The following is an 85,640-nucleotide window of genomic DNA, read 5'->3' as shown; positions in this document are numbered from 1 at the left end:
CCTCAATCGCCCCTATCTCCAGCGATTCAATCGATTATTGATCGCATCTTCGATCAAGATCGCAACTTGCCCTCCGCTAGCCGTACCGTCCGTCTTCGGATCGTCCGGCCAATACTGCCCGTCCGGCCACGGTGTTGTGATGGTCGACGATAGGCGATGTCGATCAACGATAATCAGTAAATGCTGCTTTCTGACGAAAAAAATCCCACTTTGTCCGGCCGCTCTTCGATGCACCGCGTCCCGGGCATCACGCAGCGAACGCAGCGCAAAATCGTCACAAGAAATCTATGCGCATAAAGTTCGTTCACGGGACATGCTCGGCAGAGCGAGGAGCAACTCCTTCGGGGTAATATCGCCGTTCGTCCCGATCTCACGGTGCTTGTCTGCATCCGCCGGCGGTCGGCGTCTTCTTTTGCATTCCGTCTCCTGCATCGTTCATGACTGACAGCCCCGCCCAAAGTGGTCGGACGACCGACTTCTTGCCATATCTCGTCGCCGCGACGTTCTTCATGGAGTATCTCGACACGACCGTGATCGCGACCGCGCTGCCGCAAATGGCCAGCTCGTTCGGCGTTGGGCCGAACGCACTGAGCCTCGGGATGACGGCTTACATGTTGGCGCTGGCGGTGTTCATTCCGATCAGCGGTTGGATCGCGGATCGCTATGGCTCGCGGACGGTCTTCGCGAGCGCGATTGTCGTCTTTACCGGCGCGTCGGTGCTGTGCGGGCTATCCGAAGGCGTGATGTCGTTCACGGCTGCCCGGCTGCTACAAGGCGTCGGCGGGGCGATGATGGTGCCGGTCGGGCGAATGATCGTCGTGCGGAGTACCGAGAAGGCGAGGCTGATGCGTGCGATCGCGACGATCACATGGCCGGGCATCGTCGCGCCCGTCGTCGGGCCGCCGGTCGGTGGCTTCATTACGACCTATGCATCGTGGCGATGGATCTTTCTGTTGAACGTCCCGTTCGGCGTTGCTGCGCTCGTTTGTACCTGGCTGATCGTCCGGAACACGCGGGCCGACGAGCAACGGCCGCTCGACTGGGTCGGTTTCGTGCTGGCCGGCGGCGCATTGACCTGCCTGCTGATCGGCACCGAAGCAGCCGGCCAGCAGGATGTCGACTTCACGCGCGCGGGCGTCCTGGTGGGGGCAAGCGTGCTGTTCGGCATCGCCGCATGGTTGCATGCGCGACGCTGCGCACATCCGCTGCTCGATTTCACGACGCTGAAAGTGCCCACGTTCTCAGTGACGGTGATCACCGGCTCGATCACGCGGATCGCGATCAACGCCGTCCCATACCTGCTGCCGCTGCTGTTCCAGATCGGCTTCGGGCTGTCGCCGTTCCAGTCGGGGCTGTTGTTGCTCGCCAGCGCGCTCGGCAATCTCGGGATGAAGGCAGGCACATCGTGGATCCTCGACCGTTACGGCTTTCGGCGCGTTGCGCTCGTCGACGTGACGATCGTCGGCATCTTCACGATCGCATGCGGCTGGCTGACCGCGTCGACACCGCTGGCGATCACGCTGTTCGTCGTATTCGTCTACGGACTCACGCGGTCGATGCAGTTCACGACGCTCGCGACGCTGGCTTATGCGGATATCCCGGCTCAGCAGACGAGCGCGGCCAGCACGCTGTGGAGCGCCGCGCAGCAGATGACGATCGGGATGGGGATCGCGTTCGGTGCATTGTCGCTGCGGCTCGCGGCATGGGGGCGCGGCGATGGGGCCGGCATGCACTACGTGCTCGACGATTTCCGCTGGGCGTTCGTTGCGGCGGGCGTGCTCGCGCTGCTGACGTTGCCGGGCTACGCCCGGCTGGCTTCCGATGCCGGCGATCGGCTGCGGGCCAACGTGGCGCGCGGATAGGCCGGACTGCAAATCGTATTGGCGGGGAGACGGGGGAGGGCGCGTATTTTTCGGCGTTCACCGGAAGCGCTGATGCGTGGCGGCCGCGTTCGCTCGACGGTCGGCGCAACCGGTCTTCCGTTACTCGGGCGAGTCGGCCTTCCGGCCGGCCATGCTTGTCGGTTCGTGTTCCGAACGACGACGTGCGATGCAGGGACGAGCGTGAATGCGATGCGCAATGAGCGGCGCGGCAGCAGCGCAGCTGTTTCGATTCTCGCTACTGCGCGTCATGAAAGATGATGCCGACCGTGTGGCGGTGGCCGCTTCGAATCCGGCTGACGCCATGACGCAGGTTGACGCGATAGACGCCGCGGGTTCCCTGCACAGGCCGGCCGTGTACCGCGAAGATCACTGCATCACCTTGCGTCAGCGGTACCACTTCCGCACGCGACTGCATGCGTGGTCGCTGTTCCGTCAACACGAACTCCCCGCCACTGAAATCGCGGCCTGGCGCCGACAGCAGGATCGCGACCTGCAGCGGAAACACGTGGTCGCCATACAGGTCCTGGTGGAGGCAGTTGTAATCGTCGGCGCCGTATTGCAGGATCAGCGGCGTCGGTCGCGTCTGTCCCGCCGCGTGGCAGCGATCGAGGAACGTCGCATGGTCTTTCGGATAACGGACGTCGATTCCGAGCGCCTGGTTCCAGCGATTCGCGACCGGCGCGAGATGCGGATAGATCGTCGCGCGCAGTTCGGCGATGACGGCTGGCAGCGGATACGCGAAATACTTGTACTCGCCGCGGCCAAAGCCGTGCCGCGCCATCACGACACGTGAACGATAGAGCGCATCGCGCGGATAGAGCGACGCGAGTGCATCGCACTCACTCGCCGACATCAGGCCCGGTACGCGCGCGCATCCGTAGCGATCGAGTTCCGCCTCGACGCCCGGCCAGTCGAGGGTGCCGACGCGTTGTGCGATGTCAAGCGGTTCGACGGCAGGTTGCAGATCGGCAATGTTCACGGGCATACCTCGGGGCATCGGCAGTGTGGCGCCGTGCGATCGCGCACGGTCGAATTCACGAAAGTTGACGAACCCAGTCTAGCGGTGTCCGTGTGCCGGTACGCTCCAGATCTTGCGCTTTAATTCGGATGGGAAAACGTTGTAGGCACGGCATCGACACACTAAATGCAGTGCAGTGCAGTGCAGTGCAGTGCAGTGCAGTGCAGTGCAGTGCAGTGCAGTGACGTGCCGTGACGTGCCGGAGCGGAGAGGCGGAGAGGCGGAGAGGCGGAGAGGCGGAGAGGCGGAGAGGCGGAGAGGCGGAGAGGCGGAGAGGCGGAGAGGCGGAGAGGCGGAGAGGCGGAGAGGCGGAGAGGCGGAGAGGCGGAGAGGCGGAGAGGCGGAGAGGCGGAGAGGCGGAGAAGCGGAGAAGCGGAGAAGCGGAGAAGCGGAGAAGCGGAGAAGCGACAGATCCGACCTGCCGCGGCGGATGGCCGGCTATCGCTCGCCACCCGCCGCATCGCCGATCAAGCCAGCGACCGGAACAACCAGTAAAGCCCTGCCGCCAGCGCGATCGATGCCGGCAGCGTCAGCACCCAAGCGAGGACGAGGCTGCGCACCGTGCTCCATTGCAGCCCGGAGCCGTTCGCTGCCATCGTGCCCGCGACACCCGACGACAGCACGTGTGTCGTCGACACGGGCAGCCCGTACATGTCGGCGGCGCCGATCGTCAGCATTGCGACGAGTTCGGCCGATGCACCCTGTCCGTACGTCAAATGCTGCTTGCCGATTTTTTCGCCGACGGTCACGACGATCCGCTTCCAGCCGACCATCGTGCCGAGACCCAGCGCGATCGCGACAGCGACCTTCACCCACGTCGGAATGAACTTGGTCGCGTGGTCGAGCTGCTTGCGATAGTTGTCGATCGCGAGCTTGTCGTCGGTGGCGAATGCGGGCTGGCCCGATTTCTCGATCAGGCGAATGGCTTCGGATACCAGATACATCGTGTTGCGCACGTTGTCGACGTCGCGCTGCGGCACGGCCGCCATCGAGCCCGACGCGCCGACGGCGGTCGCGAGCGACGTGGACAACTGCGCCACGGCCGGCAGCACGGCGGGTGTCAGTTCACGATGCTGCACGTAGTGTTCGACATCGGCGCGCGGATTCGAGGAAGGCGCGACGCCGTTCGTGTACTTCCCGAACGTCGCAGCCGCCTGGTTCGCGACCGCCACGAAGGTCTGCGATTCGGCGGGCGTGACGGCCTTGTTCAGTGCATACGCGGTCGGCACCGTGCCGATCAGGATCAGCATGATGAGGCCCATCCCTTTCTGTCCGTCGTTCGACCCGTGTGCGAACGACACGCCGGTGCAGGTGAGGATCAGCAGGCAACGAATCCAGAACGGCGGCGGCTGGTCCTTCGGCGGTTCCTTGTACAGCTCGGGAATCCGCACGACGGCCTTCAGCAGGAGCAGCAACAGCGACGCACACAGGAAGCCGACGATGGGCGAGAGCAGCAGCGACTTGCCGACGCCGAGCGCCTGGCCCCAGTCGACGCCGCTCGTGCCGGACGGCCCGTGCATCAACTGGTTCATCAGTCCGACGCCGATGATCGACCCGATCAGCGTATGCGAGCTCGACGACGGCAACCCGAAATACCAGGTCGCGAGGTTCCAGACGATCGCGGCGATCAGCAGCGCGAACACCATCGCGAAGCCCGAGCCGCTGCCGACCTGCAGGATCAGCTCGACCGGCAGCAACTGCAGGATGCCGAACGCGACGGCTCCGCTCGAGACCATCACGCCGAGGAAGTTCCACATGCCCGACCAGATCACTGCGACGTTCGGCGTGAGCGAGTGCGTATAGATCACGGTCGCGACCGCATTCGCGGTGTCGTGGAAGCCGTTGACGAACTCGAAGCCGAGGGCGATCAGCAGTGCTGCGCCGAGCAGCAGGTACGGGAACATCGACCCTTCGCGGACCGGCGACAGATCGTCGACCAGGTGCGTGGCGATATAGACGGCGCCAAGCACGAGCACCAGCAGGAAGACGGTATAGCCGATCTGCCGGGTGCGCGCGACGGAGGCCGAATTGTTCGGGGCGGACGAAGCAGGTTGATTCATGACGACATCTCGTAAGGGAACCTCGTTCGATCCTAGCTGCGGCTAGCAGTCAGTTTGATGACAGTCGGGATGACGAACGGTGTGTCTTACGGGATGTAAGGCGAGCGGCGGCATGCGAAGCGTCGGGGGCGCATCGTCCGCTCACATAGTGAACACGTCAGCGGCTTACGCGCCGGTGTCGCGCGGGTCATCGTCCGCCGTGGCCAAGGTCCAGCCGGCCGGTGATGCGACGAACGTCGTGCACGACAGCGGCGCGACGTCGACGCGTGTGGCCGCCCCGGTACCCATCCGCAGCACATGCGCGATGGCTGCGCGGACGATCGGCGCATGCGTGATCGCGACGACGTCGCGATCGGGCGGCAGTGCGCTCAACCATGTGCCGACGCGATGCGCGGCGGCGTCGAACGATTCGCCGCGATGCGGCGACGCGGACGGCGTACCGATCCACGCCGCCAGTTCGTCAGGCAGGTCGCGCGCGAGATCGTGCAGCCGCTTGCCGCACCAATTGCCGTAATCGATGTCGCGCAGCGCATCGTCGATATCGGCGTGCAGTCCGAGTGCGTCGGCGGTCTGCCTTGCGCAGCGCGCCGGACTGCACAGCACGAGCGAGCCGGCACCGCCCGTCCAGCGGCCGCGCAGTGCAGTGGCTTCGGCCAGCCCGTGCGCGTCGAGCGGATCGTCGTCGGGAAACGTGCCGGTGCGCATTGCGCGGGTCGAGGCGTGTGCGATCAGGCGCAGCGAGGCATGCATGGTCATGTCGGTTGTCGGACGATCGGGAGTGGTGCGCACTTGCCGGATGTCATCGCTTCAATACGCGAACGTTCGCGCGTACAATTCGCCCGATACGAAGCGCGGAAGCCGGTGCAATTCCGGCGCGGTCGCGCCACTGTAACCGGGGAATCGACGATCCCGGAAGCCAGACCTGCCTTCGTACCCATCCATCATTTGTCGGGGCGCGATTCCCCTGAGGTGCATCCATGAGCGAAGCAGTGCTGAAGCCGGCGGTCGTGCCGGCGCCCATTCCCGTCCGTGAACTGTTGCCGTGGGCCGTGTTCGTCGGCCTGATCCTGCTGCTCGCACTCTATTTCGTCGGTGCGGAACAGGGCGCGACGTCGCTCGTGCCGGGCATGTACGTCCACGAATTCGTCCACGACGGCCGCCATCTGCTCGGCTTTCCCTGCCACTGACGCGGAGTAAAAAGATGGTCGGAAAGCTGCTCATGCGCGGGATGCTCGCAGGCATCGCCGCGGGCCTCCTCACGTTCGGTTTCGCGAAAATGGTCGGCGAACCGCAAGTCGATCAGGCGATCTCCCTAGAGGAAAAAACCGCCGCCGCTCAAGGCGAGGCGCCGGAACCCGAGCTGGTCAGCCGTCACACGCAGGCCGGCCTCGGGTTGCTGACGGGTGTCGTGACCTACGGCGCGGCATTCGGCGGGCTGTTTTCGCTGGTCTTCGCGTATGCATACGGACGAGGCAGTCGCCTGCCGGCACGGCCGCTGGCCGCGTGGCTCGCGCTGGCGGCGTTCGTCGCGCTCGTGATCGTGCCGAACCTCAAGTACCCGGCCAACCCGCCGTCGATCGGCGACCCCGACACGATCGGCTATCGCACCGGCCTGTTCTTCCTGATGATCGCGATCTCGGTCGCGACGATGGTGTTCTCGGTCGGCGTGCGCCGCCATCTGCTGGCGAAGCTTGGCCAGTGGAACGCGTCGATCGTCGCGGGGCTCGTGTTCGTCGCGATTATCGCGGCCGTGCAGATCGGGCTGCCGTCGGTCAGCGAACTGCCGGCCGATTTCCCTGCGGCCTTGCTGTGGAAATTCCGCGTGGCGGCCATCGGCATGCAGGTGATCATGTGGACGACGATCGGCTTGCTGTTCGGCGCGTGGGTCGAGCGCGGCGAACGCGCGGGCATGCGCGCCGCCTGACGCGGGGACAACCGGACGCGCCTAGCGCAGCATGCGCGGCGCGCTCCACGTCGATTCGCGCGCCAGTGCGACGAATGCGGCCAGATAGTCGATCGATGCGTCCGCTTCGCGGATGCCGAGGAAGATCTGCTTCGCGATGCCCTGCTTGCCGAGCTTGACCGGCACGACCGGCATCCGGTCCGCGTACTCGTCGGCGAGCCATCGCGGCAGCGCGGCCACGCCGCGCCCGCTCGCGACCATCTGCAACATGATGTCGGTCGTCTCGATCGACTTGTGCCGCCGCGGCACGATGCCGGCCGGCGTCAGAAACTGGTTGTAGATGTCGAGCCGGTCGGTTTCGACCGGGTACGTGATCAGGATCTCGTCCGTCAGTTGCTCGGGGCTCACGTAGTCGACATTTGCGAACCGGTGCGAATCCGCGACCACCAGCACCTGTTCGTAGTCGAACACGGGATCGAAGCGCAGCCCCGGCTTGTTCAGCGGATCGGGCGTCACGAGCACGTCGATGTCGTAACCGAACAGCGCGCCGATGCCGCCGAACTGGAAGCGCTGCTTCACGTCCACGTCGACGTCGGGCCAGCACGACAGGTACGGCGATACGACCTTCAGCAGCCACTGGTAGCACGGGTGGCACTCCATCCCGATGCGCAGCGTGCCGCGCTCGCCCTTCGCGTACTGCTTCATCCGTTCCTCGGCGAGCTCGAACTGCGGCAGCAGCCGGTTTGCCAGCTTCAACAGATACTGCCCGCCCTGCGTGAGCCGCAGGCCGCGGCCTTCCCGGTCCCAGATCGGCGTGCCGAGCTGCTGCTCGATTTTCCTGACGGTATGGCTGAGCGCCGATTGCGTGAGGTGCAGCGCATTGGCCGCCGCGGTCAGCGAGCCCTGGCGCTCGACTTCGCGAATGACGACGAGATGGAATCGTTCCAGCATGGATCGCGCTCATGCAGCAAATGCATGAGAAATATTAATGGATTAATGAAATAATGCCATTTTATTTCATGGTTTGAAATCCCTATGATGGCTGCCGGATCTTCACCTTTTCTCTGGACGGCAGCTTCATGGTCACGACACACAACCTCGGTTTTCCGCGCATCGGCGCGAAGCGCGAACTCAAGTTCGGTCTCGAACGCTACTGGAACGGCGAATCGTCGCGCGACGAACTGACGGCACTCGGCGCCGAACTGCGCAGGCGTCACTGGCACGATCAGCGCGATCTCGATCTCGCGCCGATCGGCGACTTCGCGTTCTACGACCAAGTGCTCGACATGAGCTTCACGCTCGGCAACTTGCCGAAACGCGTGCAGGATTTCCACGGCGATGCGCTCGACAACTATTTCCGCGTCGCGCGCGGCCGTTCGGCGCGGTCGGCTCAGGAGCACGCCGCGTGCTGCGGCGGTGTCGCGGCCGGCGAAATGACGAAGTGGTTCGACACGAACTACCACTACATCGTGCCGGAGTTCCATGCGGACACGAACTTCTCGCTCGATCCGTCGCGTCTGCTGCAGCAACTGGCCGAAGCGAACGCGCAGGGCGTGCACGCGAAGCCGGTGATTCTCGGCCCGGTCACGTACTTGTGGCTCGGCAAGGCGAAGGACGATTCCGATCGTCTCGCGCTGTTGCCGAAGCTGCTGCCGGTGTACGGTGCGCTGATCGACACGCTGACCGCGCAAGGCGTCGAATGGGTGCAGATCGACGAGCCGATTCTCGTCACCGAGCTCGATGCCGAATGGCGCCACGCGTTCCGTACCGCGTACGCGGCGCTGGAAACTCGCCGCATCAAGCTGCTGCTCGCCACGTACTTCGGACAGCTCCAGGACAACCTGACGCTCGCGGCGTCGCTGCCGGTCGACGGCTTGCATATCGACGCGATCAATGCACGCGACGAAGTCGACGCGCTGGTGCGTGAACTGCCGGCCGATCGCGTGCTGTCGGTCGGCGCGATCAACGGCCGCAACATCTGGAAGACGGACCTGAACGCGACGCTGGACTGGCTCGAGCCGCTCGCGAAGCAACTGGGCGACCGGCTGTGGCTCGCGCCGTCGTGCTCGCTGCTGCACGTGCCGGTCGATCTCGCGAGCGAGGAGAAGCTCGACGCGGAAATCCGCTCGTGGCTCGCGTTCGCGCTGCAGAAGCTCGACGAGCTGAAGGTGCTCGCGACCGCACTGAACGAAGGTCGCGACAAGGTGGTCGACGCGCTCGTCGCAAATGCCGCCGCGATCGATTCGCGCCGCCGCTCGCCGCGCGTGAACAACCCGGCGGTGAAGGCCGCGATCGCCCGCATCGACGCTCAGCTCGGCAACCGCGCGAGCCCCTATACGCAGCGTGCGTCGAAGCAGTCGGCGCGCCTGAACCTGCCGGCGTTCCCGACGACGACGATCGGCTCGTTCCCGCAGACCGCCGAAATCCGCCAGGCGCGCAGCCGGTTCAAGGCCGGCGCGCTGGACGAAGCCGGCTATCGCACGGCGATGCGGGCCGAGATCGAGCGCAGTGTCCGCGAACAGGAGTCGCTCGAACTCGACGTGCTCGTGCATGGCGAAGCCGAGCGCAACGACATGGTCGAATACTTCGGCGAACAACTCGACGGCTACGCATTCAGCCAGTTCGGCTGGGTGCAGTCGTACGGTTCGCGCTGCGTGAAGCCGCCGATCCTGTTCGGCGACATCAGCCGCCCGAAGGCGATGACGGTCGAATGGATCGCCTATGCGCAGTCGCTGACGGACAAGCCGATGAAGGGCATGCTCACGGGCCCCGTGACGATCCTGAACTGGTCGTTCGTGCGCGACGACCAGCCGCGCTCGGTATCGTGCTACCAGCTTGCGCTGGCGATCCGCGATGAAGTGCTCGATCTCGAGAAGGCCGGCGTGCGCGTGATCCAGATCGACGAAGCGGCGCTGCGCGAAGGGCTGCCGCTGCGCCGAGCGCAATGGAGTGAATACCTGCGGTGGGCGGTCGAGTCGTTCCGCATCGCCGCGAACGGCGTGCAGGACGATACGCAGATCCACACGCACATGTGCTATTCGGAGTTCAACGACATCATCGCGTCGATCGCCGACATGGACGCGGACGTGATCACGATCGAGACGTCGCGCTCGGACATGGAGCTGCTCGATGCGTTCGACGACTTCAAGTATCCGAACGAGATCGGGCCGGGCGTGTACGACATCCATTCGCCGAACATCCCGACGCAGGATCACATCGTCGGGCTGATGAGGAAGGCGGCCGAGCGGATTCCGGCGGAACGCCTGTGGGTGAACCCGGATTGCGGGCTGAAGACGCGCCAATGGGCGGAAGTGATTCCGGCGCTGACGAACATGGTCGCCGCCGCGAAGACGCTGCGCAATCAGATGCGCTAACCACGCAGCGGGTGCTGGGCGGCGCCGTCGCGATCGACGATCGGGCGGAAAAAAATCGGCCCGCGGAAGAAGCGGGCCGATTTTCGTCACGCATGCATTTGCGTACCGCGTCGCGCTACGCGGTGCGTGTGCCGCGCGGCAGCGCGTCGTTCGTCTTGCCGGGCGCACCCGCATCGTCGATGCCGACGCGGCGCGCGATCAGCCACACGCACAGCGACGACAGTGCGGCGGCGCTCGTGTACTGGATCGCGAGCGGCCACCATTGCGGGGCCGTGTTCTGCGCGATCAGCGTCGCGACGAGCGGCGTGAGGCCGCCGGCGAGCGCGCCGCACACCTGATAGGCGATCGAGATCGCCGTATAGCGGATCCGCGCGACGAAGATGCCGCTGACGAAGCCCGCCACCACCGAGTAGTAGCCCGATTCCGCGAGCGTCGCGAGGCCGACGCCGACCGTGATCGACACCGGCGTGCCCAGGTGCACGAGCGGCAGCATCACGAACGGGACGATCATCGCCCAGGCGCCTGCGATCAGCAGCACGCGCGTGGTGCCGAAGCGCTGCGCGAGGAACGCGGCCGCAAGCTGTACGACGAACTGCAGTACCGCGACGATCGTCATGCAATGCAGCACCATCGACCGGTCGAGCGACAGGAACTGCGTCGCATAGCTGATCATGAAGATGTTGCTGAAATACACGCCGGCGATCCCGTACACGTTCGCGCCGATCGCGAGCAGCAGCAGCGGCCAGTACTTGAGCGCTTCGCGCAGCGGTTTTTGCGCGATGTTGCCGCTCTGCTTCACTTCCTCGAACTCGGGTGACTCCGACACGCTCGCACGGATCACGAAGCCAACGATCAGGAGCACCGAACTCGCGAGGAACGGCACGCGCCAGCCCCAGCTCATCATGTCGTCCTTCGACAGCGTGCTGATCGCGCCGAACGCGAGCATCGACAGGATCAGGCCGCTCGCGCTGCCGAGCTGCGCGAACGACGCGAAGAACGTACGCTTGCCTTCGGGCGCATGCTCGCCGGCCAGCAGCACCGCGCCGCCCCATTCGCCGCCGACCGCGATCCCTTGCAGCACGCGCATCAGCACGAGCAGGATCGGGGCGATCACGCCGGCTTGCGCATGGGTCGGCAGCAGGCCGATCGCGACCGTCGACACGGCCATCAGCATCAGCGTCGCGAGCAGCGAACGCTTGCGGCCGAAGCGGTCGCCGAGGTAGCCGAACATCACGCCGCCAAGTGGCCGCGCGAAGAAGCCGACTGCGAATGAGCCGAACGACGCGAGCAGGCTGATGAAGCGGTTTTCGCCGGGAAAGAACAGCGGCCCGAACACGATGGCGGCGGCGGTCGCGTAACTGTAGAAGTCATACCACTCGATCGTGGTGCCGACGAACGAAGCGAGCGCCGCCCGCTTCGGTTGTTTGACGGAAGTCCCCATCTTGATGCGTGCTCCTCTGGAATCCTCTGATTTGGAATGGTGGCGGCGCGGGGATCAGTCGCGGTACGCGACGCCCGGCAGCACGCACAGCAGCTCGTACGCGAGGTTCGCACCGAGCAGGGCCGTAGTGCCGAACGGGTCGTACGGCGGCGCGACTTCGACGAGATCGCACCCGACGATGTTCAGCCCCTTCGCGCCGCGGATGATCTCGAGCGCCTGCGGTACCGTGAGGCCCGCGATTTCCGGCGTGCCGGTGCCCGGCGCGTAGGCCGGATCGATGCCGTCGATGTCGAAGCTGATGTAGACGGGCGTATCGCCGACGCGCGCGCGCACTTCCTCCATCAGCGGCGCGAGCGACTTGTTCCAGCATTCCTCGGCCTGGACGACGCGGAAGCCCTGCTCGCGGCACCAGTCGAAATCCTCGGCCGCGTAGCCGGTGCCGCGCAGGCCGATCTGCGTGACCTTGTCGCCGTGCAGCAGGCCTTCCTCGACCGCGCGACGGAACGGCGTGCCGTGCGCGATCTTTTCGCCCATCATCGTATCGTTCACGTCGGCGTGTGCATCGACGTGGATCAATGCAACCTTGCCGTGCTTGCGGTGGATTGCGCGCAGGATCGGCAGCGCGATCGTATGGTCGCCGCCGAGCGTGATCGGCTTGCAGTCGTGCTCGAGAATCGCGTCGTATGCGGCCTCGATGCGGGCGATCGAATCGTGCAGGTTGTACGGATTGATCGCGACGTCGCCGATGTCGGCGATCTGCAGCGAATCGAAGGGGGCGGCGCGCGTGGCCATGTTGTACGGGCGCAGCAGCACGGATTCGGTGCGGATCTGGCGCGGGCCGAAGCGCGCGCCCGTGCGGTTGGACGTGCCGAGATCGAACGGCACGCCGACGAAACACGCGTCGAGGCCTTCGGCGCTGGCCACGTGCGGCAGGCGCATCATCGTCGCGATGCCGCCGCAACGCGGCATTTCATTGCCGCCGAGCGGCTGGAAATGGGTGTGGTCGTTCATGGGGTGTCTCTTCCGGGGTGGGGTTGCCGTATCATGCGACGCGGTCTGGCGCACAGTTTTACGCGCTCCGTCGGGAAAGAAGAATGCGAAGATATCGACGTAAACATCGATCGTCGTCGATGTATGGAAGGGGATGAACGTGCTGGGGAATCTGTCGACCCTCGATCTGCGGTTGATCCGCGTGTTTCTCGCGGTCACGGACGCGGGCGGCGTGTCGGCCGCGCAGGCCGTGCTGAACGTCGGCCAGTCGACGATCAGCGCGCAGTTGTCGTCACTCGAGACGCGGCTCGGCTATCGGCTCTGCGAACGTGGCCGCAGCGGCTTCCGACTCACGCCGAAGGGCGAGCGGTTCCACGCGATGAGCCGCAAGCTGCTGGCGGCGCTCGACGAATTCGGGATGGCCGCGCGGCATATGGACCGCCAGTTGGTCGGCACGCTGAACATCGGCCTGATCGGCCATACGCCGGTGAGCCAGAATGCGCGGATCGCCGAGGCGATCGCCGCGTTCCGTACCCGCGACGAGGCCGTGCGCTTTTCGATATCGGTGCGTGCGCCCGGCGATCTCGAGGAGAAGCTGCTGAGTGACGAGATCCAGATCGCGGTCGGCTACTTCTGGCACCGCGTGCCGTCGCTGCACTACACGCCGCTGTTCGTCGAGCGTCAGGTCGCGTATTGCGGCCGCGGCCATCCGCTGTTCGACGGCGCGGGCGCGCTGACGCCGGCCGACGTCGCCGGCTTCGAATGGGCGTGGCGTTCGTATCCGCTGCCCGAGGCGCAACTGTCGACGACGCCCGACCGCGTGACCGCGACCGCCGACAACATGGAAGCCGTCGCGCTGCTGATCCTGTCCGGCCACCATCTCGGTTACCTGCCGCAGCATTTCGCGGCGCCGTACGTCGCGCAGGGGCTGCTCGCGCCGCTCAATCCGGAGCAACTGCGCTACGACGTGACGTTCCACATGGTCGTCGCACGCAACGGCCGCGGGAATCCGCTCGTGGAGGCGTTTCTCGAGGATCTCGAGCGCGCGCACCAGTCATCCGACTTCGCATGACGGCGGGGCCGCCAACAATGTGAACGAGCGTTGCACCGGGGCAGGTTGCCGCTCCGGCGCGCATCACGGCACGGGCAACCCCGCGTCGTGCTTCACCTCGCGCAGCGACAGCGCCGATTCGATCGACGTCACGCCCGGCAACATCCGCAGCGAATCGCGCAGGAAGGTGCCGTAGTCGTCCAGGTCGCGCGCGACCACCTGCAGCAGGTAGTCGGCCGTGCCCGCGACGTTGTGGCAGGCCAGGATCCGCTCGATGCCGAGCACTTCCCGTTCGAACCGGTCGGCGACCTTGCGGTCGTGCGTCGCGAACCGCACGAGCACGAACGCGACCACGCCGAAGCCGAGCGCCTGGCGCGACAGCTGCGCGCGGTAGCGTTCGATGTAGCCGTCGGTTTCTAGGCGTTTCAGGCGACGAGCGCAAGGCGTCTCGGACAGCCCGACGGATTCGGCGAGCCGCGCGATCGGCAGGCGGCCGTCGCGTTGCACCGCAGCGAGGATCGCGCGGTCGGTTTTGTCGAGGTCGATCATGTTGGCGGAATCCTTATTTCGATCTCGGAATTGTGGCGGATTCCCCTACGAATCGCCAATTATTCGCCAAAGATGGCCAATAATCCCTCGTCCTTCAACGGCAACATATCGTCATTGGAGGACGGGGCAGACCATGATTTCCACGCATTTGCTGTTGATTTATCTTGCCGCGCTGGCGGCCATTTATGCGGTGCCGGGGCCCGACATGGCGCTCGTGCTGCAGACCAGCATCGGCCGCGGCGTGCGGCCGGGGATGGCGGCGGCGGCCGGCCTGTCGCTCGCGCGCACCGTGCACGTGACGCTGTCGGCGTGCGGCGTCGCGGCGCTGATCCGCAGCGCGCCGTGGCTGTACGAGGCGATCCGCTACGGCGGCGCGCTCTATCTCGCGTATGTCGCGATCCAGGTGTTCCGCTCGCCGGTGTTCGCGCTCGGCGACGGCGATGCGGCGGCGGGCGAACTGCGGCAGTCGTTCGTGAAGGGGCTGCTGACCAACTTGCTGAACCCGAAGGCGCTGCTGTTCTGCTCGGTGCTGCTGCCGCAGTTCGTGCGGCCCGAGGCGGGGCCGGTCGTCTGGCAGATGTTCGAGCTCGGCGCGCTGCTGGTGGCGGCCGGCGTGTGCTTCGACCTCGCATGCGTGTTCGGCGCGTCGCGCATCGCGGCATGGATGCGGGCGCATCCGCTGGCGCAGACGGTGCAGCGCTGGACCTTTTCCGCGGCGTTGATCGGTTTCGCACTGCGGCTGTCGATGGACTGAGCGTGGCCTTCGCATGGCCACCGCGCGGGTCGACCGACGTGGCGGCGGCCAAGCGACGATCGACGCCGGCCGCGCGCGATGCCGGCCCGCGCTCGTGCGCGTTGCCGCAGAAGGGCGTGCGCGCAAATCGTCTGACTGTTCTAAACTTCCTCTAGCTTCGCGCGATCGCGAACGCGCCGTCGCCAACGCGCCGTCGTCAACGCGTCGGCGCCAACGCGTCGGCGCGAACCGACTGACCGAACGGAACCGTCTTCCGCAGGCTATGTCCGATTTCCTGGCTGTTCCGTGCAACGCGGTACCAAGGAGGGTCTGAACATGGCAAGGCATCTTCAAGCCGACCGTGAACCCCGCATCGTCGCCGAGTCCAAGTGTCTCGGCCAGTGCGATCCGGCAGAACGCATCCACGTCACGATCATGTTGCGGCGGCAGGAAGAGGGGCAACTCGATGCATTGGTTCACCAGCTCGCCACCGGCGACGCGCACGCAAAACCGCTGTCGCGCGATGCATTCGCGCAGCGTTTCTCCGCCAATCCCGACGATATCCGCAAGACCGAGGAATTCGCGCATCGTCATCAACTGACGGTCGATCGCGTCGACCCGGTCGAAAGCGTCGTCGTGCTGTCCGGCACGATCCGGCAGTTCGAAACCGCGTTCAGCGTGAAGCTCGAGCGCTTCGAGCATCGGGCGATCGGTCAGTATCGCGGCCGCTCGGGCCCGATCGCGCTGCCCGACGAGCTTGGCGATGCGGTGACGGCCGTGCTCGGCCTCGACAGCCGTCCGCAGGCGCGGCCGCACTTTCGGATCCGGCCGCCGTTCAGGCCGGCGCGCGGTGCGGCGGCCGTCACGTTCACGCCGATCCAGCTTGCGTCGCTGTACGACTTCCCGGCCGGCGACGGCGCCGGGCAATGCATCGCGATCGTCGAGCTCGGCGGCGGCTATCGCGCGGCCGACATCCAGCAGTATTTCCGCGGGCTCGGGATCGCGACGCCGCCGACGCTCGTCGACGTAAACGTCGGCACCGGCCGCAACGCGCCGACCGGCGAGCCGAACGGCCCGGACGGCGAAGTCGCGCTCGACATCGAAATCGCCGGCGCGATCGCACCGGCCGCGAAGCTCGCGGTGTACTTCGCGCCGAACAGCGACGCGGGCTTCATCCAGGCCGTCAACGCGGCCGTCACCGACAAGACCAACCGGCCTTCCGTGATCTCGATCAGTTGGGGCGGCCCGGAAGCGATCTGGCAGGCGCAGTCGGCACACGCATTCAACCGCGTGCTGCAGGCGGCTGCGGCGCAGGGGATCACCGTCTGTGCGGCGTCGGGCGACAGCGGCTCGGGCGACGGGCTGCAGGATGGCGCCGATCACGTCGATTTCCCCGCGTCGAGCCCGTACGTGCTCGGCTGCGGCGGCACGCAGCTCGACGCGCTGCCCGGGCAGGGCATTCGCAGCGAAGTCACGTGGAACGACGAGGCGTCCGGCGGCGGTGCGGGCGGCGGCGGCGTCAGTTCGCTGTTCGACCTGCCGGCATGGCAGCAGGGGCTCTCGGTTGCGCACGCCGACGGCAGCAGCGCACCGCTCGCGAAGCGCGGCGTGCCGGACGTGGCCGGCGACGCGTCGCCGCAGACGGGCTACGAGGTATCGATTGCCGGCACCCCGGCGGTGATGGGCGGCACGAGCGCGGTCGCGCCGTTGTGGGCCGCGCTGATCGCGCGGATCAACGCGGCGGCCGGCGCATCGGCCGGCTGGATCAATCCGACGCTGTACAAGAACCCGGGCGCGCTCCGCGACATCACGAAAGGATCGAACGGCACGTATGCGGCCGCGTCGGGCTGGGATGCGTGCACGGGCCTCGGCAGCCCGAACGGCGCGCAGCTCGCCGCGATCCTCGCGCGCAAGCCGTCGAGCTGACGCGCCGGCGCACGTCTTTCCGTTCGACGCGGGTGGTCTGCCCGCGTCTTTTTTCACCTCCAGGAGCAGCACGATGGGCATCGATTCCGCATCTTCCGGCGGCGTGTATCCGCTGCATCACGGCGACCACAATTCGCATGGCGTGCCGCCGACCATCAACCCGGTCGCGCTGAGCCACGGCCGCGACCAGCCGTTCTTCGATCCGGTCGCATACGGCAACGGCCCGGACGACTCGGTGACCGACACGACCGAGGCGGCCGCGATCACGCACCATACGATCCTGATCGACGGAAAGCGCATCGCGTACACGGCGACGGTCGGCCATCTCGTGACGGTCGATCCGAGCAGCTCGCAGCCGGCCGCGAAGATCTTCTACGTCGCGTTCACGGCCGACGGCGCGAAGGAAGAAACGCGGCCCGTGACGTTCTTCTATAACGGCGGGCCCGGTTCGTCGTCGGTGTTCGTGCTGCTCGGCTCGTTCGCGCCGAAGCGCATCAAGACGTCGATGCCGGGTTTCACGCCGCCCGCGCCGTACCAGATCGAAGACAACCCGGACAGCATGATCGACCACAGCGACCTGGTGTTCATCAACCCGGTCGGCACCGGCTATTCGGCGGCCGTCGCGCCGCACAAGAACCGCGATTTCTGGGGCGTCGACCAGGATGCGAATTCGCTGAAGCAGTTCATCAAGCGCTACCTGACGAAGAACAACCGCTGGAATTCGCCGAAATATCTATTCGGCGAATCGTACGGCACTGCGCGCAGTTGCGTGCTCGCGTACAAGCTGCACGAGGATGGCGTCGACCTGAACGGCGTCACGCTGCAATCGTCGATCCTCGATTACCGGCAGGCCGGCAACCCGGTCGGCGCGCTGCCGACCGCAGCGGCCGACGCGTGGTATCACAAGAAACTCGGCATCAAGCCGCCGCCGAGCGATCTCGGCGCGTTCGTCGAGGAAGTCGCGCAGTTCGCGCGCACCGACTACCTGGCCGCGCTGCGCGCGGCGCCGCACGCGAACCCGGCCACCGTGCAGAAACTATCGCAATACACGGGCATCGATACGGCGACGCTGCAATCGTGGGGGCTCGATATCGCGGGCTACGACACGCGCGGCAACTCGCTGTTCCTGACGACGCTGCTGCATGCGCAGGGGCTCGCGCTCGGTTCGTACGACGGCCGCGTGACGGGGATCTCGTCGGGCATCGCCGGCAAGATCGACCCGAATTCGGGAGGCAACGATCCGACGATGACGGCCGTGACGGGTGTCTATACGGCGATGTGGAACAGTTACCTGAACGAGCAGTTGAAATTCACGTCGAATTCCGCGTTCACGGACCTGAACGATCAGGCGTTCCAGAACTGGGACTTCAGCCACATCGACCCGACCGGCGCGCAGCAGGGCATCGACGCGAAGGGGAACGTGATCCTCTACACGGCCGGCGACCTCGCCGCGGTGATGGCGCTGAACGTCGACCTGAAGGTGCTGTCGGCGAACGGCCTCTACGACTTCGTCACGCCGTTCTACCAGACCGTGATCGATCTCCAGCAGATGCCGCTGGAGGACCAGAAGGTGCGGCAGAACCTGTCCGCGCGGTTCTATCCGTCGGGGCACATGGTGTATCTCGACGGTGGTTCGCGCACCGCGCTCAAGCGCGATCTCGCGACGATGTATGACGCAACGGTCAGCGATACGGGCGCGCGGATGCGGATTCGTGCGCTGCAGGCGAAGAAGACGGGTGGCAACGCGTAGCGCTGCCGGTCGCGCCCGTGCCGCGCGAAACCGTTCGGGTTTGCGCGGCGCAGTGGTGCCGCGCCGTTGATCAGCCGCAGTGGCCGGGTTGCGCGACCGGCCAGTCGAACATCGTGTACGGCAGTGCGCGCTTGTGGCGCGAGCCGTCGTAGAAGCGCAGCACCGTTTCGTAGACGCGGTCGGCGACCGGCTTGCCTTCGAGGAAATCGTCGATCTCGTCGTAGGTCACGCCATACGCGTGCTCGTCGGGGCGCAGCGGGCGCAGCTCCTCGAGGTCGGCCGTCGGCACCTTCATCACGATCAGCTCGTCGCCGCCGAGCGCGCGCGCCACGCCGCGCACGCGACGCTTGCTCAGGCCCGCGAGCGGCAGGATGTCCGCGCCGCCGTCGCCGAACTTCGTGAAGAAACCCATCAGCGATTCGGCCGCGTGGTCGGTGCCGATCACGATGCCGCGCCGTGCGCCGGCCACCGCGTACTGCGCGATCATGCGCTCGCGCGCCTTGATGTTGCCGTGCACGAAATCCTGCTGCGCGGGCGTTTCGAACGCGTGGCCGGACGCGACCAGCGAACGGAGCATCGCATCGGCGGCCGGCTTCACGTCGACCGTCAATACCTCGTCCGCGCGCACGAACGCGAGCGCGCGCTGCGCATCGTCTTCGTCGTTTTGCACGCCGTTCGGCAAGCGCATCGCGATGAAGCGCGCATCGTAGCCTTCGGCGCGCAGGCGCTCGACCGACAGTTGCGCAAGCCGGCCGGCCGTCGACGAATCGACGCCGCCGCTGATGCCGAGCACGTAGGTCCGCAGGCCGGTCGAACGAAGGTACTGCGCGAGGAAATCGACGCGGCGATCGATTTCGGCTTCGGCGTCGAAGTGCGGCGCGACGTTCAGTTCGGCAATGATCGCGCGTTGGCGGCTGGCGTAATCGGCGGATGTCATGAGTGAAGTTCCGGAACGAAATGCAAGGCGCACATCATAAGCGCAATCGCGGCGTGCCGCCGCGCCGGGCCTGCGATCCGGCGGTTTCGCGTTGCTTCGGCGAGACGCGGCGCATCGCCGTGGTGCGCGGTGCGCCGAGCGGGGGCGGGATGCGGCGCGAAGGGCATCCGGGCGGCGCCCGATGGCCGGGTCAGCGCCGCGCGAGCACGACGCCCACCAGTGCGAGCGCGAAGCCGGCGAGCTGGATCGTCGCGAGCGTTTCGCCGAACAGCCCGTAACCCTGCAGCGCGGCCAGCGGCGGCGCGAGAAACAGCAGCGACGTCGCGCGCGCCGCATTGCCGCGCCGCAGCATCCACATCAGCATCGTGACCGCGCCGCCGGACAGGAACACGACGCCCCACACGAGCGATATCCACAGCGCCGGCGCGCCGATCCAGCGGGTTTCGTGGAGCAGCGCGACGAAGGCGGCCGCGACGATCGCCGCGCCGAAGTTCTGCACGGCGACCGCCGTGCGTAGATCGCTCTGCGCGAGCTTGCCTTTCTGGTACAGCGAGCCGGCGGTGATCGACCCGACCGCCAGAACCGACACGGTGACGACGAGCCACGCAGGCGCCGCGCCCGGCGGCGGCGCGACGCCGCCCGTGACTTTCGGCGCGAGCACGAGCGCGACGCCGGCCAGCCCGAGCGCCATCCCGAGCCAGCCGCGCGCGGGCAGGCGTTCGTTGAACAGCGGGACCGCGAGCACGGCCGTGGCAAGCGGCTGCAGCGCGCCGAGCAGCGCCATCACGCCCGCATTCAGCCCTTGCGCGACGGCCCAGTAGCTCGCACCGAGATAGACGCCTTGCAGCAGCGCACCGGCGATCAGATGGCGTGGCCATTCGCGGCGAGCCGGCCACGGCGCGCGCGCGACGAGCGCCACCACGCCGAACAGCGCGGCCGTGCCCGCGAAGCGCGCGAGCAGGAACAGGTTCGGATCGGCGTAAGGCTTGATCGCCCGGGCAACGATGAAGCCGGTGGACCAGAGCGCGACGAAAGCGGCGGCGACGATCGAGGTAAGCATGCGTGACGGGCCGCGAGGCGGCCGGACGGAACCGGAAAGTCGGCCAGTATCGGCCGAAGCGGCGCCGGCGTCTTGTCGAATCCTGCACTCGGGCCGCGCGGCGTGCCGTCGTGCCGGTGTGCGGGGCGGCGGGGCGGCGGGGACGAGCAGCCGCCGCACGGCGCGGCGCGGACGGGGCGCGCCGCGGCGACGGTCAGTCGATCGAGAACGTGTCGAGCGGCTGGTTGGCGCGCGCGTCGGTCGCGAAGCGCGCGGCGAGCTGTTCGTAGAGCCGGCGCGCTTCGTCGAGCGTCAGGTCGATCCAGTACGGATCGCCTGCCGCGTCGTTGAGGCGTTCCGGCGGGAACTGGATTTCGATCACACTGCCTTTGCGATACATGGCGCGAGCCCCTTTGTCGGTCGTTCGTTCGGCGAAGCGCAAAGTGTAGCAACCGGCGCCGCGCGGATTCGCGCGCGCCAGACAATACAGAATTTCGCTTTCGGGAGGCGCGCCCGGCCGCCGCCCGGTTGCATTACCCGGCGCGGTCAAATGGTCGTCAAACGTCCGTAATACAATGGCCGGCTTACCCATTACAAGTCGCCTCGGGCGTACACGCGATGCTGGCGGAACAACGTCATCAATACATCCTGTCGGAGCTCGGACGGTCGGGCGCGTTGTCGGTCGCGGAACTCGTGCGTTCGCTCGACGTCTCGCGCGAAACCGTGCGGCGCGACCTGAACGCGCTGGCCGCGCGCGGCCTGCTCGTGATGACGCACGGCGGCGCGCTGGCCGCGGATCGCCGCGAGCCGAGCCTGTCCGAGCGCGAAGCCGCGAACGCCGACGCGAAGCGCACGATCGGGCGGCGCGCGGCCGAATTCGTGCCCGACGATGCATCGGTGCTGATCGATTCGGGCAGCACACCGCACGCGGTCGCGCTGGCGCTCGCCGACCGGCACCGGCTGTCGATCTACACGAACGACTGGCGTACCGCGTTCGTGCTCGCGCGGCGCAACGGCAACCGCGTGACGCTGCTCGGCGGCGAGCTGTCCGACGACGAGGACGCCACGTTCGGTCTCGACACGATCCACCAGCTCGCGCAATACCACGTCGATTTCGCGTTCGTCGGCGCGGGCGGCATCACGCCCGACGGCGAGTGCACCGACTACTCCCGGCTCGCGGCCGAAGTGCGCAGCCGGATGATCGCGGCGGCGGGCACGGCGATCATCGTCGCCGACCACTCGAAATTCGGCCGCGTGACGCCGGTGCGGATCAACGGCGCGGCCGCCGCCCGCTATCTGGTGACCGAGCGCGCGCCCGACAAGGCCGTGCGGCGCGCGCTGACGGCGCGCGGGATCGAGCTGCTCGTGTGCGACTGACGCGCGTCCGACATACAAGGTTCATCGAACGGTCATCGTGCGGGAAGAACCGTCGTCAAGACTGACCCATTCATCTCGATCGGCCGCCGGGCCAGGGAGCAACGAATGACCGTCAGCGTGCGCAGCTATCTTTCCCCCACCCTGGTCCTGCTGGCTTTCGACTGGCCCGATGCGGCGACGCGGTCCGATTTTCTCGGCTTCGCGATCCGGCGCACGCCGGGCTTCTGGTCGGCCGACGGCAAGACGCGTGCGCCGGACAGCTGGCTGCCCAATCGCCTGACGTTCGACGGCCCGGCCGCCGACACGCAGGGCGATGCGCCGACCGATCAGGCGCCGATTCAGAAATTCATGTGGTGGGACGCGCGCATCGATCCGCAGGACCGCGGCGCGTCGTTCCGCTACGACGTCTATCCGGTCGTCGGCACGCCGGCGAACCTGCAGGTGCTCGACGCGCAAGCCGGTGTGTGCGACGTCGTGCTGCCCGCGCACGTCGAGGACGGCATCGGCACGTGGTTCAACCGCGCGGTGGTCAGCTCGCAGGCGTTCGCGAAGCAGGTCGCGGCGCTGGGCCTCGCGCCGAACGAGGCGCCGAGCGCCGAGCAGGCGCTGAAGCTGCGCACGTGGCTCGCGAACGACATGGAGCAGGTGTTCGCGGAGATGCTCGATCCTGCGTCGCGCGCGGTGTCGGCCGTCTATCACCTGACCGACACGCTGTGGGCGCTGCCCGCGTTCGAGGCGTTCGGCCGCCGGCAGGGCGAAGCGTCGCTCGCGATCGTCTACGACGCGCATACGACGGCGCGCAAGGGCAAGCCGCCGCTGCCGTCGCCGAACCAGCCGGCCGTCGATGCGCTGCAGGGCCTTGCGACGCTCGCGCCGCGCGACCGGACGCACATCATGCACGACAAGTTCATCGTGACCGATGCGCCGTCCAGCCCGGCGCCCGCACGCGTGCTGACCGGTTCCGCGAACTTCACGACCGAGGGGCTGACCGAGCAGGCCAACGTGCTGCACGCGTTCGATTCGCCCGCGCTCGCCGCGCTGTACAACGAGCGCGCCCACGCGCTGGCCGGGAATCCGTCGATTGCGGAGACCGCCCGGCTGTCGCCGGGCTGGTCGGCGCCGATGACGATCGGCAGCGCGCAGGTACGCGTCGCGTACTCGCCGGAACCGTCGGGGCAGCGTACCGAGATCGATACGATCGTCGCCGCGATCGCGGCCGCGAAGCATTCGGTGTCGTTCTGCCTGTTCATGCCGACCGACGCGGCGCTGCGCGATGCGTGTTTCGCGGCCGGCGACCGCGGGCTGATGATGTTCGGCCTCGTGAACCGGATCAACGCGGGCAGCGCGACGAAGGCCGATGCCGCGCAGCAGGGCGGCCAGTCGCTCGATGCGGCGACGCTCGCGAACCTCGAGCTGTACCACCGCAGCCGCGACAACCATGACGTGATCGACGCGTCGTATTTTTCGCCGGCCACGGTGCCGCAAGGCTTCGAGCCGGAGCTGCGGCTCTTCCCGGGCGAGCCGGCGCCGGCCTTTCCGCCCGTCGTGATCCATCACAAGTTCATCGTGATCGATGCGGAAGGCGCGAATCCGGTCGTTTATACGGGCTCGGCGAACATGAGCCGCAACTCCGAGCAGTACAACGACGAGAACCTGCTCGAGATCCGCGACAAGCGGATCGCGGCGATCTATCTCGCGGAATTCCTGCGGCTTTACGAGCACTACCGCGCACGCGCATTGGCGATCAATGCGAAGCAGCGGGGCACGGGCGCGCATGCGCGGCTCGCGCTTGCGCCCGATTCGAGCTGGGCGAAGAAGTATTACGTGGCAGGCAGCCCCGAACAGAAGGCGCGGATCGCGCTGGCATCGACCGAGCCGACGGACTGATGCGCCGAAACGTTGCAGTGCCAACGGCGCGGACGTGTCGCGCCCCGGCCGGCTGATGGCGCCGCTTACGCGGCGACGTAGCGGAGCACCGCGTCGGCGATCGTGTCGCGATGCCGCGCGCGCAGGCGCGGCGCCGACGGATCGCGGCCGAACGCGGCACCGAACGTGTAGCGGTTCGACACGCGATGGAAGCAGAACGAGCTGATCAGCAGGTGCAGGTCGAACGCGTCGATGTCCTTGCGGAACGCGCCGCTGGCCGCGCCGCGCTCGAGCAGTTCCTCGAGCGTCTTGATGATGCTGACGTTGCGGTTCTTGAACGACTTGAGCTGTTCGACGTATTTCGCGCCGTGGATGTTCTCGATCGACACGAGACGGACGAAATCGCGATGCTTGTCGTGATAGTCGAACGTGAATTCGACGAGACGGCGCATGCCTTCGCGCGGCTCCATGTCGCCGACGTGCAGTTCCTGCTCGAGCGCGCGGATGTCGCCGTACACCTTCTCCAGCACGGCCTCGTACAGGCCTTCCTTGCTTTCGAAGTAGTAGTAGAGCATCCGCTTCGTCGTGTTCGTCCGCTCCGCGATCGCGTCGACGCGCGCACCGGCGAGGCCCATCGCGGAGAATTCCTGCGTGGCGACGTCGAGGATGTTGCGCTTGGTTTGCTCGGGATCGTATTTGCGCCGCGCGTCGGACGCAAGCGCGCGGGTGTCGGACGTGGCGGCCTTGCTTCCTGCTTTCATGTGACTTTGTTGTGGTTCGCGGCGGCTTGGAAAAGCCATTCTAGCATGTGGGAAATGCCCGCCCGGCCGACCTTCCGCTCTAATCGGCAAGGCGGCCGCGGGCGCTCAGCGGCGGCAGGACGCGAGCGCGTCGCGGGCCTGGTACGCCGTATACGTGAGCTGCGCGGCGGCGAGGCCGGCCAGGCCGAACGTGCGCGTGAGCCCGAACGCGGCGAAGCCGTCCGGCACCGGCCGGCCTTCGGCCAGCGCGGCGGCGAGCGCCTCGCCGGCCACCGTGGTCGGCGCCATCCCGTGGCCGCCGAAAGCGATCGCGTGCCACACGCCGTCCGCGTCGCGGCCGATCTGCGGCATCTTGTGCCGTGCGTAGCTCATCAACCCGCCCCACGCATAGTCGACCTTCACGCCTTCCAGTTGCGGATACACGCGCAGCAGGTCGCGCCGCAGCAGGCGCGCGATCGCGTCGGGGCCGCGGTCGAGCACGGAGATCCGGCCGCCCCACAGGATCCGCGTGTCCTTCAGCGGACGGTAGTAGTCGAACGCGAAACGCGTGTCGTAGATCGCGTACGGCGCGTCGATCGCGTCGGGCAGGCGCGTGCCGAGCGGTTCGGTCGCGATCACGTAGGTCGCGATCGGCAGCACCGCGCGCTCGATGCGCGGCGACACGCCGCGCGCGTAGCCGCCGCCGGCGAACACGACGTCCTTGGCGCGTACCGCGCCCTGCGCCGTGCGCACGACGTACCCGGCGCCGTCGCGCGCGATGCCCAGCGCGGCCGAACGCTCGTACACGCGCGCACCGCCGCGCGAGGCGGCCGCCGCGACGCCGAGCACGTACTTGAGCGGGTGGAAGTGGAACGCGTTCGGCTCGAACAGGCCGCCGTAATAGCGCTGCGTCTTCAGCCGCTCGCGCAGCGCGCCGGTCGGGACGGGTTCCCACTCGACGCCGAGCTCGTTTTTCATCAGCGTGCGCACACCGTCGAGTCGCGACGGATCGTCGAACCAGTTCGCGAGCATCACGCCTTCGTCGACGATGTCGCAGTCGATCCCGTAGCGGGCGATGCGCGCGCGGATCAGGTCGACCGCATCGACGGTGAGCCGGTACAGCCGGCGCCCTTCGTCGCGGCCGAGCGTGCGCAGCAGGTCGGCGTTGTCGAGACTGTAGCCGCCGAACACGAAGCCGCCGTTGCGGCCCGACGCGCCGAAGCCGACCCGTTCGCTGTCGAGCACGACGACGTCGCGCACGCCGCGCTCGACTAGGCCGAGCGCCGTGCACAGGCCGGCGAGGCCGCCGCCGACGATGCAGACCTGCGTATCGGTCGTGCCGGTCAGTTGCGGGTAGGGCTGGCGGGTAACGGTGGCTTCGTAGAAGTTCTGCATGCGTTTTCGGTGATTCGTGGCGGCGGAAAAACGGACGGCGGGCGTCGATCTTGCCTGAACGCGCGCGCCGCGTCGAATGGGGTTTTCAGCGCAGCGGCCGCCGCGATCGGGCGGCCGCCTGCGCGTCACCGGGCGTCAGGCGCCCGGCGTCGGGTTGACCGGCCGGGCGACGTAGGCCGGATAGCCGGCGTCGGCCTTTTCGACGGCGTCGGGTGTCGCGTTGCGGTCGATCCACGGCGCGATTTCCATGTCCTCGTAGCGCACCAGACGGCACTTACGCACCAGCGCGTAGCCGAGCCAGATCGCGAGGAAGAACGGCAGGCCGATGTAGGTCGCGGCGACGCCCGTCCAGTCGATCTTGTCGGCGAGGAACGCGCGGTAGTCCTGGCCGAGCGCGACGACCGCGCACAGGGCGAACGCGAACAGCGGACCGAACGGGAACCACTTCGAGCGATACGGCAACTGGTCGAGCCGGTAGCCCTGTTTCAGGAAGCCCTTGCGGAACCGGTAGTGGCTGACCGCGATGCCGAGCCACGTGATGAAGCCGGCCATGCCCGACGTGTTCAGCAGCCACAGGTAGACGGTCTTGTCGCCGTACAGCGACGTGAGGAAGCACAGCGCGCCGACGGCGGTGGTCGCATACAGCGCGTTGCGCGGCACGCCGCCCGGCGACAGCTTCGCGAACACCTTCGGCGCGCGGCCTTCGACCGCGAGGTTGTAGAGCATCCGTGTCGACGCATACATGCCCGAGTTGCCGGCCGACAGCACGGCCGTCAGGATCACCGCGTTCATCACGCCGGCCGCGAACGCGAGGCCCGCGTGGCGGAACACGAGCGTAAACGGGCTCACGCCGATATCGGTCACGTCGCTCTTCAGCAGGCTCGGATCGGTGTACGGAACCAGCACGCCGATCACGAAGATCGCGAACACGTAGAACAGCAGGATGCGCCAGAAGATCTGGCGCACCGCGCGCGGAATCGTCGTGCGCGGATTTTCCGATTCGCCGGCCGCGACGCCGATCATTTCGGTGCCCTGGAACGAGAAGCCCGCGATCATCGCGACGCCGAGCATCGTGGCCCAGCCGCCGACGAACGGCGCGTCGCCGATCGTGAAGTTGCCCCAGCCGGCGCTCGGGCCGCCCTGCATGATCCCGAAGATCATCAGCAGGCCGACGCCGACGAACGCGAGCACCGTCAGCACCTTGACCAACGCGAACCAGTATTCGGCTTCGCCGAAGCCGCGTACCGACAGCGCGTTGAGCGTGAAGATCAGCGTGAGGAACAGTGCGCTCCACCACACGCCCGGCACGTCCGGAAACCAGTAGTGCATCACGAGCTGCGCGGCGACGAGCTCCACCGCCAGCGTCACGGCCCAGCTGTACCAGTAGTTCCAGCCGAGCGCGAAGCCGAAGCCTTCGTCGACGAACTTCGCGCCGTAGGTTGCGAACGACCCGGACACCGGCATGAACGCGGCCATTTCGCCGAGGCTCGTCATCAGGAAGTAGACCATCAGGCCGATCACCATGTACGCGAGCATCGCGCCGCCGGGGCCGGCCTGCGAGATCGACGCGCCGGATGCGACGAACAGCCCCGTGCCGATCGAGCCGCCGATCGCGATCATCCGTAGATGGCGGGCCTGCAACGCGCGGTGGAGGGACGGCTTCGCGGGCGGCGAGCCGGACGGACGGGACGAATCGGGGCGGGCATCTGAATGCATGGCGTGCGCTGGGCGCTGTCTCCGGGATTGTTTTTTCGGTGACGAAGCGCGACGCGTTGCCGGCCGCGGCCGGGTAGCGGTGATGCGGTGCGGAACGGACCCGCTGAGCCGGGCCGTGGTGCGTGTCGCCTTCGTCGGTCGTCCGGCTGCTGTGGTGGCGGCCGGCGGCGCGCCGGGTGCGTTGCACCTCGACGTCGCACCGATTGTGTGTGCCCGGTGCACCGGCGGCAAACGATATTTCCGAACAGGGTGATGCGAGATGGTCATCAACTTGTGTCGTGTCGAAACGCATCCGAGCGCCCGGTTACGGGCTTGGGAAACGTCCCATATCGGTACGGAAACAGGGATGGCGGGCCTGCTTACTTCTTGCGTTTTTGGAATGAAGTCGTGAGTTAATATCAATAGCGGCCCGACTTGTGGCCATCGACAATGCGTTTCATGGATCGTGCCTCGCGAGGCTGGGGCGTGCCGTCCGGCCTGGCTTTCCGGCGACGGCGCAGCGCGATGCGCCGGATGGCGCACCGGGCCCGCCGCGCGGCGCATCCGCTTGCACGAGGCGCTCGAACGCGCTCCAATCGAATCACGCGGGCGGCGCTGCCGCCGCACCGATCAATCTGTCCCTGAAGAGGAAGTGATGCAATTCAACGACATTCTTGCCGCGCTCGACATCGATCTCGCCCAGTGGAAGGGCAACGCGCTGACCGCGCGTTCGCCGCTCGACGGCGCGACGCTCGCGACGCTGGCGGTCGATTCGCCCGCCGACGCAGAACGCAAGATCGACGCCGCGCACGACGCATTCCTCAAGTGGCGCACGGTGCCGGCGCCGGTGCGCGGCGAACTCGTGCGCGTGTTCGGCAACGTGCTGCGCGAGCACAAGGCCGAGCTCGGCCGCCTCGTCACCCTCGAAGCCGGCAAGATCACGTCGGAAGGCCTCGGTGAAGTGCAGGAAATGATCGACATCTGCGATTTCGCGGTCGGCCTGTCGCGCCAGCTTTACGGTCTCACGATCGCGTCCGAGCGTCCGGGCCACCGGATGATGGAAACGTGGCATCCGATCGGCGTGTGCGGCGTGATTTCGGCGTTCAACTTCCCGGTCGCGGTGTGGGCGTGGAATGCGGCGCTCGCGTTCGTGTGCGGCGATTCGGTCGTGTGGAAGCCGTCCGAGAAGACGCCGCTCACCGCGATCGCGTGTCACGTGCTGCTTCAGAAGGCGCTGCGCGAGTTTGAGAAGACGCATCCGGGCGTCGCACCGGCCGAGTTGAGCCAACTGGTGCTCGGCATGCGCGATGTCGGCGAGGTGCTGACGGCGTCGAAGAAGGTGCCGGTCGTCAGCGCGACGGGCAGCGTGCGGATGGGCCAGGAAGTCGCGAAGGTGCTGAGCCAGCGCCTTGCACGCGGCATCCTCGAACTCGGCGGCAACAACGGGATGATCGTCGCGCCGAGCGCGGATCTCGACCTCGTCGTGCGCGCGGTCACGTTCGCGGCGGTCGGTACGGCCGGCCAGCGCTGCACGACGCTGCGCCGCCTGATCGTGCATCGCAGCCTCGTCGAGCAACTGCTGCCGCGCATCGAGAAGGCGTATGCGTCGGTGAAGGTCGGCAACCCGCTCGAGGAAGGCACGCTGGTCGGCCCGCTGGTCGATCGTGCGTCGTTCGACGCGATGCAGAAGGCGCTGGCCGACGCGCGCGAGCAGGGCGGCGAAGTGAAGGGCGGCGAGCGCGTGGACGTCGGTCACGCGGATGCGTACTACGTGCGTCCGGCCATCGTGCGGATGCCGAAGCAAACGGCGGTGGTCGAGCGTGAGACGTTCGCGCCGATTCTGTACGTGATGGTCTACGACGACTTCGACGACGCGATTGCCGTGCACAACGCGGTGCCGCAGGGGCTGTCGTCGGCGATCTTCACGAATGACATGCGCGAGGCCGAGCAGTTCATGTCGGCCGCCGGCAGCGATTGCGGGATCGTCAACGTGAACATCGGCACGAGCGGCGCGGAAATCGGCGGCGCGTTCGGCGGCGAGAAGGAAACGGGCGGCGGGCGCGAGTCGGGTTCGGATGCGTGGAAGGCTTATATGCGTCGCGCGACGAATACGATTAACTACAGCCGGCAGTTGCCGTTGGCGCAGGGGGTGAAGTTCGACGTATAAGTGCAGGCGCCCTGCTTGGGCGCTTCGACGGTCGAATGAAATGGGCCGGTTGCCGTGGAAGCGGTAACCGGCCCATTTCGCTTACTGCGTGGCGCGCGGCGCGCCGATCGATCGCGAGCGTACCCGCTCGATGGTCGACTTACGATTCGTGCCGCGTGGAACCATCGTTCGCCGGCATGTTCTGCACCACCAGCATCTGCGGGCTCGACAACGTAATCCCCGCCGCCCGCAACTGCTTGAGGATCTCGAACAGCAGATCGCTCTTCGTCGAACTCGCGATTCGCGGGCTCGACACGTAACCCGTCACGCTCAGCGTGATCCCGTCCGGCGTAAGCTGGCTGAACGTCACCGACGGCGCTGGCTTCTCGAGAATTGCCTGGTGCTCGCGATACGCATCGAGCAGCAGGTCGCGCACCTGCTCGGGATCGGTGTTCAGCGGGAACGTCAGCACCAGCGTCGCGACGCCCTGCGTGCTGTTGCCCATCGTCACGTTGCGCACGTTCTGCGAGATCAGTTGCGAGTTCGGCACGATCACGGTCGAGCGGTCGCTCAGCTGGATCTCGGTCGCGCGCACGTTGATGCGGCGAATATCGCCTTCGACGCCCGCGATGCTGACCATGTCGCCCACCTTCACCGGGCGCTCGGTCAGCAGGATCAGCCCCGACACGAAGTTCTTCACGATTTCCTGCAGGCCGAAGCCGATCCCCACCGACAACGCGCTGACGATCCACGCGAGATTGTTCCACCTGACGCCGAGCAGCCCGAGCGTCATCAGCACGAGCAACACGTAGCCGACGTTGGTGAACAGCGTGATCAGCGACACGCGCATGCCCGTATCCATGCCGAGCGCGGGCATGAACTCGCCGTCGAGCCAGCGGCGCAGCGAGCGCAGCAGGTACAAGCCGATCGCGAAGCCGATCACGGCGTTCATGATCCGGTCGGGCATGATGTTCAGGCTCTGCAGCCGCTGGCTGCCGATCATCGCGACCGCGCTGTCGAGCAGGTCGCTCGGCGTGGTGCCGAAGCCGCCGGTCAGCAGCGCGATCGCCGCGATCAGCATCAGCAGGCTCGTGCCGAAGCCGGACAGGACCGTGCGCGCCTGGTCGAGGTGGCGGTCTTCGAGCGCGAACAGATGCTTGATCTGCTGGCCCGACGACAGGCTCGACGAGAACAGGCTTTCGCTCGCGTCGCGCGTCAACTGGATCAGGATGTAGGTCGCGCACAGCACGATCTCGAACCACACGAGCTCGTACGTGATGAAGCGCGCGACCGTGATGTAACCGATCAGGAGCGCGATCAACGAAGCGACGATCGCGAGCGTGACGCCGGCATGGATCAGGCCGGCGAGCGTCGAGCGTTGCTCGGGTGCCTCGCCTGCCGCCGCGAGTGCGCTGCGCGCGCGGTTCGCGCGCAGCAGCGATGCGCCGACCGTCAGCGCGACGACGAGCGATACGATGCCGCGGCCGAGCAGCGTGACCGACAGGCTGGTATCGACGATCCGGTTGATCGATTCGAGCGTGCCCGACACCAGCAGCAGCGCGGCCAGGATGCTGGGGAACGGCTTCATCGCGAGCGCGACCGGGTCGGCGAGCGCAGGCAGTCGCCACGACGGATGCTTCGTGCAGAGCAGGGCGCGGCCGAGCCCGGCGATCAACGCGCAGGTTGCGGCGAGTTTCGCGAACTGGTCCCACAGATCGGACAGCGACGGCGTGAGTTCGTAGTGGCGCGCGACGGCGAGGTAGAAAATCTGAATCGCGATGGCCGTCGCGAGGAAGGTCGACAGCGCGGTCGACAGCGCGAGCGCACTGCGGCGCAAGCGGGTGGGCGGCAGACGGTTCAGCGCGATCCACGCGAGCCCGCGCTCGATGAGCCGGCGGCCGCCGAGCCATGCGGCGAATGCGGCGATCAGCAGCAGCGTGGTGATCGCCCGTTGCCCGGGGACCCACGACGAATGCAGCATGTCGAACAGTTCGCCGTTGAAATCATCGAGCCGCTGGCGATCGTCCGGCGCCAGGTGGAACAGCGGCAGCCAGAACTGCGCGCTGAAGATGCTGCCCGAACGGAACGCGAGCTGGTTCTTCAGCAGGCTGCGGTGCAGCTTCGCGAACTGCTCGGTCAGGTTCGCGAGGCTCGCCTTCTGGTCGGCGGCCTGCTTCAGCGCGGCGTCGATCTGGGTCTTGCGCGCGTCGAGCGCGGCCCGCTGCTTCGCGACGGCTGCCGTTTCCGGTGCGGCGCCCTCGGCCGGCGGCGGGCCGAGCACGTCGAGTTGCGCCTGGACCTGCGCGCGTTGCGGCGTGAGATCGCTCTGCAGTTTCGCGACATCGGTGCTCAGTTCCTGCGCCGAATCGTCGAGCGCGTCCAGCTCCTTGCTGTTGGACGTGGTCGAGGTCTGCTGCTTGATGCGGTCCAGCTCCGCCTGCATCTGTTTGAGCTGGGCGACGGCGTCGGGCAGCGAGATGGCCGGCACGGATGCGCCGACGCCGCTCGCGACGGGAGCGGAAGCGGCGGCCGGGAATGCCGACGCGGTCGCGATGGCCGCGAACTGCAGCAGCGCGATCAGCGCGATCCGGCGGGCGTACGTGGATAGTCGTTGTATGGACATGGAATGCTTACGATTTGCCGACAATGCCGGTTGCCGAAAGGCAGCCGGAAGCCGGTAGTTGGCCCGCTAGCATGTTACCGGGGCGCGGAGCGCGTGGTTGTACCGATTGCGTCTCGTCGTCCGCGGCGATACCGGCGGCGCGTGCCTGCGCGAAACAGCGCGGCAACCCCGTCGTTACCGGCCCGCGCGCGTGGCCGATGGCACCGGAGCGCCGCGCGGACGCGCTTTCCGTGCCCGACACACGGTTACGCAAGTTACACATTATCAGGCGGGAAAATGGGGCATCGGATTGTTTCGGCGCCTGGAACGCGTCCGGCCGGCTGCCTTGCCCATGCGTCAAACGGGCGTGCCGGTACAATGCAGCGATCCGCCCGGCGGCGGTTCGGCGGACGACGCACAACACGACACGATCAGGAGACGCGCCCAAGATGGCCTCAACGGACAGCCTTTGCCAGGCACCTGCCCAATCCCCCTCCATCGACCCCGGTTCCATTTCGGCCCGCCTCGACCGCCTGCCGCCGACGCGCAGCGTCTGGAAGCTCGTGGTGCTGCTGAGCCTCGGCTTCTTCTTCGAACTCTACGACCTGCTGTACAGCGGCTACATCGCGCCGGGCCTCGTGAAAAGCGGCATCCTTTCCGCGACCACGCACGGCCTGTTCGGCACCACCGGCGTCGCGAGCTTCATCGCCGCGCTGTTCTCCGGGCTCTTCATCGGCACGATCGCGTGCGGCTTTCTCGCCGACCGCTTCGGCCGCCGCGCGATCTTCACGTGGTCGCTGCTGTGGTACACGGCCGCCAACATCGTGATGGCGTTCCAGGACACCGCGGCGGGGCTGAACTTCTGGCGCTTCGTCGTCGGTCTCGGCCTCGGCGTCGAGATGGTGACGATCGGCACGTACATCTCCGAACTCGTGCCGAAGCAGATTCGCGGCCGCGCGTTCGCGTGCGAGCAGGCGGTGGGGTTCGTCGCGGTGCCGGTGGTCGCGTTCCTCGCTTACCTGCTCGTGCCGCACGCACCGTTCGGCCTCGACGGCTGGCGCTGGGTCGTGCTGATCGGCGCGCATGGCGCGCTGTTCGTGTGGTGGATTCGCCGCGAACTGCCGGAAAGCCCGCGCTGGCTCGCGCAGCAGGGCCGGGTCGACGAAGCCGACCGCATCATGTGCGCGCTCGAGGCGAAGGTGGAAGCCGAATACGGCCGGCCGCTGCCGCCGCCGGCACCGGCCGAACCCGTCCCGCCGCGCGGCAGCTTCCGCGACATGTGGGTGCCGCCGTATCGCAGCCGCACGATCATGATGACGATCTTCAACGTGTTCCAGACGGTCGGCTTCTACGGCTTCGCGAACTGGGTGCCGACGCTGCTGATCAAGCAGGGCATCACGATCACGTCGAGCCTGATGTATTCGAGCGTGATCGCGCTCGCGGCGCCGATTGGCCCGCTGATCGGTCTCGCGATCGCCGACCGCTTCGAGCGCAAGTCGGTGATCGTCGCGATGGCGGCGGCGATCGTCGTCTGCGGGCTGCTGTTCAGCCAGACGAAGGTGGGTGCTTTCCTGATCGTGCTCGGCATCGGCCTCACGCTGGCGAGCAACATCATGTCGTACAGCTTCCACGCGTACCAGGCCGAGTTGTTCCCGACGTCGATTCGCGCGCGCGCCGTCGGCTTCGTCTATTCGTGGAGCCGCTTCTCGGCGATCTTCTCGTCGTTCGTGATCGCGGCCGTGCTGCGCGGTTTCGGCACGTTCGGCGTGTTCGCGTTCATCGCGGGCGCGATGGTGATCGTGATGGCGGCAATCGGTTGGATGGGGCCGCGCACGAAGGGCATCGCGCTCGAAACCATCTCGAAGTAGTGGGCAGGTGCGCACGCGTGTCGCACGGTTCGTTGCGGCATGCGTGCGAGGCGGTCACAGGTTTCCGGTTTGGGCCGTCCGGTCGCCAAGTTACTTTGTTGTGCGAATCAACTGGGAAGTGCGATCGAACCGGCTCGATCTCGCACGCGCTCGGCCACAGACGAAACGTCAACACACGAGCCTGCCACGCTACGAATACGCAAGCGGAAACGAGTTGAAACAAAGCGTGACGAAGCGCAATTTCGCCGTGAATTCGCGATTTCCATCGCAGCCGATTCGCATATGGACGAGTAAAATGAAGGGCCTGACGACTCATTAGCCGCCATCGGAGCGCCCGCGTTGCATCGGCGAACGGCTCCGCCGCGAAGAGGCGTCGGCGCCGGGCGCATGCGATGCGCCGGACGTGTCGATGGCTTGCGCGGAAGATGCGCCGCTCGCAACAGCACGCTGCGGCGGCCGGATCGGCCGATGGCTTCGAACGTATGATTCTTGCCCACCTGGCGCGGCAATTTGCAAAGCCGCGTTGCCGTCACCGCGCAGTCGCCGCATATGTGTGGCTCGCTGCGACGGTGTCGATTTCCGTTCTCGCCGAACGGCCTGCCTTTGCCGCGCCCGACGCGCCGTCGTCGGCCGTGCAATCGTCATCCGGTGCGTCGCCTGCATCGGCGGCCTCTCTCACGCATCCCGCTTCGTCCGCGCAGGCAGCGTCGGGCGCATCGGCCGCCGCGCCGACATCCGCCGCGTCACAAGCGAATCACGTGAATCGCGCGGAACCCGCGAGCGCGGCATCGGGTGCGTCGGCTGCATCCGCCGCGTCGGCCACCGCGCCTGCGTCGGCCGCATCCGGCACGCCTGCCAGCGAGGCCGAGCCGGCTCCACCCACTCCGCCGCGCCGGCATCCGCCGTTGTCGGCCGAGGAGGCGCAGAACGCGACGACGCGCGCGCTCGACATGCGCAAGCGTTTCACGCAGGAAGTCACGCGACGCCTGAACGTGCCGGCGAGCGAGCAGCGCGCGTATGGCGAGCGGCTCCAGCAAGCGCTCGCCGATGCGGATCTCGGCGATCTCGCAGGCGAATACGTCGCGATGGTCGACCGTGCGCCGAACGTGCAGGCGCTGTTCATCTATTTCCGCGCGACGCCGGCCAATGCGTGGCTGATGATCGGCGCATCGCCGGTCGGCACCGGCTTGCCGGGCCAGTACGACCATTTCCTGACGCCGCTCGGCGTGTTTCATCACTCGCCCGACACGATGGATTTTCGCGCGGAAGGGACGACGAACGAGAACGGCATTCGCGGCTACGGGCGCCGCGACATGCGCATCTACGACTTCGGCTGGGTGGACGGCGAGCGCGGCTGGGGCAAGGGCGGCGTGTCGCCGATGCGCTTCCAGATGCATGCGACCGATCCCGACCGGCTCGAGGCGCTGCTCGGCATCCGGCACTCGAAGGGGTGCGTGCGGATTCCCGCGTCGCTGAACACGTTCCTCGACCGGCACGGCCTGCTCGACGACGATTACCAGGCTCGCGTGGAGGCCGGCAAGTCGCTGTGGGTGCTGCGTCGCGATCGCGACGTCACGCCGATCGCGGGCCGCTATCTGGTCGTGATCGACAGCGCCCGCAAGACCCGCCCGGCGTGGTCGCCGATGCCGGGGCGCGGCGCATGGTCGAAGCTGCCGAAGGGTGGCGACACGGCGGACTGAGCGCCGGTGCGCCGAACGCGGGCGGCGCAAGGATGAGAATAAATCTGTTTTATCGAGATATAAAGAAAGCAAACTTTTATGATCCGATCCGGGTTCGTATAGTCGAGTCCAGTTTCGCGGAACCCTGCCGCGCCTGGACCACCACCGACCACACGACCCGCATGAAAACTCTCTACAAGCTCGCTCCGCTCGCGATGCTCGGCGCCTTCGCGACCCATGCCTGTGCGCAAAGCAGCATCACACTGTACGGTCTCATCTCGGCCGGTGTCGGGTTCGCGACGAACCAGGGCGGCAAGAACGCGTGGCAGGCGCTGTCCGGCACGAACCAGAACCCGCGCTGGGGGCTGAAGGGCAAGGAGGATCTCGGGCAAGGGCTGTCCGCGGTGTTCCAGCTCGAGAACGGCTTCAACGTGATGACGGGCACGGCCGCACAGAACGGCCGCGAGTTCGGGCGCATGGCGTACGTCGGCCTGGCCGACCGCACTTACGGCTCGCTGACGTTCGGTCGCCAGTACGACGCGATCCACGACTACATCGGGCCCGTGATCATCGCGAGCAACGGCGTGAACATCGGCGACAACGACAACGGCTACAACGACATTCGCGTGCAGAACTCGGTGAAGTACGTGAGCCCCGTCTACTACGGGCTGAAGTTCACCGCGCTGTACGGCTTCAGCAATGCGACCGGTTTCGCGAACAACAGCGCGTACAGCTTCGGGCTCGGCTACGAACGCGGCCCGCTGCGCTGGAGCGCGGTCTATGCGCAGTACAACCATCCTTACAGCGCGACGAACCAGGACGGCGCGATCGCGAACGACTACGCGTCGCCGCTGCTGATCTTCAGCAAGAGCGCGATGACGCCGGCCGCGTATGCGAGCCGGCAGCGGATCGCGGGCACGGGCGGCTTCTACACGATCGGCCGCGCGCAGTTCGCCGCGATGTTCACCGACGTGCGCTACGATTACCTCGACAATTCGCACCTGCACCTGCAGAACCTCGGCGTGAACGTCGTCTACACGATGACGCCGCAGCTCTTTCTGGGCGCCGCGTATGCGTTCACGAACGGCAAGTACGACGTGATCGACAAGCGTCCGAAATGGCATCAGGTGAACCTGCAGGCCGACTACTTCCTGTCCAAACGCACCGACGTCGCGCTGACGGTGATCGCGCAACAGGCGGCCGGCGACGCGGATCATGCGCAGATCTTCGCGTATGCGCGTTCGACCGGCACGCGCCAGATGATGGCGACGCTCGGCGTCCGGCACGTCTTCTGAGCACCCGACCATGAGCCATCCGATCGCATCCCGCCGCACCTTCCTGAAACTGTCCGCCGCGCTGGCCGGCACCGCGCTGCTGCCCGAAACGGGCGCATTCGCGGCCGGCGACGCTGCCGCGCGCCGCACGGTGATCATCGATACCGATCCGGGGCAGGACGACGCCATCGCGATCCTGTTCGCGCTCGGCGCGCAGGACCGGCTCGACGTGCGCGCGCTGACGGCCGTGGCGGGCAACGTGCCGCTCGACCTGACCGAACGCAATGCGCGGATCATCCGCGACTGGGCCGGCCGCACGACGACGCTTCCGGTGTATGCGGGCTGCCCGCGCCCGCTCGTTCGCGAGCTCGTGACGGCCGCGAACGTGCACGGCAAGACGGGGCTCGAAGGCGTCGAACTGCACGCGCCGCGCGCACCGCTCGCCGCCGGTCACGCGGTGTCGTACCTCGTCGATACGCTGAGCCGCGCGGCGCCCAACAGCGTGACGCTGTGCGCGCTCGGCCCGCTGACGAACATCGCGACCGCGCTGGTCGAAGCGCCGCAGATTCGCGCCGCGCTGCGCGATATCGTGCTGATGGGCGGCGCGTTCTTCGAGCGCGGCAACATCACGCCGGCCGCCGAGTTCAACGTCTACGTCGATCCGCAGGCGGCCGACGTCGTGTTCGGCAGCGGCGTGCCGATCGTCGTGCTGCCGCGCGACGTCGCGGTGAAGGCGCCGATCACGCCGGCGCGCGTCGCACCGTTCCGCGCGCTCGGCAACCGCTGCGGCGCGATCGTCGCGGACATCATGGAGGCGGAGCTCGCATACAACAGGAAGCGGCGCGGGATCGACGACGCGCCGATGTACGACCCGACGGCCGTCGGCTATCTCGTCGATCCGACGCTGTTCGGCGGACGCAAGGTGAACGTGGTGGTCGAGACGACCGGGCAGTGGACGCTCGGCGAGACGATCGTCGACTGGAACGGGCGCAGCGGCCGTGCGGCGAACGCGACGTGGATCAACGAGGTCGACGCGGACCGCTTCTACGCGACGCTCGTCGCGCGCATCGCGAAGCTGCCCTGAGCGCGCTCGGCAAGCGCGGCGAACGCGGCATCAGATGTGCTTCGCAATCCATTCGCGGCACGCGCGCACGTGCGGGCCGCGATCGTCGGCAGCGAGCGAGATCAGCGAGATCGCGCGCGTGACGCGCGGTTTGTCGACGCGTAGTGCGACGAGTTCGGGATCGTGCAGATGCATCGTGTAGAGGCTCGGCAGCACGGCGATCGCGAGGCCGTTGCGTGCGAGCGCGTAGAGCGGCTCGGTGTATTCCATCCGGTACGTGACGTTCAGGCGCAGCTTCCCGGCGCCGCCGGTGCGATGCAGCGATTCGCTGACGCTGCCGCGCACGAACACAGCGAGTTCGCGATCGACGAGCTTCGCCCACGTGACGCTCTTCGCGCGGGCGAGCGGATCGTCGTGCCGCACGACGATCACGATCTCGTCCTCGAACAACTGTCGGTAGCGCAGCGTGCCGTCGTCGGTGTCCGGTTCGCGCACGCCGATGCCGAGATCCGCGACGCCGTCGCGCACCGCTTCGACGAGCGCGCTGTTCGGCAAATCGGTGAGCGTGAAGCGCAACGTCGGATGCGTGCCGCGCAATGCGTTGAGCGCGGGCAGCAGGCGGCCCGCGACCGACGGAATGAACGCGATGCGCACGGTCTGGATGCGTTCGCCGATGAGCCGCGTCATGTCGTCGAAGGTGCCGCGCGCCTGGTTGAGCAGGCGTTCGGCGAGCGGTAGCACGGCTTCGCCGGCAGTGGTCAGCGTGAGTCGATGGGCGGTGCGTGCGAACAGGCGGCCGCCGAGCAGGAACTCGATCTGGCGGATCGACGCGGTGAGCGCCGGCTGCGTGAGCGACAGCGCCTGCGCGGCTTGAGTGAAGCTGCGTGCATGCGCAAGGACGACGAAGTGCTGGACCTGCCGCAGCGTGAGCGCGGGGAGCAGCGACGAGCGGTCGGACATCGGGCAATAACGGTCGGGATGCGGTACGCGGCAGTATAAGGCCGCGCTGCACGAACCGACACGGGACAATATTCGGAATCACAGGAGAACCACCATGTCAGCGACTGACACGATGCCGGCGCGCGCGCCGGCCAACTGGCTCGAACGCCGCTTCGCGCTCGCCGCGCGCGGCACGAGCGTGCGCACCGAGACGATCGCGGGCGTCACGTCGTTCCTCGCGGCCGCGTACCTGCTCGTCGTGATCCCGTCGCTGCTGGCGACGGGCGGGATGGAGCGCGGCGCGGCGACGACCGCGACGATCGTCGTGTTCGTGCTGTTCACCACGCTGATGGGGCTGTACGCGAACCTGCCGTTCCTCGTCGGCCCCGGCATCGGCGGCTCGGTGATCATCGGCGTGACGCTCGCGACGACCGAGCACGTCGGCTGGCAGACGGGCCTCGGCATCGCGTGCGTGTCGGGCGTGCTGTTCTTCCTGCTGACGATCCTCGGCGCGCGCGGCGTCGTGGTGCGGCTGATTCCGGTGCAGATCAAGCTCGGCCTCGGCGCGTCGATCGGGCTGTTCGTCACGATGCTCGGGCTGCGCAATGCGGGGATGGTCGTCGCGAACGCGAAGACCAACGCGTTCGCGCTCGGCGACTTCTCGCGGCCGGGCGCGCTCGTCGCGCTGATCGGTCTCGCGACGGCGATCGTGCTGCAGGCGCGCAAGGTGCCCGGCGCGATCCTGATCGCGATCCTCGTCGCGGCCGCGGCCGGCGTGCCGCTCGGCGTCACGCATCTGCCGGCGTCGTTCGTGTCGCTGCCGCACAGCATCGCGCCGATCGCGTTCAAGCTCGATATCGGCAGCGCGTTGAGCCTGGCCGCCGCGCCGTACCTGTTCGCGTTCTTCGCGGCGGAATTCTTCTCGACGCTCGGCACCGCGCTCGCGGTCGGCGCGAAGGCGAACCTGCTCGACGAACAGGGCAACCTGCCGAACATCAACCGGCCGTTCCTCGTCGATTCGCTCGCCGCGACGCTCGGGCCCGTGTTCGGCATTCCGGCGCTGACCGCGCTGATCGAATCGGCTGCAGGCGTCGAAGCCGGCGGCCGCAGCGGGCTGTCGTCGCTGGCGGCGGCCGTGCTGTTCGCCGCGATGTTGCTGTTCGTGCCGGTCGCGCTCGCGATCCCGAAGGAGGCGACCGCGCCGGCGCTGATCCTGATCGGGCTGTCGATGTTCGCGACGATCCGTCATACGCATTTCGACGACTTCACCGATGCGCTGCCCGTGATGTCGATGGTACTGCTCACGCTGATGTCGAACAGCTTCGGCACCGGCATTGCCGGCGGGCTGCTGTGCTACGTGCTCGTCAAGCTGCTGGCCGGCCGCTGGCGCGACGTGTCGTGGGGGCTCGTCGTACTCGCGATCCCGCTCGGCTATTACTTCTGGACCGTCGTGAAGCCGCACTGAGAGACGGCTTGCGCGACGCATCGCACTACCGCAAAAGAGACTGACATGAAGGGAACACCAGGCAACGTCCCGGCCACGCGCACGGGCATCGAGATCACGCCGGCCCATCGGGCCTTCTTCCACGCGTTGCCGAAGGTCGAGCTGCATTGCCACCTGCTCGGCGCGGTGCGGCACGATACGTTCGTCGCGCTGGCCGAACTCAGCGGCGCGCCGATCGAGCGTGCGGAGATCGACGCGTTCTACGCGCGCGGCGAGAAGCCGGTCGGCGTGCTGCACGTGCTGCGCGCGCTCGACCGGTATCTGCTGACGCAACCCGACGACCTGCGACGAATCGCATACGAGTATCTGGAAGACGCGGCCGCGCACAACGTGCGGCACGCGGAATTCTTCTGGAATCCGACAGGAACGGTGCGGGTATCGGGCATCGCGTATGCGGACGCGCAGGCCGCGATCGTGACCGCGATCCGCGACGCCGCGCGCGATTTTCGAATCGGCGCGCGCCTGATTCCGAGCATCGATCGCGAGCAGGATCCCGACGAAGCGGTTGCGGTCGTCGAGTGGATGAAGGCGAATCGCGCGGACGAAGTCGCGGGGCTCGGCATCGACTATCGCGAGAACGACCGGCCGCCCGAGCTGTTCTGGAAGGCGTACCGCAATGCACGCGCGGCCGGCTTTCGCACGACCGCGCATGCGGGCGAATTCGGGATGCCGTGGCGTAACGTCGAGACGGCCGTCGATCTGCTGCAGGTCGACCGTGTCGATCACGGCTATACGATCGTCGACAATCCCGAGCTGTGCGCGCGCTACGCGGAGCGCGGGATCGTGTTTACCGTAGTGCCGACGAATTCGTACTATCTGCGCACGCTGCCGCCGGAGCAATGGGCCGAGCGGCATCCGATGCGCAAGATGCCCGGCCTCGGGTTGAAGATTCATCCGAACACCGACGATCCGACGTTGCACAAGGTCGATCCGAGCGAGGCGTGGGAACTGATGTTCAGTCATTTCGGCTTCACAGTGGCCGACTTGAAGCAGTTCATGCTGAACGGGATCGACGGCGCGTGGGTCGACGATGCAACGAAGGCTGCGTGGCGTGCCGCATGGTCCCCGGAGTTCGATGCGCTCGCTGCAGCGCTCGCGGCGGGTTGAACGCGTTTCCTGGCTCAGCCCTTCGCCGGCACGATCAACGGAAGAACCGCAGCCAGTCGAACAGGCCTGAATGCTGCGCCGCACGCCGCCTCGGCGCCGGTGCGCTGCGCGGCCGGAAGTCCGGCGAGAACTGCACGTGCGGATCGATCGCATGCGCGCGCAGCGCCGCATCGTAGAACGATCCGACGATCGGCAGCGCGCTGTGCGCGCCCGCGCCCCAGTAGTCGCTGCGCAGCGTCACGCTGCCGTCGTCGAAGCCGACCGACGCGCCGGCCACCAGTTGCGGATGCATCAGGATGAACCAGCCATCCGTGTTGTCCTGCGTCGTGCCGGTCTTGCCCGCGACGTCGATCCGAATTCCGTAGCGCGAGCGGATGTCGGCGCCGGTGCCGTAATCCACGACGCCGCGCATCGCGTCGACGAGCGTCTGTGCCGCGGCCACCGGTAACGCACGCTCGGGCGGCGCACTGCCGAACGCGGCGAGCACCTTGCCGTCGCGATCCTCGATGCGCGTGATCATCTGCGGCGCGACGTACACGCCGCGGTTCGCGATCGTGCCGTACGCGGACACCATTTCCTTCAGCGTGACGGGGCTCGTGCCGAGCGCGAGCGACGGCACCGCGTCGAGCGGGCTGTCGCGCACGCCCATCGCGCGCGCGAGCTGCGCGACCTTCGCGGCGCCTTCGTGCTGCATGACCTGCGCGGTGATGCGGTTGCGCGACAGCGCCAGCCCGTCGCGCAGCGTCATCGGCTCGCCGGTCGGCGGCTCCGCATCGGTCGGACGCCACACCGAGTGCGCATCGATCGGGATCGCGACGGGGCGGTCGACGAACGTGTCGCCCGGCCGCATCCTGTCCGCGAACGCGGCCGCATAGACGAACGGCTTGAAGGTCGAACCCGGCTGGCGCCGCGCCTGCGCGACGTGATCGAACGGCGCGCTGCCGAAATCGGGGCTGCCGACCCATGCGCGGATCGCGCCGTTGCGCGGATCGATCGCGACGAAGCCGGCCTGTACCTGCGTCTTGCGCTCGCACAGCGCCCGCATGAATGCGCGATTCGCGCCGAGCTGCTTCAGTGCAATCCCGTCGGCGAGCCCGGTGTCGCGTGCCTGCCGATACTCGGGCGTCTGGCGCATGAAGCCGCGGAACAGATCGTTGCGCAGCCCGCAGCCGGACGGCCCGCGCCACGCGCCGTCGGCGATCGCCTGCAGCCGTTCGGTCTGCCGCGTCAGCGCTTGCGTGGCCATGTCCTGCAGTCGCGCGTCGAGCGTCGTGCGCACGACGAGGCCGTCCGAGTAGAGATCGTGGTCGTTGCGGTCGGCCCACGCGATCAGCCACTTGCGCAGTTGCACCGCGAAATGCGGCGCGAGGCCCGGCTGCGCCGTCTGCGGCTCGAAGTCGACGCGCAGCGGCTGGTGCTGCAGTTTCGCGAGTTGCCGCGGCGACAGCATGCCCATCTGCGCCATCCGGCCGAGCACGATGTTGCGCCGCTGGATCGCGCGTTCCGGATTCAGCACCGGATTGTAGTAACTGTTGCCCTTCAACATCCCGACGAGCGTCGCGCTTTCCGCGATGTCGAGCTGGTCCGCCGACTTGCCGAAGTAGGTGCGCGCGGCCATTTCGACGCCGTAAGCGTTGTACAGGAACGGCACGGTATTCAGGTAGGTTTCGAGAATCTCGTCCTTGCTGTACACCGATTCGATCTTGAACGCGGTGATCAGCTCCTTCATCTTGCGCGTGAGCGTCGGCGCGCGACCGACTTCGTCGGGGTACAGATTGCGTGCGAGCTGCTGCGTGATCGTCGAGCCGCCCTGGCGGCTGCCCGAGAACGTATGCAGCCCGGCCGCGAGCGTGCGGCGCCAGTCGATGCCGTGATGCGCATAGAAGCGGTGATCCTCGGTCGCGATCAGCGCGTCGACCATGTGCGGCGAGATCTGCTTGAGCGGCACCCATTCGCGGTTCACGGGCCGGAATTCGGCGATCAGCTGGCCGTCGGCCGACAGCACACGCGCGGGGCGGTCGATGCGCGCCTTGCGGATGTCGCCGATGCTCGGCGTGAACGGAACGAACGCGAGCAGGACCAGCAGGCCCAGCACGGGAATCGCGGCGAGCGTCAGCGCCACGCCGCGCCGGGTCGGATGGCGCAGGCGATGCAGCGCGCCGGCGCACGGTGCGCGCACGCGCGTGCGGCACACGGCGGCGAGCGGCGCGACACGGGCGCGGCAACGGAGCCACGCATCTCGGAGAAACGGCACGAAGCGATTCAAGGCGGCAGGGGGCGCGGAACGAAGACGCGCGATCCTAGCAAACGGAACCCGCGCGCCGACCGCCGAAACGGCCGTTTGCTTGCAGGATTTACAGACGATTACGTTTGTTGCCCGCCGCCAACCTTTTATCGCGCGCGGGGCCGCGATTCCACCGACGAAACCACGTCCGCGAGCCGCTGCGCGGCCGCTTCCATCTGCGCGCGGCCGAATCCGCCGAAGCCGAGCACGAGCCCGGGGCGCGCCGTGCCGGGCGCGAACATCGGCGACACCGCACGCACCGCGACGCCGGCCCGGGCGGCGCGCGCGACCACGTCGAGATCGTCGATGCCCGCCGCGAGCCACAGCACGACGTGCATCCCCTGGTCGCCCGGCTGTACCCACGCGCGCTCGCGCGGCAGCCGCGCGCCGAGCGTGTCGATCAGCAGCGCGCGCTGTTCCGCATAGACGCCGCGCACGCGGCGGATGTGGCGATCGAGATGGCCTTCGGCGATGAACGCGGCGAGCACGTGCTGGTCGGCGGTCGGCGCGTGGCGGTCCATCAGCGCGCGCGCGCCGCAGAACGCGGGCACGAGATCGTCGGGTGCGATCACGTAGCCGAGCCGCAGCGACGGAAACAGGATCTTGCTGAAGGTGCCGAGATAGATCACGCGGTCGGGCGCGAGGCCCTGCAGCGACGGGAACGGATAGCCTTCGTAGCGCAATTCGCTGTCGTAGTCGTCTTCGACGACCCATGCGCGGTGCGCGCCCGCCCACGCGAGCAGCGCATTGCGCCGCGCCATGCTCAGCGGCATGCCGAGCGGGTACTGGTGCGACGGCGTGACGAACGCGGCGCGCGCATCGGGCGCGAGACGCACGCCCGCGTCGACGTCGAGGCCGTCGGCGTCGACCGGCACGCGCACCATCGCGTCGCGCCGCCCGGTGCTTTCGAGCAGCGCGGTGATGCCGCGATAGGCCGGATTCTCGACCCACGCACGATCGTTCTCGCCGAGCAGCACCTGGCTCGCGAGATGCAGCCCCTGCTGCGTGCCGCTCGTGATCACGACCTGACCGGCATCGCAGCGCACCGAGCGCGACCGGCGCACGTAGTCGGCGATCGCCTCGCGCAGCGGCAGCGCGCCTTGCGGATCGGCATAGCCGGACGGCGCGCCGGCGCCGCGGGCGCGCAGGCGATTGCCGAGCCGGCGCCAAATGTCGTCGGGCGCGGTGAGGCCGACCGGCACCGAGATCGCGAACGGCATGGCCGGCAGCGGACTGAATTCGTGGGCGATCCGCGCGAAGGTGGCGGCGGGCTCGGGCAGGCCGTCGCGCACCGGGCGCCGACGCCGGGCGGGCGGCTCGGGCTCGGTGCCGGGCGCCGCCTCCGCGAGCGCGTTCGCGACCCGCGTGCCCGCGCCGCCGCGCGATTCGAGAAAGCCTTCGGCGACGAGCTGCGCATACGCGTCGACGACGGTGCCGCGCGCCACCTGCAGCGACGCGGCCAGCAGCCGCGTGGAAGGCAGCGCGTCGCCGGGCCGGACGTCGCCGCGGCGCACCGCGTCGCGCAACGCCTGCGCGAGCTGGCGGCTCAGGTCGCCGGCTGCGCGGTCGAGCGCGCCGAGCGACGGGATTTCGACGATCCGGGCCGTTCTTGCCATGATTCTGGTCTGCTGAAATTGTTTTAAACCGGCTCTACAGGATAAACCAGTTTGCAGCCACAATCGAACCATGACGGGCCAGCACCCGCGCCATTTCCCACCCCGTACGACCGTGGAGCCGACATGTACATTCCTGCCGATTACAACGAGCCCAACCCCGACGCGCTGCGCGAGCTGATCGTGCAGCATCCGTTCGGCAGCCTGATCACGCACGGCAAGAACGGGCTCGACGCGATCCATATTCCGTTCGTGCTGATGCCCGACGACGACGGCGGGCTGGGCGAACTGCACGCACACGTCGCGCGTGCGAATCCGGTCTGGCAGGACGTCGCGGACGGCGACGAGGTGCTCGCGATCTTCCGTGCCGGCGACGCATACATCTCGCCGGGCTGGTATCCGAGCAAGCAGGCGACGCACCGGGAGGTGCCGACGTGGAACTACCGGGTCGTGCATGCGCACGGCCGCATCACGGCGCGCGACGACGAGAAGTTCGTGCGCGGCGTGGTCGCGCGGCTGACGCGCACGCACGAAGCGTCGCAGCCGGTGCCGTGGAAAATGGGCGACGCGCCGCAGGACTTCATGGACGGGATGCTGCAATCGATTGTCGGGCTGGAGATCAAGATCACGCAGCTCATCGGCAAGCGCAAGCTCGGGCAGAACAAGCCCGAGGCCGATATTCGCGGCGCGGGCGAAGCGCTGGTCGCGAACGGCAATCTCGCGATCGGGAAGGCGATGCTGGCGGAAGCCGACTACAAGAACGAATAACTGGGCGGCCGCCAGATGAGGGCGGCCGTCGCTGAGATCAGATATGCAGTATGCGTACGCTCAGGAATGTCAAAAGCCAATGTATTGAGACGGCGATTGCAAAATATCCGAAGATGACTTCCGGGCGACGGCGGCGAGCGAACAGGCCGAAACCCAATGCTGCAAAGATGGCGGGTGGTCCGAACACATGGATAAACAGCAAGAGAGTCGAATGAAGGGTGGGGGCGCATGCGTCAACACCACCACCGCATTCGCCAGGGTGAGGTGCACAAAATCGTGCAAAACTGGCGCATATGCGCGCGTCTATCGCCGCCCATACAACGACGCTGATAAAGCCAGAGATAGCGAAAGCGACTGCGGCGAGAAAGCGTCGCATCATTTGATTTCCCAAAAATGGATCTGTTTAGCGTTGCGGAGGTCGGACCAACCAAAATCTGTTCCAGGCAAGAACGCCTGAAAACCGAAGGCCCGGCCAAACGTCGCTACAACACCGGGTATGCTGCTGACGGTCAGTCGTGATCCGCTCCATAAATCTATATGGCCACCACTCGCGTTCTCGGCCGATTCGCCACTGCGCGTCCAGTATCTTGAGAAGTGGATGATGCCGGTGCGGCCTTTGACCTTCGACTCCCAATCCTTCCCAGTAATGTTTTCGGCTTTAGGAAGACCTGCGAACGGCTGTAGCTGCAACCATGCACCCAGCTCATCAGCACGTGTTGCGGTGGGCTTCCCGTCAAGCAAGATACGGCCGATCGTCTTTGCGCCCGACATCGGTTTGACGTTCCTTGCATTGAACGACTTCATTCCGATACCGACACGGTGCAGAGTTACGCTAAGGCGAATGGCGCATTGATTGGCATACGTCGGATCGCGGTACGGATTGCCGGACGGGAAGTTATCCCAAAGCTCTTTGAAGGCGACTCCTGCTAATGGCACCTCTTTCTCAGAATCTTTCGTGTCGGTAGTCCGGATTTTCGTGGGCTCGGTGTGTGGCATCGGTTACTCCCCGTTTCGCTTTGACAGCGCGTCATCACCCCAGTAGACGGTGTAATCGCTTGCCTCGTTACCGGTATGGATGCGGGGAAGTTTTCCGCTTGAATCAAGACGCCCGAAATGCATACGACCGTCAGACGTTTCGATATAGTAGGGCAATCCTTCCGTTACCTCCTTGGTCGCCCTTACCCGCTCGTCGAAAGCGCCTTTCCTGATCGATGTGATTCCGCCTGTCAGCGTGCGGCTCGAAATGACTTCCCCGAGACCTTTTATCCCGTCATTGCACCAAGCTTCGCCGGCAAGCAATGCAACGATGTGCGGTGGAGTAGCGCAGTCGCACAGGACGACGTCGTTATCCAGCGCGACCTCTCCCCGAAGCTTGATCCGGTATGGGCCGCCGGCTTTTGCGATGGTGCCGACTTTTTGGCACACGGTACAGAATGCGTTACCCCCGATCAGGGCGGCTTGATGCCCGTGTACAAGAAACGGCGGGCCGTCGTATGCGTTAACCGTCCCACCGCTTGAAAGACTATCGCCCACGACTGCAATTCTTCTTTTCATTGATCGGCCCTCTCGGAAAGCCGTCATCGTAGCCGTGTCGCGCAATAGCGCATCTCGATATTGATAGGGTTCCTTGAACCACGCACGTTTAAAGCGGTAATTGTCAGGAGGAAACACACCCACTGCGACTCATGCATCCCAGGTGGGTGGGTTTGACGTTTCCGAATTAGTTTCCCCGCGGCTGCATACCATCTATTGCTGTCGTGCTCGACCTTCTCCCGCCTGCGCAAGCGCCCCCCGAATCGTGGCCTCCGTCTTGTCGTACCCGCCTTCGCCATACCGCGTATAGACGATCTTGCCGTTCGCGTCGATCAGGTACAGCGCGGGCCAGTACTGGTTGCCGTACGCGCGCCACGTGTCGTAGCGGTTGTCCTGCGCGACCGGATACCGGATGTCGAAGCGCCTGATCGCATCGGCCACGTTCTTCGCGTCGCGTTCGAACGGATATTCCGGCGTATGCACGCCGACCACGACGAGCCCCTGGTCGCGATACTTCCGATACCAGTCGTTCACGTACGGGATCGTATGAATGCAGTTGATGCACGAGTATGTCCAGAAATCGACGAGCACGACCTTGCCGCGCAACTGGTCGAGCGTCAGCGGCGGGCTGTTGTGCCAGCGGTCGATGCCGGTGAAACCGGGTGCCGTCGTGCCGGCCGGCGACGCCTGCACGCCCGCGTCGTCGCGGGTGCCGGCGAAGGCGGCGAGCCCGGCCGTGGCGGCGAGGGCGATGACGAGGGCGGCGGTCTTGAGTCGGGGCAGCATGGCGTTCTCCTGATCTTTGGGGGCCGTGGCGCGATGGCGGCGGCCGGGACGGGTTTCGACAGGCCCCATTAGGCGGCGCCGACGTATCTGCGATGTGTCCGGCCGGCCGCGCATGTGCAATGTTGTGTGTCGCTGCGGCGGCGCGATACATTGGGATACAAACGCGCGGCCGCCGTGCGGTATAAAAGCGGACATCGCCCGCCCGAACGAACCCGACACCGATACCGACAACGACTCATGGACAAGATCGACCACGTGCTGATCGTCGACGACGATCGCGCGATCCGCGAACTGATCGCGGACTACCTGGAGAAGAACGGCATGCGCGTGTCGCTGGCCGCGAACGGCCGCGAGATGCGCAACGTGCTGGATGACGGCGCGCCCGACCTGATCGTGCTCGACCTGATGCTGCCCGGCGAGGACGGCCTGACGCTGTGCCGCGACCTGCGCGCCGGCAAGTTCCGCACGGTGCCGGTGCTGATGCTGACCGCACGCGGCGAGGAAACCGACCGCATCATCGGCCTCGAGATGGGCGCCGACGATTACCTGGCCAAGCCGTTCGCGGTGCGCGAGCTGCTCGCGCGGATCCGCTCGGTGCTGCGCCGTGCGCGCATGCTGCCGCCCGGCATGCAGGTGACGGAAACGGCCGCGCTGCTCGCGTTCGGCGAATGGCAGCTCGACACGACCGGGCGCCACCTGCTCGACGCCGACGGCACGCTGGTCGCGCTGAGCGGCGCCGAATACCGGCTGCTGCGCGTGTTCCTCGACAATCCGCAGCGCGTGCTGACGCGCGACCAGTTGCTCAACCTCACGCAAGGGCGCCAGTCCGACCCGTTCGACCGCTCGATCGACCTGCTCGTGAGCCGGCTGCGCCAGCGCCTGCGCGACGGCGCGCGCGAACCGCGCTACATCAAGACGCTGCGCAACGAGGGCTACGTGTTCTCGTCGGCCGTGACCGCCGTCGGCGGTACGCCATGAGCGCGCGCATGCCGTGGCGCTGGCCGCGCTCGCTGTTCGCGCGGCTCGCGCTGATCCTGTGCGTGGGCCTCGCGCTCGCGCAGACGCTGTCGTTCTGGCTCACCGTGACCGAGCGCGACCAGGCGACCACGAACCTGATGATGGGCTACATCGAGCGCGAGGTCGCGAGCTCGGTCGCGCTGCTCGACCATCTGCCGCCGGCCGAGCGCACCGCGTGGCTGCCGCGCCTTGCGCGGCGCAGCTATGCGTTCATCCTCGGGCCCGGCCAAACCGGCACGCCGCCGGAGGCGCGGCTGTCGGCGCGCGTCGAGCGCTCGATTTCGGACGGCATCGGCGGCGACTACCCGCTGACCGCGAATTCGATCCCCGGCGACCGCGAACATCTGCAGGTGCATCTGCGGCTGACCGACGGATCGCCGCTGACGATCGACATCCACCCGATGTCGACGGTGCCGCTGTCGGGCTGGCTGCCGGCCGTGCTCGTGGTGCAGCTCGCGGTGCTGGCCGCGTGCTGCTGGCTCGCGGTGCGGCTCGCCACGCGGCCGCTCAAGCAGCTCGCGCAGGCCGCCGACGCGCTCGGCCCCGATCTGAAAGGCGAGCGGCTGAGCGAAGAGGGGCCGTCGGAAGTCGCGCGCGCCGCGCGGGCATTCAACGCGATGCAGGACCGCATCGCGCAGTACATGGCCGAGCGCATGCAGATCCTCGCGTCGATCTCGCACGATCTGCAGACGCCGATCACGCGGATGCGGCTGCGCGTCGACGTGATGGACGACGACACGCAGGGTGCCAAGCTGCGCCAGGACCTGCTGGAGATGGAGCATCTGGTGAAGGAGGGCGTCGCGTACGCGCGAACGCTGCACGGTACCGAGGAAGCCGCGCGCCGCATCGATCTCGACGCGCTGCTCGACAGCATCGTGTACGACTACACGGATGCCGGGCAGGACGTCGCGCTGCACAGCCGCGCGCCGCTCGCGCTCGTCACGCGGCCGAAGGCGCTGCGCCGCATCGTCGGCAACCTGGTCGACAACGCGCTGAAGTTCGCGGGCGCGGCCGAGATCGACGTGCAGGCGGCGCCGGACGGCGGCGCGGTGATCGCGGTGCTCGATCGCGGGCCCGGCATTCCGGACGATCAGCTCGACGCGGTGTTCGAGCCGTTCCGGCGCGTGGAGACCTCGCGCAATCGCGATACGGGCGGCACGGGGCTCGGCCTCGCGATCGCGCGGCAACTCGCGCTTGCGATGGGCGGCACGCTCACGCTGAACAACCGGCCCGACGGCGGCGGGCTCGAAGCGAGGCTGACGCTGAGAAGCGCGGGATGACGCGATGCGGCGCGCGAGCGTCGCGGTTTCGGTCGCGGGCCGATGCGTGTGACGGGTGCGATGTGTGCGATGTCGTACGCGTTGCGGATGCGCGTCAGCAGCGGCCGGTGCGCAGCGCGACGGTCCAGTCGTCGCGGCCGCGCGAAGCCGCGACGGCGGCGGCCGTGTGCCAGTCGTATTCGACCGCATGGAATTCGACGGTCCAGCCGGCCGCCGTGCGCGACACCATCGCGTAGCGCGCATGGGGCGAGCCGGTCTCGATCCGGTGCGGATGCGGCAGGTCGTCCGCGTACGCCTGCAGCCCGACGCTGCCCGGATTGACGATCAGCCGGCCGTCGTCGAGCTTCGCGGTACGCGGCACGTGCGTGTGGCCGCACAGGATCAGCGACGCCGCCGTGTCGCCCGCGCGCTGCGCGACCTCGTCGGGCGTGGCCGCGCGGCAGCCGTCGGGCGTGACCGTTTCGAGGAAATAGACGAGATCGCTGGCCGGTGTGCCGTGCACCATCAGCACGTCGCCGTCGAGCATCAGGCGTTCGGGCAGCGCGGCGATCCAGTCGAGCTGGTCGGCGCGCAGCGTGTCGTGCGCCCAGCGATCGGACAGCCGCATCGCGTCGCGATCGTAGGTGAGCAACTGCCGTTCGTGATTGCCCTTGACGGTCGGCAGGCCGAGCGCGATCAGGCGGTCGGCCGTCTCGGCCGGATGGAGCGCGCCCGACACGATGTCGCCGAGATTGACGATCACGTCGGCGCCGCGGCGGCGGACGTCGTCGAGCACCGCGTCGAGTGCGGCGAGATTGCCGTGGATGTCGGACAGCGCGGCGATTTTCATGGCGGGGCGTCGATGAGGGGAGCGGCGATTGTCGCGCAATTCGGCGCGGGCCGTCCAATCGCGTCGCGGCGTCGGCGCGCGAGGCCGCGGGCGGCGCGTCAGTCGGTCGCGAGCCGTGCGTACATCGCGAAATCGCCCGGCGTGCCGCGCACCATCTTGTAGGCGCGCAGCAGCCCTTCGTAGCGGTAGCCGCACTTCTGCAGCACGCGCGCGGAGCCCGCGTTGCCGGTCAGCACGACGGCCTGCATGCGGATGATGCCGCCGTGCGCGAACGCCCACGCGGTGACGGCTTCGCATACCGCGCTCGCGATGCCGCGCCCCCAGTGCGACGGCGCGAGGTCGTACGCGATCTCCGCGGAGCGGTTCACGGTGGACACCGTATGCAGCCCGATCGTCCCGGCGAGCGCGCCCGACGCCGTGTCGACGATCGCGAGACGCCGGACCGAATCCGGATCGGCCGATTCGATGTCGTCGAACAGCGGCAGCAGATCGTCGGGCGAGCGCAGGTTCCAGCTCGTGTGACGGACGACGTCGGGATTCGACAGATACGCGTACCACGCGTCGAGGTCCGCGCGTTCGAGTTGCCGGAGCGACAGGCCGGGGAATCCGGAGCGGGGCGGTGCGGCGATTTTCATCGGACTGCGCCTACGCGGCATGGCGTCGGTACAGCGCCAGCGACCCGGCGAGCGCGACGAGCATCGCGCCGCACGTGCGTTCGAGCCACAGCGCGCCCGAGCGCTTCAGCAGCCGCACCGCGCGTGCGCCGAGCAGCGCGTAGCCGAACATCACGACGCCGTCGAGCAGCGCGAACGTGACCGCGAGCGCGACGTATTGCGGCGCGAGCGGCGCCTGCGGATCGAGGAACTGCGGCAGGAACGCGGAGAAGAACAGATAGCCCTTCGGGTTCGTCACCGCGGTCAGGAAGCTTTTCGCGAAGATCGACGCGTGGTGTCCGGAGGCCGTGCCGCCTTGCGCGGCCGCGACGTCGAGCGATCCCTTCGACATCAGCAGCCGGATGCCGACATAGGCGAGGTAGGCGGCGCCGAGCCATTTCACGACCGAGAACCAGAACGCCGACGCCATCAGCAGCGCGCCGAGGCCGAGCGCGACCGCGACGATCAGCACGAAGTCCGACAGCATCGCGCCCGCGAAACCGTAGGCCGCGCGGCGCACGCCGTAGCGCGAGCCGTTGGTCAGCGCGAGTAGCACGGTCGGGCCGGGTGTCGCGATGCCGACGAACGCGACGGCGGCGAAGATCAGCAGGGTCGTTTCATGCATGAAGAAGCTCCCGGTGGAAGGCGCGCAGCCGATTATCGTCCGCGTCGCCCCGCGCTGTACAGGCGCGACGGCCGCACGCCGGGCCGCGCATCCGACTATCTCAATTTTGACAAGAAACTGTTGTCATTATTCCGCTTTGGAACGGAACCGGTTCCAACTACCATACCGGCCGCAGCGGGCATGCCCGCCGCTTCGTCGCGCGCGAACGTCACCGGCCTCGCACCGCCGGCGGATGTCGGCGCCCGCGCGCTACTCGCCATAGCCAGAACAACGGGTTCACCGCCCGGAGACATGAAACCATGAACAAGCAACTGATCGCAGCCCCGCTGCTGCTCTCGCTCGCGGGTATCGCCGCCGCGCAAAGCTCCGTCACGCTGTACGGCATCGTCGATGCGGGCGTGACCTATCGCAGCAACGAACGCGTCGGCTCCGCGGGCGCATACACCGGGCATTCGAGCGTCGGGCTCACGACCGGCAACCTGTCCGGTAGCCGCTGGGGCATCAAGGGTTCCGAGGATCTCGGCGGCGGGATGCGCGCGCTGTTCGTCCTCGAGAACGGCTTCGACATCACCAACGGCACGTCGGGCCAGGGCGGCCGCCAGTTCGGCCGGCAGGCGTTCGTCGGCGTCGGCAGCGACCGCTACGGCACGATCACGCTCGGCCGCCAGTACACGTCGCTCGACGATTTCGTGAGCCCGGTCGGCCCGTCGTCGTTCATCGGCGGCTTCGGCGCGCACCCGGGCGACATCGACGATCTCGACCAGACCGCGCGCGTCGACAGCGCGATCAAGTACACGAGCGCGAACTACTCGGGCTTCACGTTCGGTGCGCTGTACGGCTTCGGCGGCCAGCCGGGCAGCATGAAGCAGCGCAACACGTGGAGCGTCGGCGCCGCGTACGCGGCCGGCCCGCTGCGCGTGGGCGTCGGCTACGAGCGCTCGGACAACAGCAAGACGGGCGCGACCGATCCGACGGCGGGCAAGTGGCAGAGCACCGACGACGGCCTGTTCAATTCGTCGATCAACGAAGGCTACGCGAGCGCGCAGTCGCAGCAGGTGATCGCGACGGGCGCGACGTACGACTTCGGCCCGGCCGTCGTCGGCGTGAACTACAGCAACGTGCAGTACCGCGGCGGCGCGCAGTCGCTGTTCAGCGGCCACGCGACCTTCAACGTCGCGGGCGTGTTCACGCGCTGGAACGTGCAGCCGCAGACGCAGCTGTTCGCCGGCTACAGCTATACGCGCGGCAGCGACGTCGACGGCATCGACAATCGCGCGCAGTATCACAACGTCACGCTCGGCGCCGTCTACGACCTGTCGAAGCGCACCAGCGTGTACCTGCTCGGCGCGTATCAGCATGCGTCCGGCACGACGCTCGACGCGCTCGGCCGGCCGGTGGCCGCGACCGCGTCGGTGTCGGACAAGGCGAACGGCCATTCGTCCGATTCGCGGTCGCAGGCGATCGTGAGCCTGGGGCTGCGCCAGAAGTTCTGACGCAGCGATCGTTGCGCATGCAACGGGGCCCGCTGCCGCTACGCTGCGGGCTCCGTCGTGTGCAGGCTCCTGTACTGTCGCCTCCCTTTTCGAGGAGACGACATGACCCGAACGTTTTCCGCGCGCTGCCTGTGCGGCGCCGTGACCGTCACGCTGTGCGGCGAGCCGGAGGCGCGTGCGAATTGCCATTGCGCGACCTGCCGCGATTTCTATGGCACGCCGATGCTGTCCGCAACCGCATGGCCGCCGGAGCAGGTGACGATCGACGGCGGCCACGCGACGTTCCCGCATCCGTCGAAGTCGATGTCGCGCGCGTGGTGCGCGTCGTGCGGCGAGATCGTGTTCGGGACGAACCGGCTCGGCATGCGCGTCGTGCCGAACAGCCTGACTGCGCGTGCGCATGGCGGGCAATTGCCCGGCGACCTGCAGCCGACGATGCACCTGTTCTACCGGCAACGCGTGATCGACGTCGTCGATGCCCTGCCGAAATACGTCGACGGCTGGGACGGCCCGACGTTCGACCCGACGAACTGAACGATCGGCGCCGCGCGCGGTACGGCCGGCGCGCATTTTTCCGCCGCATTCTCCTTTCCCTCCCGCTTTCCCCGCCGTGCGCGAAATCGCAAAAACAGCGGATCGCGCCGGATTAATATTTTTTCTCTTTCATTTAAATTTCGATTTGTAATAATCGAAACGGCTTCCGGCGAATGAAAAGGAATGCAGTCATGTCAGAAAAAATGACGTGCTTGCATTCGACGACCCGGAAGAAAATGCCGGGAAATGCGCCGAAACCGCACGGCTGGCAGGCCGTCGGGGTGCGGGTTCGCAGATTTTGCGATCGTTGACGAAAAAGCGCCGGACGGCAAAAGGCGCGGAGTGAATAATTCGGGGTAACGGCGAATGCGCATTGCCGGAATCACCAATATTTCATGCGCCGCGATTTACAGTGTCGACCATTGTTCGTCTGGGAGCATTATTCATGTCAATGAAACAAATTCGCGCGGCATTGCTGGGAATGTGCATGGCGATGCTGGCGCCGGCAAGCCATGCGCAGGCGCAATACACGACCGACTGGCTCGCGAACACGTACGGCACGCTGGCCTCGCACGTCGGCAACGGCGCGCGCTCGATGTGGGTTGCGCCCGAAGGCGTGATCTATACGGCGTCGCGCTGGGACGAGAACGCGGGCGGCGTCGCGATCTACCAGAACGGCCAGCCGCTCGGCACGATCGGCATCCACGACGAATTCCAGGGCGGCGCGATCACCGGCAATTCGACGTCGCTGTTCGTCGCGCTCGGCTACAACCGCACGTTCGGCAGCGGCTCGGTGGGCCGCTACAACCGGAGCACGAACCAGCGCGACCTGCGCATTCCGGTCAGCACGTGGACGGGCATCCAGTATGCGGACGTGATCACGGGCCTCGCGACGGGCGGCAACCTGCTGTACGTAAGCGACTTCTACGGCAACCGCGTACGCGTCTATACGACCGACGGCGTATGGCAGCGCGACATCGGCGTGCAGGGGCCCGGCGCGCTGGCGCTCGACGCGGCCGGCAACCTGTGGGTCGCGCGCAAGAGCGCGGGCGTCGTCGCGCAATTCAGCGCGACCGGCGCGGCGATGAACACGCTGCAGATGGCGGCCGGCGCGCGGCCGGCGTCGCTGTACTTCGATGCGTCGATGGGCAGGCTGATGGTGGGCGACGAAGGGCCCGACATGAACATCAAGGTGTATGGCGGGCTGCCCGGGCTACCGGTGCAGATCGGCACGTTCGGCGTGCAGGGCGGCTATCTCGACACGACGACGGGCATCAAGGGGCAGGTCGGCGACAAGCGCTTCACGCGCGTCGCGGCGCTCGGCAAGGATGCCGCCGGCAACCTGTACGTGCTGAACAACGCATGGGGCGGCGGCTGGGATCTCGGCCGCAACGGCAGTACCGATCTGCATTCGTACAGCCCGATCGGCACGCTGCAATGGAAGCTGCAGGCGCTGAACTTCGAGGGCATCGCCGCGCCCGACCCCGCGACCGACGGCACGTTGTTCTTCAGCGGCAACAACGTCTATACAGGCACCGCGGGCGGCACGTTCGTCGCGAACACGGTCGATCCGTTCAGCTATCCGAAGGACCGGCGCCTCGACATGAACGACTATCAGCGCGGCCAGCACTTCGGCCAGCTCGTGACGGTCGGCGGCAACCGGATCCTCGTCGCGTCGGGCCAGAACCCGGGCAACTTCAACTTCTATTACTTCAACCCCGCGAGCGGCTATATCGCGATTCCGGCCGGCTCGCTGCCCGGCAAGCCGTTCAACACGACGCTGCAGGTGACGGCCGGTTTCGACATCGACGGCAACGGCGACGTGTGGGCCGGACTGAACGGCTCCAACGTGATCACGCGCTACCCGATGACGGGATTCGACGCGACCGGCAAGCCGTCATGGGGCAAGCCGGTGACGACGGCCGTGCCGGGCAGCGTGGCGCCCGTGACGCGCATCATCTACCAAGCCGACAGCGACACGATGATCCTCGCGCAGGGCCTTGCGGGCAACTGGGACTGGACCGCGATGAACGGGCACATCGAGGTCTATCGCGGCTGGAAGAACGGCAACACGAGCACGCCGAACCCGGTGATCAACCTGACGAGCGCGAACCCCAAGTCGATCGCGGCGGCCGGCCACTACCTGTTCGTCGGCTATGTGCACACGGTGCCGAACATCGACGTATTCGACCTGAACACCGGCGCGCTCGTCACGACGCTGACGAACTCGAACGCGGCGGCGATGGACGTCGGCAACGACGTCGATTCGATGTACGGCGTGCGCGCGTATCTGCGCTCGACCGGCGAATACGTGATCACGAAGGACAACTACAACGGCTCGAGCATCGTCGTGTATCGCTGGCGCCCGTGAGCGCGCCGCAGCGTCAGAACGATACCGTCGTGGTCAGCGTGACGAGCCGCGGCTCGCCGACCGCGACGATCAGGTTGCTGTTGCTCGACGGATAGTAGTTCTTGTCGAGCAGGTTCTTCACGTTGAGCTGGAAGCGGGTCGGGAATTTGCCGATCGTCGTTTCGTACGCTGCGAACGCGTCGACGGTCACGTAGCCGGGCAGCGTGAAGCTGTTCGCCGTGTCGCCCGAGCGCGCGCCGACGAGCCGCGCTCCGCCGCCGAAGCGCCAGCGCCCGGGCAGGTTCGCGATGGCCGTGTCGTAGACCGCGAACAGGCTGCCCGTGTGGCGCGCGACGTTGACGAGCGGCGTATTGCTGTCGCGATCGTTCGCGTTCGTATACGCATAGCTGCCGATCACGCTCAGGTGGCGCGTGATTTGCCCGGCGACGTCGAGTTCGATTCCGCGCGAGCGCGCGGTGCCGATCGTCGACGTGATGTCGCCGACCGTGACCGCGACGTTGCGCTTGTCGATCTGGTACACGGCGAGCGTGCCCGTGATCGCAGGCTTCAGGCTGAATTTCAGCCCGGCCTCGAGCACGCGGCCGTATTCCGGCGCGAGCGGCGCCGCGACGTTCGATGCGACGTTCGGCTTGAACGAGCGGCTCACGTTCGCGTAGGCGGTCAGCGCCGGCGTGAGCGCATACGCGAGCCCGAACTGCGGCAGCCAGACGCTGCCGCGCGAGCGGTCGGCGAACACGAACGGCCGGCCCATCCCCGATTCCTGCTGCCAGTTTTCCCAGCGCAGCCCGCCTACCGCGGTGAGGCGCTCGGTGATCTTCACCGAGTCCTGCACGATCGTCGAATACGCATGCACGACCGAGCGCGAATCGCTTTGCTTCGTATTGGGTACGCCGCCGGGCGCGAGCAGGCCGTACACGGGATCGTAGAGATCGAAGCCCGTCGTCGCCTTGCCGCGGATCGTGTCGCCGCGGAAGCTGCGCTGCCGTTCGTATTCGCCGCCGACGTAGATCGCGTGGTGCATCCCCGCGAGCGTCACGTTGCCGAGCAGGCCGAGCGTCGCGATCTGGTCGGAATCGTTGCGTCCGAGGTTCGCATCGGACGAGCGTGTCAGCGCGCCGGTCCTGCTGTTGAACGCGGTGGCGCGCGTGAGGAACTGGTCGTAACGGTCGCGGCCCCAGCCGTAGGTCGCGCGCACGCGCCATGCATCGGAGAAGCGGTGCTCGATGCGCGTACGCAGCGTTTCCTGGATGCCGCTGCTTTGCGACCACGCCTCCTCGTAGCGGCGATAGCGCAGCGCATCGTCGAGCTGGCCGTTCACGAGCACGGTGCCGCGGTCGAACGGCGTCGTGTAGTCGACGTACTGGTAGCTGACGTCGATCGACGTGTTCGCGTCGTGCCACGACAGCGCGGGCGCAATCAGCGCATTGCGTTCGCGGCCGAAGCTGCGCCAGTAGCGGCTCGTGTCGTATTCGCCGGTCAGCCGGAATGCGAGCGTGCCGCCCGCGACTTGCCCCGGCTTGCCGAGCGGCCCCGTGAGATCGAACTGCGCGTTGCTGCCGCCGTGGTTCGTGCGCGACGCGGAGATCGAGCCGCCGAACGTGTCTTCCGGCTTGCGCGTGACGAGGTTGATCACGCCGCCCGGATCCTGCATCCCGTACAGCAGCGAAGCGGGGCCCTTCAGCACTTCGACGCGATCGATCGTCGCGAGATAGCTGTGCAGCACCGGCGTGCGCACGCCGTCGACCAGCACCGAGCCGTCGTTGTTCGATCCGAAGCCGCGCTTGATGAACGCGTCGCGCGTGCCGCCGAGCGTGTTCGTCTGCGTGACGCCGCTGATGTTGCCGAGCACGTCGTCGAGCGAGCGCGCCTGCTGATCCTGCATCACGCTGCTGCTGACCACCGCGACCGATTGCGGGATCTCCTTGAGCGCACGGTCGTCGCCGCCCGCGATGCTCGTCGTGCGCGGCTGATAGCCGATCGTCGGATCGACGGCTGACGACGCGTTGACGCTGATCGCCGGGAGTTCGGCGGCCGGCGCAGCGGCGGGTGCGGACGCAGCGGGTTCAGCGCCGGCCGCTTGTGCGCCGCTCGCGGCGCACAGGGTGAGCAGGACCGGCAGGCGTGTGCGCCACGGACGCAGGGTCCGGGCACGGCGGGGCGTTCGGCGGAGTGGCATGAATCGATGCAGGAAGAGGAATGCTGAGGATCGCGTTGCGGGCCGCGGCCCGCGGCGTCGCGGCCAGGACGCGCATGATATATGTAATGAGAATCGTTTGCAATTGTTGGGATGACTGGACAGCGCTCGCCGCTCGATTGCTGGCCTGCCGGCAGTCTGCTACCGTAGCGGCCAAAATCACACGCAGTGAAATTCAACGAGAGAGCCGGGGGCCGCACCATGTCATCTTCCTGTCACGTCGCGTTCAGCGCGGCGCCATGCACGGCGCACGACCACGCGGGCGACGAAGCGATCGCAGCCGTGTACCGCCATCCGAACGATTCAAGCAACGGAAGCGAATTCAACCGGCGCCGCGCCGGGCTTCGATGACTTCAACCACCACGCTGGACGGGAGACCACCCATGAAGAAGATTTCCGCGCCGTTCATGACGGCCGCGCTTGCGGCCTGCGCGCTGCTGTCGTGCGTTCACCAGGCCGCCTGTGCGGCGTCGAACGCCGAACCCGCGATCGACGTGCATTACGGCGCCGTGATCGAGGCCTATACGCAGGACATGGCTGCCGCGAAGACGAAGTACGACGGCAAGCGCCTCACGTTCGTCGGCGCCGTGATCCGGATGGGCAGCGATCCGGACGGCACGTATTTCGGTGCGCTGACGGCCGATGGCGAGCAGTTCGACACGCATTTCGATGTGGCCGACCAGGGCGCGCTGAAGCCGAAATTTCCCGGCGGCGAGATCAAGCCGTTCGTCACGTCCGCGGCGTTCCGGTTCAGCTGTGTCAACGAAGGCTATATCGACGCGCCGGTGCTGCCGGGGTTGAAACTGTCGCATTGCCGGCTCGCCGATTGAGCTGAGCGACAGGCGCACGCCGGCGTGCGATGGTCAAGCGGGTTCGGGTTGCAGCGCCATTGATCGGTCGGGAATTCAGGTGTATTGATCGATGGCCGGCCGGAAAGCGCCATGGATCGTTCCAGTATTGTGGTCGGCCGCCGCGTGTCGGGCGGTCGATCTACCGATCTACAGGTCTACAGATCGAGTACCAGCAGCTCGGTTCGCGATCGCGAGCAGCACGGCATGAACTGGCCGCCGGCCGCCTTTTCGTCGTCGGTCAGATACGCATCGCGATGATCGGGCTCGCCTTCGAGCACGCGGGTCAAGCAGGTGCCGCACACGCCTTGCTCGCACGACGTCAGCACGTCGACGCCGTTCGCCGCCAGCGCCGCAATCACCGTGCATCCGGCCGGCACGTCGATCACCTTGCCGCTGCTCGCGATCCGCACCTGGAATGCGCGATCCGCGCCAGATGGCGCGACCGCGCCGCCGAAGAACTCGTAATGCAGCCGCGCTTCGCCCCAGCCGCGCTCGCGTGCCGCGTTCAGCACCGCATCCATGAAGCCGCGCGGGCCGCATACGTACAGATGCGTGCCGTCGGGCGCGCCGGCGAGCACGGCAGCCAGATCGAAACGTTGCGCGGGATCGCCGTCGTCGACGTGCAAGCGCGCGCGATCGCGAAACCCGGCCGCATTGATCCGCTCGACGAAGGCCATGCGATCGGCCGAACGCGCGCAGTAATGCATGTCGAACGGCATGCCGGACGAGAACAGCCGTTCCGCCATGCTGAGAATCGGCGTGACGCCGATCCCGCCGGCGAGCAACAGATGGTGCGGCGCGTCGGCGGCGAGCGGGAATTGATTGCGCGGCGTGCCGATCCGCACGGTATCGCCTTGCCGGACTTCGTCGTGAATCGCCCGCGATCCTCCTCGACCTTCGGCCTCGCGCAGCACCGCGATCTGGTAACGATCGCGTTGCTCCGGATGGTTGCACAGCGAATACTGGCGCACGAGCCCGCCCGGCAGATGCACGTCGATATGGGCGCCGGCGTCGAAGCGCGGCAATGGCGAGCCGTCGTCGCTGACCAGTTCGAAGCCGCAGATGTCGCGCGCTTCCTGCCACCTGCGGGCCACCCGGACCGTCAATGTCGCGCCGCTCATGACGCCTCCTTGACGTGCGCGACCGGAATCACCGGCCGCTGCGGGTTCGCCGCGTTTTCGGCGGCGAGCAGCCGGTCGATCACCTTGCGCGACAGCACGCCGCCGGCATCGATGTTGAGCTTGAGGAGCGTGCGCTCGGGCCACTGCTCGAGATTGCGCTGCTGTCGCTCGAGCATCTCGAGATCTTCCGCGAAAATCTTGCCCTGGCCTTCGCGGATCTCGGCGGTCAGCGCGTGATCGTCGGGCCGGAAGTTGCGCGCCATCCCCCAGAAGTACCAGATCGACGTGTCCGTCTCGGGCGTGATGAAGTCGACCACGATCGACGACGCCTTCTTGTCCGCCGGTGCGTCGTAGCCGCCGTGGCCCGCATGTGCGACGCCCACTTCGATCATCACGTGGCTCGGCGGCGTGAAGCGGCAGATCTGCCAGCGGTCGACCGGCACGTCGTCGGCGAGCCCGTTGCCGCGCAGCGCCATCCGCCAGAACGGCGGCGGCATCACGTTCTCCATGAAGCGGCTCGTGACGACTTCGTCGCCGTGGCCGGTCGTCTTCGGCGGCGCTTCGTCGATTTCCTTCTGGCCGATGCTCGTCGCATGCACGTAGGTCTCGTGCGTGAGATCCATCAGGTTGTCGATCATCAGCCGGTAGTCGCAGCGAATGTGATACAGGCCGCCGCCGTGCGCCCAGGCCGGATCCTCGGCCCACGCCAGCGCGGGCAGTTTGGCGGGATCGGCTTCGGACGCGTCCCCCGGCCAGACCCACACGAAGCCGTACCGCTCGACCGCCGGGAAGCTGCGAATCGGCGGGAAACCGCCGACGCGCTGGCCCGGCATGCCGGTCGTCTTGCCGTTGCAGCCCATTTCCAGCCCGTGATAGCCGCACACGAGCACGCCGTCGCGCACGAACCCCAGCGACAGCGGTGCGCCGCGATGCGGGCAGAAATCCTCGAGCGCGGCGATCTGGCCGTCCGCCGCGCGGTAGAACACCATCGACTCGTTGCAGATCTTGCGGCCCAGCGGCTTGCCGTCGATCTCGTCAGGCGTGCACGCCACGTACCACGCGTTCTTGAGAAACATGATCTTTGTCTCCTTCGAGGCGGTGCCGCCGGGGATGCGGCCCGATCTTCATTCCGTGTACTGAATGAGATTCAGTGTACTCATTGAAATTGGCGGGAGCAAGGCGGACGGTATACTGGTTTTCCCGGGAAAATGGCGCGACGCGGCGCCATGCCGACGGCGCGCGCAACCGGCGTGCGCCGCCTACGTCATCGACTCATTCATGGAAAAAACGAATCCCGCCGACCTGCCGGCTTTCCCGATCGACCTGTACGACGAACCCGGGCACCTGATCCGGCGCGCGCACCAGATCGCGGTTGCGATGTTCTACGAGAAGCTGGGCCGCGACGTGACGCCCGTGCAGTACGCGGTGCTGCGGATGCTCTACGAGAATCCGGGGCTCGACCAGGTCACGCTCGCGCAACGGGTGGCGCTCGACACGTCGACCACTGCCGATCTCGCGGTCCGGCTCGAAGCGAAAGGATTGATCGTCCGCGAAGTGCTGCCGCGGCGTCAGCGACGCCTGCTGCTGACGCCGGCGGGCGTCGAATTGCTCACGCATCTCATTCCGTCGGTGCAGGAATTGCGCGCCGGCCTGTTCGACGGGATGGGCGACGACGATTCGCAGGAACTGATGCGCCTGTTGCGCAAGTTCGTCCATTTGAACAACGAGCAGAGTCGCGCGCCGCTGCGGGTGAGCGAGGATTCGTAGCGGCGCCGAGCCGACGGCGCGGAAAGCCGCGGCGGGGCGGCAGCCGCGCTGCCCGACGGCGTCACGCGCGTGACGCTTGCCCTTCCAGCCGCCGCACGGCTTCGGCCACTTCGTTCCTGAAGCGAACGAGCGCCGCCTGTTCCGGCGCCGGCGGCTGCACGGCGGCCCACAGCATGTCGATCAACTGCGTGGCCGTCGTTTCCGTATCGAGCTTGCGGTGCCCGAGGATCGCGTCCCACAGCACGTGCTCGATCGGCCCGAACACCATCGAGCGCAGCAGGCTCAGCGGCAGATCCGCGCGAACCTGCCCGGCCGCCTGGCCGCGCGCGAGCACGTCCATCAGCGGCGCCGTGTAGCGGCGCTGCAGCGCGGTGAGTTCGTCGCTCAGCGCATGCTGCTTCGCGCGGCCTTCCGACAGCACCAGCGCGCACAATCCCGTGCCGTTCACGAGCATCAGCCGCAGGTGCGTGCGCACGATGAACGCGAACTGCTGCTGCACCGACGCGTCCCGCGGCATCCCGTGTTCGAACGCGGCGATGATTTCGTCGTACCAGTCGGCGATCACGCGCGCGCACAGCTCGCGCTTGCCTCGGAAATAGCTGAACACCGTCGCCTCCGACACACCCACGCGCTGGGCGATCTCGGCGGCCGTCGCATGCTCGTAACCTTTTTCGGCAAACACTTCCCGGCCGGCGCGCAGAATGTCCTGCACGCGCTGCTGGGATTTGCGCCCGGCGGGTGCGCGCGGCGTGTCGGCGCGGTCGGCTTTGGCGGTGGCGGTCATGGTGTCGGCGGGAGCGGCTGTCATGCTCGCATGATAGCTGAGTATCACTCAGAAAACTATTGACGCCGAACCCGACGAGGCGCGAAACTGTGCAAAATTTCCGCTGTATAGGTCAATGAATCGGCGTATTCATTCGATGTGAGCAAAACTCAGAAATCGGTGGGTGCGACACACTTTCTGGAGACGGAGGAGACATGATCAACCTGCCCGGCGTGCAATTCATGCTCGGTGAAGACATCGAGATGCTGCGCGACGCCGTCGCGACGTTTGCGGCGAAGGAAATCGCGCCGCGCGCGGCGGAGGTCGACCGCACCGACCAGTTCCCGATGGATCTGTGGAAGAAGTTCGGCGATCTCGGCGTGCTCGGCATGACCGTCTCCGAGGAATACGGCGGCGCGAACATGGGTTACACCGCGCACATGGTCGCGATGGAAGAGATCTCGCGCGCGTCGGCGTCGATCGGCCTGTCGTACGGCGCGCACTCGAACCTGTGCGTGAACCAGATCCACCGCAACGGCACCGACGCGCAAAAGCGGAAGTACCTGCCGAAGCTCGTGTCGGGCGAACACGTCGGCGCGCTCGCGATGAGCGAGCCGAACGCCGGCTCCGACGTCGTCAGCATGAAGCTGCGCGCGGACAAGCGCGGCGACCGCTACGTGCTCAACGGCACGAAGATGTGGATCACCAACGGCCCCGATTGCGACACGCTCGTCGTCTACGCGAAGACGGACGTCGAAGCCGGCCCGCGCGGCATCACCGCATTCATCGTCGAGAAGGGGATGAAGGGTTTCTCGGTCGCGCAGAAGCTCGACAAGCTCGGCATGCGCGGCTCGCACACGGGCGAGCTCGTGTTCCAGGACGTCGAAGTGCCGGAAGAGAACATCCTCGGCCAACTGAACGGCGGCGTGAAGGTGCTGATGAGCGGCCTCGACTACGAGCGCGCAGTATTGTCGGGCGGCCCGACGGGCATCATGGCTGCGTGTCTCGACGCGGTGGTGCCGTATATCCACGACCGCAAGCAGTTCGGCCAGTCGATCGGCGAATTCCAGCTGATCCAGGGCAAGGTCGCCGACATGTACACCACGTTCCAGGCGTGCCGCGCGTACCTGTACGCAGTGGGCCGCCATCTCGACTCGGCGGGCAGCGACCACATTCGCCAGGTGCGCAAGGACTGCGCGGGCGTGATCCTCTACACGGCCGAGAAGGCGACGTGGATGGCCGGCGAGGCGATCCAGATCCTCGGCGGCAACGGCTACATCAACGAATACCCGGTCGGGCGCCTGTGGCGCGATGCGAAGCTGTACGAGATCGGCGCCGGCACGAGCGAGATCCGCCGGATGCTGATCGGCCGCGAGCTGTTCGCGGAAACAATGTAACGCCCCACGCCACCCGAACGGAGCCCCGTCGATGCCGATCATCGAATCGAAACTGAACCCGCGTTCGGAAGACTTCCGCGCGAACGCCGCGGCACTCGAGGCGGTCGTCGCCGACCTGCGCGCGAAGATCGAACAGCTCGCGCAGGGCGGCGGCCAGGCCGCGCGCGACAAGCACCTGGCGCGCGGCAAGCTGCTGCCGCGCGAGCGCATCGCGCAACTGCTCGATCCGGGCGCGCCGTTTCTCGAGCTGTCGCAGCTCGCCGCGAACGGCATGTACAACGACGACGCGCCGGGCGCGGGCATCATCACCGGGATCGGCCGCATCGCTGGCCGCGAATGCGTGATCGTGTGCAACGACGCGACGGTCAAGGGCGGCACCTACTATCCGATCACCGTGAAGAAGCACGTGCGCGCGCAGGAAATCGCCGCGGAAAACCGGCTGCCGTGCGTGTATCTCGTCGATTCGGGCGGCGCGAACCTGCCGAACCAGGACGACGTGTTTCCCGATCGAGATCACTTCGGCCGCATCTTCTTCAACCAGGCGACGATGTCGGCCGCGGGGATCGCGCAGATCGCGGTCGTGATGGGCTCGTGCACGGCCGGCGGCGCGTACGTGCCGGCGATGAGCGACGAGTCGATCATCGTGAAGGACCAGGGCACGATTTTCCTCGGCGGGCCGCCGCTCGTGAAGGCCGCGACCGGCGAGGAAGTGAGCGCGGAGGATCTTGGCGGCGGCGACGTGCACACGCGCCTGTCGGGCGTGGCCGATCATCTCGCGCAGAACGACGCGCACGCGTTGTCGATCGCGCGCAACATCGTCGGCCATCTCGCACCGAAGATCGCGCCGCCGGTCGCGCTGCGCGAGCCGAAGCCGCCGCGCTACGATGCGAAGAGCCTGTACGGCGTGATCCCGGTCGACACGCGCAAGCCGTTCGACGTGCGCGAAGTGATCGCGCGAATCGTCGACGATTCGGAGTTCGATGAATTCAAGGCACGCTTCGGCACGACGCTCGTCACCGGTTTCGCGCACATCTGGGGCCATCCGGTCGGGATCGTCGCGAACAACGGCATCCTGTTCTCCGAATCGGCCGTGAAGGGTGCGCATTTCATCGAGCTGTGCTGCCAGCGCAAGATTCCGCTCGTGTTCCTGCAGAACATCACGGGCTTCATGGTCGGGCGCAAGTACGAGAACGAAGGCATCGCGCGGCATGGCGCGAAGATGGTGACGGCCGTGTCGAATGCGAAGGTGCCGAAATTCACGGTGATCATCGGCGGCTCGTTCGGCGCCGGCAACTACGGGATGTGCGGCCGCGCGTTCGGCCCGCGCTTCCTGTGGATGTGGCCGAACGCCCGCATCTCGGTGATGGGCGGCGAACAGGCGGCGTCGGTGCTCGCGACCGTGCGCCGCGACGGCATCGAAGCGAAGGGCGGGTCGTGGTCGGCCGAGGAAGAGGACGCGTTCAAGCAGCCGATCCGCGACCAGTACGAGCGCCAGGGCCATCCGTATTATGCGAGCGCGCGGCTGTGGGATGACGGCGTGATCGATCCCGCGCAGACGCGCGACGTGCTCGGGCTCGGCCTTGCCGCGTCGATGAACGCGCCGATCGACGACACGCGCTTCGGCGTGTTCCGCATGTAACGCCCGGGAGGACAGACCGATGCGATACGAAACGATCAAGGTAAGCGAAGCCGGCCGCGTGGCGACCGTCACGCTCGCGCGGCCCGACGTGCGCAATGCGTTCAACGAGACGACGATCGCCGAGCTGACCACCGCGTTCGAATGGCTCGACGCGCACCAAGGCGTGCGCGCGATCGTGCTCGCCGCGGAAGGGGCGGCATTCTGCGCGGGCGCGGATCTGAACTGGATGAAGAAGATGGCCGGTTACTCGGCCGACGAGAACCGCGCCGATGCACGCAAGCTCGCGCGGATGCTCGAAGCGATTTATCGCTGCGGCAAGCCGGTGATCGCGCGCGTGCATGGCGATGCGTATGCGGGCGGCGTGGGCCTCGTCGCGGCGGCCGACATTGCGATCGCCGCCGACGGCGTGAAGTTCTGCCTGTCGGAAGCGCGGCTCGGGCTGATTCCCGCGACGATCGCGCCGTACGTCGTCCGTGCGATGGGCGAGCGCGCGGCGCGCCGCTACTTCGCGACGGCCGAGGTGTTCGACAGCACGCGTGCCGCGTCGCTCGGCTTCATTCACGATGCGGTGCCGGCCGACGCGCTCGACGAAACGGTCGCGAAGTTGGCCGCGACGCTCGTCGCGAACGGCCCCGACGCGGTGAGGGCGTGCAAGCGACTCGTCGCCGACGTGGCCGGCCGCGCGCTCGACGCGACGCTGATCGAGCAGACCGCCGACTGGATCGCGCAGACCCGCGCCGGCGCGGAAGCGCGCGAAGGGATCGCGTCTTTCCTCGAAAAGCGCACGCCGTCGTGGCGTGAATGATCGCGTGACCCCAACCTTCCGGACGACATCGAAGCCATGTTCGACAAGATTCTGATCGCCAACCGCGGCGAAATCGCGTGCCGCGTCGCCGCGACGTGCAAACGTCTCGGGATCGCGAGCGTCGCCGTTTATTCCGACGCGGACGCGAATGCGAAACACGTGGCCGCATGCGACGAAGCCGTGCACATCGGCGGCGCGGCCGCAGCAGACAGCTACCTGCGCATCGAGCGCATCATCGAAGCCGCGCGAGCGACCGGCGCGCAGGCGATTCACCCCGGCTATGGATTTCTGTCGGAGAACGAAGATTTCGCGCATGCATGCGAGGCGGCCGGCATCGTGTTCATCGGGCCGCCGGTCGACGCCATCGCGGCGATGGGATCGAAGGCTGCCGCCAAGGCGCTGATGCACGCGGCCGCCGTGCCGCTCGTGCCCGGCTATCACGGCGACGACCAGGACGCGGCCAGGCTGCATCGCGAGGCCGACGGGATCGGCTATCCGGTGCTGCTGAAGGCGAGCGCGGGCGGTGGCGGCAAGGGGATGCGCGTGGTCGAGCGCTCCGACGATTTCCCGGCGGCGCTCGCGTCGTGCCAGCGCGAAGCCGCGAGCAGCTTCGGCAACGATCGCGTGCTGATCGAGAAATACCTGACGCGTCCGCGCCACGTCGAGGTGCAGGTGTTCGGCGACACGCACGGCAATACCGTGTACCTGTTCGACCGCGACTGCTCGGTGCAGCGCCGTCACCAGAAGGTGCTCGAGGAAGCGCCGGCGCCGGGGCTGCACGACGACGTGCGCCAGGCGATGGGCGAAGCGGCCGTCGCGGCCGCGCGCGCGGTCGGCTATGTCGGCGCGGGCACCGTCGAATTCATCATGACGGGCGACGCGTTCTACTTCATGGAGATGAACACGCGCCTGCAGGTCGAGCATCCGGTCACCGAGATGGTCACGGGGCTCGATCTCGTCGAATGGCAACTGCGCGTCGCGGCAGGCGAGCCGCTGCCGCTGAAGCAGGAGGCGCTGCGTGTACGGGGCCATGCGCTCGAGGCACGCCTTTACGCGGAGAATCCCGCGCGCGGCTTCCTGCCGTCGACGGGCACGTTGAAGCACCTGCGACTGCCGGCCGGCGTCGAGTTCGACATCGGTGCGGCGGTGCGCATCGACAGCGGCGTGCGCGAAGGCGATGCGATCACGCCGTTCTACGATCCGATGATCGCGAAGCTGATCGTCCACGGCGCGGACCGCGCGGAAGCGCTGGGCCTGATGCTGCGTGCGCTGCGCGCGTGCGAGGTGGTCGGCCTGCATACGAACGCCGCGTTCCTGCAGCGGATCGTCGCATGCGAGCCGTTCGCGACGGCCGATCTCGACACGGGCCTGATCGAACGCAATCACGATGCGCTGTTCGCGCCGCAACAGCCGCCGCGTGCGGCGCTCGCACTCGCATGCGCGGCGCTGCTTGCCCGCGAACGCGGGGCAACGCAGGCCGCATCGCCGTGGAGCGCGCTGCCGGACTGGCGGCTGAACGGCGGCTATCGCCGCACGCTCGCATGGCACGCGCCCGATCGCGAAGCGGACGTGACGGTGACGTACGAGGACGACGGCGACGGCACGCGCATCGCGATCGGCGACGCGGCCGCGCAACCGTTCGTATGGACGCGCGGCGCCACGCCGCTCGATTTCGACGTGACGCTCGGCGGCGTGCGCGGCAGCGGCCGCGTCCATGCGGACGGCGACACGTTCCATGTGTTCACGCAGGGCGCGGCCGAGACGTTCGAATGGCGCAACCTGCTCGCGCATGCAGGCGACGCGGAGCAGGGCGGCGGCCGCCTGACCGCGCCGATGCCCGGCAAGGTGATCGCGGTGCTGGTCGAGCCGGGCCAGAAGGTCGAAGCCGGCACGCCGCTGATCGTGATGGAAGCGATGAAGATGGAACACACGATCGGCGCGCCGCGCGCGGGCGTCGTCGCGGAAGTGCTGTACGGCGTCGGCGATCAGGTCTCGGACGGTGCGCAGTTGCTGATGATGGCGGAGGGCTGAGCGGGTCTTGCGACCATACGCGGGCCGGTTGCTGCGGCGGCGACCGGCCCGCACGAAAGCATTTCGTCATTCGCCGTCGTCGCCACAGCGCGGCGTCGGTATCGAGGACGCACGAAGCAGTACGCGTAATTCGCGCAAATCTTTCGAAATACTTGCGACTTTCGCCGCTCCCGCCACATCCCCGCGCGCTGCGCGTTGCGGGCACCTCGATCTTCCCGCCACTCGACACCGTCGTGTAACAAGTCGAACATAGCATCTCGGCGTCGATATGACCGGCGCGGCGTTCGCGCCTGCGTCACGTCGTCATCCTCACGGAGAACCGTTATGCGAACGTCGGCCCTACGGCCTTTCGCGGTCGCCGGCCTGATCGCGCTGACCGCCCTGCTCGGCGCCTGCAACGACGACCTGACCGCACCCGCCGCGCCCGTCGCGCAGCAGAAGGCCGCGTGCGGCGGCGCCGTGGTCGCCACCGCGCAGATGCGCTGCCCGCCGGGTTTCACCGCACCTGCTTCGTCGCCCGCTTCCTGATACCGGTCGTTCCCTCCAGAAAACCCATCAAGAGCAACCAGCATGGCCATCCATTCGCGACGCGATTTTCTGAAGTTCTCGGCCGGCCTCGCCGGCGCGACCGCCGCCACCGCACTGCTTCCGGAATCGATCCGCAAGGCGCTGGCGATCGAGCCGAACACCGTGACGGGCACGATCCAGGATGTGCAGCACATCGTCGTGTTCATGCAGGAGAACCGCTCGTTCGACCATTACCTCGGTCATCTGAGCGGCGTGCGCGGCTACAACGACCGTTTCCCGGTGACGCTGCCGAACGGCAAGCCGGTGTGGTTCCAGCCGCGCCAGGAAGACAAGTCGAGCGTGATCGCACCGTTCCGCTACGACACGACCAATCCGGGCGTCAACGCGCAATGTATCGGCGGCCTGCCGCACACGTGGGCGACGACGCACGGCGCGATCGACAATGGCCGCGCGGACCAGTGGGCCGTGCAGAAGTCGAACATGACGATGGGCTATCACGTTCGCGACGACATCCCGTTCCACTACGCGCTCGCGGATGCGTTCACGGTGTGCGACAACTACTTCTGCTCGATCCCGGGCAACACGCACCCGAACCGCATGTACCTGATGACGGGCATGGTCGATCCGCTCGGCACGGGCGGCGGCCCGTTGCTCGACAACACCGACTACATCGACAACCAGTTCGACAAGGTCCAGCTGCCGCCCTTCAACTGGACGACCTACCCGGAACGGCTCGAAAAAGCCGGCATCTCGTGGCAGATCTACCAGCAGGGCACCGGGTTCGACAACTTCACCGGCAACTACGGCACCAACATGCTGGCGTGCTTCAGCAACTTCGTGAATGCGCCGGCCGGTTCGTCGCTGCAGACGCGCGGGATGAGCACGCGTCCGATCACGCAGTTGAAGGCCGACGTGCAGGCGAATGCGTTGCCGCAAGTGTCGTGGCTGCTGCCGCCCGCCGCGTATTCGGAGCATCCGAAATTCACGCCGCTGTACGGCGCGTACTACCTGTCGACGATCCTCGATGCGCTGACGTCCAATCCGGACGTGTGGAGCAAGACGGTCCTGCTGATCATGTACGACGAGAACGACGGCTTCTTCGACCATGTCGTGCCGCCGTCGGCGCCGACGCTGCCGGGCTCCGGCATGAGCACCGTCGACGTGTCGCTCGAGCGGCACAACGTCGTGACGTCGACGCAAGCCGGCACTTATACGGCCGACAACCTGCCGTACGGCCTCGGCCCACGCGTGCCGATGTTCGTCGTGTCGCCGTGGTCGAAGGGCGGCTTCGTGTGCTCGCAGGTGTTCGATCACACGTCGGTGCTGCAATTCATCGAGAAGCGCTTCGGCGTGATGGAAACCAACATTTCGCCGTGGCGTCGTGCGATCTGCGGCGACTTGACGTCGGCGCTCGACTTCTCGAAATCGGACGCGACGCTGCCGACCCTGCCGAGCACGCAGGCCTATGTCGCGCAGGCCGACCTGCAATGCTCGCGCGCATCGTCGCAGACCGCGCCGGCCAGCACCGCGCAGCAGGTCGTGACCGCGCAGGAACCGGGTACGCGGCCGGCGCGAGCGCTGCCGTACGAATTGCATGTCACCGGCCAGTTGCAGGCGCAAGGCTACGCGCTGACGTTCGCGAATACCGGCACGCAGGGCGCGCACTTCTGGGTCTATACGGGAGACCCCACTGCGATGCCGCGCCGCTATACGGTCGAAGCCGGCAAGCAATTGAACGATACGTGGGCGCTCGATGCGAACGGCAACTATCTGGTGAGCGTGTGGGGGCCGAACGGTTATTTCCGGCGCTTCGCGGGGTCGGCGGCCGCCGATGCGGCGGCCAAACCTGAAATCACGCCGTGCTACGACACCGCGAATGGCGATGTTTACGTGACGATCGCCAATGCGGGCGCCAGCCCGCTGACGGTCACGGCGACCGACGTCGCGTACGGCGGCGCGGCGCGCACGCTGACGGTTCCGGCCGGCCAGCGCATCGAAGCGCACTGGGATCTGTCGTGCAGCAGCCACTGGTACGACCTGCAGTTCGCGGTGGCGGGCAATGCCGGCTGGATGCGCCGCATCGCGGGGCACGTCGAGACCGGCAAGCCGAGCATCACCGACCCCGCGGCCGTCGCGCCGACGATCACGGCGATCTGACGACGGCAACCGATGCGACGACGCGCCGGCCGGTTGAATCCGGCCGGCGCGTCGGGTTTGCCGATCGTCGACGTTGCGGCGGCGTCAGGGCAGCAGCCCGTCGTCGTGCGCCATCATCAGCGCCCGCATCGTGGACCACATGCCGTAGTAGTGCACGATGTAGCTGTCCGCACGGCGAAACAGCCAGGGCGTGTTGAGGCTGACGAGATCGGCCACGCCTTCGCGTTGCAATTGTCCGTCGCGCTCCATCGCGCGAATGAAATGCAACTGGTCGCCATCGCTCGCATAGACGCTCGAGCGGTCGTGCAGCGCGGCGATCGTCGTCATCAGGTCGCGCAGCATCGCGTCGTTGCGTTCGGTGCGGCGGAACGCCATCACGCCCGAATTGAACGCCCACTGGCCGAGGTCCTGCGCGAGCAGCCAATCGCGCCCTTCGAGCAGCGGTTCCAGCGGTTGCTGCCGGTTCGCGATCAGCACGTCGGCATCGAGCCACACGACCCATTCGTGATGTTGCAGATAGGCGTGCAGCAGCCACGGCTTGAACCAGTTGCCCGTGGCGTTCAGCCCGATCTCGGCGGGAATGTCGCGATGCACGTAGAGCGTGTAGCCGTGCGCGTCGCAGTAGCGGCGGACATTCCGTTCGGCCACGCGTGCATAGCTGCCGATGTTCGGCGTGTACAGCATCATCAACGCAATCGGACGGCCGGGGTTGTACGTGCTGCGCTCGGCGGCTTCGTCGGGCGCTACGGCGTCGTGATCGAACGCGAACATCGGCCGGCCGGCAGCGCGGCAGCGATCGACGTACGCGACGAGCGTGTCGCGAAAGCGCGGCGTCGCGCCTTTCCGTTCGGGATCGTGCGGCGTGTCGTCGATGCTGATCGCGAACGTCGGTTCGCGGCTCCACATCGGATCGAGATCGGGGCCGGACGGCATGACCGCGTACAGCCCGTCGATCGGCGTCATGTAGCGATGCGTATCGAGATCCGCGAAGAGCGCGGCTTCCGACGTCAGCCTCGGCTCGCTGCCGAGCTTGCAGCGCTGCACGAGCCGCATCGCGATCGCGCGCACGTCCGGTGTGTTGCGCCAGATCTGCACGTCGACTTGCGGCAGCGGCGATGCGAATGCGTCGACGAGCAGCATGTCGCGTCCGGCCATCAGGCGATCGAGTGCGACGGGTTCGATGATCGCCGCGTCTTCGCTGAGCAGCAGCACGAGTTCGCCGGGTTGCGCGCCGCGCAGCACGTGGAGCAGCGACTCGTAGCGATGCAGCGGCCGCAACGGCAGCGCTTGCGGCATGCCGGATGCGTCGACGATCTCGTGACGATAGCCATGCGTCTGCGCGTACCAGCGGTGGTTATCGAGGCTCGCGGGCGCGTGCTGGCTGAAATGACTGAGGACGATCATCGCGCACCCCGAACGCAGAGAAGCGCGCATACGATCCGCGCGGCGTTTTTCGGCTCGGGGCTCCATCCGGATACGCTTTCCCGCGAGCGCCGCCCCGGTTCGTCATGGATGGCCTGGAAGCCTTGCGCGGCATCGTGTTCCATTCTGTGTGCCTTGGTTTTGATCGTGGTGCGGCGAGGCAGCGTGCTGCCCGCTCGAATGTCCCGGGAAAACCGGCCGCCGGGCGGCACGAGTATCGCATAACGGTCGGACGGATGGGCCCGGCCCGGCCACGCGCTGACCATCCCTGACAGTGTGCGGCCGGCTGCCTCCGCTAAAATGCCGGGTTGCCGCCGCTTGACGCGAGCGGCGCTTCGCGCGCTACACTGCCCGATGCCATCCCCGTTCAACCTTCCATCCCGCCGACGATGACGTCTCCTGTCCTGACCGGCCTGCGCATCGGTATCACGATCGGATTGCGTGCCCCCGACGAAAGCCTGTGGATCAACGGCATCAAGCAGAACGCGCTGTTCCTCGCGAAGCTGCTGATGGCGTCGCCGCACGGCTACCGCGTGACGCTGATCAACACGACCGACGTGCCGCTCACCGACGCCCTGCCGTGGGATCGCAACGTGTACGACACGCGCGCGTTCGCGGACATGAAGGATGCGCTCGACGTGGTGATCGAGCTGGGCGGGCAGATCAACGGCGAGCAGACGGCCTATCTGAAAGCGCGCGGCGTGAAGCTGGTCAGCTATTGCTGCGGCGTCGAGTACATCAACGTGATGGAGTCGATCCTGTTCGGCCGTCGGCTGTGGGATTCGCTGTTCATCAACCGCGGCTACGACGAGGTATGGGCGATTCCGCAGATCGCGCCGTCGTCGCTGCCGTTCCTGCAGTCGCTGCGCCGCTGCCCGGGGCGCGTCGTGCCGTTCGTGTGGGATCCGATGTTCCTGACCGAACGCGCGCAGTCGCTGCCCGAGCGCGGCGAATACCGGCCGCGCAGCGAGCCCGGCAAGCGGCTCACGGTGATGGAGCCGAACCACGACGTCGTGAAGTTCTGCGTGTATCCGATGCTGATCATCGACGAAGCGTATCGCCGCGATCCCGACGCGATCTGCTTCGCGCACGTGACGAACGCCGATCGCCTCGCGCACGACAGCCCCGAGTTCGTGATGCTGATGAATTACCTGGACATCGTGCGCGCGGGCAAGGCGAGCTTCGTCGGGCGCTTCGACACGCCGCTGTTCCTGGCCGACCTGACCGATGTCGTCGTGTCGCACCAATGGTCGAACCCGCTGAACTATTTCTATTTCGACGTGTGCTGGCAGGGTTATCCGCTCGTGCACAACGCGAGCCTCGCGCCCGATCTCGGCTACTACTATCCGGACAACGACGTGCAGCAGGGCGCCGACGCGCTGCTGCGCGCGCTGCATACGCACGACGACGACTGGCAAGCGTATACGCGGCGCCAGCGCGAGATCCTCGGCCGTTACACGTCGGCGAATCCGGCGCTCGTCGCCGAGTACGACGCGCTGCTCGCGAACCTGATCGGCGCGCCGGCCGCCTAGCGCCGAGTTGCCGCGGCGCACGTTCGTTGCGCCGCCGTCCGCCGTCGGGTTTGTCCCGCCCTAATGTCTGACGAAATCGTGCCGTTAAAAAAGAAACCGCCGAACCCGATGGATTCGGCGGTTTTCGAAGGCACGAAATTGACGGCTCCGAGGGAAGTCCGTCGAAAACAAGTTTATAGGTTAACAAGTCGGAAGGATTGTTAAATATGTTTCAATCGACAATCTTCATATAATTGAAATTGGTATTATCGGTTGGGCGAGGATTGATTCCGTTTGGAATTTTAATAATGTCGTTTGAAACGTGAAAATTGAATGCTGCGATGATCGAATGGCGCGCGGCGGCACGTTTCGCGCACGTTTCGCGCAGGAGACAGCATGTTCGGACACCGATGTTTCGAGTGGCGTATCGAGCGCGGGCGGCACTTCGCGGTACCGGCATTTATCTGAACAATCGGCGATGTCCCGATTCGCCCGAGAGCAAATCCGGGAAAAGACGATCCGGATAAAACCGTTTGGATGAAAAAGATAAACGATTCGAATTTTGGGTTCTTGCAATTCTCGTTGTGTAACCTGTCGCACTGTCGGTATCGTGCACGCGTGGTGTATTTCAAATAATCGAATAGCGTAAAAATATCGAATTTGACGGCGCCGAAGCGAACAGTACGCTCCCCGGAAAAAATCGACATACAGGATGGGCCGGGTGGGCGGCGGAGCGCGTCGAGGTCGGCTCGTTCCGCCTATGTGTTGAGGTCGAGCCGCGATCGGCGGCTCGCCATTAGCCGGAGCGCCGGATGAATGCGGTCGAAGCTCGCCAGGAGGCGAATCGGAAAGCGAATCGCAACGAAATCGATCTCGTGTTCGGGGCACCCGACGATCACCCCGATCTTGCGTCGGTGCGCAGTTTCGTCGAAAGCCGGCTCGGATTCGCGCGCGAGCCCGTGTGCCGCGCCGACCTGTCGGGCGGCGTGCTGTACGAGGAATGCCTGGCGCGGCTGCGGTGGGGCGAGCGCGATGCGCTGCCGCCGCTCGCCTTTCTGCCGCGCCTCGAAGCGCTCGGGCTGATGCGCTGGTTCGACCGGCTGGTGGTCGGCCGCACGATCGATGCGCTGCGCGCCGATCCGGGCGCCGTATACGGTTGCAACGTCGCGGCGGCAAGCGCGGTCGTGGACGACGCGTGGCTGGCGATTTTCAGGCGGCTCGAGCGCGAGCCGTCGGTGGCGGCGCGGCTGGTGGTCGAGATTACGGAGACGGGGCCGCTGAACCCGGTCGCCGGCCGGTCGTTCGTGTCCCGCTTCCAGCGGGCCGGGTGCCGGATCGCGATCGACGATTTCGGCGTCGGCTTCAGTGCATTGAATAATCTGGTGGTCGGCAATCCCGACATCGTGAAGCTCGACCGCTCGATCCTGTCGCTGATCAAGCGCAACGCGATCGGCCGCTACCAGTTCCGCCGGCTGATCGCGTTTGCGCATGAAGGTGCGCGGCACGTCGTCGTCGAAGGCGTGGAAAGCGAGACCGACCGACAGATCATCGTGGATGCCGGCGTCACGTGGGCGCAGGGCATCCGGTTTTCATGGCGATCGCCGGCCGCCGCATGACCGCGGGAACGGGCAGGGCGGCGCGCGGCGTGTGCGTCGGGAGCGGGACGAATCGCAAAGGGGCGTGGGCATGGCGGGAACGAAAGCCGGAGGCGGAACGGGCACACAGGCGGCCGATGCGCGCGACCTGGTCGCGATCGCCGAACTGGTCGACATGCTGAGGCAACTCGGCGCCGAATCGACCGATGCGCCGTTCGACGTCGCATCCTGTCTGAATGGCCTGACGATCGTCGCGCGCCGTATTCAGCGGATGAGCCCGCTCGACGCGGGCGGCCGCGAGCTGGCGGCCCGGCACTATTACGCGGGCGTCATCGCCGGCGCGTGCGGCGACGAGTCGGCGATCGCGCGCGGCGTATCCGACAGCCTCGTCAGGCAATCGGGCGGAGCAGGCCGGTCGGCAACCCGTTGTTTCGCGGTGCTCGCGCGCATGGGGCGGCGGCATGGCCGCGCGTTCGCCGCGCAAAGCGGCGATCGGGTACTGGCGTAACGCAACCGACGCGTGTGAAGGAACTCAGCCGAGCGGGCGGCCGGCGAACAGGTGCTGGATCTGCGTGGAATAGGCGCGGACGTTGTGCTCGGCGAGCGTGTCGACCCGATGCAGGCAGCGGCGGGCGGCTGCCGCGTAGTCGTCGAGCCGTGCGTCGTGCGTCTGCGCGGCGGTCGCGATCGCGCGCGCGGCATCGAAGATCTCGAAGTCCGGATAGTAGTAGCCGACGTCGCGCAGGAACGGCGAGTTGTGCACGAGCGGGTAGTTGCCGTACAGCGCGTCGTACAGCAGGTAGTTGAGGCCGTTTTCCCAGTGGTGCGACACGACGATGTCGGTGTGATGCGCGGCCCATGCGACGAACGGTGCGCGCACGTCGGCAGTGGCCTTGCCGTCTCGCACCATCTCGAGCCCGAGCGCGAGATGCTTGAAGGCGACGTTTTCCTTCTTGTCGAACGTGTTGGTCATGTACACGTGCTCGACCAGCTCCGGGTGTTCGACGTAGCACGCATTCGCGGCGAGCATCGGCACGATCGCGCTCTTCACGACGTTCAGGTTCGGCTCGAAGAACGCGATGCGCTTGGCCGGGCCGTGATTGCGATAGCCGAAGCGCGCCTTCAGTTCGGGATCCGCGTCGAGGCTGCGTTCGATGAAATACGGCGACCAGATGTGCGGCAGCTCGATCACCGGCGCGCGGTACACGGCCTGGAAATACGCGGCGCACGTATGCATGTGCTGCGGATTCGTCCAGATCTCGTCGAACTGCACGCGGTTCGGGTTCGGCCGCCAGTCGTTCTTCTCGAAGTTGATCGTCTCGACCGCGATCACGTAGTCGTTGCCGAAGCGGTACGACACGCACTTGCCGCCGCGCCGGCGCACGACGTCCGTGTGCGACGGGTCGACGAACGCATTCATCTCGATCAGCAGGTCGGTCCGGTGAACGACGGCCGACAGCGGCCGCAGCGCGTCGCCGAATGCGTCCATCATCAGCGCCTGCGGATACTCGGTGATGCCGTCGTCGTGCGCGAGCCAGACCTCGCCGATCAACGGCGATTGCTTCAGCAGCATGTACAGGTACACGCAGTGCTGATTCGCGCCGTTGTACCAGATCGACTGCGTCGCGTCGCGCTGCACGTTCATCGTTATCGCGACATTGAGTTTCATCGGATCGGCTCCGTGGGGCGGGGACAGGTCACGCGTCGCGATAGAGCGCGGCGATCGCGTCCGTATAGGCCGCGACGTTCTCGGGGTTGTAGATGCTGACCGAGTCGAGCACGTGCTTCGCTTGCTCGCGGTATGCGTCGAGATTCGCGTCGTGCTCGGCAAACGCCTGCAACAGCGCGCGGCCGCCCGCCTGGCAGTCGAAGTCCGGATAGAAATACCCGGCCTTGCCGAGGAACGGCGAGTTGTGGATCAGCGGATAGTCGCCGTACAGCAGCTCGTAGTACAGGTAGTTCTGCGCGTTCTCCCACGTGTGCGACACCACCGCATCGCCGTACGCGGCCATGAACTCGTACACCGCATAGCGGCTTTCGAACGTCGTGATGCCGTGCTCGACGATGTCGAGACTCTTCGCGAAATGAATGAACGTCGTGTGATCCTTCAGGTGAATCGTGTTGCATACGCGCACGAATTCGAGGAATGCCGGATTCGCGCGGTAAGCCTCTTCCGTGATCAGCATCGGAATGATGCTGGTCTTCACCATGCAGATGTTCGGCTCGAACATCGTCACGCGCCAGCGCGGCTTGCCGGGCCGATAGCCGAACGTCAAGCCGGCGCCGAGCGTCGCGCGCGCCTTGTCGAACAGCATCGGGTGCCAGATGTGCGGGACGATCGTGACCGGCGCACGCAGGCCCGTCTGGTAGTAGTGCAGGCACGAGCGCTCGAACTCGGGAATCGTCCATACCGCGTCGTACGGCGCGCCCGAGAACAGGAAGCCCGACGGCTTGTCGAACATCGCGCGTTCGATGTCGATCACGTAGTCGTTGCCGACCCGCATCGTGACCACCTTGCCGCCGCGCTCGCGGAACGTGCGCAGGTAGTCCGCGCCGAACTGCGCGCTCATTTCGATCAGCACGTCGCAGCGCTCGAGCGCTTCGTCCATCGACAGCAGCGGCACGTCCCACTCGCCGAGCATCATCTGCGGATCGGCAACGTGTTCGCCGCCGTTCACCATCACGGCTTCGGCGACGAGCGGCGACTGGCGCAGCAACAGGATCAGCAGCAGGCAGTTCTGGAAAATGCCGTTTTCCCACAGTGACTGGCCGGCGCCGCGCACGAACAGCGACACGCCGACGACGAGACGCTTGCCCTCGCCGGGCGCTTGACGGGCATTGGAGTCCGACATGCGTATGCTCCGGTTCAGGCGACCAGACGCGAGACGAACGCGTCGAGGTTCGCGGGGTTGTCGATCGAGACCGACTGCAGCAGCCGGCCCGCCCTCGCGCGGTAGTCGTCGAGGCGTTCGTCGTGATGCAGCCACGCTTCGAGCAGCGCACGGCCGCCGGCCGCCGAGTCGAAGTCCGGGTAGTAATAGCCGGCGTCGCCGATCAGCGTCGAGTTGTGGATCAGCGGATAGCCGCCGTACAGCACGTCGTAATACAGATAGTTCTGCCCGTTCTCCCAGTGGTGCGACACGACCGCATCCGCGTGACGCGCCATGAAACCCGGCAGGTCGAGCCGCGGTTCGAACGTCGCCTTGTGCTGGCGCACGAGATCGAGGCTGTTCGCGAAATGCACGAAGGTCGGATGTTCCTTCATGTGCATCGAGTTGACGACGAACATGTGCTGCACCGCGTCAGGCCGCGCGCGATAGAACTCGTCGCACGCGAGCATCGGGTAATGGCAGGACTTGGCGACCGAGATGTTCGGCTCGAGCGTCGCGAGCTTCCACGGCCGCTGGCCGGGCCGATAGCCGAACGTCGCGCCTTCGTCGGCGAGCGTGGCCACGCGGCGCTCGAGGAAGTACGGCGACCAGATATGCGGCATCAGGTGGACGGGCGCGCGCAGGATCGTCTGCAGCATCGGCGCGGCTGTCTTGTCGTATTGCGGCAGCAGCCACACTTCGTCGAACGGTGCGCCGTTGAACACGTGCCCCGACGGCTTCCCGAAGATCGGCGTTTCGCACAGGCCCGCATACACGTGCCCGCAGAAGAACGCGGCGATCTTCTTGCCGAGCGCCTTCATGTGCCTGAGCCATTCGACCGGCAACTGCGCGCCCATTTCGATCACGACGTCGAGCTCGTGCGTGACGTCGGCGGGTTTCACGAGCGGGACGTCGAGGCCGTCGAGTTCGAGGCCGGCCGGCAGCGCGTTGGCGTCGCCGCCGTTCAGGAAATAGACGGGGCCGACGCGATCCGAACGCTTGAGCATCATCGCGAGGAACGCGATGTTCTGGTGAATGCCGTTCTCCCAGATCGCCTGGCCGTCGCGCGCAAACAGCGAGATGCCGACAGCCGGCCGTTGCTTGCGGGTGCCGCTCGCGGCGGTTTCATTGATGTCCGTCACCGGTTGTTTCCTCTGCGGCGTCGTGCGTCCGGGCATCGCGTCGAGCGTCTGGCCGGCAGCGGCGCGCCGTGGATCGTCATGGTTGGATTCGTGCCGGTGCGCCGCCGTGCGCGAATCGGGCGACGGGATTCGCGCGGCCGGCAGCCGGATTCCGGCGTGTCGCCGGCACGCCTCGCACGGCTCGCGTCGGGCAGGTTGCCCCGGCAACTGTCTGCCGGCGATTGTGGCATGGAAACCGCCGGTTTTGGCAGGGCGTGACGAACTTTGACATCGCCGCCGGCCAACGGGAACGGGCGCCGACGAAGCGGCGCCCGGTCGTCCGGCGGCCTGCCGGCGCGGTGCGGTGGGCCGTCGGATCGCGCGGCCGCATGGGTGGCCGCAGGCGGCTCAGTGCTGCAGCCGGATTTCGACGCGGCGGTTGCTGGCGCGGCCTTCCGGTGTCGCGTTCGAGGCGACCGGATCGGCCTTGCCGCGGCCCGAGACCGTCATCGAGTCGGTCTTCAGCCCGTGCGCCTTCAGATAGGCGGCGACCGATTCGGCGCGGCGCTTCGACAGCGCGAGGTTGTAGTCGTCGCTGCCCACCGAATCGGTGAAGCCGGTGACCGTCACCTGCGAGTACGTGCGATCGGCGCGCTCGCTCAACAGCCGGTCGAGCGATTCGCGCGCGGTCGGTGCGAGCGTTGCGTGATCGGTGGCGAACAGCGCGTCGCCCGACAGGTTCACGCGTTCGACCACGGCGGCGGCCGGCTCGGCGGCCGAGGCCGCTTCGGCCGGTGCGGCGCCGCACTGGAAGACCAGCGTGGCCGGATCGGATTTGTCGCGCAGCGCGCGGGCAGAGTCGACGGCGCGCACGGGCTCGTCGCCGCAGATCTTGCGGGCGGCCTTCATGCAGGTCTGGGGGCCCGACAGCAAGCCGTGGCAGTCCACCTGGAACGTGCGCACGCCGTCGCGCGGCTGCAGTTCTGAGGCGCTGAAGGTCGGGCCGGATGCGGTCGAGCACGCGGCGAGGGCCGTTGCGGAAAGCGCGAGCGCAAGAGCGAGTTTGTTCACGGTGACGTCCTTAAAGCTTGGGTTGACCGAGGCCCGCCGCGCGGCGCGCAGCGGGCTCGTCCTGTCGTCGCAGCCGCGGGCCGTCCGGCGGCGAGCCGAACGGCCGGGCGGCGCGACGCGTTACTTCCACTGATACAGCATGCCGGCGCCGATCACCTTCTGACCGCCGCTGAAACCGCCGTTGATCGACGCCTTCAGGTTCTCCGTGATGCGCGCCTGCATGTTGACCGCCATCGCCTTCTGGCCGAGGAAGGTCGACGTGCCCACGCCCATCCCGAAGTTGGCGTCGCGATCGAGCTGCGGGATCGACGCCATCGCGCCGACGGCCGCGATACCCTGCTTCGCCATCTGGTCTGTCTGCTGCAGTTGCGAACCCAACGAGTTGATCTGCGCCTGCTGGCCCGACAGTGCCGTCGACAGCGTCGTCTGCACCTGCGTCAGCTGGTTCACGTTCACCGCGTCGGTGCCTTGCGTACCCGGCGCGACGTTCGTGATCTGGCGCTGCTGCGTGTCGCTGCCGACCGACACCACGTTCGAGCGACCGCCGTCGTTCGAACCCGCGCCGATCGCCACCGAGTTCGAGCCGGCGGTGACGGTCGGGACGTCGGTGCCCTTGCCGTTCATGTCGGCCGCGATGCCGTTGTTGTTCGCCGCACGCGTCGTGTTGTTGTTGAGCGTCGTCGACAACTGGTTCAACTGGTTGTTGATGTTCGTCACGCCGGTCGACAGCGACGCCACGTTGCTGTTCGTCGTGCTCAGGCCGGTGGACAGCGAGCCGATGCCCGTCGAGGTCGACGTGGACAGCGAGTTGACGTTGCTGTTCACCGTGCTGAGGCCCGTCGACAGCGAATTGATCGCGGTCGACGTGGACGTGGACAGCGACGCCACGTTGCTGTTCGTCGTGCTCAGGCCGGTCGACAGCGAGTTGATGCCGGTCGACAGCGACGCGACGTTCGATGCGGTGGACGTCGACAGCGTGTTGATCGCGTTATTCGTCGCGTTCAGCTGGCTGCCGTTGATCGCGTCCGTGCTCGTGGCCGAGATCCGGCCCGCGGCGACGTTGGTGATCTGGCGTTCCTGGCCCTGTGCGCCGACGCTCACCACGCCGACCGGCGAGCCGCCCGCGAACGGGTACGTGACGCCGCCGATCGTGGCGCTCGAGGTGCCGACCGCCGCGGCCGTGACCGAGTTCGCGCCGAGTGCGATCGAGTTCGCGACGTTCGCTTGCGCGTTCGTGCCGAAGGCGAGCGCGTCGGCGGCCGTGGCCTTGGCGGCCGAGCCGTAGGCTTGTGCGCCCGTGGCGCTGGCCGTGGCCTGGCTGCCCAGCGCGATCGTGTTGTCCGCGGTGGCCTGGTTCGAGCTGCCGAGGGCGAGCGCGCTGGCGCCGGTTGCCGTGTTCTGGTTGCCGAGGGACACCGCGCCGTCGCCGGTCGCCGTGTTGTTTGCGCCCGTCGCGACCGCGCCGTCGCCGGACGCCGTGTTGCCGGAGCCGATCGATACCGCCTTGCCTCCCGTTGCCGATGCGTTCTGGCCGATCGCGACCGCGCCTGCCGTCTGCGCGTTCGAGCCGTCGCCGACTGCGACGCTGCTGGCGCCCGCCGCGCTGGCGTTCACGCCAGCGGCGAGGGCGTTGGTGCCCGTGGCGCCGTCGTTGGCGTAGTTGGCTTGCTGCACGCCGTTGTCGTTGACGCTGTAGTAGTGCGTCTTCGCGGCGTTGATCGCGGTCGAGGTCGACGTGGACAGCGACGACACCGAGCTGTTCGTGCTGCTCAGGCCGGTGGACAGCGAGCCGATGCCGGTCGAGGTCGACGTGGACAACGACAGGATCGTGCTGTCCGTGCTGCTCAGGCCGGTGGACAGGGAGCTGATGCCGGTCGAGGTCGAGGTCGAGAGCGACGTGATCGAGCTGTTGGCTGTGGACAGGCCCGTCGAAGTCGAGGTCGACAGCGACGTGATGGAGCTGTTAGCCGACGACAGACCCGTCGAAGTCGAAGTCGACAACGACGTGATCGAGCTATTAGCCGTGGACAGCCCCGTCGAAGTCGAGGTCGACAACGACGTGATCGAGCTGTTAGCCGTCGACAGACCGGTCGACGTCGAGGTCGAGAGCGACGTGATCGAGCTGTTAGCCGTCGACAGGCCAGTCGAAGTCGACGTGGACAACGACGTGATCGAGCTGTTAGCCGTGGACAGGCCCGTCGAAGTCGAGGTCGACAACGACGTGATCGAGCTGTTAGCCGTGGAGAGGCCCGTCGAAGTCGAGGTCGAGAGCGACGTGATCGAGCTGTTGGCCGTGGACAGGCCCGTCGAGGTCGAAGTCGAGAGCGACGTGATCGAGCTGTTGGCCGTGGAGAGACCCGTCGAGGTCGAAGTCGAGAGCGACGTGATCGAGCTGTTGGCCGTGGACAGACCGGTCGAGGTCGACGTCGACAGCGAGGTGATGGAGCTGTTAGCCGTCGACAGACCCGTCGAAGTCGAAGTCGACAGCGACGTGATCGAGCTGTTAGCCGTCGACAGGCCCGTCGAGGTCGAGGTCGACAACGACGTGATCGAGCTGTTGGCCGTGGACAGACCGGTCGAGGTCGAGGTCGACAGCGAGGTGATGGAGCTGTTAGCCGTCGACAGACCCGTCGAAGTCGAAGTCGAGAGCGACGTGATGGAGCTGTTGGCCGTGGACAGGCCCGTCGAGGTCGAGGTCGAGAGCGACGTGATCGAGCTGTTGGCCGTGGACAGGCCAGTCGAAGTCGAGGTCGAGAGCGACGTGATCGAGCTGTTGGCCGTCGACAGACCCGTCGAAGTCGAAGTCGACAGCGACGTGATCGAGCTGTTCGCCGTGGACAGGCCAGTCGAAGTCGACGTCGACAACGACGTGATCGAGCTGTTAGCCGTGGACAGGCCAGTCGAGGTCGAGGTCGAGAGCGACGTGATCGAGCTGTTCGCCGTGGACAGGCCAGTCGAAGTCGAGGTCGACAACGACGTGATGGAGCTGTTGGCCGTGGACAGGCCCGTCGAGGTCGACGTGGACAGCGACGTGATGGAGCTGTTGGCCGTGGACAGGCCCGTCGAGGTCGACGTGGACAGCGACGTGATGGAGCTGTTGGC

Annotated in this window: 68 protein-coding genes, 1 pseudogene and 1 riboswitch; of the genes and pseudogenes, 35 read left to right on the top strand and 34 right to left on the bottom strand. The window is 66.9% G+C overall.

The annotated features are described in order from the left end of the window. Positions 1-437: 437 nt before the first annotated feature. Complete coding sequence (locus WS89_RS01575; protein WP_059789281.1) at positions 438-1,862, top strand: DHA2 family efflux MFS transporter permease subunit; 1,425 nt, start codon at positions 438-440, stop codon at positions 1,860-1,862. A gap of 256 nt (positions 1,863-2,118) precedes the next feature. Here WS89_RS01575 and WS89_RS01570 read toward each other — a convergent pair whose 3' ends face one another. The 3 genes from WS89_RS01570 to WS89_RS01560 all read right to left on the bottom strand — a co-directional run bounded on the left by WS89_RS01570 (position 2,119) and on the right by WS89_RS01560 (position 5,717). Beyond that, a complete protein-coding gene (locus WS89_RS01570) occupies positions 2,119-2,880 on the bottom strand; it encodes a 2OG-Fe(II) oxygenase (protein WP_059500525.1) in 762 nt (253 codons plus the stop codon). A gap of 488 nt (positions 2,881-3,368) precedes the next feature. After that, positions 3,369-4,961, bottom strand: coding sequence for an inorganic phosphate transporter (locus tag WS89_RS01565; RefSeq protein WP_059500526.1), 1,593 nt, complete (start codon positions 4,959-4,961; stop codon positions 3,369-3,371). 165 nt (positions 4,962-5,126) lie between these two features. Then, positions 5,127-5,717, bottom strand: a complete 591-nt coding sequence (locus WS89_RS01560; RefSeq protein ID WP_059789280.1) for a histidine phosphatase family protein — start codon at positions 5,715-5,717, stop codon at positions 5,127-5,129. Positions 5,718-5,766: 49 nt separating this feature from the next. Beyond that, positions 5,767-5,905: riboswitch (cobalamin riboswitch) on the top strand. Between the two features lie 33 nt (positions 5,906-5,938). On the opposite strand from WS89_RS01560, the gene WS89_RS01555 reads away from it, so the two are divergent. Both WS89_RS01555 and WS89_RS01550 read left to right on the top strand, forming a co-directional pair. Continuing rightward, positions 5,939-6,148, top strand: a complete 210-nt coding sequence (locus WS89_RS01555; protein ID WP_006488502.1) for a CbtB domain-containing protein — start codon at positions 5,939-5,941, stop codon at positions 6,146-6,148. 14 nt (positions 6,149-6,162) lie between these two features. Continuing rightward, entirely contained in the window at positions 6,163-6,885 is a 723-nt protein-coding gene (locus tag WS89_RS01550) for a CbtA family protein (protein WP_059789279.1), read from the top strand. A 21-nt stretch (positions 6,886-6,906) separates the two neighbouring features. Here the strand turns inward: WS89_RS01550 and WS89_RS01545 are convergent, their stop codons facing one another. Beyond that, complete coding sequence (locus tag WS89_RS01545) at positions 6,907-7,815, bottom strand: LysR family transcriptional regulator (protein WP_059789278.1); 909 nt, start codon at positions 7,813-7,815, stop codon at positions 6,907-6,909. 128 nt (positions 7,816-7,943) lie between these two features. Here WS89_RS01545 and metE point away from each other — a divergent pair, with 128 nt between their 5' ends. Beyond that, a complete protein-coding gene (metE, locus tag WS89_RS01540) occupies positions 7,944-10,238 on the top strand; it encodes a 5-methyltetrahydropteroyltriglutamate--homocysteine S-methyltransferase (protein WP_059789277.1) in 2,295 nt (764 codons plus the stop codon). A gap of 115 nt (positions 10,239-10,353) precedes the next feature. Here the strand turns inward: metE and WS89_RS01535 are convergent, their stop codons facing one another. Together WS89_RS01535 and speB are read right to left on the bottom strand one after the other, a co-directional pair. Further along, positions 10,354-11,679, bottom strand: a complete 1,326-nt coding sequence (locus tag WS89_RS01535; RefSeq protein ID WP_059500530.1) for an MFS transporter — start codon at positions 11,677-11,679, stop codon at positions 10,354-10,356. A gap of 54 nt (positions 11,680-11,733) precedes the next feature. Further along, positions 11,734-12,690 carry an agmatinase gene (gene speB, locus WS89_RS01530; protein WP_011353980.1) on the bottom strand — a complete coding sequence of 319 codons (957 nt, stop codon included), beginning with the start codon at positions 12,688-12,690 and terminating at the stop codon, positions 11,734-11,736. Positions 12,691-12,829: 139 nt separating this feature from the next. Here speB and WS89_RS01525 point away from each other — a divergent pair, with 139 nt between their 5' ends. After that, positions 12,830-13,741: a LysR family transcriptional regulator gene (locus WS89_RS01525; protein ID WP_059500577.1), complete on the top strand. Its 912-nt coding sequence runs from the start codon at positions 12,830-12,832 to the stop codon at positions 13,739-13,741. Between the two features lie 63 nt (positions 13,742-13,804). Here WS89_RS01525 and WS89_RS01520 read toward each other — a convergent pair whose 3' ends face one another. Then, positions 13,805-14,269: an Lrp/AsnC family transcriptional regulator gene (locus WS89_RS01520; RefSeq protein WP_059500532.1), complete on the bottom strand. Its 465-nt coding sequence runs from the start codon at positions 14,267-14,269 to the stop codon at positions 13,805-13,807. A gap of 133 nt (positions 14,270-14,402) precedes the next feature. Between WS89_RS01520 and WS89_RS01515 the strand changes: the two genes are divergently transcribed. The 3 genes from WS89_RS01515 to WS89_RS01505 all read left to right on the top strand — a co-directional run bounded on the left by WS89_RS01515 (position 14,403) and on the right by WS89_RS01505 (position 18,678). Continuing rightward, complete coding sequence (locus tag WS89_RS01515; protein WP_059500533.1) at positions 14,403-15,023, top strand: LysE family translocator; 621 nt, start codon at positions 14,403-14,405, stop codon at positions 15,021-15,023. A 315-nt stretch (positions 15,024-15,338) separates the two neighbouring features. After that, the gene (locus tag WS89_RS01510; protein ID WP_059789276.1) at positions 15,339-16,928 is read left to right on the top strand and encodes a S53 family peptidase; all 1,590 of its coding nucleotides are present in this window, start codon (positions 15,339-15,341) and stop codon (positions 16,926-16,928) included. A gap of 73 nt (positions 16,929-17,001) precedes the next feature. Further along, the gene (locus tag WS89_RS01505) at positions 17,002-18,678 is read left to right on the top strand and encodes a S10 family peptidase (RefSeq protein ID WP_059500535.1); all 1,677 of its coding nucleotides are present in this window, start codon (positions 17,002-17,004) and stop codon (positions 18,676-18,678) included. 70 nt (positions 18,679-18,748) lie between these two features. Here WS89_RS01505 and nadE read toward each other — a convergent pair whose 3' ends face one another. The 3 genes from nadE to WS89_RS01490 all read right to left on the bottom strand — a co-directional run bounded on the left by nadE (position 18,749) and on the right by WS89_RS01490 (position 21,054). Further along, positions 18,749-19,615 carry an ammonia-dependent NAD(+) synthetase gene (gene nadE / locus WS89_RS01500; RefSeq protein ID WP_059789275.1) on the bottom strand — a complete coding sequence of 289 codons (867 nt, stop codon included), beginning with the start codon at positions 19,613-19,615 and terminating at the stop codon, positions 18,749-18,751. A gap of 190 nt (positions 19,616-19,805) precedes the next feature. Then, the gene (locus tag WS89_RS01495; RefSeq protein ID WP_059789274.1) at positions 19,806-20,675 is read right to left on the bottom strand and encodes a DMT family transporter; all 870 of its coding nucleotides are present in this window, start codon (positions 20,673-20,675) and stop codon (positions 19,806-19,808) included. Between the two features lie 193 nt (positions 20,676-20,868). Further along, positions 20,869-21,054, bottom strand: a complete 186-nt coding sequence (locus WS89_RS01490) for a hypothetical protein (protein WP_006480515.1) — start codon at positions 21,052-21,054, stop codon at positions 20,869-20,871. A 218-nt stretch (positions 21,055-21,272) separates the two neighbouring features. Between WS89_RS01490 and WS89_RS01485 the strand changes: the two genes are divergently transcribed. Then, positions 21,273-22,031 (top strand): DeoR/GlpR family DNA-binding transcription regulator, encoded by a 759-nt coding sequence (locus tag WS89_RS01485; protein ID WP_006491117.1) that lies wholly within the window; start codon positions 21,273-21,275, stop codon positions 22,029-22,031. A gap of 105 nt (positions 22,032-22,136) precedes the next feature. Next, on the top strand, positions 22,137-23,918 hold the full coding sequence (locus WS89_RS01480; protein ID WP_059789273.1) for a phospholipase D-like domain-containing protein: 1,782 nt from the start codon (positions 22,137-22,139) through the stop codon (positions 23,916-23,918). Positions 23,919-23,983: 65 nt separating this feature from the next. On the opposite strand, the gene WS89_RS01475 is transcribed toward WS89_RS01480, so the two are convergent. From WS89_RS01475 to WS89_RS01465, 3 genes are all read right to left on the bottom strand, one after another. Then, a complete protein-coding gene (locus WS89_RS01475; protein WP_034204121.1) occupies positions 23,984-24,658 on the bottom strand; it encodes a TetR family transcriptional regulator in 675 nt (224 codons plus the stop codon). Between the two features lie 105 nt (positions 24,659-24,763). Then, the gene (locus tag WS89_RS01470; RefSeq protein ID WP_059789272.1) at positions 24,764-26,032 is read right to left on the bottom strand and encodes an NAD(P)/FAD-dependent oxidoreductase; all 1,269 of its coding nucleotides are present in this window, start codon (positions 26,030-26,032) and stop codon (positions 24,764-24,766) included. Between the two features lie 135 nt (positions 26,033-26,167). Continuing rightward, entirely contained in the window at positions 26,168-27,748 is a 1,581-nt protein-coding gene (locus tag WS89_RS01465) for an amino acid permease (RefSeq protein ID WP_059789271.1), read from the bottom strand. Between the two features lie 634 nt (positions 27,749-28,382). On the opposite strand from WS89_RS01465, the gene amaB reads away from it, so the two are divergent. Continuing rightward, on the top strand, positions 28,383-29,894 hold the full coding sequence (gene amaB, locus WS89_RS01460; protein WP_059789270.1) for an L-piperidine-6-carboxylate dehydrogenase: 1,512 nt from the start codon (positions 28,383-28,385) through the stop codon (positions 29,892-29,894). A gap of 139 nt (positions 29,895-30,033) precedes the next feature. Here the strand turns inward: amaB and WS89_RS01455 are convergent, their stop codons facing one another. Further along, positions 30,034-32,496: a DUF3772 domain-containing protein gene (locus WS89_RS01455; RefSeq protein WP_059789269.1), complete on the bottom strand. Its 2,463-nt coding sequence runs from the start codon at positions 32,494-32,496 to the stop codon at positions 30,034-30,036. 428 nt (positions 32,497-32,924) lie between these two features. Here WS89_RS01455 and WS89_RS01450 point away from each other — a divergent pair, with 428 nt between their 5' ends. The 4 genes from WS89_RS01450 (at position 32,925) to WS89_RS01435 (ending at position 38,380) form a co-directional block, all read left to right on the top strand. Beyond that, complete coding sequence (locus WS89_RS01450) at positions 32,925-34,343, top strand: MFS transporter (RefSeq protein ID WP_059789268.1); 1,419 nt, start codon at positions 32,925-32,927, stop codon at positions 34,341-34,343. Positions 34,344-34,735: 392 nt separating this feature from the next. Next, positions 34,736-36,043, top strand: coding sequence for a hypothetical protein (locus WS89_RS01445; protein WP_082741754.1), 1,308 nt, complete (start codon positions 34,736-34,738; stop codon positions 36,041-36,043). Between the two features lie 161 nt (positions 36,044-36,204). After that, positions 36,205-37,317, top strand: coding sequence for a porin (locus tag WS89_RS01440; protein ID WP_059500546.1), 1,113 nt, complete (start codon positions 36,205-36,207; stop codon positions 37,315-37,317). Between the two features lie 10 nt (positions 37,318-37,327). Beyond that, positions 37,328-38,380: a nucleoside hydrolase gene (locus tag WS89_RS01435; protein WP_059789266.1), complete on the top strand. Its 1,053-nt coding sequence runs from the start codon at positions 37,328-37,330 to the stop codon at positions 38,378-38,380. A 30-nt stretch (positions 38,381-38,410) separates the two neighbouring features. Here the strand turns inward: WS89_RS01435 and WS89_RS01430 are convergent, their stop codons facing one another. Continuing rightward, complete coding sequence (locus WS89_RS01430) at positions 38,411-39,319, bottom strand: LysR family transcriptional regulator (RefSeq protein ID WP_059500548.1); 909 nt, start codon at positions 39,317-39,319, stop codon at positions 38,411-38,413. Positions 39,320-39,413: 94 nt separating this feature from the next. On the opposite strand from WS89_RS01430, the gene WS89_RS01425 reads away from it, so the two are divergent. Then, the gene (locus WS89_RS01425) at positions 39,414-40,763 is read left to right on the top strand and encodes an NCS2 family permease (RefSeq protein ID WP_059789265.1); all 1,350 of its coding nucleotides are present in this window, start codon (positions 39,414-39,416) and stop codon (positions 40,761-40,763) included. 45 nt (positions 40,764-40,808) lie between these two features. Then, positions 40,809-41,909 (top strand): adenosine deaminase, encoded by a 1,101-nt coding sequence (gene add / locus WS89_RS01420; protein WP_059789264.1) that lies wholly within the window; start codon positions 40,809-40,811, stop codon positions 41,907-41,909. 34 nt (positions 41,910-41,943) lie between these two features. On the opposite strand, the gene WS89_RS01415 is transcribed toward add, so the two are convergent. Together WS89_RS01415 and pdxR are read right to left on the bottom strand one after the other, a co-directional pair. After that, complete coding sequence (locus WS89_RS01415) at positions 41,944-44,175, bottom strand: penicillin-binding protein 1A (RefSeq protein ID WP_059789263.1); 2,232 nt, start codon at positions 44,173-44,175, stop codon at positions 41,944-41,946. Between the two features lie 125 nt (positions 44,176-44,300). After that, a complete protein-coding gene (pdxR, locus tag WS89_RS01410) occupies positions 44,301-45,809 on the bottom strand; it encodes a MocR-like pyridoxine biosynthesis transcription factor PdxR (protein ID WP_059500552.1) in 1,509 nt (502 codons plus the stop codon). Positions 45,810-45,932: 123 nt separating this feature from the next. Between pdxR and WS89_RS01405 the strand changes: the two genes are divergently transcribed. Continuing rightward, positions 45,933-46,574 (top strand): FMN-binding negative transcriptional regulator, encoded by a 642-nt coding sequence (locus WS89_RS01405; protein WP_059789262.1) that lies wholly within the window; start codon positions 45,933-45,935, stop codon positions 46,572-46,574. Positions 46,575-46,611: 37 nt separating this feature from the next. Here WS89_RS01405 and WS89_RS31560 read toward each other — a convergent pair whose 3' ends face one another. The 4 genes from WS89_RS31560 to WS89_RS01400 all read right to left on the bottom strand — a co-directional run bounded on the left by WS89_RS31560 (position 46,612) and on the right by WS89_RS01400 (position 48,893). Further along, the gene (locus tag WS89_RS31560) at positions 46,612-46,950 is read right to left on the bottom strand and encodes a hypothetical protein (RefSeq protein WP_082741757.1); all 339 of its coding nucleotides are present in this window, start codon (positions 46,948-46,950) and stop codon (positions 46,612-46,614) included. After that, the gene (locus tag WS89_RS31555) at positions 46,950-47,570 is read right to left on the bottom strand and encodes a type VI secretion system amidase effector protein Tae4 (protein ID WP_082741753.1); all 621 of its coding nucleotides are present in this window, start codon (positions 47,568-47,570) and stop codon (positions 46,950-46,952) included. Before WS89_RS31555 ends, WS89_RS31560 begins: the two co-directional genes overlap by 1 nt. Before the next feature lie 3 nt (positions 47,571-47,573). Then, positions 47,574-48,251, bottom strand: coding sequence for a PAAR domain-containing protein (locus WS89_RS31550; RefSeq protein ID WP_373558377.1), 678 nt, complete (start codon positions 48,249-48,251; stop codon positions 47,574-47,576). A 69-nt stretch (positions 48,252-48,320) separates the two neighbouring features. Beyond that, complete coding sequence (locus WS89_RS01400; RefSeq protein WP_059789261.1) at positions 48,321-48,893, bottom strand: thioredoxin family protein; 573 nt, start codon at positions 48,891-48,893, stop codon at positions 48,321-48,323. 237 nt (positions 48,894-49,130) lie between these two features. Here WS89_RS01400 and WS89_RS01395 point away from each other — a divergent pair, with 237 nt between their 5' ends. Together WS89_RS01395 and WS89_RS01390 are read left to right on the top strand one after the other, a co-directional pair. Further along, the gene (locus tag WS89_RS01395; RefSeq protein WP_034204138.1) at positions 49,131-49,871 is read left to right on the top strand and encodes a response regulator; all 741 of its coding nucleotides are present in this window, start codon (positions 49,131-49,133) and stop codon (positions 49,869-49,871) included. Next, entirely contained in the window at positions 49,868-51,190 is a 1,323-nt protein-coding gene (locus WS89_RS01390; protein WP_059500556.1) for an ATP-binding protein, read from the top strand. The genes WS89_RS01395 and WS89_RS01390 overlap by 4 nt, the downstream gene beginning before the upstream one ends. Positions 51,191-51,284: 94 nt before the next feature. Here the strand turns inward: WS89_RS01390 and WS89_RS01385 are convergent, their stop codons facing one another. The 3 genes from WS89_RS01385 to WS89_RS01375 form a co-directional block, all read right to left on the bottom strand. After that, positions 51,285-52,019 (bottom strand): metallophosphoesterase family protein, encoded by a 735-nt coding sequence (locus WS89_RS01385; protein WP_059500557.1) that lies wholly within the window; start codon positions 52,017-52,019, stop codon positions 51,285-51,287. A gap of 98 nt (positions 52,020-52,117) precedes the next feature. After that, complete coding sequence (locus tag WS89_RS01380; protein WP_059789260.1) at positions 52,118-52,654, bottom strand: GNAT family N-acetyltransferase; 537 nt, start codon at positions 52,652-52,654, stop codon at positions 52,118-52,120. 10 nt (positions 52,655-52,664) lie between these two features. After that, positions 52,665-53,297: a LysE family translocator gene (locus WS89_RS01375; RefSeq protein ID WP_059789259.1), complete on the bottom strand. Its 633-nt coding sequence runs from the start codon at positions 53,295-53,297 to the stop codon at positions 52,665-52,667. A gap of 299 nt (positions 53,298-53,596) precedes the next feature. Between WS89_RS01375 and WS89_RS01370 the strand changes: the two genes are divergently transcribed. From WS89_RS01370 to WS89_RS01360, 3 genes are all read left to right on the top strand, one after another. Further along, the gene (locus WS89_RS01370) at positions 53,597-54,790 is read left to right on the top strand and encodes a porin (protein ID WP_059500560.1); all 1,194 of its coding nucleotides are present in this window, start codon (positions 53,597-53,599) and stop codon (positions 54,788-54,790) included. Between the two features lie 102 nt (positions 54,791-54,892). After that, the gene (locus tag WS89_RS01365) at positions 54,893-55,324 is read left to right on the top strand and encodes a GFA family protein (RefSeq protein ID WP_059789258.1); all 432 of its coding nucleotides are present in this window, start codon (positions 54,893-54,895) and stop codon (positions 55,322-55,324) included. Between the two features lie 445 nt (positions 55,325-55,769). Beyond that, positions 55,770-57,695 carry a hypothetical protein gene (locus WS89_RS01360; RefSeq protein ID WP_059789257.1) on the top strand — a complete coding sequence of 642 codons (1,926 nt, stop codon included), beginning with the start codon at positions 55,770-55,772 and terminating at the stop codon, positions 57,693-57,695. A 13-nt stretch (positions 57,696-57,708) separates the two neighbouring features. On the opposite strand, the gene WS89_RS01355 is transcribed toward WS89_RS01360, so the two are convergent. Further along, positions 57,709-59,871, bottom strand: coding sequence for a TonB-dependent siderophore receptor (locus WS89_RS01355; protein WP_059789256.1), 2,163 nt, complete (start codon positions 59,869-59,871; stop codon positions 57,709-57,711). 401 nt (positions 59,872-60,272) lie between these two features. On the opposite strand from WS89_RS01355, the gene WS89_RS01350 reads away from it, so the two are divergent. Beyond that, positions 60,273-60,719 (top strand): hypothetical protein, encoded by a 447-nt coding sequence (locus WS89_RS01350; protein WP_059500564.1) that lies wholly within the window; start codon positions 60,273-60,275, stop codon positions 60,717-60,719. 176 nt (positions 60,720-60,895) lie between these two features. Here WS89_RS01350 and WS89_RS01345 read toward each other — a convergent pair whose 3' ends face one another. Continuing rightward, positions 60,896-61,861, bottom strand: a complete 966-nt coding sequence (locus WS89_RS01345; protein ID WP_059789255.1) for a PDR/VanB family oxidoreductase — start codon at positions 61,859-61,861, stop codon at positions 60,896-60,898. After that, the gene (locus WS89_RS01340) at positions 61,858-62,937 is read right to left on the bottom strand and encodes an aromatic ring-hydroxylating dioxygenase subunit alpha (protein WP_059789254.1); all 1,080 of its coding nucleotides are present in this window, start codon (positions 62,935-62,937) and stop codon (positions 61,858-61,860) included. The genes WS89_RS01345 and WS89_RS01340 overlap by 4 nt, the downstream gene beginning before the upstream one ends. Before the next feature lie 202 nt (positions 62,938-63,139). On the opposite strand from WS89_RS01340, the gene WS89_RS01335 reads away from it, so the two are divergent. Beyond that, positions 63,140-63,628, top strand: coding sequence for a MarR family winged helix-turn-helix transcriptional regulator (locus WS89_RS01335; RefSeq protein ID WP_059789253.1), 489 nt, complete (start codon positions 63,140-63,142; stop codon positions 63,626-63,628). 61 nt (positions 63,629-63,689) lie between these two features. On the opposite strand, the gene WS89_RS01330 is transcribed toward WS89_RS01335, so the two are convergent. Beyond that, entirely contained in the window at positions 63,690-64,436 is a 747-nt protein-coding gene (locus WS89_RS01330) for a TetR/AcrR family transcriptional regulator (protein ID WP_059782859.1), read from the bottom strand. A 170-nt stretch (positions 64,437-64,606) separates the two neighbouring features. Here WS89_RS01330 and WS89_RS01325 point away from each other — a divergent pair, with 170 nt between their 5' ends. The 6 genes from WS89_RS01325 to WS89_RS01300 all read left to right on the top strand — a co-directional run bounded on the left by WS89_RS01325 (position 64,607) and on the right by WS89_RS01300 (position 72,948). Then, positions 64,607-65,788: an isovaleryl-CoA dehydrogenase gene (locus tag WS89_RS01325; protein ID WP_059500569.1), complete on the top strand. Its 1,182-nt coding sequence runs from the start codon at positions 64,607-64,609 to the stop codon at positions 65,786-65,788. Positions 65,789-65,819: 31 nt separating this feature from the next. Beyond that, positions 65,820-67,427, top strand: a complete 1,608-nt coding sequence (locus tag WS89_RS01320) for a carboxyl transferase domain-containing protein (RefSeq protein WP_059789252.1) — start codon at positions 65,820-65,822, stop codon at positions 67,425-67,427. A 19-nt stretch (positions 67,428-67,446) separates the two neighbouring features. Then, positions 67,447-68,232 carry an enoyl-CoA hydratase/isomerase family protein gene (locus tag WS89_RS01315; RefSeq protein ID WP_059789251.1) on the top strand — a complete coding sequence of 262 codons (786 nt, stop codon included), beginning with the start codon at positions 67,447-67,449 and terminating at the stop codon, positions 68,230-68,232. A gap of 36 nt (positions 68,233-68,268) precedes the next feature. After that, a complete protein-coding gene (locus tag WS89_RS01310; protein ID WP_059789250.1) occupies positions 68,269-70,263 on the top strand; it encodes an acetyl/propionyl/methylcrotonyl-CoA carboxylase subunit alpha in 1,995 nt (664 codons plus the stop codon). Positions 70,264-70,587: 324 nt separating this feature from the next. Then, positions 70,588-70,791: a hypothetical protein gene (locus WS89_RS01305; protein WP_034204156.1), complete on the top strand. Its 204-nt coding sequence runs from the start codon at positions 70,588-70,590 to the stop codon at positions 70,789-70,791. A 42-nt stretch (positions 70,792-70,833) separates the two neighbouring features. Continuing rightward, entirely contained in the window at positions 70,834-72,948 is a 2,115-nt protein-coding gene (locus WS89_RS01300; RefSeq protein WP_059789249.1) for a phosphocholine-specific phospholipase C, read from the top strand. Positions 72,949-73,032: 84 nt separating this feature from the next. Here WS89_RS01300 and WS89_RS01295 read toward each other — a convergent pair whose 3' ends face one another. After that, positions 73,033-74,352 (bottom strand): galactosyl transferase GMA12/MNN10 domain protein, encoded by a 1,320-nt coding sequence (locus tag WS89_RS01295; protein WP_179949831.1) that lies wholly within the window; start codon positions 74,350-74,352, stop codon positions 73,033-73,035. 407 nt (positions 74,353-74,759) lie between these two features. Here WS89_RS01295 and WS89_RS01290 point away from each other — a divergent pair, with 407 nt between their 5' ends. From WS89_RS01290 to WS89_RS01280, 3 genes are all read left to right on the top strand, one after another. Then, entirely contained in the window at positions 74,760-75,902 is a 1,143-nt protein-coding gene (locus WS89_RS01290) for a DUF2827 domain-containing protein (protein WP_059789247.1), read from the top strand. 791 nt (positions 75,903-76,693) lie between these two features. Then, the gene (locus tag WS89_RS01285) at positions 76,694-77,497 is read left to right on the top strand and encodes an EAL domain-containing protein (protein ID WP_034204160.1); all 804 of its coding nucleotides are present in this window, start codon (positions 76,694-76,696) and stop codon (positions 77,495-77,497) included. A gap of 70 nt (positions 77,498-77,567) precedes the next feature. Then, the gene (locus tag WS89_RS01280) at positions 77,568-77,984 is read left to right on the top strand and encodes a hypothetical protein (RefSeq protein ID WP_059789246.1); all 417 of its coding nucleotides are present in this window, start codon (positions 77,568-77,570) and stop codon (positions 77,982-77,984) included. 24 nt (positions 77,985-78,008) lie between these two features. Here the strand turns inward: WS89_RS01280 and WS89_RS01275 are convergent, their stop codons facing one another. From WS89_RS01275 to WS89_RS33540, 5 genes and pseudogenes are all read right to left on the bottom strand, one after another. Then, a complete protein-coding gene (locus WS89_RS01275) occupies positions 78,009-79,145 on the bottom strand; it encodes a DUF2827 family protein (protein ID WP_059789245.1) in 1,137 nt (378 codons plus the stop codon). Between the two features lie 28 nt (positions 79,146-79,173). Continuing rightward, entirely contained in the window at positions 79,174-80,328 is a 1,155-nt protein-coding gene (locus tag WS89_RS01270; protein ID WP_059789244.1) for a DUF2827 domain-containing protein, read from the bottom strand. A gap of 14 nt (positions 80,329-80,342) precedes the next feature. Beyond that, positions 80,343-81,488, bottom strand: a complete 1,146-nt coding sequence (locus tag WS89_RS01265) for a DUF2827 domain-containing protein (protein WP_059789283.1) — start codon at positions 81,486-81,488, stop codon at positions 80,343-80,345. Positions 81,489-81,875: 387 nt separating this feature from the next. After that, complete coding sequence (locus tag WS89_RS01260; protein WP_012493551.1) at positions 81,876-82,538, bottom strand: OmpA family protein; 663 nt, start codon at positions 82,536-82,538, stop codon at positions 81,876-81,878. Between the two features lie 120 nt (positions 82,539-82,658). Further along, positions 82,659-85,214: pseudogene (locus tag WS89_RS33540) on the bottom strand (YadA family autotransporter adhesin); the annotation flags it as partial. A gap of 157 nt (positions 85,215-85,371) precedes the next feature. On the opposite strand from WS89_RS33540, the gene WS89_RS34970 reads away from it, so the two are divergent. Continuing rightward, the coding region (locus WS89_RS34970; RefSeq protein ID WP_441294211.1) for a hypothetical protein at positions 85,372-85,640 on the top strand (269 nt) is incomplete at its 3' end.

Origin of the sequence: Burkholderia sp. MSMB1072 (genome assembly GCF_001524725.1) — a bacterium.
Classification (GTDB): domain Bacteria; phylum Pseudomonadota; class Gammaproteobacteria; order Burkholderiales; family Burkholderiaceae; genus Burkholderia.
The sequence above is the reverse complement of the archived record's forward strand: the minus strand, read 5'-3'. Positions and strand labels throughout refer to the sequence as shown.

What these genes read in the sequence shown, in the direction of transcription:
- WS89_RS01575 (WP_059789281.1), top strand. Translation starts at nt 438, where the DNA reads ATGACTGACAGCCCCGCCCAAAGTGGTCGGACGACCGACTTCTTGCCA.
- WS89_RS01570 (WP_059500525.1), bottom strand. Translation starts at nt 2,880, where the DNA reads ATGCCCCGAGGTATGCCCGTGAACATTGCCGATCTGCAACCTGCCGTC.
- WS89_RS01565 (WP_059500526.1), bottom strand. Translation starts at nt 4,961, where the DNA reads ATGAATCAACCTGCTTCGTCCGCCCCGAACAATTCGGCCTCCGTCGCG.
- WS89_RS01560 (WP_059789280.1), bottom strand. Translation starts at nt 5,717, where the DNA reads ATGACCATGCATGCCTCGCTGCGCCTGATCGCACACGCCTCGACCCGC.
- WS89_RS01555 (WP_006488502.1), top strand. Translation starts at nt 5,939, where the DNA reads ATGAGCGAAGCAGTGCTGAAGCCGGCGGTCGTGCCGGCGCCCATTCCC.
- WS89_RS01550 (WP_059789279.1), top strand. Translation starts at nt 6,163, where the DNA reads ATGGTCGGAAAGCTGCTCATGCGCGGGATGCTCGCAGGCATCGCCGCG.
- WS89_RS01545 (WP_059789278.1), bottom strand. Translation starts at nt 7,815, where the DNA reads ATGCTGGAACGATTCCATCTCGTCGTCATTCGCGAAGTCGAGCGCCAG.
- metE (WP_059789277.1), top strand. Translation starts at nt 7,944, where the DNA reads ATGGTCACGACACACAACCTCGGTTTTCCGCGCATCGGCGCGAAGCGC.
- WS89_RS01535 (WP_059500530.1), bottom strand. Translation starts at nt 11,679, where the DNA reads ATGGGGACTTCCGTCAAACAACCGAAGCGGGCGGCGCTCGCTTCGTTC.
- speB (WP_011353980.1), bottom strand. Translation starts at nt 12,690, where the DNA reads ATGAACGACCACACCCATTTCCAGCCGCTCGGCGGCAATGAAATGCCG.
- WS89_RS01520 (WP_059500532.1), bottom strand. Translation starts at nt 14,269, where the DNA reads ATGATCGACCTCGACAAAACCGACCGCGCGATCCTCGCTGCGGTGCAA.
- WS89_RS01515 (WP_059500533.1), top strand. Translation starts at nt 14,403, where the DNA reads ATGATTTCCACGCATTTGCTGTTGATTTATCTTGCCGCGCTGGCGGCC.
- WS89_RS01510 (WP_059789276.1), top strand. Translation starts at nt 15,339, where the DNA reads ATGGCAAGGCATCTTCAAGCCGACCGTGAACCCCGCATCGTCGCCGAG.
- WS89_RS01505 (WP_059500535.1), top strand. Translation starts at nt 17,002, where the DNA reads ATGGGCATCGATTCCGCATCTTCCGGCGGCGTGTATCCGCTGCATCAC.
- nadE (WP_059789275.1), bottom strand. Translation starts at nt 19,615, where the DNA reads ATGACATCCGCCGATTACGCCAGCCGCCAACGCGCGATCATTGCCGAA.
- WS89_RS01495 (WP_059789274.1), bottom strand. Translation starts at nt 20,675, where the DNA reads ATGCTTACCTCGATCGTCGCCGCCGCTTTCGTCGCGCTCTGGTCCACC.
- WS89_RS01490 (WP_006480515.1), bottom strand. Translation starts at nt 21,054, where the DNA reads ATGTATCGCAAAGGCAGTGTGATCGAAATCCAGTTCCCGCCGGAACGC.
- WS89_RS01485 (WP_006491117.1), top strand. Translation starts at nt 21,273, where the DNA reads ATGCTGGCGGAACAACGTCATCAATACATCCTGTCGGAGCTCGGACGG.
- WS89_RS01480 (WP_059789273.1), top strand. Translation starts at nt 22,137, where the DNA reads ATGACCGTCAGCGTGCGCAGCTATCTTTCCCCCACCCTGGTCCTGCTG.
- WS89_RS01475 (WP_034204121.1), bottom strand. Translation starts at nt 24,658, where the DNA reads ATGAAAGCAGGAAGCAAGGCCGCCACGTCCGACACCCGCGCGCTTGCG.
- WS89_RS01470 (WP_059789272.1), bottom strand. Translation starts at nt 26,032, where the DNA reads ATGCAGAACTTCTACGAAGCCACCGTTACCCGCCAGCCCTACCCGCAA.
- WS89_RS01465 (WP_059789271.1), bottom strand. Translation starts at nt 27,748, where the DNA reads ATGCATTCAGATGCCCGCCCCGATTCGTCCCGTCCGTCCGGCTCGCCG.
- amaB (WP_059789270.1), top strand. Translation starts at nt 28,383, where the DNA reads ATGCAATTCAACGACATTCTTGCCGCGCTCGACATCGATCTCGCCCAG.
- WS89_RS01455 (WP_059789269.1), bottom strand. Translation starts at nt 32,496, where the DNA reads ATGTCCATACAACGACTATCCACGTACGCCCGCCGGATCGCGCTGATC.
- WS89_RS01450 (WP_059789268.1), top strand. Translation starts at nt 32,925, where the DNA reads ATGGCCTCAACGGACAGCCTTTGCCAGGCACCTGCCCAATCCCCCTCC.
- WS89_RS01445 (WP_082741754.1), top strand. Translation starts at nt 34,736, where the DNA reads ATGCGCCGGACGTGTCGATGGCTTGCGCGGAAGATGCGCCGCTCGCAA.
- WS89_RS01440 (WP_059500546.1), top strand. Translation starts at nt 36,205, where the DNA reads ATGAAAACTCTCTACAAGCTCGCTCCGCTCGCGATGCTCGGCGCCTTC.
- WS89_RS01435 (WP_059789266.1), top strand. Translation starts at nt 37,328, where the DNA reads ATGAGCCATCCGATCGCATCCCGCCGCACCTTCCTGAAACTGTCCGCC.
- WS89_RS01430 (WP_059500548.1), bottom strand. Translation starts at nt 39,319, where the DNA reads ATGTCCGACCGCTCGTCGCTGCTCCCCGCGCTCACGCTGCGGCAGGTC.
- WS89_RS01425 (WP_059789265.1), top strand. Translation starts at nt 39,414, where the DNA reads ATGTCAGCGACTGACACGATGCCGGCGCGCGCGCCGGCCAACTGGCTC.
- add (WP_059789264.1), top strand. Translation starts at nt 40,809, where the DNA reads ATGAAGGGAACACCAGGCAACGTCCCGGCCACGCGCACGGGCATCGAG.
- pdxR (WP_059500552.1), bottom strand. Translation starts at nt 45,809, where the DNA reads ATGGCAAGAACGGCCCGGATCGTCGAAATCCCGTCGCTCGGCGCGCTC.
- WS89_RS01405 (WP_059789262.1), top strand. Translation starts at nt 45,933, where the DNA reads ATGTACATTCCTGCCGATTACAACGAGCCCAACCCCGACGCGCTGCGC.
- WS89_RS31560 (WP_082741757.1), bottom strand. Translation starts at nt 46,950, where the DNA reads ATGCGACGCTTTCTCGCCGCAGTCGCTTTCGCTATCTCTGGCTTTATC.
- WS89_RS31555 (WP_082741753.1), bottom strand. Translation starts at nt 47,570, where the DNA reads ATGCCACACACCGAGCCCACGAAAATCCGGACTACCGACACGAAAGAT.
- WS89_RS01400 (WP_059789261.1), bottom strand. Translation starts at nt 48,893, where the DNA reads ATGCTGCCCCGACTCAAGACCGCCGCCCTCGTCATCGCCCTCGCCGCC.
- WS89_RS01395 (WP_034204138.1), top strand. Translation starts at nt 49,131, where the DNA reads ATGGACAAGATCGACCACGTGCTGATCGTCGACGACGATCGCGCGATC.
- WS89_RS01390 (WP_059500556.1), top strand. Translation starts at nt 49,868, where the DNA reads ATGAGCGCGCGCATGCCGTGGCGCTGGCCGCGCTCGCTGTTCGCGCGG.
- WS89_RS01385 (WP_059500557.1), bottom strand. Translation starts at nt 52,019, where the DNA reads ATGAAAATCGCCGCGCTGTCCGACATCCACGGCAATCTCGCCGCACTC.
- WS89_RS01380 (WP_059789260.1), bottom strand. Translation starts at nt 52,654, where the DNA reads ATGAAAATCGCCGCACCGCCCCGCTCCGGATTCCCCGGCCTGTCGCTC.
- WS89_RS01375 (WP_059789259.1), bottom strand. Translation starts at nt 53,297, where the DNA reads ATGCATGAAACGACCCTGCTGATCTTCGCCGCCGTCGCGTTCGTCGGC.
- WS89_RS01370 (WP_059500560.1), top strand. Translation starts at nt 53,597, where the DNA reads ATGAACAAGCAACTGATCGCAGCCCCGCTGCTGCTCTCGCTCGCGGGT.
- WS89_RS01365 (WP_059789258.1), top strand. Translation starts at nt 54,893, where the DNA reads ATGACCCGAACGTTTTCCGCGCGCTGCCTGTGCGGCGCCGTGACCGTC.
- WS89_RS01360 (WP_059789257.1), top strand. Translation starts at nt 55,770, where the DNA reads ATGTCAATGAAACAAATTCGCGCGGCATTGCTGGGAATGTGCATGGCG.
- WS89_RS01355 (WP_059789256.1), bottom strand. Translation starts at nt 59,871, where the DNA reads ATGCCACTCCGCCGAACGCCCCGCCGTGCCCGGACCCTGCGTCCGTGG.
- WS89_RS01350 (WP_059500564.1), top strand. Translation starts at nt 60,273, where the DNA reads ATGAAGAAGATTTCCGCGCCGTTCATGACGGCCGCGCTTGCGGCCTGC.
- WS89_RS01345 (WP_059789255.1), bottom strand. Translation starts at nt 61,861, where the DNA reads ATGAGCGGCGCGACATTGACGGTCCGGGTGGCCCGCAGGTGGCAGGAA.
- WS89_RS01340 (WP_059789254.1), bottom strand. Translation starts at nt 62,937, where the DNA reads ATGTTTCTCAAGAACGCGTGGTACGTGGCGTGCACGCCTGACGAGATC.
- WS89_RS01335 (WP_059789253.1), top strand. Translation starts at nt 63,140, where the DNA reads ATGGAAAAAACGAATCCCGCCGACCTGCCGGCTTTCCCGATCGACCTG.
- WS89_RS01330 (WP_059782859.1), bottom strand. Translation starts at nt 64,436, where the DNA reads ATGACAGCCGCTCCCGCCGACACCATGACCGCCACCGCCAAAGCCGAC.
- WS89_RS01325 (WP_059500569.1), top strand. Translation starts at nt 64,607, where the DNA reads ATGATCAACCTGCCCGGCGTGCAATTCATGCTCGGTGAAGACATCGAG.
- WS89_RS01320 (WP_059789252.1), top strand. Translation starts at nt 65,820, where the DNA reads ATGCCGATCATCGAATCGAAACTGAACCCGCGTTCGGAAGACTTCCGC.
- WS89_RS01315 (WP_059789251.1), top strand. Translation starts at nt 67,447, where the DNA reads ATGCGATACGAAACGATCAAGGTAAGCGAAGCCGGCCGCGTGGCGACC.
- WS89_RS01310 (WP_059789250.1), top strand. Translation starts at nt 68,269, where the DNA reads ATGTTCGACAAGATTCTGATCGCCAACCGCGGCGAAATCGCGTGCCGC.
- WS89_RS01305 (WP_034204156.1), top strand. Translation starts at nt 70,588, where the DNA reads ATGCGAACGTCGGCCCTACGGCCTTTCGCGGTCGCCGGCCTGATCGCG.
- WS89_RS01300 (WP_059789249.1), top strand. Translation starts at nt 70,834, where the DNA reads ATGGCCATCCATTCGCGACGCGATTTTCTGAAGTTCTCGGCCGGCCTC.
- WS89_RS01295 (WP_179949831.1), bottom strand. Translation starts at nt 74,352, where the DNA reads ATGATCGTCCTCAGTCATTTCAGCCAGCACGCGCCCGCGAGCCTCGAT.
- WS89_RS01290 (WP_059789247.1), top strand. Translation starts at nt 74,760, where the DNA reads ATGACGTCTCCTGTCCTGACCGGCCTGCGCATCGGTATCACGATCGGA.
- WS89_RS01285 (WP_034204160.1), top strand. Translation starts at nt 76,694, where the DNA reads ATGAATGCGGTCGAAGCTCGCCAGGAGGCGAATCGGAAAGCGAATCGC.
- WS89_RS01280 (WP_059789246.1), top strand. Translation starts at nt 77,568, where the DNA reads ATGGCGGGAACGAAAGCCGGAGGCGGAACGGGCACACAGGCGGCCGAT.
- WS89_RS01275 (WP_059789245.1), bottom strand. Translation starts at nt 79,145, where the DNA reads ATGAAACTCAATGTCGCGATAACGATGAACGTGCAGCGCGACGCGACG.
- WS89_RS01270 (WP_059789244.1), bottom strand. Translation starts at nt 80,328, where the DNA reads ATGTCGGACTCCAATGCCCGTCAAGCGCCCGGCGAGGGCAAGCGTCTC.